The organism is Sulfuriferula nivalis (genome assembly GCF_009937995.1).
GTDB lineage: Bacteria > Pseudomonadota > Gammaproteobacteria > Burkholderiales > Sulfuriferulaceae > Sulfuriferula > Sulfuriferula nivalis.
In genome coordinates, this window is the sequence record NZ_AP021881.1 from 453619 (window position 1) to 567369 (window position 113751).

Annotated in this window: 113 protein-coding genes, 5 tRNA genes and 4 pseudogenes (2 of these 122 cut by a window edge); 90 read left to right on the forward strand and 32 right to left on the reverse strand. The window is 48.2% G+C overall.

All coding sequences use genetic code 11. The annotated features are described in order from the left end of the window. The 3 genes in view from pyrR to SFSGTM_RS02410 are tightly spaced (each overlapping or abutting the next) and all read left to right on the forward strand, a layout consistent with a single transcriptional unit that may run on beyond the window. Positions 1–343 carry the 3' portion of a bifunctional pyr operon transcriptional regulator/uracil phosphoribosyltransferase PyrR gene (pyrR, locus tag SFSGTM_RS02400; protein WP_162083764.1) on the forward strand. 158 nt of this gene lie to the left of the window's left edge, so 343 of the gene's 501 nt are visible here — the last part of the coding sequence; its start codon lies off the left edge, out of view; its stop codon occupies positions 341–343. Beyond that, on the forward strand, positions 340–1290 hold the full coding sequence (locus tag SFSGTM_RS02405) for an aspartate carbamoyltransferase catalytic subunit (RefSeq protein WP_162083765.1): 951 nt from the start codon (positions 340–342) through the stop codon (positions 1288–1290). Before pyrR ends, SFSGTM_RS02405 begins: the two co-directional genes overlap by 4 nt. Then, the gene (locus SFSGTM_RS02410; protein ID WP_162083766.1) at positions 1290–2570 is read left to right on the forward strand and encodes a dihydroorotase; all 1281 of its coding nucleotides are present in this window, start codon (positions 1290–1292) and stop codon (positions 2568–2570) included. The genes SFSGTM_RS02405 and SFSGTM_RS02410 overlap by 1 nt, the downstream gene beginning before the upstream one ends. Positions 2571–2647: 77 nt before the next feature. Here SFSGTM_RS02410 and SFSGTM_RS02415 read toward each other — a convergent pair whose 3' ends face one another. Further along, a complete protein-coding gene (locus tag SFSGTM_RS02415) occupies positions 2648–4609 on the reverse strand; it encodes a dynamin family protein (protein WP_162083767.1) in 1962 nt (653 codons plus the stop codon). Between the two features lie 70 nt (positions 4610–4679). Next, positions 4680–5498 (reverse strand): bifunctional DNA-formamidopyrimidine glycosylase/DNA-(apurinic or apyrimidinic site) lyase, encoded by an 819-nt coding sequence (gene mutM, locus SFSGTM_RS02420; RefSeq protein ID WP_162083768.1) that lies wholly within the window; start codon positions 5496–5498, stop codon positions 4680–4682. Between the two features lie 26 nt (positions 5499–5524). Between mutM and SFSGTM_RS02425 the strand changes: the two genes are divergently transcribed. From SFSGTM_RS02425 to SFSGTM_RS02520, 20 genes are all read left to right on the forward strand, one after another. Continuing rightward, on the forward strand, positions 5525–6901 hold the full coding sequence (locus tag SFSGTM_RS02425) for a TolC family protein (protein ID WP_162083769.1): 1377 nt from the start codon (positions 5525–5527) through the stop codon (positions 6899–6901). Continuing rightward, complete coding sequence (locus SFSGTM_RS02430) at positions 6894–7268, forward strand: hypothetical protein (RefSeq protein WP_162083770.1); 375 nt, start codon at positions 6894–6896, stop codon at positions 7266–7268. The genes SFSGTM_RS02425 and SFSGTM_RS02430 overlap by 8 nt, the downstream gene beginning before the upstream one ends. Then, positions 7265–8404, forward strand: a complete 1140-nt coding sequence (locus SFSGTM_RS02435) for an efflux RND transporter periplasmic adaptor subunit (RefSeq protein ID WP_162083771.1) — start codon at positions 7265–7267, stop codon at positions 8402–8404. The genes SFSGTM_RS02430 and SFSGTM_RS02435 overlap by 4 nt, the downstream gene beginning before the upstream one ends. Before the next feature lie 2 nt (positions 8405–8406). After that, positions 8407–9105: an ABC transporter ATP-binding protein gene (locus tag SFSGTM_RS02440; RefSeq protein ID WP_174237386.1), complete on the forward strand. Its 699-nt coding sequence runs from the start codon at positions 8407–8409 to the stop codon at positions 9103–9105. Between the two features lie 43 nt (positions 9106–9148). Next, positions 9149–10372 (forward strand): ABC transporter permease, encoded by a 1224-nt coding sequence (locus SFSGTM_RS02445; protein WP_162083772.1) that lies wholly within the window; start codon positions 9149–9151, stop codon positions 10370–10372. Positions 10373–10636: 264 nt separating this feature from the next. After that, positions 10637–11809 (forward strand): porin, encoded by a 1173-nt coding sequence (locus tag SFSGTM_RS02450; RefSeq protein ID WP_162083773.1) that lies wholly within the window; start codon positions 10637–10639, stop codon positions 11807–11809. 188 nt (positions 11810–11997) lie between these two features. Then, the gene (locus tag SFSGTM_RS02455; RefSeq protein WP_162083774.1) at positions 11998–13053 is read left to right on the forward strand and encodes a CobW family GTP-binding protein; all 1056 of its coding nucleotides are present in this window, start codon (positions 11998–12000) and stop codon (positions 13051–13053) included. Between the two features lie 87 nt (positions 13054–13140). Beyond that, positions 13141–13455 (forward strand): hypothetical protein, encoded by a 315-nt coding sequence (locus SFSGTM_RS02460; RefSeq protein ID WP_162083775.1) that lies wholly within the window; start codon positions 13141–13143, stop codon positions 13453–13455. Positions 13456–13519: 64 nt separating this feature from the next. Continuing rightward, on the forward strand, positions 13520–15883 hold the full coding sequence (locus SFSGTM_RS02465; protein WP_162083776.1) for a TonB-dependent receptor: 2364 nt from the start codon (positions 13520–13522) through the stop codon (positions 15881–15883). 40 nt (positions 15884–15923) lie between these two features. Continuing rightward, positions 15924–16571: a MotA/TolQ/ExbB proton channel family protein gene (locus SFSGTM_RS02470; RefSeq protein ID WP_162083777.1), complete on the forward strand. Its 648-nt coding sequence runs from the start codon at positions 15924–15926 to the stop codon at positions 16569–16571. 2 nt (positions 16572–16573) lie between these two features. Continuing rightward, the gene (locus tag SFSGTM_RS02475; protein WP_162083778.1) at positions 16574–16972 is read left to right on the forward strand and encodes an ExbD/TolR family protein; all 399 of its coding nucleotides are present in this window, start codon (positions 16574–16576) and stop codon (positions 16970–16972) included. Beyond that, positions 16965–17633, forward strand: coding sequence for an energy transducer TonB (locus SFSGTM_RS02480; RefSeq protein ID WP_162083779.1), 669 nt, complete (start codon positions 16965–16967; stop codon positions 17631–17633). The genes SFSGTM_RS02475 and SFSGTM_RS02480 overlap by 8 nt, the downstream gene beginning before the upstream one ends. Positions 17634–17691: 58 nt before the next feature. Next, positions 17692–18006 (forward strand): hypothetical protein, encoded by a 315-nt coding sequence (locus SFSGTM_RS02485; protein WP_162083780.1) that lies wholly within the window; start codon positions 17692–17694, stop codon positions 18004–18006. Positions 18007–18090: 84 nt separating this feature from the next. Continuing rightward, positions 18091–19503 (forward strand): hypothetical protein, encoded by a 1413-nt coding sequence (locus SFSGTM_RS02490; RefSeq protein WP_162083781.1) that lies wholly within the window; start codon positions 18091–18093, stop codon positions 19501–19503. A 12-nt stretch (positions 19504–19515) separates the two neighbouring features. Next, a complete protein-coding gene (locus tag SFSGTM_RS02495; protein WP_162083782.1) occupies positions 19516–20424 on the forward strand; it encodes a metal ABC transporter substrate-binding protein in 909 nt (302 codons plus the stop codon). Next, the gene (locus tag SFSGTM_RS02500) at positions 20424–21188 is read left to right on the forward strand and encodes a metal ABC transporter permease (RefSeq protein WP_162083783.1); all 765 of its coding nucleotides are present in this window, start codon (positions 20424–20426) and stop codon (positions 21186–21188) included. Before SFSGTM_RS02495 ends, SFSGTM_RS02500 begins: the two co-directional genes overlap by 1 nt. Before the next feature lie 133 nt (positions 21189–21321). Continuing rightward, positions 21322–22497: an STAS domain-containing protein gene (locus SFSGTM_RS02505; protein WP_162083784.1), complete on the forward strand. Its 1176-nt coding sequence runs from the start codon at positions 21322–21324 to the stop codon at positions 22495–22497. A gap of 116 nt (positions 22498–22613) precedes the next feature. Continuing rightward, positions 22614–23150 (forward strand): ATP-dependent protease subunit HslV, encoded by a 537-nt coding sequence (gene hslV / locus SFSGTM_RS02510; protein WP_162083785.1) that lies wholly within the window; start codon positions 22614–22616, stop codon positions 23148–23150. Positions 23151–23154: 4 nt separating this feature from the next. Further along, a complete protein-coding gene (hslU, locus tag SFSGTM_RS02515; protein WP_162083786.1) occupies positions 23155–24498 on the forward strand; it encodes an ATP-dependent protease ATPase subunit HslU in 1344 nt (447 codons plus the stop codon). A 54-nt stretch (positions 24499–24552) separates the two neighbouring features. Beyond that, positions 24553–25413 carry an EpsD family peptidyl-prolyl cis-trans isomerase gene (locus tag SFSGTM_RS02520; RefSeq protein WP_162083787.1) on the forward strand — a complete coding sequence of 287 codons (861 nt, stop codon included), beginning with the start codon at positions 24553–24555 and terminating at the stop codon, positions 25411–25413. Positions 25414–25423: 10 nt separating this feature from the next. Here SFSGTM_RS02520 and SFSGTM_RS02525 read toward each other — a convergent pair whose 3' ends face one another. From SFSGTM_RS02525 to SFSGTM_RS02540, 3 genes and pseudogenes are all read right to left on the reverse strand, one after another. Further along, positions 25424–26020 (reverse strand): phosphatase PAP2 family protein, encoded by a 597-nt coding sequence (locus SFSGTM_RS02525; RefSeq protein ID WP_198420605.1) that lies wholly within the window; start codon positions 26018–26020, stop codon positions 25424–25426. Positions 26021–26695: 675 nt separating this feature from the next. Continuing rightward, entirely contained in the window at positions 26696–27811 is a 1116-nt protein-coding gene (locus tag SFSGTM_RS02530) for an IS91 family transposase (RefSeq protein WP_162083488.1), read from the reverse strand. Continuing rightward, positions 27808–28721, reverse strand: a pseudogene (locus tag SFSGTM_RS02540) (tyrosine-type recombinase/integrase). Before SFSGTM_RS02540 ends, SFSGTM_RS02530 begins: the two are co-directional and overlap by 4 nt. Before the next feature lie 131 nt (positions 28722–28852). Here SFSGTM_RS02540 and pstS point away from each other — a divergent pair. Continuing rightward, positions 28853–29809, forward strand: a pseudogene (pstS, locus tag SFSGTM_RS02545) (phosphate ABC transporter substrate-binding protein PstS); the annotation flags it as partial. Positions 29810–30191: 382 nt separating this feature from the next. Here pstS and SFSGTM_RS02550 read toward each other — a convergent pair. From SFSGTM_RS02550 to secB, 4 genes are read right to left on the reverse strand one after another with little or no spacing between them, the layout of a single operon-like run. Beyond that, positions 30192–30767, reverse strand: a complete 576-nt coding sequence (locus tag SFSGTM_RS02550; protein ID WP_162083790.1) for a transglutaminase-like domain-containing protein — start codon at positions 30765–30767, stop codon at positions 30192–30194. 28 nt (positions 30768–30795) lie between these two features. Continuing rightward, positions 30796–31785 carry an NAD(P)H-dependent glycerol-3-phosphate dehydrogenase gene (locus tag SFSGTM_RS02555; protein ID WP_162083791.1) on the reverse strand — a complete coding sequence of 330 codons (990 nt, stop codon included), beginning with the start codon at positions 31783–31785 and terminating at the stop codon, positions 30796–30798. Continuing rightward, positions 31782–32210, reverse strand: coding sequence for an SH3 domain-containing protein (locus SFSGTM_RS02560; protein WP_162083792.1), 429 nt, complete (start codon positions 32208–32210; stop codon positions 31782–31784). The genes SFSGTM_RS02555 and SFSGTM_RS02560 overlap by 4 nt, the downstream gene beginning before the upstream one ends. A gap of 2 nt (positions 32211–32212) precedes the next feature. After that, the gene (gene secB, locus SFSGTM_RS02565; protein ID WP_162083793.1) at positions 32213–32665 is read right to left on the reverse strand and encodes a protein-export chaperone SecB; all 453 of its coding nucleotides are present in this window, start codon (positions 32663–32665) and stop codon (positions 32213–32215) included. Between the two features lie 151 nt (positions 32666–32816). Here secB and SFSGTM_RS02570 point away from each other — a divergent pair, with 151 nt between their 5' ends. The 6 genes from SFSGTM_RS02570 to SFSGTM_RS02595 are packed head-to-tail and all read left to right on the forward strand — an operon-like array spanning position 32817 to position 37665. Continuing rightward, a complete protein-coding gene (locus SFSGTM_RS02570; RefSeq protein ID WP_162083794.1) occupies positions 32817–33065 on the forward strand; it encodes a type II toxin-antitoxin system Phd/YefM family antitoxin in 249 nt (82 codons plus the stop codon). After that, positions 33065–33490 (forward strand): type II toxin-antitoxin system VapC family toxin, encoded by a 426-nt coding sequence (locus SFSGTM_RS02575; RefSeq protein WP_174237387.1) that lies wholly within the window; start codon positions 33065–33067, stop codon positions 33488–33490. Before SFSGTM_RS02570 ends, SFSGTM_RS02575 begins: the two co-directional genes overlap by 1 nt. After that, positions 33487–34986: an ArnT family glycosyltransferase gene (locus SFSGTM_RS02580; protein WP_162083795.1), complete on the forward strand. Its 1500-nt coding sequence runs from the start codon at positions 33487–33489 to the stop codon at positions 34984–34986. The genes SFSGTM_RS02575 and SFSGTM_RS02580 overlap by 4 nt, the downstream gene beginning before the upstream one ends. Positions 34987–34992: 6 nt before the next feature. Continuing rightward, entirely contained in the window at positions 34993–36336 is a 1344-nt protein-coding gene (locus SFSGTM_RS02585) for an FAD-binding oxidoreductase (protein ID WP_162083796.1), read from the forward strand. Further along, a complete protein-coding gene (locus SFSGTM_RS02590; RefSeq protein ID WP_162083797.1) occupies positions 36329–37066 on the forward strand; it encodes an SDR family oxidoreductase in 738 nt (245 codons plus the stop codon). Before SFSGTM_RS02585 ends, SFSGTM_RS02590 begins: the two co-directional genes overlap by 8 nt. Next, positions 37063–37665, forward strand: coding sequence for an HAD family hydrolase (locus SFSGTM_RS02595; protein ID WP_162083798.1), 603 nt, complete (start codon positions 37063–37065; stop codon positions 37663–37665). The genes SFSGTM_RS02590 and SFSGTM_RS02595 overlap by 4 nt, the downstream gene beginning before the upstream one ends. A 350-nt stretch (positions 37666–38015) precedes the next feature. Here SFSGTM_RS02595 and SFSGTM_RS02600 read toward each other — a convergent pair whose 3' ends face one another. Then, a complete protein-coding gene (locus tag SFSGTM_RS02600; protein ID WP_162083488.1) occupies positions 38016–39131 on the reverse strand; it encodes an IS91 family transposase in 1116 nt (371 codons plus the stop codon). Beyond that, a pseudogene (locus SFSGTM_RS02610) lies at positions 39128–40041 on the reverse strand (tyrosine-type recombinase/integrase). The gene SFSGTM_RS02600 and the pseudogene SFSGTM_RS02610 overlap by 4 nt, the downstream one beginning before the upstream one ends. A gap of 222 nt (positions 40042–40263) precedes the next feature. Between SFSGTM_RS02610 and SFSGTM_RS02615 the strand changes: the two are divergent. The 6 genes from SFSGTM_RS02615 to SFSGTM_RS02640 are packed head-to-tail and all read left to right on the forward strand — an operon-like array spanning position 40264 to position 45640. Further along, positions 40264–41109: an alpha/beta fold hydrolase gene (locus SFSGTM_RS02615; protein WP_162083799.1), complete on the forward strand. Its 846-nt coding sequence runs from the start codon at positions 40264–40266 to the stop codon at positions 41107–41109. Between the two features lies 1 nt (position 41110). Then, the gene (locus SFSGTM_RS02620; protein ID WP_162083800.1) at positions 41111–42580 is read left to right on the forward strand and encodes a sensor domain-containing diguanylate cyclase; all 1470 of its coding nucleotides are present in this window, start codon (positions 41111–41113) and stop codon (positions 42578–42580) included. A 52-nt stretch (positions 42581–42632) separates the two neighbouring features. Beyond that, positions 42633–42938, forward strand: coding sequence for a hypothetical protein (locus SFSGTM_RS02625; protein ID WP_162083801.1), 306 nt, complete (start codon positions 42633–42635; stop codon positions 42936–42938). Further along, positions 42935–43807 (forward strand): decaprenyl-phosphate phosphoribosyltransferase, encoded by an 873-nt coding sequence (locus tag SFSGTM_RS02630; RefSeq protein WP_232526026.1) that lies wholly within the window; start codon positions 42935–42937, stop codon positions 43805–43807. Before SFSGTM_RS02625 ends, SFSGTM_RS02630 begins: the two co-directional genes overlap by 4 nt. Further along, positions 43804–44745, forward strand: coding sequence for a lysylphosphatidylglycerol synthase transmembrane domain-containing protein (locus SFSGTM_RS02635; RefSeq protein WP_162083802.1), 942 nt, complete (start codon positions 43804–43806; stop codon positions 44743–44745). The genes SFSGTM_RS02630 and SFSGTM_RS02635 overlap by 4 nt, the downstream gene beginning before the upstream one ends. Further along, entirely contained in the window at positions 44738–45640 is a 903-nt protein-coding gene (locus tag SFSGTM_RS02640) for a DMT family transporter (RefSeq protein WP_174237388.1), read from the forward strand. Before SFSGTM_RS02635 ends, SFSGTM_RS02640 begins: the two co-directional genes overlap by 8 nt. Before the next feature lie 18 nt (positions 45641–45658). On the opposite strand, the gene SFSGTM_RS02645 is transcribed toward SFSGTM_RS02640, so the two are convergent. The 3 genes from SFSGTM_RS02645 to htpG all read right to left on the reverse strand — a co-directional run bounded on the left by SFSGTM_RS02645 (position 45659) and on the right by htpG (position 48280). Continuing rightward, positions 45659–45964: an addiction module antidote protein gene (locus SFSGTM_RS02645; RefSeq protein WP_162083803.1), complete on the reverse strand. Its 306-nt coding sequence runs from the start codon at positions 45962–45964 to the stop codon at positions 45659–45661. Positions 45965–45967: 3 nt separating this feature from the next. Continuing rightward, positions 45968–46264, reverse strand: coding sequence for a type II toxin-antitoxin system RelE/ParE family toxin (locus tag SFSGTM_RS02650; RefSeq protein WP_162083804.1), 297 nt, complete (start codon positions 46262–46264; stop codon positions 45968–45970). 150 nt (positions 46265–46414) lie between these two features. After that, the gene (htpG, locus tag SFSGTM_RS02655; RefSeq protein ID WP_162083805.1) at positions 46415–48280 is read right to left on the reverse strand and encodes a molecular chaperone HtpG; all 1866 of its coding nucleotides are present in this window, start codon (positions 48278–48280) and stop codon (positions 46415–46417) included. A gap of 142 nt (positions 48281–48422) precedes the next feature. Here htpG and SFSGTM_RS02660 point away from each other — a divergent pair, with 142 nt between their 5' ends. Genes SFSGTM_RS02660 through SFSGTM_RS02670 form a run of 3 tightly spaced genes read left to right on the forward strand, consistent with a single transcriptional unit; the run spans position 48423 to position 52087 of the window. Beyond that, positions 48423–49904: a DUF1800 domain-containing protein gene (locus tag SFSGTM_RS02660; RefSeq protein WP_198420606.1), complete on the forward strand. Its 1482-nt coding sequence runs from the start codon at positions 48423–48425 to the stop codon at positions 49902–49904. 10 nt (positions 49905–49914) lie between these two features. Continuing rightward, a complete protein-coding gene (locus SFSGTM_RS02665; RefSeq protein WP_162083807.1) occupies positions 49915–51135 on the forward strand; it encodes a DUF1501 domain-containing protein in 1221 nt (406 codons plus the stop codon). Positions 51136–51145: 10 nt separating this feature from the next. Further along, a complete protein-coding gene (locus SFSGTM_RS02670) occupies positions 51146–52087 on the forward strand; it encodes an alpha/beta hydrolase family protein (protein WP_162083808.1) in 942 nt (313 codons plus the stop codon). A 5-nt stretch (positions 52088–52092) separates the two neighbouring features. Here the strand turns inward: SFSGTM_RS02670 and SFSGTM_RS02675 are convergent, their stop codons facing one another. Continuing rightward, entirely contained in the window at positions 52093–53034 is a 942-nt protein-coding gene (locus SFSGTM_RS02675; protein WP_162083809.1) for a bestrophin family protein, read from the reverse strand. Between the two features lie 345 nt (positions 53035–53379). Here SFSGTM_RS02675 and SFSGTM_RS02680 point away from each other — a divergent pair, with 345 nt between their 5' ends. After that, positions 53380–54429 (forward strand): IS110 family RNA-guided transposase, encoded by a 1050-nt coding sequence (locus SFSGTM_RS02680; protein WP_162086179.1) that lies wholly within the window; start codon positions 53380–53382, stop codon positions 54427–54429. Between the two features lie 496 nt (positions 54430–54925). Here the strand turns inward: SFSGTM_RS02680 and SFSGTM_RS02685 are convergent, their stop codons facing one another. The 11 genes from SFSGTM_RS02685 to SFSGTM_RS02735 all read right to left on the reverse strand — a co-directional run bounded on the left by SFSGTM_RS02685 (position 54926) and on the right by SFSGTM_RS02735 (position 64900). Next, positions 54926–55573 (reverse strand): winged helix-turn-helix domain-containing protein, encoded by a 648-nt coding sequence (locus SFSGTM_RS02685; protein WP_162083810.1) that lies wholly within the window; start codon positions 55571–55573, stop codon positions 54926–54928. 72 nt (positions 55574–55645) lie between these two features. Next, positions 55646–56572: a lipoyl synthase gene (gene lipA / locus SFSGTM_RS02690; protein ID WP_162083811.1), complete on the reverse strand. Its 927-nt coding sequence runs from the start codon at positions 56570–56572 to the stop codon at positions 55646–55648. A gap of 2 nt (positions 56573–56574) precedes the next feature. Further along, complete coding sequence (gene lipB, locus SFSGTM_RS02695; protein ID WP_162083812.1) at positions 56575–57186, reverse strand: lipoyl(octanoyl) transferase LipB; 612 nt, start codon at positions 57184–57186, stop codon at positions 56575–56577. Continuing rightward, positions 57187–57462 (reverse strand): HP0495 family protein, encoded by a 276-nt coding sequence (locus SFSGTM_RS02700; RefSeq protein ID WP_162083813.1) that lies wholly within the window; start codon positions 57460–57462, stop codon positions 57187–57189. A gap of 9 nt (positions 57463–57471) precedes the next feature. Continuing rightward, entirely contained in the window at positions 57472–58602 is a 1131-nt protein-coding gene (locus SFSGTM_RS02705) for a D-alanyl-D-alanine carboxypeptidase family protein (protein WP_162083814.1), read from the reverse strand. 21 nt (positions 58603–58623) lie between these two features. Continuing rightward, on the reverse strand, positions 58624–59460 hold the full coding sequence (locus SFSGTM_RS02710; protein ID WP_162083815.1) for a septal ring lytic transglycosylase RlpA family protein: 837 nt from the start codon (positions 59458–59460) through the stop codon (positions 58624–58626). Then, complete coding sequence (gene rodA, locus SFSGTM_RS02715; RefSeq protein ID WP_162083816.1) at positions 59457–60554, reverse strand: rod shape-determining protein RodA; 1098 nt, start codon at positions 60552–60554, stop codon at positions 59457–59459. The genes SFSGTM_RS02710 and rodA overlap by 4 nt, the downstream gene beginning before the upstream one ends. Continuing rightward, on the reverse strand, positions 60544–62454 hold the full coding sequence (gene mrdA / locus SFSGTM_RS02720; protein ID WP_162083817.1) for a penicillin-binding protein 2: 1911 nt from the start codon (positions 62452–62454) through the stop codon (positions 60544–60546). The genes rodA and mrdA overlap by 11 nt, the downstream gene beginning before the upstream one ends. Next, positions 62451–62969 carry a rod shape-determining protein MreD gene (mreD, locus tag SFSGTM_RS02725; RefSeq protein WP_162083818.1) on the reverse strand — a complete coding sequence of 173 codons (519 nt, stop codon included), beginning with the start codon at positions 62967–62969 and terminating at the stop codon, positions 62451–62453. Before mreD ends, mrdA begins: the two co-directional genes overlap by 4 nt. Further along, entirely contained in the window at positions 62969–63847 is an 879-nt protein-coding gene (gene mreC / locus SFSGTM_RS02730; RefSeq protein WP_269780077.1) for a rod shape-determining protein MreC, read from the reverse strand. The genes mreD and mreC overlap by 1 nt, the downstream gene beginning before the upstream one ends. Positions 63848–63856: 9 nt before the next feature. Then, positions 63857–64900, reverse strand: a complete 1044-nt coding sequence (locus SFSGTM_RS02735; protein WP_162083820.1) for a rod shape-determining protein — start codon at positions 64898–64900, stop codon at positions 63857–63859. A 120-nt stretch (positions 64901–65020) separates the two neighbouring features. Here SFSGTM_RS02735 and gatC point away from each other — a divergent pair, with 120 nt between their 5' ends. Genes gatC through SFSGTM_RS02760 form a run of 5 tightly spaced genes read left to right on the forward strand, consistent with a single transcriptional unit; the run spans position 65021 to position 69069 of the window. Beyond that, positions 65021–65308 carry an Asp-tRNA(Asn)/Glu-tRNA(Gln) amidotransferase subunit GatC gene (gene gatC / locus SFSGTM_RS02740; protein WP_162083821.1) on the forward strand — a complete coding sequence of 96 codons (288 nt, stop codon included), beginning with the start codon at positions 65021–65023 and terminating at the stop codon, positions 65306–65308. 1 nt (position 65309) lies between these two features. Next, positions 65310–66764 (forward strand): Asp-tRNA(Asn)/Glu-tRNA(Gln) amidotransferase subunit GatA, encoded by a 1455-nt coding sequence (gene gatA / locus SFSGTM_RS02745; protein ID WP_162083822.1) that lies wholly within the window; start codon positions 65310–65312, stop codon positions 66762–66764. Positions 66765–66787: 23 nt separating this feature from the next. Continuing rightward, positions 66788–68218, forward strand: a complete 1431-nt coding sequence (gene gatB / locus SFSGTM_RS02750; RefSeq protein ID WP_162083823.1) for an Asp-tRNA(Asn)/Glu-tRNA(Gln) amidotransferase subunit GatB — start codon at positions 66788–66790, stop codon at positions 68216–68218. A gap of 50 nt (positions 68219–68268) precedes the next feature. Continuing rightward, on the forward strand, positions 68269–68763 hold the full coding sequence (locus tag SFSGTM_RS02755) for a hypothetical protein (protein ID WP_162083824.1): 495 nt from the start codon (positions 68269–68271) through the stop codon (positions 68761–68763). Between the two features lie 45 nt (positions 68764–68808). Beyond that, positions 68809–69069, forward strand: a complete 261-nt coding sequence (locus SFSGTM_RS02760) for a hypothetical protein (RefSeq protein WP_162083825.1) — start codon at positions 68809–68811, stop codon at positions 69067–69069. Positions 69070–69109: 40 nt separating this feature from the next. On the opposite strand, the gene SFSGTM_RS02765 is transcribed toward SFSGTM_RS02760, so the two are convergent. Genes SFSGTM_RS02765 through pyrE form a run of 3 tightly spaced genes read right to left on the reverse strand, consistent with a single transcriptional unit; the run spans position 69110 to position 70964 of the window. Further along, the gene (locus SFSGTM_RS02765) at positions 69110–69754 is read right to left on the reverse strand and encodes a retropepsin-like aspartic protease family protein (RefSeq protein WP_162083826.1); all 645 of its coding nucleotides are present in this window, start codon (positions 69752–69754) and stop codon (positions 69110–69112) included. Then, positions 69751–70320, reverse strand: coding sequence for a DUF4124 domain-containing protein (locus tag SFSGTM_RS02770; protein ID WP_162083827.1), 570 nt, complete (start codon positions 70318–70320; stop codon positions 69751–69753). Before SFSGTM_RS02770 ends, SFSGTM_RS02765 begins: the two co-directional genes overlap by 4 nt. Beyond that, positions 70317–70964: an orotate phosphoribosyltransferase gene (gene pyrE / locus SFSGTM_RS02775; protein WP_162083828.1), complete on the reverse strand. Its 648-nt coding sequence runs from the start codon at positions 70962–70964 to the stop codon at positions 70317–70319. The genes SFSGTM_RS02770 and pyrE overlap by 4 nt, the downstream gene beginning before the upstream one ends. A gap of 22 nt (positions 70965–70986) precedes the next feature. Here pyrE and SFSGTM_RS02780 point away from each other — a divergent pair, with 22 nt between their 5' ends. The 7 genes and pseudogenes from SFSGTM_RS02780 to SFSGTM_RS17265 all read left to right on the forward strand — a co-directional run. Next, the gene (locus tag SFSGTM_RS02780) at positions 70987–71757 is read left to right on the forward strand and encodes an exodeoxyribonuclease III (RefSeq protein ID WP_162083829.1); all 771 of its coding nucleotides are present in this window, start codon (positions 70987–70989) and stop codon (positions 71755–71757) included. Continuing rightward, a complete protein-coding gene (locus SFSGTM_RS02785; protein WP_162083830.1) occupies positions 71757–73124 on the forward strand; it encodes an AmpG family muropeptide MFS transporter in 1368 nt (455 codons plus the stop codon). The genes SFSGTM_RS02780 and SFSGTM_RS02785 overlap by 1 nt, the downstream gene beginning before the upstream one ends. Next, positions 73111–73779, forward strand: coding sequence for a sulfite exporter TauE/SafE family protein (locus SFSGTM_RS02790; protein WP_162083831.1), 669 nt, complete (start codon positions 73111–73113; stop codon positions 73777–73779). Before SFSGTM_RS02785 ends, SFSGTM_RS02790 begins: the two co-directional genes overlap by 14 nt. 6 nt (positions 73780–73785) lie before the next feature. After that, positions 73786–75063 (forward strand): 16S rRNA (cytosine(967)-C(5))-methyltransferase RsmB, encoded by a 1278-nt coding sequence (gene rsmB, locus SFSGTM_RS02795; protein ID WP_162083832.1) that lies wholly within the window; start codon positions 73786–73788, stop codon positions 75061–75063. Further along, positions 75026–75604 (forward strand): DUF4390 domain-containing protein, encoded by a 579-nt coding sequence (locus tag SFSGTM_RS02800; protein ID WP_162083833.1) that lies wholly within the window; start codon positions 75026–75028, stop codon positions 75602–75604. Before rsmB ends, SFSGTM_RS02800 begins: the two co-directional genes overlap by 38 nt. Next, positions 75601–77730, forward strand: a complete 2130-nt coding sequence (locus SFSGTM_RS02805; protein WP_162083834.1) for a sensor histidine kinase — start codon at positions 75601–75603, stop codon at positions 77728–77730. The genes SFSGTM_RS02800 and SFSGTM_RS02805 overlap by 4 nt, the downstream gene beginning before the upstream one ends. Further along, positions 77727–78086 (forward strand): annotated as a pseudogene (locus SFSGTM_RS17265) (response regulator); the annotation flags it as partial. The gene SFSGTM_RS02805 and the pseudogene SFSGTM_RS17265, both read left to right, overlap by 4 nt. Before the next feature lie 383 nt (positions 78087–78469). On the opposite strand, the gene SFSGTM_RS02815 reads toward SFSGTM_RS17265, so the two are convergent. Both SFSGTM_RS02815 and SFSGTM_RS02820 read right to left on the reverse strand, forming a co-directional pair. Beyond that, a complete protein-coding gene (locus tag SFSGTM_RS02815) occupies positions 78470–78925 on the reverse strand; it encodes an outer membrane lipoprotein (RefSeq protein WP_162083836.1) in 456 nt (151 codons plus the stop codon). 40 nt (positions 78926–78965) lie between these two features. After that, positions 78966–79907, reverse strand: coding sequence for a carbohydrate kinase family protein (locus SFSGTM_RS02820; RefSeq protein ID WP_162083837.1), 942 nt, complete (start codon positions 79905–79907; stop codon positions 78966–78968). A 115-nt stretch (positions 79908–80022) separates the two neighbouring features. Between SFSGTM_RS02820 and SFSGTM_RS02825 the strand changes: the two genes are divergently transcribed. After that, a complete protein-coding gene (locus SFSGTM_RS02825; RefSeq protein WP_162083838.1) occupies positions 80023–80865 on the forward strand; it encodes a zinc dependent phospholipase C family protein in 843 nt (280 codons plus the stop codon). Positions 80866–80958: 93 nt separating this feature from the next. Here SFSGTM_RS02825 and SFSGTM_RS02830 read toward each other — a convergent pair whose 3' ends face one another. After that, positions 80959–81279, reverse strand: a complete 321-nt coding sequence (locus tag SFSGTM_RS02830; RefSeq protein ID WP_162083839.1) for a hypothetical protein — start codon at positions 81277–81279, stop codon at positions 80959–80961. Positions 81280–81486: 207 nt separating this feature from the next. On the opposite strand from SFSGTM_RS02830, the gene SFSGTM_RS02835 reads away from it, so the two are divergent. From SFSGTM_RS02835 to rplV, 37 genes are all read left to right on the forward strand, one after another. After that, positions 81487–82524, forward strand: a complete 1038-nt coding sequence (locus SFSGTM_RS02835; RefSeq protein WP_162083840.1) for a complex I NDUFA9 subunit family protein — start codon at positions 81487–81489, stop codon at positions 82522–82524. A 1-nt stretch (position 82525) separates the two neighbouring features. Next, the gene (locus SFSGTM_RS02840; RefSeq protein ID WP_162086180.1) at positions 82526–83740 is read left to right on the forward strand and encodes a multifunctional CCA addition/repair protein; all 1215 of its coding nucleotides are present in this window, start codon (positions 82526–82528) and stop codon (positions 83738–83740) included. Continuing rightward, a complete protein-coding gene (gmhB, locus tag SFSGTM_RS02845; RefSeq protein WP_162083841.1) occupies positions 83737–84273 on the forward strand; it encodes a D-glycero-beta-D-manno-heptose 1,7-bisphosphate 7-phosphatase in 537 nt (178 codons plus the stop codon). The genes SFSGTM_RS02840 and gmhB overlap by 4 nt, the downstream gene beginning before the upstream one ends. Continuing rightward, on the forward strand, positions 84270–84992 hold the full coding sequence (locus tag SFSGTM_RS02850; protein WP_162083842.1) for a lysophospholipid acyltransferase family protein: 723 nt from the start codon (positions 84270–84272) through the stop codon (positions 84990–84992). The genes gmhB and SFSGTM_RS02850 overlap by 4 nt, the downstream gene beginning before the upstream one ends. Then, positions 84973–85692 (forward strand): M48 family metallopeptidase, encoded by a 720-nt coding sequence (locus tag SFSGTM_RS02855; RefSeq protein WP_162083843.1) that lies wholly within the window; start codon positions 84973–84975, stop codon positions 85690–85692. Before SFSGTM_RS02850 ends, SFSGTM_RS02855 begins: the two co-directional genes overlap by 20 nt. A 60-nt stretch (positions 85693–85752) precedes the next feature. Beyond that, positions 85753–87453: a tetratricopeptide repeat protein gene (locus SFSGTM_RS02860; protein ID WP_162083844.1), complete on the forward strand. Its 1701-nt coding sequence runs from the start codon at positions 85753–85755 to the stop codon at positions 87451–87453. Continuing rightward, positions 87453–88031 carry a lipoprotein insertase outer membrane protein LolB gene (gene lolB, locus SFSGTM_RS02865; RefSeq protein ID WP_162083845.1) on the forward strand — a complete coding sequence of 193 codons (579 nt, stop codon included), beginning with the start codon at positions 87453–87455 and terminating at the stop codon, positions 88029–88031. The genes SFSGTM_RS02860 and lolB overlap by 1 nt, the downstream gene beginning before the upstream one ends. Continuing rightward, the gene (ispE, locus tag SFSGTM_RS02870; RefSeq protein ID WP_162083846.1) at positions 88028–88879 is read left to right on the forward strand and encodes a 4-(cytidine 5'-diphospho)-2-C-methyl-D-erythritol kinase; all 852 of its coding nucleotides are present in this window, start codon (positions 88028–88030) and stop codon (positions 88877–88879) included. The genes lolB and ispE overlap by 4 nt, the downstream gene beginning before the upstream one ends. Positions 88880–88906: 27 nt before the next feature. Continuing rightward, positions 88907–88981 (forward strand) — tRNA-Gln (locus SFSGTM_RS02875). 103 nt (positions 88982–89084) lie between these two features. Next, complete coding sequence (locus SFSGTM_RS02880; RefSeq protein WP_162083847.1) at positions 89085–90035, forward strand: ribose-phosphate pyrophosphokinase; 951 nt, start codon at positions 89085–89087, stop codon at positions 90033–90035. Positions 90036–90138: 103 nt separating this feature from the next. Beyond that, a complete protein-coding gene (locus tag SFSGTM_RS02885; protein WP_162083848.1) occupies positions 90139–90726 on the forward strand; it encodes a 50S ribosomal protein L25/general stress protein Ctc in 588 nt (195 codons plus the stop codon). An 11-nt stretch (positions 90727–90737) separates the two neighbouring features. Next, positions 90738–91313, forward strand: a complete 576-nt coding sequence (pth, locus tag SFSGTM_RS02890) for an aminoacyl-tRNA hydrolase (protein WP_162083849.1) — start codon at positions 90738–90740, stop codon at positions 91311–91313. A 5-nt stretch (positions 91314–91318) separates the two neighbouring features. After that, complete coding sequence (ychF, locus tag SFSGTM_RS02895) at positions 91319–92410, forward strand: redox-regulated ATPase YchF (RefSeq protein ID WP_162083850.1); 1092 nt, start codon at positions 91319–91321, stop codon at positions 92408–92410. A 39-nt stretch (positions 92411–92449) separates the two neighbouring features. Next, positions 92450–92534 (forward strand) — tRNA-Tyr (locus tag SFSGTM_RS02900). Between the two features lie 56 nt (positions 92535–92590). After that, positions 92591–92664: transfer RNA gene (locus tag SFSGTM_RS02905), tRNA-Gly, on the forward strand. A gap of 48 nt (positions 92665–92712) precedes the next feature. Beyond that, positions 92713–92787, forward strand: a tRNA-Thr gene (locus SFSGTM_RS02910). A 42-nt stretch (positions 92788–92829) separates the two neighbouring features. Continuing rightward, positions 92830–94020 carry an elongation factor Tu gene (tuf, locus tag SFSGTM_RS02915; protein WP_162083851.1) on the forward strand — a complete coding sequence of 397 codons (1191 nt, stop codon included), beginning with the start codon at positions 92830–92832 and terminating at the stop codon, positions 94018–94020. Between the two features lie 63 nt (positions 94021–94083). Continuing rightward, positions 94084–94159: transfer RNA gene (locus SFSGTM_RS02920), tRNA-Trp, on the forward strand. A gap of 48 nt (positions 94160–94207) precedes the next feature. Continuing rightward, on the forward strand, positions 94208–94558 hold the full coding sequence (secE, locus tag SFSGTM_RS02925; protein WP_162083852.1) for a preprotein translocase subunit SecE: 351 nt from the start codon (positions 94208–94210) through the stop codon (positions 94556–94558). Beyond that, a complete protein-coding gene (nusG, locus tag SFSGTM_RS02930; protein WP_162083853.1) occupies positions 94555–95088 on the forward strand; it encodes a transcription termination/antitermination protein NusG in 534 nt (177 codons plus the stop codon). The genes secE and nusG overlap by 4 nt, the downstream gene beginning before the upstream one ends. A 94-nt stretch (positions 95089–95182) precedes the next feature. Continuing rightward, on the forward strand, positions 95183–95614 hold the full coding sequence (rplK, locus tag SFSGTM_RS02935) for a 50S ribosomal protein L11 (RefSeq protein ID WP_162083854.1): 432 nt from the start codon (positions 95183–95185) through the stop codon (positions 95612–95614). A gap of 1 nt (position 95615) precedes the next feature. Then, a complete protein-coding gene (gene rplA / locus SFSGTM_RS02940; RefSeq protein WP_162083855.1) occupies positions 95616–96308 on the forward strand; it encodes a 50S ribosomal protein L1 in 693 nt (230 codons plus the stop codon). A 272-nt stretch (positions 96309–96580) separates the two neighbouring features. After that, positions 96581–97102 carry a 50S ribosomal protein L10 gene (gene rplJ / locus SFSGTM_RS02945; protein WP_162083856.1) on the forward strand — a complete coding sequence of 174 codons (522 nt, stop codon included), beginning with the start codon at positions 96581–96583 and terminating at the stop codon, positions 97100–97102. Between the two features lie 47 nt (positions 97103–97149). Then, a complete protein-coding gene (gene rplL / locus SFSGTM_RS02950) occupies positions 97150–97527 on the forward strand; it encodes a 50S ribosomal protein L7/L12 (RefSeq protein WP_162083857.1) in 378 nt (125 codons plus the stop codon). 120 nt (positions 97528–97647) lie between these two features. Next, positions 97648–101721, forward strand: a complete 4074-nt coding sequence (gene rpoB / locus SFSGTM_RS02955) for a DNA-directed RNA polymerase subunit beta (protein ID WP_162083858.1) — start codon at positions 97648–97650, stop codon at positions 101719–101721. A gap of 57 nt (positions 101722–101778) precedes the next feature. Continuing rightward, positions 101779–105975 (forward strand): DNA-directed RNA polymerase subunit beta', encoded by a 4197-nt coding sequence (rpoC, locus tag SFSGTM_RS02960; RefSeq protein ID WP_162083859.1) that lies wholly within the window; start codon positions 101779–101781, stop codon positions 105973–105975. 156 nt (positions 105976–106131) lie between these two features. Next, entirely contained in the window at positions 106132–106509 is a 378-nt protein-coding gene (gene rpsL / locus SFSGTM_RS02965) for a 30S ribosomal protein S12 (RefSeq protein ID WP_162083860.1), read from the forward strand. An 84-nt stretch (positions 106510–106593) separates the two neighbouring features. Then, entirely contained in the window at positions 106594–107064 is a 471-nt protein-coding gene (gene rpsG, locus SFSGTM_RS02970) for a 30S ribosomal protein S7 (RefSeq protein ID WP_162083861.1), read from the forward strand. A 46-nt stretch (positions 107065–107110) separates the two neighbouring features. Then, positions 107111–109201: an elongation factor G gene (gene fusA / locus SFSGTM_RS02975; RefSeq protein ID WP_162083862.1), complete on the forward strand. Its 2091-nt coding sequence runs from the start codon at positions 107111–107113 to the stop codon at positions 109199–109201. A gap of 22 nt (positions 109202–109223) precedes the next feature. Then, entirely contained in the window at positions 109224–110414 is a 1191-nt protein-coding gene (gene tuf, locus SFSGTM_RS02980; protein WP_162083851.1) for an elongation factor Tu, read from the forward strand. Positions 110415–110492: 78 nt separating this feature from the next. After that, the gene (rpsJ, locus tag SFSGTM_RS02985; RefSeq protein WP_087447781.1) at positions 110493–110801 is read left to right on the forward strand and encodes a 30S ribosomal protein S10; all 309 of its coding nucleotides are present in this window, start codon (positions 110493–110495) and stop codon (positions 110799–110801) included. Between the two features lie 79 nt (positions 110802–110880). Continuing rightward, positions 110881–111525, forward strand: coding sequence for a 50S ribosomal protein L3 (rplC, locus tag SFSGTM_RS02990; protein WP_162083863.1), 645 nt, complete (start codon positions 110881–110883; stop codon positions 111523–111525). Beyond that, positions 111525–112148 carry a 50S ribosomal protein L4 gene (rplD, locus tag SFSGTM_RS02995; protein ID WP_162083864.1) on the forward strand — a complete coding sequence of 208 codons (624 nt, stop codon included), beginning with the start codon at positions 111525–111527 and terminating at the stop codon, positions 112146–112148. The genes rplC and rplD overlap by 1 nt, the downstream gene beginning before the upstream one ends. Next, the gene (gene rplW / locus SFSGTM_RS03000) at positions 112145–112456 is read left to right on the forward strand and encodes a 50S ribosomal protein L23 (protein ID WP_162083865.1); all 312 of its coding nucleotides are present in this window, start codon (positions 112145–112147) and stop codon (positions 112454–112456) included. The genes rplD and rplW overlap by 4 nt, the downstream gene beginning before the upstream one ends. A 10-nt stretch (positions 112457–112466) precedes the next feature. Continuing rightward, positions 112467–113294 (forward strand): 50S ribosomal protein L2, encoded by an 828-nt coding sequence (rplB, locus tag SFSGTM_RS03005; protein WP_162083866.1) that lies wholly within the window; start codon positions 112467–112469, stop codon positions 113292–113294. Positions 113295–113306: 12 nt separating this feature from the next. Continuing rightward, the gene (rpsS, locus tag SFSGTM_RS03010) at positions 113307–113582 is read left to right on the forward strand and encodes a 30S ribosomal protein S19 (protein WP_162083867.1); all 276 of its coding nucleotides are present in this window, start codon (positions 113307–113309) and stop codon (positions 113580–113582) included. A 9-nt stretch (positions 113583–113591) separates the two neighbouring features. Further along, positions 113592–113751: the beginning of a 50S ribosomal protein L22 gene (gene rplV, locus SFSGTM_RS03015; RefSeq protein WP_162086181.1), read on the forward strand. Its footprint extends 173 nt past the window's final position; only the first 160 of its 333 coding nucleotides appear in the window; the start codon lies at positions 113592–113594; the stop codon falls past the right edge of the window.

Sequence of the window (113751 nt, forward strand, 5' to 3'; positions counted from 1 at the left end):
TTTGGATATTTCATTTTACCGGGATGATTTTGAGCGTATAGGCTTGCATGCACAGGTAAAGCCTACCCGTTTGCCATTTGAGGTTGAAGGCCGAGATATTTTGTTAGTAGATGATGTGCTTTATACAGGCCGTTCAGTGCGTGCTGCGATGAATGCTTTGTTTGATTATGGTCGTCCTGCGAAAATTCGACTGGCTGTGCTAATAGACCGGGTTGGCGACCGGCAATTGCCGATTGCTGCCGATTTTGTCGGTGCGGCATTGCACGTACCTGGTCATCAGCATATACATCTGGTGCGTGATGGTGACTTACAACTTGATTTGAAATTAGTGGATATCTCATGACGATTAACCCTCAACTTAATGCTGACGGCAGCTTGCGGCATTTATTGACTATAGACGGGCTGCCACGTGCGATTTTGACGCATATTCTTGATACTGCTGAGGGTTTTATTTCAGTGAGTGAGCAGGAGGTTAAAAAAGTACCTTTGTTGCGCGGCAAGGCAATTTTTAATTTGTTTTTCGAACCTTCGACACGGACACGTACGACTTTTGAAATCGCAGCAAAGCGACTTTCGGCAGACGTCATTAACCTTAATATCAACGCATCCAGCCAAAGTAAGGGCGAGACCTTGCTGGATACGGTGGATAATTTAGCTGCCATGCAAGCTGATATGTTTGTTGTGCGGCATGCACAATCGGGTGCAGCACATATGATTGCGCGGCATGTGGCGCCACATATACACGTGGTAAATGCAGGCGATGGTCGTCATGCGCATCCCACCCAGGGATTGCTGGATGTGTTTACCATCCGTAAATACAAGGGTGAGTTTCATAACCTGCGTGTCGCTATTGTTGGTGATGTACTGCATTCGCGTGTTGCACGTTCACAAATCCATGCGCTGACTACACTGGGCGTGCCTGAAGTGCGTGTCATTGCCCCTAAAACGCTATTGCCTGTCGGTGTTGAGCAAATGGGTGTGCATGTGTATCACGACATGCTGCAAGGGTTGAAAGACGTGGACGTGGTAATCATGTTGCGTTTGCAAAATGAACGTATGCGTGGTGCGCGCCTGCCCAGCTCGCAAGAGTATTTCAAATACTACGGTCTGACTCAGGAAAAACTGGCGTTAGCGCGTCCAGATGCCATCGTTATGCATCCAGGTCCTATGAACCGTGGTGTGGAAATTGACTCATCTGTCGCAGATGGCAAACAGTCTGTGATATTGCCACAGGTGACCTATGGTATCGCTGTACGTATGGCGGTCATGAGCATATTGGCGGGGAACTAATGAAAATAAAAATTAGTAATGGGCGTGTTATAGACCCTAAAACACAATTCGACAGTATTGCTGATGTCTATATCGCGGCTGGAAAAATAGTGAGTATCGGTGCAATGCCAGCAGGTTTTCAGGCTAATCGTGTGATCGATGCGACGAATCAGATTGTTTGTCCCGGTCTGGTTGACCTGGCTGCGCGATTACGTGAGCCAGGTTTCGAATATCGCGCAACGCTTGAGTCGGAAATGAATGCTGCGTGTGCAGGTGGCGTGACCAGCCTGGCTTGCCCACCAGATACTGATCCGCCATTAGACGAGCCCGGCTTGGTTGAGATGCTGAAGTTTCGTGCTAAAAATCTGAATCAGGCGCGTGTTTATCCTATCGGAGCGTTGACACAAAAACTGGAAGGTTTGCGACTCACTGAGATGGCTGAATTGCGTGATGCAGGTTGCGTCGGCTTTTCCCAAGCTGATGCACCCATAAGTGATACGCAAGTATTGGTACGCGCACTGGAATATGCTTCGACGTTCGGATTTACTGTGTGGTTGCGTCCAGAAGATGCCTACCTTGCTAAAGGTGGGGTTGCGCATGACGGATTCGTCGCAACACGGCTGGGTTTGCCGGCTATTCCTGTGAGTGCAGAAACAGTTGCAGTTGCGACTATCTTGCTGCTGGTGCGAGAAACCAATGCGCGAGTGCATTTGTGTCGATTATCCTCAGCGCAGGGGGTTGATATGGTGCGTCGTGCGAAAGCGGAAGGGCTGAATATCAGTTGCGACGTCAGTATCAACCACTTGCATTTGTCGGAAATGGACATCGGTTATTTCGATCCTAACTATCATCTGAGCCCACCGTTACGTTCTACCCGTGACCGTGAAGCAATACGTGCAGGTCTGGCGGATGGAACGATAGATGCGCTGTGCTCGAATCACACACCTGTCGATGATGATGCCAAACAAATGCCATTTGCCGAAGCTGAAGCCGGTGCGACCGGGCTGGAGTTGTTGTTGCCGCTGGCATTGAAGTGGGCGCAGGATCAGGGTGTAAGTTTGGCCAATGCGCTAGCGCGTATCACGCATCATCCTGCACAAATACTGGGTCTGGATGCGGGGCACTTAACTGTTGGGCAGGTTGCAGATGTGTGTATTTTCAACCCTGAATCTCGTTGGCAAGTTATTCCGGCTAATCTCAGAAGTCAGGGTAAAAACACCCCGTTTCTGGGTTATGAAATGCAAGGTGCGGTAACGTTTACTTTGGTTGATGGGCAAGTGGTGTTTGAGGCGAAAAAATAAGCGTTACATTTGCTGATTTGTACGCAAAAATAAAAAGCCACTTACTTGCGTAAGTGGCTTTTTAACGGTTAAAACACTCAGGCTGCGATAGCTTGAACTTTGCTAAGTGATGCAATCAAAGCGTGTTTAATATCACTTTCCAAACGATTCAGTGCTTCAAGTTGCTTGTCGATGTTATGGCGCATTTCTTCCAGCTCCGCAATGCGGTCTTCCAGTGTGTCAGTGGCTTTGTGGATGCGTTTGATGCTTTCCAGGCGGCGACGTAACTGCATTTGGTGTTCACGTACTTGCGTTTCCATCGGTGCCATCACTGCTTTCAGCCAGCTGTCGGCTTCACGATTAGCGACTTCATAGATGTTCACTACACGACTCGCCAGCGTTTCAAAGAATTTGGCCGTGAGTGTGTACTGTTCGTTGGTCAGCATATTGAGCAAGGTGTTGAAATGCTCGTTGTAGGTTTTTTCCAGTCTGTCCATTTCCTTCTTGTATTTAAAGGTGGAATAGGTCGGTGGTGTCACCTCGGTCAAGCCGTGCTCACTGCTGAATTTTTTGTACATCGCAGCCATCATTTCCTTGATTTCTTCGATTTGAGTCGCTGAGTGAGTGATATTTTCATCGACTTTGGAGAAGAAACCATTCATGGCGCTGCGTAATCCGGCACTGAAGCGACTTTTTTCCATGGCTATGCGCGTGTCACGGACTTCGGCTTTGATCCGTTCCATACCTAAGTGGCTGAACAGGACATTTGATTGTTGTGAAAATACGCTGCGTAATGCCTGGAATTGTTGCAGACCACGTTCAAAGTGCGCTTTTTCTTCTTCTACCTTGGCCATCATGTGTTGCACGACTTCTTCATTTTTACCGCGCAAGCCTGTCAGTTCCAGCAGTTGTTCGTCTATATTGTTCATGCGTGCGCCAAGCAGGCCGCGCGTGCTGGTCATCAGATCATCCATTTCACCGGCAGTATTTTCGCGCACGATGTCTTGTTTGGACGGGATGAGCTCGTCGCTGAGTGCATGTTCCAGTTCTAGCAAACGGCTTTTTACCAATAGCTCGTGGTCATTGTTGATTTTCGCCAACAGACCTTTCTGTGCAGAAACTGGATAAATTTGCTTGTTTTCCAACCCTAACAGATTGGCACAGCTGACGACTTGACCCTGAATTTCAGCATCTATAGCATCCTGGGTTTTGAGTTCATCCCACTGGCTATCAATTTTGTTGAGTACGACTAAACGGCCACGATGTCCACCTTGCATAGGTGCAATATGGCTGCGCCATACTTCAATGTCAGATTTGGTGACGCCAGTATCGGCCGCCAGTATGAAAATAATCGCGTGAGCGTTAGGCAGCAGGTTTAATGTCAGTTCTGGTTCTGTACCAATCGCATTCAGCCCTGGTGTGTCAAGAATGACCAATCCCTTTTCCAGCAAAGGATGTGGAAAATTGATAATCGCATGGCGCCAGCGTGGAATTTCTACCATGCCTTCAGCATCTACAGTCAATAACGAGTCCGCATCCTGTGCACGGTACAGGCCGAATTTTTCGGCTTCATCTTTGCTGACACGCTGGGTTTCACTGACGCGCTGTAATGTTTCCAGCATGGAGTCTGCTGAATCTACATCTAATGGTATGGTTGTCCATTCGTCAGGGTAACGTTTGTATTCGGTGGTGGTTACATTGCCTGCGCGTGTGGCGATAGGCAGTAACTGTATGGATGGAGGGCGGCTGCCATCGTAGAGCAATTCGGTCGGGCACATGGTGGTGCGGCCAGCAGTCGAAGGCAATAGACGTTTTTTGTAATCAGCAAAAAAGATTGCATTAATTAATTCGGATTTGCCACGTGAAAACTCAGCAACAAACGCAACGTTAAGCTTGTCTTCAGCCAGACGATCTATCAGGTGTTGCAAACGCAGGTCAATTTGCCAGTCACTGATTTCTTCGTTGGTCAGCCATTGCCGATAATGCCCGATCTGGGTAGAAAGCTGTTCACGCCAAGCGCTATATTGTTCGAATTGTTCGGATAAACTTAAGTTGGACATCTGTCTTCGCCCCTAGTAATGTACGGTTTTAATTATTTGATAAGTATAGCCAAAATTGTAAACCTTGTGCCTATTTTTTCTGACACTGAGCACAATAAAAAGTACTGCGCTGGTTTTGACGTAAATGGCGTATCAATTGCCCACATTGATGACAGGTTAGGTCGGTGCGGCCATAGACGAAATATTGCTGCTGGAAATAACCTGATGCACCATCACTACCAACAAAATCACGTAAAGTGCTACCGCCTGCCGTGATGGCTTTTTCCAGCGTGTTTTTGATAGATTCAACTAAGCGTACATAACGGGGGCGGCTAATTTTTCCTGCTGCGAGTTCGGGGTGGATACCAGCGTGGAACAGTGATTCATTAGCGTAGATATTGCCGACACCAACTACGTGATGACTGTCCATGATAAAGCTTTTAATCGAGCTGCTGCGGCCACGTGATTTCATATATAAATAGTCGCCGTTAAAATCATCCGTGAGTGGCTCTACGCCTAAATTCACCAGTAAAGCGTGATTCAGTGGGTTGTTTTCTGCCCATAATACCGCACCGAATCGGCGCGGATCACGCAGGCGTATGCATTGCTGATTTTGCAGCACAATATCGATATGATCATGAACTCCTGCGGGCGTAGCGCTGTCTAGTATGCGCAAACTGCCTGACATGCCAAGATGTATCAATATGGTGCCGTGGTCTAATTGGACGAGTAAATATTTACCGCGCCGGCTTAACGCCTGTATAGTTTGCAACTGAGTAAGTTGTGGCAGATTTTCCGGTACTGGCCAGCGCAGTTTGGGGTTGCGCACGACGATCTGTTGTATGGTGTGCCCGACAACATGTGGCAATAAGCCACGGCGTGTGGTTTCTACTTCTGGTAATTCAGGCATGGTTATATATAACGAAAGCGTAATCGATGAAGTTTAACCGAAATTTAATTTATGTATTGAGTTGTCTCGCATTCGCGGCACAGGCTGCGGATGAGGGCTTGAAATTGCAGTCGAGTAGTATGTTAAGCATGGATCCATTTGCCACGCACGATAAAGTTGCGGCGAATGTGACGGGTTATATCCAGCATGATTGCGTGTTGCCGGCAGGCGCAATGAATTTGCTTGATGTGGTCAATACAGCACTTTGTAATAATCCACAAACACGCAGCGCATGGGCGAGCGCGCAAGTTGCCGCGGGGCAGTTGGGTAGTGCGCAGAGTAGCTATTTGCCTAGCGTAAATGGTACAGCTAATCTCAGTCGAGATCGTAGCCTGTTAACAGGATTGAATACTACTAATCGCAGCTTTGGTTTATCACTTAATTACCTGTTGTTTGATTTTGGTACACGTAGTGCACAACGCGATGCGGCATTGGCTAGCCTGGATGCAGCTAACCGAAATCAGGATCAGGCTGTAAATAGCGTTTATCTCGCGGTGGTGCAGGCGTATTACCAGTATTTTGCAAGTCAGGCACAAGTGACCTCGTTGGTTGAAGCAGAAAAATCTGCCAAGTTGAGTCTGGATGCAGCTACTGGACGTTATCAAGCAGGGGTGAACACTCGGGCTGATGTGTTGCAAGCCCAAACTGCTTACAGTCAAGCGCAACTCAATCGCCTCCGTGCTGAAGGTGACATGCGTGTGGCGCAGGGTGTGTTGACTAATGCGGTGGGTCTGGACGCAGATCAGTCACTGAATTTAACGCCACCTGCTGATGATTTGGCACTAAAAAATCTTACTGGTAATGTGCGCGATTTGATTGTTCAAGCACAGCAACAGCGTCCCGATTTGCAAGCTGCAGCCGCGCAACTGCGTGCTGCACAAGCCCAGGTGCGACTCAATGAAGCAGCTGGTATGCCTACGCTGTCACTGATAGGCAGCACTAATTACCAAGATAATGGCAGTATTAACGGTACAGGTAACAGTATCGGTTTAGCGGTGAACGTGCCGATTTTTACCGGATTCAATTCCGCCTACAAGATACGTACAGCTCAGGCGCAAGTGTTGGTTCAGCAAGCGCAGCAAGCGCAGTTAAGTAATCAGGTAGCGCTAGATGTATGGCGTGCATGGCAAAATTTAGCGACTGAATCGAATGCGCTTAAAGCCAGTGCTGATCTGGTTGTGAGTGCGACTGCTTCAAATGACATGGCGTTGGGTCGTTATCGAGCCGGGGTAGGCAATATTCTGGACGTGCTTAATGCGCAGGCTAGTTTGGCGAGTGCGCGTAGTCAGCAAATTCAAGCGCAATATAATTTGCGTATTGCCAAGGTTGCACTGGCGCAAGCGGTAGGGCGGCTGGATGAGTAATGACTGGCAGTTTCGTTTTGAGTTTGCGGCGGTCATCGCATTTTCTTTTTTCATCCCGGGGATGATTTATGTGGTGATGATGGTTAAGCGCTCTATTTCACGTACTACAGTTGCATTGCTGGGGTTTGCTCTGGTCGCGGTGGCGGGAATCGATGCCGTTTTGTTACATCATATTGCTTATGCCGCACAACATACCGCTTCGGTATGGGATGACAAACTGTTTGCATCAGAATTGTCTGTGGCTCTCTACTTGTTGCCATTGGTATCGGCAGGAGTCGGGGTTAATATTTTGTCGCATATACTCATTACCCATTTAGCAGAGGCAGAGCGGGCGTTTGATCGGCAAGCCAATAAGGAAGATGTATGAAATTAAGTAAGTCAGCGTGGATTATCGCGGTGTTAGTTCTGGCGGGTGGTGCTTATGTGTATGTGCAAGGTAAGAATGCCAAGCCAGCTATGGATCGTTATCGGTTGGCAGAAGTGGTGCGTGGTGATCTGGTGCGTAATGTTTCGGCGAATGGTACGTTAAACCCGGTTGTTCTGGTTAATGTGGGTACGCAGGTTTCAGGGGTGGTGAAGGCATTGCATGTGGATTACAACCAGAAAGTTAAGGCTGGGCAAATACTGCTGGAGCTGGATCCCGCATTATTACAGGCGCAAATTGCGCAAAGCAGTGCCAATGTGACTCGTGCGCAAGCTGCTTTGAAGCTGGCGCAAACGCTGGCTATGCGCCAGCATAATTTATTAAAACTGGATTACGTAGCGCGTCAGGATGTTGATCAGGCTGACGATGTAGTAGCGGGTGCCCGCGCACAGCTGGCAGTAGCGCAGGCGCAATTAGTGCGTGATCAGACTAATTTGGCTTATAGCGTCATCCGTTCGCCTGTTTCTGGGACGGTGATAGATCGTTCTGTCGACGTGGGGCAAACGGTTGCAGCAAGTTTCCAGACGCCGACTTTGTTTAAGATTGGTCAGGATTTGAGCAAAATGCAAATTGATACCACCGTTGCGGAAGCGGACGTGGGCGGGATTAAAGTCGGGCAGCCTGCACGTTTTACTGTTGATGCATTCCCGGATCGCAATTTTGAAGGCAAGGTGCGACAAATACGTCTTAATCCTACCAGTCAGCAAAATGTGGTGACTTATGATGTAGTGGTTGCCGTGGATAACCCGGATTTTGTGCTGCTTCCTGGTATGACGGCTTATGTCAATATTGAAATTGATCGGCGTAATAATGTGTTACTTGTGCCAAATGCGGCGTTACGCTTTAAGCCCACGGAAGAAACCGACAAGTCGGCCGATAAACCACATCGTCCAGCGGGTACGGGTGTGTATGTATTGCAGGCAGGTAAGCCGGTGGCCATCAAGCTCCAGTCTGGCATGACGGATAATAAGCAGACCGAAGTGGTGAGTGGCGCTCTGGCTGCGGGTAATGAGGTAATCGTGGGCGACAAACAGGCTGAACAGAACGATAAATCTAAGCAAACGCAGCGATTATTCTAATCATGAGCCATGTAATAGAGGTTAAGCAGTTAGGCAAGGATTATGCGACCGAGGCGGGTGTGTTTGTTGCGTTGAAATCGGTGGATTTGACTATATCCTCAGGAGAGTTTGTTGCCATCATGGGGCCGTCTGGTTCCGGCAAGTCTACTTTGATGAATCTGCTCGGCTGTCTGGATTATCCCAGTCGTGGCGAATACAAACTGGATGGCGAAGATGTGTCTAAATTGTCATCTGATGCGCTGGCGGCTTTGCGTAACCGTGTTATAGGTTTTGTATTCCAGGGTTTTAATTTGTTGCCGCGTTTGAATGTGCGCGATAACGTGGCATTGCCTATGCTCTACAAGGGCACCAGTGGCAGTGAGCGCAAACAGCGCGCTGATGAAATGTTGGCGCAAGTTGGGTTGGCTGGCTTGGGCGATCGTCACCCCAATCAACTTTCAGGTGGGCAACAACAGCGCGTGGCTATTGCGCGTGCTTTAACTAATACGCCACGACTGATACTGGCGGATGAGCCTACGGGCAATCTTGATAGTCATACCAGCGATGAAGTCATGCGTTTATTTACTGAACTGAACAGCACTGGCATTACTGTCATCATCGTTACGCATGAAGCTGATGTTGCCAAATATGCCCAGCGGTTGGTGCGGTTCAAGGATGGCGAGATGGTTTACGATGGCAAACCAGAAGGTGATTTATCTTGATTTGCAATAAAGTTAGAACTGACCCCGTCAGAGGGGGTGGGCGATGAATCCGGTTGCTATGCTGGCTGAGTCGTGGCGTGCGATTATTGCTAATCGTATGCGTTCATTTTTAACTATGCTAGGGATGATAATCGGCGTGGCTGCGGTGGTGCTGATGCTGGCCATCGGGCAAGGCGCGCAAAATGCGATCAACTCCACCATCAGTTCTATGGGAAGTAATCTGTTTATCGTACTGTCGGGTGCTACAACCTCCGGTGGACAGCGTATGGGGCTGGGTACTTCGCCGACGCTTACCATGAGCGATGCTGCTGCGCTGGCGGAATTGCCTAATGTCACAGCCGCGGCACCCGTTCAGCCAGGCACAGCTGCGGCAGTTTATGCGGGCAATAACTGGAGTACTTCGGTCAGTGGTGTGACCCCCGATTATTTACAGGTACGCAACTGGGTGGTCGCCTCGGGATTCGCGTTTACTGATGCTGATGTGCGTGGTGCTGCCCGTGTGGCTATCCTCGGACAAACCGTAGTGGATAATTTGTTCGGCGATGAAAATCCCATAGGCAAAACCATGCGTATCAATAGAAGCCCTTTTACAGTTGTTGGTGTGCTCGAACCTAAAGGCCAAAGTCTGGATGGGCGTGATCAGGATGATGTCATTATTGTTCCTGTGACTACGGCGCAGCGTAAGCTGTTCGGCAGCCAATTCCCGGGAACTGTTCGGTTTATTATGGCGCAAGCCAGCACGGCTGAAGCGATGCCAGCCGTTGAGAAAGAAATGAATGAGTTGCTGCGTGCCCGCCATCGTGTTGCAGCAGATGCCGATGCGGATTTCAGCGTGCGTAACCTTTCTGCCATGGCAGAGGCTAGCGCAGCCGCAACACGCATCATGTCATATGTGCTGGGTGCGATTGCTTCCATTTCGTTGATTGTTGGCGGTATTGGCATTATGAATATCATGCTGGTATCCGTAACCGAACGTACGCGGGAAATCGGCATACGCATCGCCATCGGCGCGCGTCACCGAGATATTTTGCTGCAGTTTTTGTTAGAGGCGATCACCATTTCCCTCATAGGTTGTTTAATCGGCGTAGGTTTGGGGATGGGTGGTGCGTGGGCGGTGCAAAAACTGGCGGGATTCCCCGTGGTAGTGACGTTTGACATTGCCTTGCTCGCATTTAGTGTGGCTGCGGGTGTGGGTATATTTTTCGGATTTTATCCTGCACGCAGGGCGGCTTTGATGAATCCGATTGATGCGTTGCGTTATCAGTAATGGGATTGGTGTAAGCATGCAGATATGCAACCCGTCATGTGTACAGAATTACAATGGTTACTTAGTTTTATGAAAATTCTTTAATAATCAGGCTGCTAATCCTGTTGTAATTGTGGTAATTATGAAGAATTTATTACAGTGTTTGCATAGTTGTAAAAAAACAACAATTCATAAAAACTACTTGCCCGTACGCCAACCAGCCCCGATAATCGCAGCAGCTTCCAGTAGGGAGTGAACTTTTAATTTTTCCATATGGAGATTTATATGAACAAAAAACTTATCGCAATCGCAATCGCTACTGCAGTTTCAGCGCCAGCAATGGCTGCTACAAGCAACGTTGAAGTATACGGCTTGATGTCTATGGGCGTTGACTCAGTTAATACAGATTTGTTAAATGGTACTAGCAACCGTGTTGGTCGTGTTTCTGACTACGCTTCACGTATCGGTTTCAAAGGTAATGAAGATTTAGGTAATGGCTTGAAAGCTGTATGGCAAATTGAATCAGGTGTTACTGCTGATGGTGGTACCGCTGCAGGTAACGCTACTAATGGTTCTACATCTACCGCAACAGCTGGTACAGGTTCTATAGGCGGTGCTACTACTGCTTTTGGTGGTGCTGCATTACGTAATACGTTTGTTGGTTTGTCAGACCAAGCTTTGGGTACTGTAATGATTGGTAAAATCGACACTCCATACAAATCATCTACAGGTCGTTTAGATCAGTTTTCTGACACCTTAGGTGATTATAATAACTTGGTAGGTGCAGCATCAGGCGTTGCTGCAACTAGCTATTTCGATTTGCGTCCAGCTAACGTAGCTGCATATGCAACTCCTAACTTCTCTGGCTTTTCTGCTGTAGCTGGTTATGTATTTGGTGGCGAATCTGCTACTTCAGGTACTGCAAGCAACGGTAATGCATATTCATTGGGCGCTATGTACGATGCTGGTCCTTTGTACTTGACAGCTGCTTATGAAAAACATAACTTGGGTTCTGGCGCTTCGGGTTCATTATCAACAGGGTTGGCTACGGCTGGTCTAGAGCGTAAAGCATGGAAATTAGGTGCTGCTTACAGCATCATGGATTTCACCTTGGCTACTATGTATGAAAAAACAGATGATAACTTAGGTGCTGCTGGTGTTAGTGCATACGGTCACAACACATGGTTCTTGTCTGGTAAATACCAGATGGGTGCTGTAGCGTTGAAAGCACAGTATGCAAAGGCTGGTGAAATTGACAATGTTGCAAATTCAGGCGCTAAAATGTACACAGTTGGTGCGGATTATGGCTTCAGCAAGCGTACAACTGCATACGTTCTGTACACCAAAATCAGCAACGATGCTGCTGCTAACTACAACTTCGCATACAATGCAGCGCCTGGCTCTGCAGCTGGTGCTGATGTAGCTGGCTTCTCATTGGGTATGAAGCACTCATTCTAATCCCTCGCTGGCTTTTGCCAGTTAAGGTTTAGTTGATTAAAAGCAGGCGACCAAAAGTTGCCTGCTTTTTTGTTTGTTTAATAGGGGGTCAGTTCTAACTTTGATGCAATATGTCAATGCTACAAACATGAGGTGATGAGTATGTTCATGGCTTGGGTTAGTATTGTATTTTTGAACAGGTTAATGGTATGTCGATAACACAGGAGGCGCATCGTATTCCCGTGGTCCTGCTCACGGGTTTTTTGGGTAGTGGTAAAACTACGCTGTTGAACCACCTCATTGCGCAATTGCCACATACGGCAATTATTATGAATGAATTTGGTGAGATAGGTCTGGATCACCAGTTGCTACAAAAGACAGATGGCCCGCTGGCATTATTGCAAGGTGGTTGTGTGTGCTGCACAGTGGCGGGTTCGTTGTCACCGACGTTGCGGAATTTATTTATGGCGGCAAAGAGTGGCGATATACCGCAGTTTGAGCGAGTGATTATTGAAACCACTGGCATTGCTGATCCCGCACCGATACTGGAAACTTTGCTGAATGACCGATGGGTTGCCGCGCGTTTTGCATTGAATAGCGTGGTGACAACTGTGGATGCTGTGTTGGGTGAGCAACAGCTGGATAGCTATTTCGAAGCAGTAAAACAAGTCGCGGTTGCAGACAGATTGCTGATTACTAAAGCAGATTTGGCTGGTGAAAAACAGGTGGCGCTGATACGTGAACGATTGGTCACGCTAAATCCTGCTGCACCCATTTTGATGGCGGATCATGGGCAGATAGAACCTGAATTGATATTGAATGCAGGCATATTTAACCCTGCAACCAAGCAGCCGGAAGTTGCGCAATGGCTAAATGAAGCGCGATATCGGCCTGTGGTAGCAGGTAAATTAGGCGGCAAAGCTGCGATGAAATCCGATGCCGTACATGATGACCGTATACGTTCATTTAGTTTAACTTATGATGAGCCGCTGGAATGGGATGCACTAAACGCTGCGTTACGTATGCTGCTGACGCACCGTGCTAAGTGGGTGTTACGGATGAAAGCGATCGTTAATTTGCAAGGCAAGGAACACCCAACGGTGCTGCATGCAGTGGGTCATGTATTTTCACCACCAGTGGATTTGCCAGAATGGCCAGATGCTGATCATCGTAGTCGTTTTGTGTTTATTGTGGCCGATTTGGATGCGGAAGCGGTCGCCCAGATGCTGGAAGATTTTAAGTCAGCCTATCAGGCAAATAAATAAACGATATCAACATTAGTTGGATTGTAGCTGACTATTAGGTGTGGATACCGTCAGGTTGATGTCAGTGCATGAGGATAGACTTAACTCATGTTTACCCATGGACACTATTCCAAAATCGCATTCATACTGGTTCTGCTACTGGCATGGACGCAGCAATTGGTTGCGGCGCACGGTGTGGTGCACCCATTTCAGGATGGGGGCGCGCAACATCATGCGCCTGGCACGGATAAGCCGCTATGTGATTTATGTGTTATCAGTGCGCTGGATAATATACCGACGGTGCTGCCGGATTTTGATTTGGCGACTGATGCACGCCATGTACTGGCTGCCGAAGTGCTGGCTAGCCAGACTCAGTTTACCTTTGTATCTTATTCTTCTCGCGCCCCGCCTGTTTTTATTTGACTGTATGAAATTGCATTGCGCTTAGTCGTAATGCGTTGATTATTATTGAATAAGGACTAAATCTATGAAACGTAGATTAATTGCGTCCAGCATACTGATGATGCTGGGCGCGTACGCTCATGCGGCGGATATATCACCCGCGGCATCCCATGAAATAACGTTATCGGGCCAGATTGATGGTCATGTCAATGACTCTTTGGGGCGCGCAATTGCTGCCGCTACGGTTGCATTGCAGACAGCTGAGGGTAAAACTCTGGCTAGTACGCAGACAGATGCGCAGGGACATTTTGTTTTTTCTCATCTGGCGACTGGTATGTATGCATTAGTTGCGACCAAGAAGGATTTTCAGACTGGCACCGATATTGTTAATTTGATGTCTGCGGCCAGTAAGGACAGTACGATTACGTTATCAAGTATTAAGGCGCTGGAAATTGATGTTGTTGCCAAAAAATTGGATAGAGCACGTAATGGTATTGCAGTGGATACGGGTAGCAGCAATTATCATATCAGCTCACAAGATATTGCCGCCTTGCCACAAGGTGCAGCTACGCCAGTCAATCAGGTGTTGTTGCAAGCTCCGGGTGTGGCCCAGGATTCTTATGGGCAGTTGCATATACGTGGTGATCACGGTAATGTGCAATATCGGATTAACGATATTATTATTCCTGAATCTATTTCCGGTTTTGGTCAGTCGCTGGATACGCGTTTTGCTAGTAGCATTAATTTGCTGACAGGCGCGTTGCCTGCGCAATATGGTTATCGAACCGCCGGGGTAGTGGATATTCATACCAAAAGTGGTGCATTTGAAGATGGTGGCCGGATAGGAACGACCATAGGCAGTAATGATACGCGCGAATTGTCGGGTGAGGTGAGTGGGCATAAGGGTGACTTCAGTTATTACCTGAATGCGTCCAGTCTCTCGAACAATTTAGGCATAGAAAATCCGACTGCTTCACGCGATGCTATACACGATGCCACAAGTCAGCATAAGGAATTTGGCTACTTTTCCTATTTGCTGAGTGACAGCTCGCGCCTGAGTTTGATTTTGGGAAATGCAGACAGCAAGTTCCAGATTCCAAATACTGCAGGCTTGACACAAAATTACACCTATACGGGTGTACCTAGTTATCCATCAGAAAATCTGAACGAAAATCAGCATGAAACGACACGATACGGCATTCTTGCTTTGCAAGGTACGTTGGGCGATGCATTTGATTACCAAGTGGCTGCATTCAGCCGTTATTCCAAAGTGCTGTTTGCTCCAGATGTGATCGGTGATCTGATTTATAACGGTGTGGCAAGTCAGGTATTACGTACCAGTCAGGCGTATGGTGTACAGGCGGATGGAAGTTATCGTATAAACGATCAACACACGCTACGCTCGGGTGTGTTTGTGAGTCAGGAACATCTGGATAATAACAATGACGTACAGGCATTTACGCTTGATGGTGGTGGTAACCCGACAACCACTTTGACCAGTTTTTCTGATATCAATAGTAAAGTTGCCAATCTGGACGGTGTTTATGTACAGGACGAGTGGAAAGCAACGGATAAGCTGACGGTTAATTATGGTGTGCGCTTCGATCAGGTTGATGCGTATGTAACAGGTAGTCAGCTGAGTCCGCGTCTGGGTGCTGTGTATCAGATTGCGCCAAGCACCACACTGCATGCAGGTTACGCACGTTACTTTACACCACCACCTAATGAGCTGATTAGCGGTCAGACCATTGCGTTATCTCAAGGTACAACAGCTGCGCCACCTGGCACCCAGAATGATGCTGTGCAGCCCGAGTCAACGGATTATTATGACATCGGCCTCAGTCATAAAGTGACACCTGAGTTTACAATTGGCGTGGACAGCTATTATAAGCATGTGACCAATTTGCTGGATGAAGGGCAGTTTGGTGCGGCATTGCTGTACACACCGTTCAATTACGCCGAGGGCAAAATATATGGTGCGGAGCTAACGGGTAATTACCATAAAGATAATTTCTCAGCTTATTTCAATATCGCCCACTCGGTGGCATTGGGTAAGAACATTGTTTCAGCACAATATAATTTTGCAGCGGATGAGCTTGCTTACATTGCCAATAATTGGGTGCATCTGGATCATGATCAAACCATTACGGCATCTGTAGGATCGGCGTATCGCTGGCGTGGAACGAAGTATAGTGCTGATGCAGTGTATGGCAGCGGCTTGCGCAGCGGTTTTGCCAATACCTCAAGTTTGCCAGCTTATGTGCAAGTTAATGTGGCAGCAGCACGTTCATTTGATACCACAGTGCTAGGCAAGATCGAAGGCCGTGTCAGCGTATTAAATCTGTTCGATAGCAGTTATGAAATCCGCGATGGTAGTGGTATTGGTGTCGGGGCGCCGCAATATGGGCCACGCCGTGCAGTGCTATTAAGTCTCGATAAATTCTTTTAATGATAAGGGGTGGGTATCCCACCTCTGAATGGAGTCAACCATGCAAGATTTACATGAAAGTTGGATAGCTTTTAAACTCGGTGGTGCAATGATTTTGCCACTGTCATTGTTAGCTGTGCTGGCACTGGCAATTATGCTGGAAAAAGCGGTGTTGTACTGGCGTTACACGCGCTTGCCTAACAAATTGCAGCAGCTTATAGAGACGTATGGGTTTGATTGGTCAGTGCTTGAACAGGAATTGTCAGCGCTGGATAGGCATCACTATTTTTTCAGATTTTTCCATGTGGTGATGGCAAATCGCAATCATCCATACTGGTGGACAGAATCACGTGCTGCTGATGAAGCGCAGGTTATAGAAAGCGGATTGTCACGGAGACTGTGGGTATTAGAAACCATAGTCACTGCTGCGCCGCTATTAGGTTTGATGGGAACTATAGGCGGCATGATGCATGCGTTTCAGCTAATAGGCGGAGCAGGGCTGGTAAATCCGACTGGAGTGACTGGCGGTGTTGCGCAAGCACTGATTGCAACCGCGGTGGGTTTGTTGATAGCACTGATATCATTGTTTGGATTTAATTATTTCTCCCGCCTGCAAGCGCAAACTATGGATGAAATGGAACGTCTGGGCACGCGCATGATAGACCATATCCGTCTTGATCAGCACGCTACAGATAACATGGGGGCGTAATCATGAAGTTGCGTAAAGCACGGGTGCAACGCAAGGGGCGGATAGAAATTATCCCGATGATAGACGTGATGTTTTTTCTGTTGGCGACATTCATGTTGTCTTCGCTGACCATGCAGAATTTGAATTCACTTAAGGTGAATTTGCCGCAGGGCAAGGCGGAGCAATTGCATGTAGATACGCCTGTTACTTTAGTGGTGACAGCAGATGGGCAGCTATTTATTAACCGTACGCCAGTTGTTTTGACTACGCTGGTTCAGGTATTGCATCCATTGCTGCCTACCAGTCATGAAGTTGTGGTGTCGGCTGACAGTAAGGCGCCGCAAGGGGTCGTGGTAAAGGCCATGTTGCAGGCACGAGTCGCAGGTGCGCAACATTTCCTGATTGCGGTTGCGCATGAGTAACTACACCATAGCTGTTCCGGGTGAGGAATTGAGCAGTGGTTTGCGCTGGTCACTGCCTGTGGCATTGTTGTTGTGGGTGATGATGTTATGGATTTTTGGTCGGTATTTTACGGCATCAGATCAGCCACAAATTCCGCCAGAGCCGCCAATTGACGCACGCATAGTCGAATTGCCACCACCGCCTGCGCCGCCTAAGCCTGTGGCACAGGTAGAAAAAGCACCGACGCCGGTCAAAGTGCAGACACCAGTTTTGCAAAAGACCATGCCTGTAGTCGTGCCCAAAGTAGTCGCGCTGGTGACGCCACCGCCACAGCCAGTAGCACCGACAGTGGCAGCTCCTCCTCCACCACCAGTTGCACCAACAGTGCCAAGCAGTAATGCCCAAGGTACGGAGCAACTAGGGGCGCGTGCGCTGTATCAACCTAAACCAAAATTGTCGGAAGATCTGCTGGATGCAACTATGCATGCAGTGGTGATGGCGCGATTTCATATTGCTGCAGATGGCAGTGTGACGGTTGAATTAACTCAGCCTGCACCTGACCCACGGGTGAATCAGCTGATATTAAAAACTCTGAGAACCTGGCGTTTTTTCCCTGCAATGCAAGCAGGGAAGCCTGTCGCTTCGGTACAGGAAATTAAAGTTGCGATAGATGTAGATTGATAGTGAGAGGCTAGGACGGCGCTAGTGAATTAGCGGGAAAATCAGTTATACTGACTAAATGCTGACACGTCGCCATTTAGCCAAACTTGCTTTCATCCTCATCATACTCTTGACGTGGACGCAACAGCTCGTCGCGGCGCATGGTGTCGTTCACCCTTGGCATGACGGCAGTACACAGAAACAGGCACCTGGCTCACATAGTCAATTGTGTGATTTATGTGTGGTGAGCGCGCTGGACAGTGCGCCACTGCCGAATTTTAATCTGCCTGCTGTCACCTCTGTTCCATCCACGTTTATAGTGGTTGCAATAGCGAACCTGCGCCTTGCACCTCCTCGTTGTTATTTATCCCGCGCGCCTCCTTTGCTTGCTTAAAAATTAAATCATTATTGATGTCGCTCTGTTTCTGCTAATAGTGGAAACATTGCGTCACGTTTTATTTTTAAGTAAGGATATATCATGAAACGTAAGTTAATTGCGTCTGGCATCTTGATGATGCTGGGTACGTCTGCCTATGCCGGCGACGATCTGGCGGAGATACGCCAAGAAATTCAACAAATGAAAGCGAGCTATGAAGCGCGCATCCAGCAGTTAGAAGCCCGTCTCGCGCAAACAGAAGCCGCTGCCAAGCAGGCAGACAAGAAGGCTGAGCAGGCGGATAGTAAAGCAGAGCAGGCCAGCCAGGTTGCTGCGGTTGCCGCACAACCTGCACCGAGTAAGGAAAGCGCATTTAATCCTGCAGTTTCCCTGATATTGGCCGGGACGATGAATCACAGTTCGTTATCGCCATCCACTTATGCCATAGGCGGTTTTATTCCGAGTGGTGGTGAAGTTGCACCTAACGCACGCGGGTTTTCGCTGGGTGAATCTGAATTGGCGATTAGTGCAAATATCGATCCTGACTATCGTGGCAATTTTGTACTGGCAATGGCACCAGATAACACCGTGGGGATAGAAAATGCATTTGTGCAGACGCTGGGACTGGGTCATGGCTTGAGTGCACAGGCGGGGCGTTTTTACTCCAGCATTGGTTATTTGAACAATGTGCACTCCCATGCCTGGGATTTCACCGATGCGCCACTGGTGTATAAATCGTTTCTGGGTAATCAGTATGCTGATGACGGTGTGCAAGTGAAATGGCTGGCACCAACCGAAAGTTTGCTGGTCGAATTGGGTGCAGAGCTGGGTAGCGGGCGTAGTTTTCCGGCCACCACCAAAGATAAAAACGGGAGTGTGGCTGGGGCAGTGTTTGCGCATGTGGGTGGCGATTATGATGACTCAAATAGCTGGCGTGCTGGTTTGTCATACCTGGGGACGGGCGCACAGGATAGAACCTATGCAGATGTCGATGCAGCGGGTGTTGCGACGACTAATGCATTTTCAGGCAAAAGTAAAACCTGGATAGGCGACTTTATCTGGAAGTGGGCACCGAATGGTAATGCGACTGTTAACAGCCTGAAAATACAGGGCGAGTATATGCATCGTAATGAGGATGGGAATTTGGCCTGTCTGGATAACTCTGCCAGCACCGGTGTATGTACAGGCGTAGCTGATACTTATACCTCAAGCCAGTCTGGCTGGTATCTGCAAAGTGTGTATCAGTTCATGCCCCATTGGCGAGTAGGTTTGCGTCACGATAGTATGAGCAGTGGCAGCGTAGTATTGGGCGCTGGTTTGACTGCGGCGGATTTCCCGATTCTGGCGGCGTATAGCCCTAGCCGTAATACAGCGATGGTAGATTACAGTCCGAGTGAATTTTCGCGTTTCCGCGTGCAATATGCCCGCGATGCGTCACGTCCGACTGAAACTGATAACCAGTTCTCCCTACAATACATCATGAGTCTAGGTGCGCATGGCGCCCATACTTTCTAGGAGTTATTAGAAATGAAAATCAAATTAATATTTGCAATGTTAGCGCTGACTGGCAGTTTTTCAGCGCATGCGGCGTTAAACATATTGGCGTGCGAACCAGAGTGGGGTGCATTGGCGCAGGAGTTGGGCGGTGATAAGGTTAAAGTGGCAAATGCGACGTCGGCTTTGCAAGACCCACATCGCATAGAAGCGCGGCCATCACTGATTGCGCGTGCCCGTAATGCGGATATGCTAGTGTGTACAGGGGCAGAACTGGAGATAGGCTGGTTGCCAATATTGTTGCGTGATTCAGGCAATGCGGCGATACAGCCAGGCCAGCCAGGTAATTTCGAAGCAACACGTTATGTAGCGCTGCTGGAGAAGCCACAGCGACTGGACAGGGCTGATGGCGATGTTCACGCGGCAGGTAATCCGCATATACAGACTGATCCGCACAACATCGCGCTCGTAGCAGATGCTATGAGCAAGGCGCTGGAAACAGTCGATGCAGCTAATACGGCTTATTATCAAGCGCGCCATGATGATTTTATGGCGCGCTGGCGTGCAGCAATTGCACGTTGGGAAACACAGGCTGCGCCATTAAAAGGTGTGGTGATCGTGGCGCAACATCAAGCTTACCCCTATTTGGAAAACTGGCTGGGGTTGAAACAGGTGGCGACACTGGAGCCTAAACCTGGTGTCGAGCCCAGCATTGCGTCGCTATCGGCAGTGTTGAACAAGTTGAGTATTACCCCAGCCAAGATGGTGGTGCGTTCCGCTTATAACGATGACAGGGCTTCTGCCTGGTTATCGCAGCGTGCCAATATTCCAGCAGTGGTATTGCCATTTACAGTAGGTGGTACGCCAGCAGCTAATACTTTGTTTGGCTTGTTTGACGATACTATTAATCGCCTGTTGGCGGCAGATAAGGTGGCGAAATAATGGACAATACCGCGCTCGATATATCGATACTATGGCCTGCGCTGCTGGCAGGATTGTTGGTGCTGGCAACGCATGTGCCACTGGGTCGCGAGGTGTTGGCGCGCGGTATCGTCTTTATTGACTTGGCTATCGCGCAAATCGCTGGATTGGGCGTCATCGTGGCAGATGCGTTGGGCATGGATCCGCATGCCTGGGGTGTGCAGGTTGCGGCACTCGCTGCGGCTGCAGTGGGGGCGATAGGTCTGACCTGGACTGAGAAACATTATCCAGATAGTCAGGAAGCGCTGATAGGTGTGTCGTTTGTGCTGGCTGCTTGCGCAAGTTTGATATTGATGGCCGGTAACCCGCATGGTGCGGAACATCTGAAAGATTTGTTAGTCGGACAGATACTGTGGGTGAGCCCTGCACAATTACAGATTACTGCAGTCGTGACGGCGTTATTGTTACTGGCGCGTCACTGGCTGGGTGCGCATCTGGGACGAGCAGGGTTTTACTTGATTTTTGCTTGTGCAATTACCTTATCAGTGCAGTTAGTCGGTATTTATCTGGTGTTTGCCAGTTTGATTGTTCCTGCGCTGGCCGTACGTCAGTATTCAGATCGTGTCGGATTATGGGTGGCATATGCGATTGGTGCGTGCGGGTATGCGCTGGGTCTGGTGATGTCGGCCTGGTATGACGTGCCATCTGGCGCGGTAATCGTATGGGCTATTGCAATTATGGCGTTAATGAGTCGATTGTTACCTGTGGCACGTCGGCATGTTTGATGCTTTGTAGGATAGTCACCTTGGTTAATGGTAAAATATTCCATGTATCCGTTGATGTTTGGGGCGGATACGGCAATAATGCAGTATTGATAAAAACATGACACGTTAGGGCGAAGCAGTGGAATTTTTTGGGATGTTCAAGCGTAAAGAGAAGCAAGAAGCCGACCGCTCATTAGAGATGGTGGCGGTTAAGCCTAAGAGCAAAGAACAGGCTATTGCTGAAATTCATGCAGAAACGCTAACTGAGCAACGTTTCAATGAGGATCTGACACACGAAAGCATTATCGTCACCGAGATGGAATCACAGTTTCCATACGGTGTTGAGGATGCCGCAATGACTTACGCCAATGGCCGGACTGACGATGCAATCAGTGGTGTCCATGCGTTGTTAGCTAAGACACCCAAGGAAGAATTGCTGTGGTTTATGTTGTTTGATTTGTATCAAGTCAGCAATAAACGTAAAGAATTTGATAAGTTGGCATTGGATTATGTTAACGAGTGCGAGAAATCTCCCCCTATGTGGCGCAGTGCTGGTGATGAGTCGTTAGCGTCGGTAACAGAAACGCCAACAGTTGCAGCGACAGAAGGGCAGCTATTTTCACTAAAGGGCAGTCTGGATTTACATATGGCTGACCGTATCGGCTTGCTGCAGGCAGCGGCGAGCAAAGGCTCGATACAGCTGGACTTGTCTGGTTTGACGCTGATTACGCCTGAAGGTGCGGGTTTGTTACAAGCCGCGATGGTTAAGCTGCAAAAACAACAGGCAACCTTGCAGATTGCCAGTGGTGCATTTGTGGATTTGTTACAACAATACATTGCACAACCCGAAAACAATAATTGTGAGCCTTGGTTATTGTTGTTACAGCTGTACCAGCTTCAAGGTAAGGAATCGGAATTTGAGGATTTGGCGGTTGATTTTGCCGTGCGTTTTGAAGTATCGCCTCCGTCGTGGGAGTCACCTAAGAAAATTGCGACGTCCGTTGCTGAAGCACCCAAAAAACCAGCGGCTATACCGAGTAGTGCTGTTGCTGAATCTCAGGCCTTTATCATGACGGGAACGATAACCAGTGCGAGCGCGGCGATCTTTGACGCATTTAAACAGTATGCGGCTAAACATAGTGATGTGGTGCTTGATATGCATGCAGTAGACAGGGTTGAGTTTGCCAGTGTAGGTTTGTTCATGGATGCACTGATGGCGCTGATTCCATCTGGTAAGAATGTGTCGATAATAGATGCAAATATGATGGTGAGAGTCTTGTTAATCACTATGGGTCTGGATCAAATGGCCACAATACTGCCACGTAAATAAAGCATGGTGTAAATCATAAAAAAGGGAGCTGATCAGCTCCCTTTTTTATGATTTACGCTTGATATTGTTCATCCAGTCCTCATCTAATTCCGTATTGTCTTTTATCGGTAAGCATTATGGAACAATATCGCGGCACAACCATACTCTCAGTACGACGTGGTAATCAGGTTGCACTGGGGGGCGATGGTCAAGTGACTTTAGGCAATATCGTCATCAAAAGCACTGCACGTAAAATACGACGCATACATCAGGGGCAGATATTGGCGGGCTTTGCTGGCGGTACGGCGGATGCCTTTACCTTGTTTGAACGATTTGAAGCCAAACTGGATAAACATCAGGGTAACTTGTTGCGTTCGGCAGTAGATTTGGCAAAAGACTGGCGTAGTGATAGGGCTTTGCGTCGTCTGGAAGCAATGCTGGCAGTAGCAGATCGGGAGCACTCGTTGATTATTACTGGTAATGGCGATGTGCTGGAGCCTGAGTATGGCATAGTCGCCATCGGCAGTGGCGGTGCATATGCGCAGTCGGCTGCGCGTGGTCTGCTGGAAAATACTGATTTGTCGCCACAAGATATTGTTGCCAAATCATTGGCGATAGCCGGTGATATCTGCATTTACACCAATCAAAATCATCTCATAGAAGTTCTGGAATAGCATAATGTCGAATATGACCCCCCAAGAAATCGTACATGAACTCGATAAACACATTATCGGACAGGATCCTGCCAAGCGTGCAGTAGCCGTGGCGCTGCGTAATCGCTGGCGGCGCGCGCAAGTGGCTGAACCACTGCGCCATGAAATCACTCCTAAGAATATCCTGATGATAGGGCCTACAGGGGTGGGTAAGACTGAAATTGCAAGGCGTCTGGCACGTGTTTCAAATGCGCCTTTTATTAAAATCGAAGCCACGAAATTTACCGAGGTGGGTTATGTCGGTCGTGATGTTGACTCGATTATTCGTGATCTGATGGAAATTGCGATCAAAGATTTGCGTGAGCTAGACATGACACAGGTCAAAATGCGTGCTGAAGATGCGGCCGAAGAGCGTGTGCTGGATGCATTGTTGCCGCCTGCGCGTGATGTTTCCCATAGTCTGGGTTTGGATAGCACGGAAAAGCCAGAGGATAGTGCGACACGGCAGAAATTTCGTAAGATGCTGCGTGAAGGACAATTGAACGATAAGGAAATCGACATTGATGTCGCGGGCGCGCAAGCAACTGCGCAAATTTTTGCGCCACCCGGTATGGAAGACCTCACCAGTCAGATACAGGATATGTTCCAGAATATGGGCAACCGGCCACGTAAAACGCGCAAGCTGAAAATTGCTGATGCGTTGAAATTGCTGGTTGAAGAAGAAGCCTCGGGTATGGTGAACGAAGAAGATATCAAGCAGCGCGCTTTGCTCAGTGTGGAACAAAATGGCATCGTTTTCCTTGATGAAATTGACAAAATCACCAGCCGCATTGAGGCCAGTGGTGGCGAAGTATCGCGTCAGGGTGTGCAGCGGGATTTGCTGCCGTTGGTGGAGGGCACCACGGTAACGACCAAATATGGCATGGTCAAAACTGACCATATTCTGTTTATTGCCAGCGGCGCATTTCATCTGGCGAAGCCGTCAGATCTGATTCCTGAATTGCAGGGGCGTTTTCCGATACGTGTCGAGTTGACGTCATTGTCTGTCGCTGATTTTGAAGCTATCCTGACTGCAACAGATGCCTGCCTGACTTTGCAGTACCAGGCGTTATTGGCGACTGAGGGGGTGACATTGAACTTTACGCCTGAGGGCATTACTCGCCTTGCGGAAATTGCATTTCACGTGAATGAAACTACTGAAAACATAGGTGCTCGTCGCTTGCATACGGTAATGGAGCGGTTGCTGGAAACGGTGTCGTTTGAAGCGCATCTGCATCAGACAGAAGCCGTGGAAATCGACGTGGATTTTGTAAATGCCAGACTTAATAATATTGCAGTGAGCGAGGATTTGGCGCGTTATGTGTTGTAATATGATCTCTACACGTCGCCACAGTTTTTATCACTAATATTGTTAAGGACCGCTATGAAGAACCAGCAGCAGACTCGATTTTCGTTATGTTCACGTAGTATGTTGCTGGGACTGATGTGTGTCCCATTTTTTTTGGCGGGTTGCAGTTCCTCCCATGGAGTTGATAAAGGCAAAACGCAAGTGGTGGCCAAAGTGAATGGCGAGGAAGTCACTGTTCATGAAGTTAATCAGTATATGTCGCACCTTACCCAGTTAGATGGCACACCAGAGCAAATGCGCAAGCAGGCTATTGATGCAGTGATCGATCAGCACTTGTTACAAACGGCAGCTAAACAGGCCAAACTGGATCGAGATGTGAATGTGGTGCAGGCTGAACTGGATAGCAAGAAGAATATATTGATTGATGCTTACAAAGCACGCCAATTTCATAGTGGCACAGCGCCTACCGATCAGCAAATTGCAGCTTATTATCAATCACATCCCGTATTGTTCAGTGACCGCAAGTTGTATCAGTTACAACAGTTACGTGTACAAAGCAGCGCTGAGAACCAGACTTCGTTACTGGCGCAATTGAAGCAAAGCGATAATATTGATGCATTTGTCCACTGGCTTGATGCGCAGCATATTCCGTACGATACCAGTAACACCACAAAAGCTCCGGAAGATATGAGCCCGTCTGAGCGCAGCCTGATTATGCAAATCAAGGTCGGTGAAGCGGCGATACTTAATCAGGATCAGGACAGCATTAGTATAGATTTATTGTTAGCCACGCAACCTCAACCCATTTCGCTCGCGCATGCGCAATTGCGGATACGTGACTTGCTGATAGCAGAGAGCGCGGCGCAACAAGTGGCATTGTGGTTGAAGCAGGCACGCCTTAATTCCAAAATAGTCTATACCGATATTGCGCAATAACTAGCAGGCTTTAAATTTCTACATCATTACTTGGTCGCCAGGATTTTGGGGCAGGCTGCCAAGTAACGCGAATATATGGGCGATCATGACCTGACAGATACAGTGCTGCTTGCGTAATCCAGCGCTGTGTGGGGGTTGGTTCTACAAAAGGGGTGGCGAATATCAGGCCAACTAAACCCAGCGCAATTAAACCGTAGTGAGCGCGAATTGGTGGGGCTTTGTGTAGCAAATAAATAAACACAAAACTGATAGTGCCGCCTAATAGCCAGCCCGCTATTGATTCCGACAAGGAATGAGCGTGTACCATAATTCGGGAAACCGCGATCAACGTGCCAAAACCAACTCCCAGTGCTATTGCGCCTAAACGCATCATTGCGGATGCTCTTTGCGTAAGCAGATAAAGCAATACTGGCGTGATCGACATTGCGCGTGTTACATGACCACTAAAGCCGGTAAAGTCATATTCACGACTACCTATTCCCCAGCCTATAAATGCAATTTTACTGGCGACAACAATGCTCATCGCACCTAAAAACAACAGCAGCCACCACATGGTTAACCGCCATGCCCGACCAGCTAGTAGCCAGCCAGTGATAGCTGTAGCCATCGGTGCAATAACACTGAAACTGGCTAAATTAGTAATAGTGGCCCAGAAAATCATGGAAGGAGTAGTGGCGGAATGACGGCTAACTTTAACCGAGAAAAGTCCTTAGAACAAGCGAGATATCAGCTATTTCGCATAAGGTGAGTTTTATGTGAGAGCTGGATTGTTATCTGGGTTGATAGCCTAGCTTTACTTACGATCTTGTCAGTAAATGGTCACTCAATATTCATTTATGGTCGAATATAAATGCTTAGAATTATTACAACTGCAATGTGATGTGCAGCTAATATTTTATTCATACGTTCGAGGTAAAAATGCAATCAACCAACCGTCTTATCAAAACATTGAGCGCAGCTGCTGTTGCGCTAACGAATAAGGTTAGATTGTGATCGCGAAGCGAGCCACAATCTGAACCGTTTGTTGGACAAGCCCGGCATGGCTGGGGCGGGTGTTGCTTGAGCGCTTATGGAAATATCTTTTTGACTATGCTGGCATAACTGGACGCGTTACGCATCCCACCCGCCATTTCACGACCTTCACGTTGCCATTGCAGCAACTTATTCTATTCAACTCACCGTTTTTAGTCGGCTTTTCGGGCATGTTAACCCAATTTCAGCCTTCTTCAGGGCGAGCACGGCCATACCTGCCTAGTCTGGCAGGTGGGCGGTGTGGGCTGGTTTAGCGCATGGTCTCCCACCCTGTGTCATCTGCTCTGTGTTCCCGTTTTATAGATGGGGCTGATGTGGCTAGCGGTATCGCTTTGATACGTGTGCGCACTATCTTCATCACCCCACCGCAACATTGGCAACGTATCGCTGGTCTGGGTTGCGCTGGCGGCGGATTGTTCCGTCGCCATAGGTGGGTCAGCTGTAGCTGGGTGAGTAGTTTGCTATTGGGATGCAGGTAGCCAAAGTTGCGGGCGCGGCGGTAGCCTTTGGGCAGAATGTGTTGCAGTATCAGTCGCAGGAAGGCTACACCACTCAAGGTACGGGTTTCCATTTGTTTGGTTTGGCTGTTCCGGTAACGGAAGGTGACCTGACCATGCCGGTCGGAGAGGATGTCTTTCTCCTGTATCACCCCCCGATACAGATAGCGCCCAAGGTAGATCAGAGCGTGCTGTCCAGTGCCGACGGCTTTGCAATCCACCACCCAATCGGTCGGGTAATCGTTTGGCAGGGTGAGTCCTGCTTGTCTGATGCCTGCCAGTAATTTGGCACGAAATACTTTGGCCAGGGCTTTGTGGTTAAACAGGTAGTTGCCGTGTTTATGACGCATGCGTCGCTGTTTGGGGTTAAAGGCGACAGCGGGCATGACGAGATGCACATGGGGGTGATAGTCCAGTCGGCGGTTATGGGTATGCAGTACAGTCACCGCCCCTGCGCTGCCGCGCAGCTTGTTGTCGTTTTGGCTGAAGGTGTTGACTGTTTCCCACGCGCAGCGTGTGATCAAGTCATACATGACGCGCTGATGTTGCCAGGCCAGTGTGCGCAACTGGGCGGGCACGGTGAAGGTGAGCATGAAGTAGTTGGCGGGGATGGATTTGTGTAATTGCTGGTCTATCCAGCGCTGTGATTCGTGCGCCTGGCAATGCGGGCAATGCCGATGACCGCAGGAATGTGGCAGGTAGCTGGGTGTTTGACAATCATCACAGGCAAGTTGCATCCTCGGGCTCATCTGGCTACGGCAGGTTTGAAAGGCGGTTAAGGCAGCTTGCTGGCTGGGCAATAGGTGATGACCGTGTTGTGCAAGCAGTTTAGCTGCGTAGGTTGCTACGATGTGCGCCAGTCTGATCATTTGACTTTGCCCCAATGAATGTGGAATTTCTCCATTAATTGATTAAGGCGAGTGTGTGCGCTCTGATGGCGTTGTTCGGTGAGGTGGGTGTAGCGGATGGTGGTGAGGATGGACTGGTGTCCGAGTATCTGCTGAATTTCGAGTAAATCGATGCCAGCTTCTATCAGGTGGGTGGCATAGCTGTGGCGCAGGCTGTGTGGTGTAATTCTTTTTTTAAGCCACAGTCACGGGTCACTTGACCCAAGGTGGTCTGGATACCACCACGATCCAGCGGGGTGCGTGCCAAGTGCGATTTGGCAAGACCGCCGTGTCGATTAGGAAAGAGCAAGCTTGGGTTGCGATGGGTGAGCCAGAAACGGCGCAATACCTGCAAGGTGTTCTCTGATAACGGCACCAATCGATCACGGTTGCCTTTGGCGTTGCGTACTTGCACCCGCATCCGATCCGCATCGATATCCCCTACCTGCAAGCGTAAGCCTTCGCCTAATCGTAAGCCCAGGCTGTAGAGGGTGAAGAAGAATACGCGGTAGCTCAATACGCGGGTGGCCATGAAGATTTGTTGTGCCTGGGCGACGGTAATGATGTCGGGCAGGCTATATGACTTGGGTGGTTTAACCAGATCCGCACCTGGCCAGGGTTGGCTGAGTACATGGGCATAATAGAACTTCAGTCCATACAGATCATGTTTGAGCGTACTCCATGAATGGGTATCCAGGATGCGAACAAAATAGTCGGTTAATTGTGGCTTGGTGAGCGCGTCTATCTGGTCATTAAAATACACCGCTGCGCGCCGTACGCCGTGTGAATACAAGGCGATGGTTTTAGGCTGCATGCCTCTGAGCTTGAGGCAATTCAGCAGTCGCTGGTGATTGTGCTCGAAGTGCGCGGGGATGGGTGTGGGGGCTGTCAATGTCGTCTCCTCGTGGTACAGTAATCAAAATTCCATTGCTGGGGGAGACGAAATTATGCTGCGTAATTTGATGGTTCGGGAATATTTCTCCGCGATAGCGGCTTCGTTCAACTTTAGGTCTTAGCGTTAGCCATGCCGGTGCTGCAGAAATCACTGGTGCAGGTAGTACATGGGTTTATCCTTTAATCAGCAAATGGAGTGCGCCTTACGCACAAGCTGAAAATGTTCAGGTAAATTACCAGGCTATTGGTTCTGGTGGTGGTATCAAACAAATCAAAGCGGGCACAGTTAATTTCGGCGCTAGTGATATGCCACTGAAACCAGAAGATCTGAAAGCATCGAATTTGATACAGTTCCCGACTGCGATTGCAGGTGAGGATATGATCATTAATCTGCCAGGTGTGAAACCAGGTGAATTAGTTCTCAGCGGTCCCGTGATTGCTAAAATTTACATGGGGGAAATCACCAAGTGGAATGACCCTGCTATCGTTGCGATGAACAAAGGTTTGAAATTACCTGACATGGTGATCACACCAGTACATCGTGCTGACGGTTCAGGTACAACTTTTACCTTTGCTAGTTACCTCTCTAAAGTGGATCCAAACTGGGAGTCTAAGGTAGGTGTTAATACTGCAGTTAATTGGGTGGGCGGTATTGGTGGTAAAGGTAATGATGGTGTTGCCGCCTTAGTTAATCAGGTTAAAGGTTCAATCGGATATGTTGAATATGCTTACATCCTTGAAAGCAAACTGAACTATGTACGTATGTATAACCAGGCTGGAAAATTGGTAAGCCCAAGTCTGAAAGGCTTCCAGGCAGCTGCTGCTAACGTTGACTTTACTAAAGCTGAAGATTTTTATGTCATCCTGACCAATCAGCCTGGTGCAGATAGCTGGCCTATATCAGGTTGCACATGGGAAATCCTGAAAAAAGATGCGCCTAAGGAAAGTAATGAAGCTGTAGTTAAATTCTTTACCTGGGGCTTCGAGCACGGTCAGGATTTGGCCAAATCAATTGCTTTCGGACCTCTACCTGAAAATACAGTGAGTACGATTAAAACATACTGGCATAGTCAGTTGGGTATTTGATTTAGCGTTGGTTTAATTAGTAATACTGAAACGCCACTTGATTTATCGGGTGGCGTTTTTTTTGGCTAACATGATGCATGATGGGGTCAATTCTAACATTCTTACATATTGCGCGCATTGGTAAGTCGGGATTGCCCGACGGCAAGTTACTTTCTCTTGCTTGCCCAAGAGAAAGTAACCAAAGAGAACGGCACCCCGCTGCACCAGTCCTGCGGACTGCCCACGTAACGTTAGTAAAATCGGGCGGCTGCGGAACTCGCGCTGCCCGCTCAGATAGTCCTCGCCGACTACCCCCGATTTTATTAACGTTACGTGGTGATGCAGGAGGGGGATGCTGCCGAGTTTAGAGTTTTGGATGTTAAATTAGTATTTTTTATTGTGATTATATAATCTCAATATCAGGCAGATGCTGAAACACTTCTTCTACGGTTTGATATTGGGTAAGTGTATTAATTATTAGCGGTAGAGGCTCGCTCCAGATTTCGGTGAAATCCCTCTCCGAGGTGTTTGTAATGTTGAAAGCTAAGGCTTCCATAGGTGGACTGAATTCAGCAGTGACACCTGACTTGTTACCTCGGGCGTCAATTCGATACCATCCGTACTGTTGGAGATAAACGGCGTTTAAGCCGTGAAGGCAGTAAGGTGGGCTGTTGCCATCGATAGATAATCGTTGGTAACACAGCCCTGCTGGAATACTATTGGCTCTAAGTAGCGCGGCTAATAGATGGCTTTTAGCGTAACAATAGCCTGTTCCATGTATTAAGACCTCAGATGCTTTGCATGTGACAGGGTTTTGACGGTAGTCCCAGCTGTGTTTGATGTGATCACGAACAAACTTGAAGCAACTTTCAGCTATCGCTTCATCTGAAGAATTAGCTGTTGCCAGTTCTTTGGCTTGTGTGAGTATGAGTGGATGTTGCCAGTCTATGTAGTCACTATGTTCAAGATATTGTTTCATGACTTGGGCCCGTGGGTGAGATACCCAATTACTCTACCACTTCAGCCTTAGGCTCCCGATTTAACAGCGCTTCAACTGCCGTCTTGGGCGCAACACCTTGATACAGTATTTGATATACGGCGTGAACGATGGGCATGTCTACGCCTAGTTGTTGTGCAAGTTGCTCGACTTCTTTGGTGGTGGTGACGCCCTCGGCGATGTGACCGAGGTCGCGGAGTATGGCTTCCAGGCTCATGCCTGCAGCCAGGCGCAAGCCGACCTGGCGATTACGGGAGAGGTCTGCGGTGGCGGTGAGGATTAGGTCGCCCATGCCAGTTAATCCCATGAAAGTTTCGGTGTGTCCACCTAATTTATGACCCAGACGCGTCATTTCTGCCAAGCTGCGTGAAATCAGTGCGGCGCGGGCGTTGTAGCCGAAGTGCAGGCCATCGGAGATGCCTGCGGCAATGGCGATGACATTTTTCAGCGCGCCGCCGACTTCTACACCAATCACATCGGTGCTGGTATATACACGTAAATGGTGGTTGTGTAACTGACTGGCGAGTGCGAGGGTTGCAGTTTGTTCGCTGGCTAAGGTGAGCGCAGTGGGTAGACCCGCAGCAACTTCTTTGGCGAAGCTGGGCCCTGAAAGCGCTCCGCGTGGGGTTGCGGCATTGAGTGTTTCATTGGCGATTTGATGCGGCAGTTTCATGGTGCCTGTTTCAAAGCCTTTGCATACCCAGATGACTGGGGTAGTGCCAACTTTATCTGCGATTTTGCTCAGCGTGCTGCGGAAGGCGCCGCTGGGAGTAGCGACTATAATTGCGTCGGCGTTGGCTATGCTGTCATTAAGGTCGCTGCTTAATTGGAGTTGAGGCGGCAGGTTCACATCGGGCAGATAGCGTGTGTTGCATTTATCTGCCTGCATTATTGCAATTTGTTCAGGGTTGCGTGCCCACAGGGTGACTTGGTGTCGTGGTGCAAAATTAACCGCAAGTGCGGTTCCCCATGCGCCAGCACCGAGTATGGCTAGTTTCATGTGCCCCATACCTGATTGAGTTTGATATAGCCTGTACTTTGATTAGGCAGGCGTACTTTTGCCCACTCACCACTATTTTCCAGCCAGACGAGTATTACGTTGGCGGCGACTTGCGCGGTGACAGGCGCGTTGTCGTTGGGAGTGTTGCGAATTGTGCTAGCACTGCGCACGACCAGCGTGCGTGTCGTGCTCAGTTGGTCCAGCGCTATCCATGCCATAGCTCCGCTGCTATCGCGCACTTTTGCCCAGCCGGTGATGATAACCACAACTTCTAACGGATAGCCTTTGCTTAATACAAATAAGCGTGTTGCTTCGGTCGAGGGTGCATCATACAAGACGGCCGCTGTATTTGCAGTAGAGCGGAAATCCAGTGCCTGTACCGGTAAGGCACAGAGCATGGCGATGGCGAATAGCAGACGGTACATGATTAATGCGTGGTTGCGCCGTTAGCGAGCTCTTGTTTTTGTTGCATGTACAAGGCTTCAAAGTTAACTGGATTCAAAATTACAGGTGGGAAACCGGCGCGGTTGACTAAGTCTGAAACGGTTTCACGCAAGTAAGGGAAAACAATATTCGGGCAGCCTATGCCAAGAACTGGATCCAGTTGCTCTGCAGGGATTTGTGCAATACGGAAAATGCCAGCCTGAGTAACTTCTACCAGGAACATGATTTTGTCGCCAACTTTAGCAGTAACAGTTGCGGTCAATGATGTTTCATAGACGTCTTCGGCGATTGGAGCGCTTTGGGTTGCTAATTGCACATCGATTTCTGGCGCTTCGCGTTCGAGGAATATATTGGGTGCGTTAGGGACTTCTAAAGAAGCGTCTTTGACGTATAGTTTTTCGATGGCAAATACTGCTTGTGGTTCCTGATCGCTCATGACGACTCCATAGTGTAAACAAAAATCTTATTTTAACCCGAATGCGTGACGAGGATAAGACGAAATTCAGGGGGATGATGACTAATTCAAGATTGTACGTCAGTGATAAATGTAGTAATGTGGCTACATTGTGTGATGCTAGGGGTTAGCTATGTCAGTTACAACATTATCTAGTCGTGAATTTAATCAGGATGCGAGTGGTGCCAAGAAGGCAGCAATGCAAGGCCCCGTGTTTATTACCGACCGAGGCAGGCCTGCGCATGTGTTATTGAGCATAGCAGATTATCAAAAAATGGTCGGAGGGGCTTCTAATATCGTCGATATGTTAGCGATGACTGCTGATGTCGAATTTGAGCCTGTACGCGCAGGTGGTCTATATCGTGCGGCGGATTTGAGCTGATGTTTTTGCTGGATACTAATGTCGTCTCAGAACTGCGACGCGCCAAAACAGGTAAGGCCGATCAGCATGTTGTTGCCTGGGCTGCTACTGTGCCACAAGCGGCATTGTATTTGTCTGCAATTAGCTTGTTAGAGCTGGAAATGGGAGTGTTGTCAGTGGCGCGGCGCGATGCGGCGCAGGGGGCGATGCTACGAGATTGGCTGGATGGTCATGTTTTGCCTGCGTTTGCAGGACGAATACTGGATGTGGATACAGCAGTGGCACTCTGTTGTGCGCGTTTGCCTGTGCCAGATCCATGCGCAGAACGCGATGCATTGATTGCAGCGACGGCTATCGTGCATGGAATGACGGTGGTGACGCGCAATGTTGCAGATTTTACGGCGACGGGAGCGGCGCTGTTTAACCCTTGGAATGTAGCAAAATGAATGCACAAAAAACATTCCAGCGTGTGCTGTGGAGTACATTGCTGCTTAAACTCGCACTGGCGTATTTCCTGCCTATGTCGGGTGATGAGGCTTATTTCATCGTATGGGCGCGGCATCTGGATTATGGCTATTACGATCATCCGCCTATGGTTGGGTGGATACTGTATGTCATGCGCTGGTTTGGCGATAGTGAAGTACTGATGCGTTTGCCTGCTGTTGTATTTTCAACCTTAATGGGTGCAGGTATTTATCGTCTGCTCAAATCATGGGATGCCGAGCGAGCGGCGTGGGTGGCAGTGGTTTTTCTGATCTCGCCTGTCAATATTCTCAATGTGCTCATTACTACCGATACGCCGTTAATATTCTTTGTATTTGTGTCTGTGTATATGATGGTGCGGGCGGTGCAGCAGGATAGGTTGAGTTACTACTTGTTGTCGGGCGTGGCGCTTGGGTTCGCATTTCTGTCCAAATATTTTGCCGTGCTATTAGGCTTAGCATATCTGGCCTTCGTCCTGTTTACGCCTGGATTGAAACGTCGCTGGCTGGGGTTGAGCGCGCTGGTATTGGCTTCCATGCCTGCGGTAGCAGTAAATGTGTATTGGAATTACACCCACTGCTGGGACAACATTTTGTTTAACTTATACAACCGCAACGAAGGGGCACAGTTCTCATTGGATAATGTGTGGCTGTACGTTGTGACCACGCTGTATCTGATGACACCACCACTTGTGTATTACGTCTGGAAACAGCGCGGTCAGATGATAGACAGTAGCATTACTAGGCGTATGTATGGGTTTGCATTCTGGTTGCCAATAACATTTTTTGCGCTGTTGTCGCTGAAAAAAACCATAGGATTACATTGGGTGCTGGCATTTTATCCATTCTTTTATCTGTGGCTGGCAGCAAAGTTAACTGCGGTGCAATGGCGCAAAACTGCTAAGTTCATGGCGTGGTTTACAGCCGTGCATGTGTTAATTGTGGCAGCGATTTTAGCTGCGCCCGCGAGTTGGTGGCAGCATAGCAAACTCTATAGTGGTTATGTTTTTATCATGCACAATGATGATGTTATCGCGCAATTGCGACCGTATGAGCGTGATTACTTGTTCGCGGTAGATGATTATTCTAATGCAGCAGTGATTGCCTATCATGCCAATAAAGAATTCTTCGTGTTCGGCGCAGGCTCACAGCATGCCCGGCAGGATGATATGAATACGGATTTCCGTACCATGGCCGGACGCAATATTCTGACGGTAGACAAATCGCAACCTGATTTATCTAAATACACCCCGTACTTTCAGCATGTCGAATTGCGTACCGTGAATGTTCGTGGGGCAGTGATTTATCTGGTGCTCGGGCGTGGCTTTGATTATCCTGCCTATCGTGCTGGTGTGTTGGCACAGGTGCGTGACCGCTATTATCGGATACCCGATTTCTTACCGCACACATCGTGTTATTTCTGCGATAAATATTTTGCGGACTATGCCTGTCCGCGCTGAGGCTATATGAATAAATTAAATCGGCCATTATCAGGCTGGGGGCGTTATCCCGTAGAAACTTGCGCCTCTGAGCGACCTGAGCGCTATCAGGATTTACGTGCATCATCACCGACACAAATTGCGCGTGGGCAAGGGCGCAGTTATGGCGATGCGGCTTTGGGCGAGACGGTGATTTTGACCGAGCGGGTAAACCGTATGCTGGCGTTTGATGTGGTAGCCGGCACCTTACGCGCCGAAGCAGGCGTGACTTTGGCAGAAATATTGGATGTTATTGTGCCGCAAGGCTGGTTTCTGCCAGTCACACCAGGGACGCGTTTTGTGTCGCTGGGTGGTTGCGTGGCAGCAGATGTGCATGGCAAAAATCATCATCATGACGGTGCATTTGGCCAGCATGTTATCGACATAGAATTAATATTGGCGAATAACAGCCGCGTCACTTGTTCAGCGACCGAAAATGCCGATTTGTTCTGGGCGACAGTGGGCGGCATGGGGCTGACGGGTATTATCGGTGAGGTTAGCTTGCGCCTGATACCGATTTCCAGCCCTTATATGCAAGTGCGCCATCATGCGGCAGCTAATTTAACGGCAACCTTTGCGTTGTTTGAGAATGCCGCACTAGATGATGCCTACAGCGTGGCGTGGATAGATTGTCTTGCTACAGGAGAATCATTGGGGCGTAGTGTGCTAATGACGGGGCATCACGCTGCGGTAGTAGATTTGCCCAATACTTTGCAATCTGCAGTGAAAATTAAACCAGCTAAATCCATGCCATTTGATTTGCCTGCGGCAGCGTTGAATCCGCTGACTGTTAAGTTATTCAATCAGTTTTATTACACCCGTGAGGGGCGTAAAACTCAGCCGTTTTTTGCCCATTACACCGATTATTTTTATCCGTTGGATGGTATTTCCCACTGGAATCGCTTATATGGAAAATCGGGTTTTGTGCAGTATCAGTGCGTGATACCTACGGCGGGTGCGTTTGGGGCTGTAACGGCGTTGCTGGAAAAGCTGGCAGTGAGTCGTCGGCCATCGTTTCTGGCGGTGTTGAAAAAACTGGGTGCGCAAGATCAGGGTATGCTGTCGTTTCCGCTGGCAGGTTATACTCTGGCACTGGATATTCCCATGCGTGATGCAGGTGTGCTGGCGTTGACGCGTGAGCTGGATGCTATCGTTCTGGCGCATGGCGGGCGAGTTTATCTGGCCAAGGATGCCGTGCTCAACGCACAAACTTTTCGTATCATGTATCCACGTCATGCCGAGTGGTTGCGGGTAAAGCAGCTGGTAGATCCGCATGGACGTTTTGCTTCCAGTTTGTCTAAACGGCTGAATTTGGGGGCGCAACATGGCTAATGCGGTAATGATAGTCGGTGCGACCTCAGCTATTGCGCGTGCTACTGCGGCAGCGTTTGCAGCAAAGGGGCATGATATTTATCTGGCAGGACGTAATGCGGACGAGCTGGGACGAATAGCAGCAGACTTGGCAATCCGTTATCGTATCAATGCGCGGTGGGGGATATTTATCGCCGAGGATATGGCGAGCCATGCAGGATTTTTTAATCAGGCCATGGCAGAGATGGGTGAAATGCGCGGCGTGGTGCTGGCAATGGGGATGCTGGGTGACCAGCAGGCGGCACGTGATTTCCCGTTGGGTGCTGAGGTGATTATGGTGAATTTTACTGCCGCCGCGTCTATATTAAGCCACTGTGCGAACTATCTGGAAGCGCGTAAGCAGGGTTTTATTATCGGTATCAGTTCCGTTGCGGGTGATCGTGGACGACAAAGTAATTATCCTTATGGCGCGGCGAAAGCCGGTTTGAGTGCGTATTTGCAGGGTTTGCGCAATCGCTTGTTCCATAGTGGCGTGCGTGTGATTACTGTCAAGCCGGGCTTTGTAGATACAGCGATGACTTATGGCATGGCGGGTCTGTTTCTGGTTGCCAGCCCGCAATACATGGGTGAGCGTATTGTTGCTGCACTCAATAAGTCGGCTGACGTGGTGTATCTGCCCTGGTTCTGGCGCTATATCATGCTGATCATTAAAAATATCCCTGAAGCAATTTTCAAGAAGTTGAAGTTATGACCAAGCCTGTGGTTGCTGCGTTTGATTTTGATGGCACGCTGACTCATGGTGATAGCTTTTTGCCATTTTTGCGCTATCTGGCAGGTGACAAACAGTATGCGTTATCAATGTTGCAGCTGTCGCCGGTATTGCTGGGTTATGCGCTTAAACTGGTGAAGAATCATCATGCAAAAGCGAGGGTGCTGGCGCAATTTTTTACTGGGCAGGATGTGCAACGCATACAGCAACGCGCGCGTGAGTTTGCGCAGCATCAGCTGCCACAACGAATCAATCCCAAGGCCTTGGCACGACTGCGCTGGCATCAGCAGCAGGGGCATCGCTGCGTGATTGTGAGTGCGTCACTGGAATGCTATTTGCGCCCGTGGGCGGCAAGTGTGGGTGTAGAGGAAGTTATCGGCTCGCGTTTAGGCATAGCGGGTGAGGCCTATACAGGTGAGTTGGCATTGCCCAACTGTTATGGCGTGGAAAAGTCGCGCCGACTGACAGCGTTGCTGGGTGAGCGCGAGGCGTATATCTTATATGCCTATGGTGATAGCAAAGGTGACAAGGAATTACTGGCGATGGCGGACTATGGCTACTACCGAAAAATGCCTGACTAATTTAGTGTGCTATACAAAACGATATGGCAGTGCTAACCTAACGAATAAGGTTAGATTGTGATCGCGAAGCGAGCCACAATCTGAACCGTTTGTTGGACAAGCCCGGCATGGCTGGGGCGGGTGTTGCTTGAGCGCTTATGGAAATATCTTTTTGACTATGCTGGCATAACTGGACGCGTTACGCATCCCACCCGCCATTTCACGACCTTCACGTTGCCATTGCAGCAACTTATTCTATTCAACTCACCGTTTTTAGTCGGCTTTTCGGGCATGTTAACCCAATTTCAGCCTTCTTCAGGGCGAGCACGGCCATACCTGCCTAGTCTGGCAGGTGGGCGGTGTGGGCTGGTTTAGCGCATGGTCTCCCACCCTGTGTCATCTGCTCTGTGTTCCCGTTTTATAGATGGGGCTGATGTGGCTAGCGGTATCGCTTTGATACGTGTGCGCACTATCTTCATCACCCCACCGCAACATTGGCAACGTATCGCTGGTCTGGGTTGCGCTGGCGGCGGATTGTTCCGTCGCCATAGGTGGGTCAGCTGTAGCTGGGTGAGTAGTTTGCTATTGGGATGCAGGTAGCCAAAGTTGCGGGCGCGGCGGTAGCCTTTGGGCAGAATGTGTTGCAGTATCAGTCGCAGGAAGGCTACACCACTCAAGGTACGGGTTTCCATTTGTTTGGTTTGGCTGTTCCGGTAACGGAAGGTGACCTGACCATGCCGGTCGGAGAGGATGTCTTTCTCCTGTATCACCCCCCGATACAGATAGCGCCCAAGGTAGATCAGAGCGTGCTGTCCAGTGCCGACGGCTTTGCAATCCACCACCCAATCGGTCGGGTAATCGTTTGGCAGGGTGAGTCCTGCTTGTCTGATGCCTGCCAGTAATTTGGCACGAAATACTTTGGCCAGGGCTTTGTGGTTAAACAGGTAGTTGCCGTGTTTATGACGCATGCGTCGCTGTTTGGGGTTAAAGGCGACAGCGGGCATGACGAGATGCACATGGGGGTGATAGTCCAGTCGGCGGTTATGGGTATGCAGTACAGTCACCGCCCCTGCGCTGCCGCGCAGCTTGTTGTCGTTTTGGCTGAAGGTGTTGACTGTTTCCCACGCGCAGCGTGTGATCAAGTCATACATGACGCGCTGATGTTGCCAGGCCAGTGTGCGCAACTGGGCGGGCACGGTGAAGGTGAGCATGAAGTAGTTGGCGGGGATGGATTTGTGTAATTGCTGGTCTATCCAGCGCTGTGATTCGTGCGCCTGGCAATGCGGGCAATGCCGATGACCGCAGGAATGTGGCAGGTAGCTGGGTGTTTGACAATCATCACAGGCAAGTTGCATCCTCGGGCTCATCTGGCTACGGCAGGTTTGAAAGGCGGTTAAGGCAGCTTGCTGGCTGGGCAATAGGTGATGACCGTGTTGTGCAAGCAGTTTAGCTGCGTAGGTTGCTACGATGTGCGCCAGTCTGATCATTTGACTTTGCCCCAATGAATGTGGAATTTCTCCATTAATTGATTAAGGCGAGTGTGTGCGCTCTGATGGCGTTGTTCGGTGAGGTGGGTGTAGCGGATGGTGGTGAGGATGGACTGGTGTCCGAGTATCTGCTGAATTTCGAGTAAATCGATGCCAGCTTCTATCAGGTGGGTGGCATAGCTGTGGCGCAGGCTGTGTGGTGTAATTCTTTTTTTAAGCCACAGTCACGGGTCACTTGACCCAAGGTGGTCTGGATACCACCACGATCCAGCGGGGTGCGTGCCAAGTGCGATTTGGCAAGACCGCCGTGTCGATTAGGAAAGAGCAAGCTTGGGTTGCGATGGGTGAGCCAGAAACGGCGCAATACCTGCAAGGTGTTCTCTGATAACGGCACCAATCGATCACGGTTGCCTTTGGCGTTGCGTACTTGCACCCGCATCCGATCCGCATCGATATCCCCTACCTGCAAGCGTAAGCCTTCGCCTAATCGTAAGCCCAGGCTGTAGAGGGTGAAGAAGAATACGCGGTAGCTCAATACGCGGGTGGCCATGAAGATTTGTTGTGCCTGGGCGACGGTAATGATGTCGGGCAGGCTATATGACTTGGGTGGTTTAACCAGATCCGCACCTGGCCAGGGTTGGCTGAGTACATGGGCATAATAGAACTTCAGTCCATACAGATCATGTTTGAGCGTACTCCATGAATGGGTATCCAGGATGCGAACAAAATAGTCGGTTAATTGTGGCTTGGTGAGCGCGTCTATCTGGTCATTAAAATACACCGCTGCGCGCCGTACGCCGTGTGAATACAAGGCGATGGTTTTAGGCTGCATGCCTCTGAGCTTGAGGCAATTCAGCAGTCGCTGGTGATTGTGCTCGAAGTGCGCGGGGATGGGTGTGGGGGCTGTCAATGTCGTCTCCTCGTGGTACAGTAATCAAAATTCCATTGCTGGGGGAGACGAAATTATGCTGCGTAATTTGATGGTTCGGGAATATTTCTCCGCGATAGCGGCTTCGTTCAACATACCGTAGTATAAAAACTAATCAATTTGCTACGAATCAATGTAATTGCAACTCTAAATAAAGTATCGGCACATGATGTCGGGCAGATAAAAAGTGCAGGAGTGATGCAGATGCAAAATACTAAATTGATGAAGATGCTGGTGCTTGGCTTGCTGTGTGTCGTGAGCGGCATTGTTCATGCTGAGGTGATACAGGTGCGTTTGCCTTCTAAGCTGATGGTAAGTGCTGACTATCGTCTTGGTAGCCCTGATAAGCCAGCGGTTATTTTAGTTCATGGATTTTTACAGACTCGGCTGGCTTTGCCTATGAGTGGATTGGCGCAGGCGCTGAATGATGCTGGTTATACTGTCGTCGTGCCTACGTTGTCAGAAGGTTATAATCTGCGCAATAAGACCGTGGCATGCGAAGCACCCCATCGCCATAATATGGTGACTGATAGTAATGAAGTTCAGTTCTGGGTGGAGTGGCTGGCGCAACGTACGCAGCAACCTATAGTGCTGATAGCGCACAGTTCCAGTGCAAATGTGGTGTTGAGCTATGTTTCCGAGCATCCGGATCGTCTTGTACGTCAGGCAATTTTGGTAAGTGTTGTGCCCATCAGAGCTAATCCAGATGAATTGGCTCGAGTCTTGCGTGCCCCAGAGTCTAGCGGTTTATCTTCCTACACTATGGCCTATTGTCAGCATAATTATTTATCCACTCGGGCAGATTATTTGAGTTATGCGGTTTGGGATGAAGATAAAATCATTCATACCTTGTCTCAGGCGAAAGTGCCGGTGAAAGTGTTGATCGGCAGTATGGATAAAGTATTCCCTGTCGGGTGGGGTACGCGTTTACAGCATGATTTCCCCGGGACGGATGTGGTGAGTGGGGCTGGGCATTTTTTTGATGGTACGGCCGAGTTTGATCTGGATGATAGAGTCCTGGCAATATTGAAGTCGCTACGAAAGAACTGACATGGTACGCGCCTGGTTTCAGTCACATTCGATTAAAACGCATGTCATTCTGTTTATTCTGCTGTTGTCTGTGTTATTAAGCGTTGTCAATTTATTGGCATATGAAAAAATGGCCGATGTGCGGGAGAAAATTCAGCAGCAACATGCCTTGGCAGCCAAAGCGGAGTTGGCGAAAGCGTTATTGTCTATACAGCCATTTATGACTGCCGCTATACAGAAATTTGTAGACAGCGATGAAACGCATCAACAGTTGTTTGATACCAGCTTTTATGAATATTGGCGGGATGGTCGCGCATTGAGTAGTGGCCTGCTACCAACTATGGTAGATGAAATCGCCTTGTATGACCGGCATGGCAAGGTGCTGGCATCAGCGGCATCAAATGATATTCCGGATGAATTGCCAGCCACACCTTCGTTGTGGATCAGGCTGCATGATGGTCGGACATACGGCTATTTAGTGCGTCCACTTTATGACGGTTACAGCAAAACTCAGCTTTCTGGCTATGCTTTGGTGCGTTTTGATTTCATGGCTGCATTGCGTGAGGTATTGCCATTCTATGACGTAAGTACACGTGATTTTGGTTTTGATTTAATACCAGATCATGTTGTCACGATGGGAGATATGGTAGCGCATATCCATTTCCGCCCTTCTGATAATCCCGATGTGGATATGCTGTTCAAAGTGATGCAGCAAACGCAATTTGGCGTGTTGTGGATATTGCTGTTTTTATCTTTGGGCGTGTACTTGATGGTGATGCGTTATATGGCGACACCGCTAGTGCATTTGGCGCGTCATATTCGTGTTTTGGGTGATCATCATAGTCGTGAGGATGCGCCGAAATTTGAAGATCCTTTGTATGTGCTTGAGTTGGATGAATTAAGGTGCTCGCTCAACACCTATCAGCAGCAACTCGATGGCATGCACAGGCGCATTGATGATAAGAATAAGGCGCTCTGGGATATGGCGCATAGAGATGGCCTAACCGGGGCTTATAATCGTCTGGCTTATGACGAGGAGTTTATAGCACTGCATGAGTTGGCAAAATCTCAGCTTATTTCTACCACGCTGTTGTTAATTGATTGCGATAAATTCAAACATATTAATGACACTTACGGGCATCATGTGGGCGATGAAGTGCTGATTACATTGGTGAAGCTGATACAGAAATGTTTGCGCAACGATGATAGGTTATACCGCATCGGTGGTGATGAGTTTGTGGTGTTGTTGACCGAGCATAATTCGATTTATGGCGTGACCGTTGCTCAACGTATCGTGCAGGCAGCGGCCGAATATGAAACCCATAAATTGGGTATGCATGAGCCTATGGTAGTGAGTATCGGTATCGCCCATGCAGCAACGATTAACTCAGATGTGCTGATGAGTTTGCATAAGCAGGCGGATAAAGCAATGTATCGCGCCAAACAGCAAGCATCGCAAAAATTAGTGGTGTATGAACCCAACATGGCATGAATTGTCTGGCTGGGTTAAGATGTTCGGGTTCGTCTACCGACCTTAATTATTCATGAAATTTCAACACTTGCCATTAGGCACTCGCTTTGTTTATCAAGGTGAGATTTTCACTAAAATATCCCCTCTGGTAGCGTCTGTTGACGGTGGTGGTCAGCGTATGATCCCGCGTTATGCGAGTCTGTCTCCTGTAGATGGGGTGGAGATAACTGCACCTGCTAAAACGAAATCTGGGCTTATTGAACTGGATCGTGTTTGGCTGGCGCTGGACACACTGGAACATACGCTGGCGCAGTCTGTGCTGGATGCCGAAGTGGTTAAACTGGCTGTGGCGCAATGCAGGGAAACGATACGCGCATGAAAATGTTGTCTGCATTGTGGCGTTTGATGCGCCCTCATCAATGGCTAAAAAATAGTTTTGTTTTTACTGGATTGCTGTTTGGGCATGCCTGGAACGATAGCGTTATCGTGTGGCATGTGGTGCTTGTTGCGGTAGCGTTTTCGTTAATGGCGAGTGCGATATATATTCTCAATGACATGGTGGATAGAGAGCAGGACAAGCTGCATCCTGTTAAATGCCTACGACCATTGGCAGCTGAGGAATTGACATTGCCGACCGCAGGATTGTTTGCGATGTTGCTGACAGGTATCGCTTTGAGTATTGCGTATGCGGTCAGTAGCGTGGCGTTGATAATCGTAGTGGCTTATGCGCTGATGAATCTGGCCTACTCGCTACGTCTCAAGCATGTGGTGATGCTGGATGTGTTTATTATTGCCATGGGATTTATGCTGCGCATACTGGTGGGTACGCTGGGTGTGGGTATCCCGCCGTCACAATGGTTGTTGCTGTGTGGTTTGATGGTCACACTTTTTTTGGGATTCGCCAAACGCCGTGCTGAAATGACCGCACTGCATAATGGCGGCACTGCGCATCGCAAGGTGCTGGCGCATTACAGCTCAGTTTTGCTCGATAAGATGATAGGCATTACCGCATCCGGCGTGATTATGAGTTACAGCCTCTATACCATGAGCCCGGACACAATACGCGCACACGGTACGGCATATCTGATCTATACCGTACCGTTTGTGATGTATGGTGTATTCCGCTACATTTATTTGCTGCATGAGCAACAGGGTGGCGCAGATCCATCGCGTGAGCTGGTGCGAGATGTGCATCTGGTAGTTGCGGTATTGGCCTGGGCATTGACGACCTTCTGGCTGATACGATGATGTTGCAGGGCTGGCGACGGCACGCCTTATTGCTGGTGATGCTGGTCAGTGTCGCGGCATATCTGGGCTTTGTGCTGTGGACAGGCTGGGATGCGGTAGTGCACGCGGTCAGCCAGATAGGCTGGGGGGTGACGTTACTGGCGTTGGCGCTGTCTATGGTGAATTACATACTGCGCTTCGTTCGCTGGCAATTGTATCTGGCGCAGCTGGGACACAAGCTGCCGCTGGCTGAGCATTTCAAAATCTACATGGCAGGTTTTAGCATGACCATCGTGCCGGGCAAGGTCGGTGAGACTATCCGCAGCCTGTTTCTCAAAGCGCATGGCGTGGATTATGCTAAAAGCGTTGCGGTGTTTTTCAGTGAACAAGGTTCCAATTTAATCAGTATGGTATTGCTCGCAGCGGCAGGCGCGTGGGTGTATCCCGTGGCGCAGCCTTTTGTGCTGGGTTTGAGTGCGGTGCTGGTGGTGATCCTGGTGTTGTTACAGCAAGCGCGGTTGTTATTGTTGATAGAGGGTTGGAGTACGCGTGTGTTGCCAGTTAAATTGGCGCGGATTATTCATGCCGGAGTCACCACCGTGCAGCATGCCGGACGCTGTTTGCGTTTCCCGATCTTGCCCATAGGCATACTCATCGGCATGGTAGCGTGGGGCGCTGAGGGGCTGGCGCTGTATTTCATGCTGCACAGTCTGGGCAGTGATATCAATTTGCAAACTGCGATGTTCATTTATGCTTTTTCTATGCTGGTTGGCGCGATCAGTTTTTTGCCTGGTGGTCTCGGCGGTGTCGAGGCGAGTATGGTGGCATTGCTGATGCTGCAACAGTTGGATCAGGCGCATGCAGTGGCGGTGACCCTGTTAGTACGCTTGACTACACTGTGGTTCGCTATCGCTTTAGGCGGCTTAGCGGTGACTCAAATTAAAAAAATCCATGATTAAAAACAATACCATCTATTTGCTAGTCATTATCGCGACCCTGTTTTGGGGAGCGAATTTCGCCTTGGCTGGGCCGATCTTGCAGGAGATGTCGCCGCTGTGGCTGGCTGCCTCACGCTTCGGGTTGAGCGCAATGCTGATGATGGTTTTTGCCAGTTGGCGCCGTGAACCGCTGCTTGCGCCTGCTATGCAACACATCAAAGCTTATTTGATCATCGCTGCAGTAGGGATAGGCGGATTTAATTTATTATTCTTTTACGCCTTGCAGACCACTTCAGCGGGCAATGCGTCGCTGATTATGGCAACCAATCCGCTTGTTACCATCGTGTTGGCTGCGTTAGTGCTGGGTGAGCGGCCCAGTAAACGATTGCTGTTATCCCTGCCGCTAGCCTTGGTGGGAGTGTTGGTGGTTATTTCCAGTGGGGATATGTCCAAATTAACGCATTTGCAAAATATACAAGGGGACGTGCTGATGCTGGGCGGCAATTTGGCATGGGCTGGCTATAACGTGTTGAGTCGTAAGCTAATGCCTAAGCAATCGGCGTTAACCAATACGACACTGGTAATGTCAGCTGGGGCGTTGATATTGCTGGCCGCTGCAGCGTTAAGCGGTGACCACCTGACGACGCTTGGTTTCTATCCAAGCGTAGATTTAGCCATTATGGTGGTCGGTGGTACGGTGCTGGCTTATCTGTTCTGGAACACGGGCATTGCGCGATTTGGTGCCGGGCGTACGGCTTTGTTCATGAATCTGATACCTGTTTTTGCGATGCTGACAGCGGCAGTGATGGGGCAGCTGCCCAATCTTGCGCAAATTATGGGTGGTGGATTAGTGATAAGTGGGGTTGCTTTAGCGATGATGCCGCTGAGAAGACGTCCGGAAGTTGATGAGGGTTGATATGATATCCCTGTATTTTCAAGAATGAACAGGCAGCGCAACCAAACGCACCCCTAATGCGCCGCAAACACGATTGATGGTATCAAAGCGTGGCTGTGCACCTGATCGTAATGCTTTGTACAATGCCTCGCGGGTCAGGCCAGATTGTGCGGCAATTTCACTCATTCCGCGCGCGCGTGCTGCGACCCCAAGTGCATGTGCAAGTTCTGCTGCATCGCCTTCTTCAAGCACAATAGTCAGATAAGCGGCAATGTCGGCTTCACTTTTAAGATGTTCAGTAAAATCAAATTCTGGCAAGTCGGCAATCCTAGTTTTTTTGTTCATGATTTACTCCTCGATAGTTGCTGCAAGTTTGATGGCTTTGGCAATATCTGTTGCCTGAGTGGACTTGTCGCCACCACCCAGCATCACGATAATAATATCGTTGCGTTGAATATAATACATGCGCCAACCTCCACCAAAAAATTCACGCATTTCAAAGACCCCGTCACCTACAGATTTAACGTCGCCTAAATTACCTTGTGCTACCCGATCCAGTCTGCGACCAAGGCGAATACGTGTTACACGGTCTTTTAAGTTGCCGAACCATGTACTAAATTCGGGATGCTGTTTGACGATATACATAACGATAGTGTAATCGAATGGTTACATTATTGCCAGATATTTTGGAATAGTCGTAGTCCAGTTTCCGGCTGTTAAGATGAGTGCTCACAGAAATAAAAAACCGCCTGTCCGAAGATCAGGCGGTTGGATGAATAACTAAAAATGGTGTGCTTAGCTCAACGCTAAAATCAAACCATTCAAACGTTGTACAAACCCTGCTGGATTTTCCAGTTGTCCGCCTTCGGCCAGCATGGCCTGATCAAACAGCAGGTTGCTCCAGTCGGCAAATTTGTCTTTGCCCATTTCGGCTTTGACCTTGAGCACAATAGGGTGCGTCGGGTTGAGTTCGAGGATGGGCTTGCTGGTAGGCACGGCTTGTCCTGCGGATTTGAGGATGCGTTCCATATTGCCACCAATTTCGTTAGTGTCACTGACCAGACATGCAGGTGAGTCAGTCAGGCGGTGGGTGATGCGGACTTCTTTCACGCGCTCGCCCAGCGTGGCTTTTACTTGATCGGTCAATTCGCGGAATGCATCGGCTTCTTCTGCCTGGCTCTGTTTTTCGGTTTCATCTTCCAAAGTACCCAAGTCCAGACCACCTTTGGCAACTGACTGCAAAGACTTACCTGCAAATTCCTGTAAGTTAGAAATTACCCATTCGTCGATGCGGTCGGTGAGTAGCAGCACTTCGATGTCTTTTTTGCGGAAAATTTCCAGATGTGGGCTGGATTTTGCAGCGGCCAGGTTGTCTGCAGTGATGAAGTAAATCTTGTCTTGACCTTCTTTCATGCGTGCAATGTAGTCATTAAATGACACAGCCTGGGTGTCGCTGGTGGTGCTGGCGAAGCGTAGCAATGCGGCGATGCGATCACGATTATTGGTGTCTTCGATCACGCCTTCTTTCATGACATTGCCGAATTCACCCCAGAACTTGGTGTATTTTTCAGCCTGATTGGCAGCCAGATCATCAAGTACGCCAAGAATTTTTTTCACGTTGGCTGCGCGGATATTGTCAATGTCCTTGCTGTGTTGCAGGATTTCACGCGATACGTTTAGTGGTAAATCAGCGGTGTCGATAATGCCGCGGATGAAGCGCATGTAGTTGGGCATGAGCTGTTCTGCGTCATCCATGATGAATACACGGCGCACATACAGCTTGATGCCGTGACGCGCTTCTCTGTCCCACATGTCAAATGGTGCGCGTTGCGGGATGTAGAGTAGCTGGGTGTATTCCTGTTTGCCTTCTACGCGTGCGTGTACGTGCGCGAGGGGTGGTTCGAAATCATGAGCGACGTGTTTGTAAAACTCGTCATACTGTTCCTGCGTAATCTCGGATTTTGGACGGGTCCACAATGCAGAAGCCTGATTGATAGTTTCTTCTGTGCCATCTTCCTTGGTCAGCACGATAGGCAAAGTGATGTGGTCGGAATACTTTTTGACCACGGTGCGTAACTGCCAGTCATTGAGGAAGCTGGTTTCGTCGTCGCGTAAGTGCAGGGTGATTTCTGTACCGCGCTGTTCGCATTCCACATTGGCGATGGTGTAGTCACCTTCACCTGCTGATTCCCAGCGTACACCGTGTTCTTTGCCCAATCCTGCGCGGCGCGTGGTGAGGGTCACTTTGTCGGCAACGATAAATGCTGAGTAAAAACCCACACCGAACTGACCGATGAGGTTGGCATCTTTAGCCTGATCGCCGGTCAGCGACTGCATGAATTCCTTGGTGCCGGATTTTGCGATGGTGCCGATGTTGCGGATGACTTCTTCACGGTTCATACCGATGCCGTTATCACGCAAGGTCAGGGTTTTAGCATCCTTGTCATAGCTGATGTGGATTTTTAGTTCGCTGTCGTTTTCGTAGAGGGCGCTATCGCTCAAGGATTCAAAGCGTAATTTATCCGCCGCATCCGATGCGTTGGAAATCAGTTCACGCAGAAAAATTTCCTTGTTGCTGTACAAGGAGTGAATCATTAGCTTGAGAATTTGTTGGGTTTCGGTTTGAAAGCCCAGTGTTTCTGTCTGTGATGCAGTTGTCATGCTTGTATAGCTCCATTTTAGTTAACAAGTGAGCAATAAATGGCGTCTAGGTGTCGATGTTTCAAGGGGGATACATACTGTTACAGTATCTATTCCGGGTAACTCTATAATCTTAATAACAATAAATAGTGAGGGGATGATCATGAAATGGTGGTTGTTGTGTATGGGTTTGCTCATGACAAATGCGCATGCCGAAATGACTGAGCAGCAACGTGCGGTTCATGTCCTGAATCGATTGGCGTTTGGCCCACGTCCAGGCGATATTGCCAGTGTCATGAGTATGGGTGTGTCACGCTATATCGATGCGCAACTTGACCCAGATAGCATCCTTTTGCCAACCGAGTACAGGCAACGCCTGGATGCGCTGACTGCGCAAACTGTGCCTACAGAAGACCTGATCCAGGCGCTACGCCCTGACAAGCAGGCCGATGCCGAAGCGCGTAAGCAGCAGCGCACTGAACTGATTAAACAGGTTGCCGAGCATGATGCGCAATTGCGACTGGTGCAGGCACTGTATAGTCCACGTCAGTTACAAGAGGTGATGGTGGATTTCTGGTTCAATCATTTCAACGTGTTTGCCAATAAAGGGCTGGATCGTGTGCTGGTTGAGGATTATGAGCGCAATGCCATACGTCCGTATGCGCTGGGTCATTTTCGGGATTTACTGGGAGCAACGGCCAAGCATCCGGCCATGCTGTTTTATCTGGACAACTGGCAATCAGTCGGTGCGGGCACGGAGCTATTCAGACCCCTGGCCAAGGCCGGAAAATCCAGCGGGCTGAACGAAAACTATGCACGTGAGGTGATGGAGCTGCACACGTTAGGGGTGGATGGTGGTTACACCCAGCAGGATGTAACTGAGCTGGCGCGGATGCTGACGGGCTGGACGTTCTACCCGCGCAATCTGGGGCAGCGTGACGATGGCTTTCAGTTCAATGCGCGGGTGCATGATAACGGTGATAAGCAATGGCTGGGCTATCATGTCGCCTCACAAGGTGAGCGTGAAGGCGAATTCGCACTCGATGTGCTAGCAGCCAGTCCGGTCACTGCCAGACATATCAGCTACGAACTCGCACAATACTTTGTTAGCGACACGCCACCACCTGCACTGGTCGATAAGCTCACGCGGCGCTTTCTCGACACCCATGGTGATATTACCCAGGTGTTGCGCAGCCTGTTTGACAGCCATGAATTCTGGGATGTGAGCAATGTCGGCAGTAAGTTCAAAACTCCGTACCAGTATGTGCTGTCTGCAGTACGGGCAACAGGCGATGACGTCAGTAATATACGGCCAATAATGGGCACGCTGTCGCAACTGGGCATGCCCTTGTATGGCTACCTAACCCCAAATGGCTACAAAAATACGGCAGATGCCTGGGAGAATCCGGAAGCGATTACTCAGCGCATTAATTTCGCCACCGCATTGGCAACCGGGCATCTACCGCTGAATCGGGAGCCGGATATGGGTAAACCAGCCCCCATGCCTGAGATAGATGCGGGGGATTTGTTATCAACCTTAGGTGTGTCCATATCTGCACAAACTCGTGCCACAGTGATGTCGACAGCAACCGACAGATTACGTGCTGCCATGGTATTGGGTAGCCCAGATTTCATGCAACATTGAGGAGATAAGCATGCAGCGCAGAGAATTTCTGGCAGGGTTGTTAGGCATGGGTATGGTGGCTGTCGGTTCTTCGGCGTGGGCGTTGCGTACGCCTGTGCCGACACAGCGTAAATTGATCGTTATCATGTTGCGTGGTGCGGTAGATGGTTTAAGTGTGGTCGTTCCTTATGCCGACAACAACTATTATCAGCTGCGCGACAGTATCGCCATTCCGCGTCCGAATATAGCCGAAGGCGTGTGGGATCTGGATGGCTATTTCGGGCTGCATCCTGCATTGAGCGCACTGCAACCTTTATGGCAGCAAAAAAAACTGGCGTTCGTACACGCGTCAGGCTCGCCCGATCCGACCCGTTCACATTTTGATGCACAGGACTATATGGAGTCAGGCACGCCGGGACGTAAATCGACTGCTGATGGCTGGATGAATCGGCTGCTGGGAGTCTTGCCGGGTGCGACTACACCAACCCGTGGGATGAGCCTGGGTACGGTAATGCCACGGATTTTTATGGGCAGTGCTCCCGTAGGCAATATGGCTGCCGGGGCTGGCGCTTTGCGTCAGACCGCGCTGGACAGACCGCAGGTGAATAGCGCATTTGCGCAGTTGTACCAAGGTAACAGCAAGCTGGCGCAGCTCTATCAGGAATCGCAGGACACACGGCAGGAAGTGATGGGTGCGATGGATAAGGAAATGACCGCAGCCAATGGTGGCGCAGCAATGCCGAACGGGTTCCCGCAGGATGCGGCGCGCCTCGCTAAACTGATGCGTAATGATAGTAATGTGCAACTGGTATTCATGGACTTGGGTGGCTGGGATACCCATATCAATCAAGGCGCTGCACAAGGGCAGCTGGCAAATCACCTGCAACCGCTGGGGCAGGGGTTGGCAAATTTGGCGCAGGGTTTGGGCGATCTGTTTGATGATACAACGATAGTGGTAATGTCCGAGTTTGGACGCACTGCCAAGCAAAATGGCAATAACGGGACTGACCACGGCCACGGCAATGTCATGTGGCTGCTGGGAGGGCGTGTTAATGGCGGACATGTAGCGGGCGATTGGCAAGGGCTGGACGATGCGCATTTGCATGAGCAACGTGATTTGCCCGTCACCACGGATTTTCGTGCGGTATTAAGTCAAGTTGCAGAACGTCATCTGCAATTGAGTGATGCGCAGTTGAATAAGGTTTTTCCCGATATGGGGCAGATAAATAGCCACTTACAGTTAATCGTATAAAGGTAGCAAGATGAGACTGCTAAACATATTGTGGCTGTTGCTGGTAGTGGCTAATGTCAGCGTACAGGCGGCAGAACCAGTGTCGGTGCAGGATAGAGTGGTGCACGACGATAAACGTAATCGGGATATTCCTGTGCGTATTTATTTGCGGGCTATGCGACAACCTGAACCAGTGGTGCTGTTCAGCCATGGCTTGGGCGGTTCACGTGAGGGTTCAACCTATCTGGCACAACACTGGGCCGAGCACGGTTACGTAGTGGTGATGCTGCAACATGCGGGAAGTGATGCTGCGGTGTGGCAGTCAGTGCCAGCCATGCAACGTATGCGGGCGTTACGGGAAGCTGCGAATGGGGAAAACTTGCTACTGCGCATAGGTGATGTCAAAGCTGTGCTGGATCAACTCACACGCTGGCAACAGACGCCGGGGGATATGCTGGCTGGTCGGCTGGATATGCAGCATATCGGCATGTCTGGACATTCATTCGGCGCGGTCACCACGCAAATGGTCAGTGGCGAAATGTTGGGCAAACAGGATATGAGCGATTCACGTATCAAGGCAGCAGTAATACTCAGTCCCAGTGCACCGCGGGCTGGGGATGGTGATACGGCATTCGCCAATGTACATCTGCCGTGGTTATTGATGACAGGAAGCAAGGATGTGTCACCCATCGGTAGCATAGATGTGGCTTCGCGCTTGAGTGTTTACCCAGCTTTAGCAGCGGGCGATAAGTATGAACTGGTACTGGCCGATGCACAGCATGCGAGTTTTGGTGACCGAGTTGCAAATACCGGTGACGCAGGTCGTGCCCATAGTTTTCATCAGGTGATACTGGCTTTTAGTACCGCTTTTTGGGATGCCTATTTGCGCGGGGACAAGACCGCCCGTTCTTGGCTAAGCAGCAAAGCTGCGAGCGCATTGCTGGAACGGGACGACCATCTGCAAAACAAGTGATGTGGTCACATCAGGCAGTAATTTACGGGCTGCAACGGTTTTAAATCGTGCTGTTCACCGAGTGCGTCGCGCATATTGATTTCTATGTTGCGACAGATTGCGCTTAATGCCAGATCATTCGGTGAATCCCCAAATGGTTCTTCGATCTCGTCACCTAAGGCATCCAGTCCAAAGAAAGTGTAAGCGACTATCCCGACCACAAATGGTGTCATGAAGCCAAGGCTGTCAACCAGACCAAAAGGCAGCAGAAAGCAATATAAATAGGCGGTTCTGTGCAACATCAAGGTGTACGAAAATGGTATCGGCGTGCTTTTGATACGTTCACAGGCAGCGGCTGCGCTCAAGAAACTGGTTAAAGTAGTATCAATATTTGCCGCCAGGCAGGGTTCTATGCGGTTCTCATCCAGGCTGGTACGCAGGTCTTGTGCCATTTGATTGAGCAAGTAATTGGGGAAGTTTGCCACCGTACCCACCTTTGCCCATTCATTTGCCGTGAGTAGCAGTCGTACCTCATCACGCGCATCGGTGTTGCGTAACAGGTGGCGCAGTGCATGTACATAAGCGATAGTGCGATAAATCATGCGTATGCGCATATCGTCCAGCCCACGTGTCAATTGTAGTGGTTCGCTGTGCTTGATCAGGTTCATGCATTGTCTGGCCAGATTCTGGCTGTCCACCACGATATCCCCCCAGCGTTTACGACCTTCCCAGTAGCGGTCATAAGCCGCGTTATTGCGAAAGCCAAGGAAAATAGCCAGCGGCAAACCTATCAGGGTAAACGGGATAGCAGTCAATGTGATCTTGAGGGCAAATAGATCACCGTGGTTGATCGTCACCAGGATAGCAATGATGATATTGACCAGCAGCACCTTCCAAATCTGCCGCAAAATTGAGCCGCGCAAGACAAAAAACAATTGCAAGCCTGAAGGGCGGCCTCGTACTATCATCGTTAAACCTCGTGTGCTGTGTGTATGTAATTACTGCTGCTAGTTTATAGCAAAACGGGGGTGATGCTTGAGGAAGTGGTGTCTTAAGACATTGTTGCTCATTGCACTAGATGTTGTGATTGAACTGCTGAGAGAGTAAATGACCGCCAAATTTAAGGCCTGATATTCGCTTTCCTGCAAAGCATTAAGCTTGGGACACCCCCCTTCTGCACCACCACGTAACGTCGATAAAGTCGGGAACCGTCGGCGAGGACTAATGTAATGGACGCTCCCTTCCTAAAATGGCATCTCGGTGCCAAAGTAGTGATTGCACAATCACCACGCAACCAGAAAGGAGTGTCCACTATGAAGATTACGACGATTGGAATTGATTTGGCAAAGACTGTATTTCAGATTCACGGTGTAGATGAACATGGCAAGGCGATCTTGCGTAAACGGCTTAATCGATCAGAGATGACAGTATTCTTTGCCAAGCTAGCACCCTGTCTGATCGGCATGGAAGCCTGCGGCAGCGCACATCACTGGGCCAGAAAACTAAGCCAGTTCGGTCATGTTGTAAAGTTGATGGCACCACAATTTGTGAAGCCATATGTCAAAACCAACAAGAACGATATGGCTGATGCTGAAGCCATTTGTGAAGCAGTAGCACGACCCAACATGCGCTATGTTGCTGTGAAAAATATCGAGCAACAGGGGGTGCTATCGATCCATCGTGCGCGTGCCGGATTTGTAAAAAGCCGAACCGCACTAGCCAATCAGATACGCGGATTGCTCGCTGAATTTGGCATTGTAATCCCGCAAGGCATTCGCTCTATCATGAAGAAAATGCCATCAATACTGGAAGATGAGGAAAACGGTTTGCCAGGTGTGATGCGCAATCTCATGCGCGGATTGACTGAGCATCTGAAGGGGCTGGACACACTGGTTGCAGAATTGGAAATACAGATTCAGCGGTGGCACCGTGAGAGCGATGCCAGTCGGAAGCTGGAATCTATTCCTGGCATTGGCCCGATCACAGCGAGCGCGATCGTGGCAACTATTGGCAATGCAAGAGAGTTTAACAATGGTCGCCAGTTGGCTGCATGGTTGGGTTTGGTACCCAGGCAACACTCAAGCGGGGGCAAGCCAACACTGTTGGGGATTAGCAAACGGGGTGATGCGTATCTGCGAACTTTGCTGATTCATGGTGCGCGGTCGGTGATCCGGGTTGCAGAAACGCGGATGGATGGTGATAACTGGCTGCGTAAGTTGTTGGCAAGGCGAAACAGGAATGTAGCGTCGGTGGCGTTGGCCAACAAGAATGCACGGATCATCTGGGCACTGCTGGTGCGTGAACAGTCATTCCAACCTGGTTATGTTACGACAGGCAATTGGGCTGTGACATCTTCAGACTAAGAGGGTATCAGGGCACTATAGTTGAAATAGCAGGTTCAAAGTGTAAGTTCCACAGATTGCTCAGGCAATCATGATGTGATGGTTAGACAGGTCAGACCGTGAGTGGCGTAACCTGCCTCAGACAAGGCACTTCGAGTGCGCAGGACTATAAGGTTCTACTCAGCGGATTCCATCAGGGACAGAAGCAAAAGCTTCACCTAAAGTCCGGATGTATGGCTGCAATCTTTACCTTTCTATCATCATCGATTGAAAGCTTGGCATAACTGGGAGCGTCCATGTATGTCTGAGACCGCAGGCCGAGTTCCGCAGCCGCCCACTTTGTTAGCCGCTACGTGGGAAGTCCGCAGGACTGGCACAGCGGGGTGCCCTTCTCTTAGCTTATTTTCTCTTGGGCAAGCAAGAGAAAGTAACTTGCCGTCGGGCAGTCCCGGCTTACCAAAACATGCAACTTGCGTGAATGTTAGAATTGACCCCATTGTTCCTCGCTGACTTTCTCTCACCGCATTAATTTTTTTAGTTCTTCAATAGTAAATGGGGGTGTTCTCCTGTGAAGCATGGAATGACAATTGGGGCATATTGGCCGTAAATCTTTTACTGGGTCTAACTCATATAGTTTGCCAATTTTAGATATTGGCGTGATGTGGTGAACATGAATAAAATCTAGCCCAATTTCACCATATATATTTTCGAAGTCCATATCACATACGCTGCATTTGTGACCATAATGATCTATGCATTTATCTCTCGCAGTTTTGCTTCTTTCATACTTATTAACATTTATCTGTCTTACCGCACCTTCGAAGAAAGTATCTGAAACATCATCTGGATAATTGATATCTATTTTTGCAGCTAGAGCTTCTGCTTTTTTTATTCCGAGTTCAGTTAATTCCCATACACCATTACCTGATTTTTTGGCATTGTGAAGATATTTGTAATCTACGAGTACTTTTCTGGCCCATTGCACCATATTGTTCCATTGTGGACGGTTCGTTCCGTCCGATAGTAATCGCATCGTTTCTTCATTCGTTAGATTGAAAATTTTTGCTAGTGGCTCGTAACATGATGAAGAGCTAACCTTTCCGCCTTTTTTATATATATTTAAAAGAAGTGGAATTTCTATTTCTTTGTAGCTGGGAAATGACATTTGCTTTCCTAAGTAGGTCGGTACTGTATCCTTAGAAGAAAGGATGCGTTTCTTTTAAGTTTACTATTTGTATCAAACCCCCATCGCCTGCTGATCCGCATGGTAGCTACTACGCACCATAGGGCCACACGCTGCATGTTTGAACCCCATTGCCATTGCGGCAGTTTCAAATACTAAAAACTGTTCTGGCGTGACATAGCGGGTGAGCGGGATGTGATGTGCGGACGGTTGCAGGTATTGGCCTATTGTTAACATATCCACGTCATGCGCGCGCAGGTCTTGCATTAGCGCCAGCACTTCTTCGTCAGTTTCACCCAGTCCGACCATGATGCCGGATTTGGTGGGGATGTCTGGGTGGCGGGCTTTGAAATCTTTTAGTAATTGCAGGGAGTGGTCGTAATCGGCACCGGGACGGGCGGCTTTGTACAGGCGCGGTACGGTTTCCATGTTGTGGTTCATGACGTCGGGTGGGGCGCTACCGAGGATGTCCAGCGCGATGTCCAGGCGTCCACGGAAGTCGGGTACGAGGACTTCGATGCGAGTATTGGGTGACGCGCTGCGGACTGCGCTGATGCAGTCGGCGAAATGCTGAGCGCCGCCGTCACGTAAGTCGTCTCTGTCCACGCTGGTGATGACGACGTATTTGAGTTTCATCGCTGCGATGGTTTGTCCGAGGTGAGCAGGTTCGTCAGCATCTGGCGGCAAAGGTTTACCGTGACCGACGTCGCAGAATGGGCAGCGGCGTGTACACAGGTCGCCCAGTATCATGAAGGTGGCCGTGCCATGTTTGAAGCACTCGCCGAGGTTGGGGCAGGAGGCTTCTTCGCAGACAGTGTGCAATTTTTGCTCGCGCAATATGGCTTTGAGCGCAATGACTTCAGGCGAATTCGGCGACTTGGCACGTATCCACGACGGCATTTTTAGGCGTTCCTGTGGAACGATTTTAATCGGGATGCGGGCGGTTTTCGCTTCGCCTTTGTGGAGTTTGATGTCGGCCATGTTTATATGCTGATGTGGTGTATGAGTAGCTCGCGCAATTGCGCATTGAGCAGATTGAGGTCGATATTAGCACTTAAATCGCGTAATTGGGTAACCGCCATGCCTTGATAGCCACAGGGATTGATGTTGGCAAAGGGGCGCATGTCCATATCGACATTGAGCGCCAGACCGTGATAACTGCAACCATGTTTGATGCGTAAGCCCAGTGCGGCGATTTTGGCATCGTTTACGTATACGCCGGGTGCATTTTCGCGGCGTTGCGCGATCAGGTTGTAACTGGCTAACAGGTCGATAATGACTTGTTCCATACGCTGCACTAGATCACGTACGCCATAGCCCCGGCGTTTGATGTCTATCAGCAGATAAGCGACGAGTTGTCCGGGGCCGTGGTAAGTGATTTGTCCACCACGGTCTATGTTGATGAGCGGTATGTTGGTGGCGTTGAGCAGATGCTCAGGTTTGCCTGCCTGTCCCAATGTGTAGACAGGTGGGTGTTCCAGCAGCCATATTTCATCCACTGTATCAGCGCCACGCTGGGCGGTGAAATCCTGCATGGCTTGCCATGTTGGCAGGTAATCTACACGACCAAGTTTGCGTATGGTTATATCTTGCAATTACAGCACCATTTTGACCATGTGATGCGAGGTCAAAGCGCGGTACAGATTATCCAGCTGTTCACGATTTTGGGCGCGTATGGTGCAAGTCAGGCTGAGGTAATTGCCTGCTGTGCTCGGACGGCACTCTATGGTTGCGGGCTCAAAATCGGGTGCGTGTTCGAGTACGACGTTGGCTATGGTTGCCTGAAATTCAGGATGGGTTGCCCCCATGATTTTCAATGGGAAATCAGTGGGGTACTCGATGAGGCTGTCTTCAGGTTTGATTTCGCTCATGATATTTCCTTATTTAAATTTCAGCATCATGCTGTCCCAGGCGCGGCCGATAAAGCTGGCGACGCTGACATTTTCTAGTGCCACTACGGGGAATTGGGTAAGCACTTTATTGTCGAGGCTGATTTTAAGTGTGCCTATGTTTTGACCACGGCTCAATGGTGCCAATAGTGGCTGACGCGTGGTGAGTGTGGTTTTTAAATCTTTGCTGCGGCCACGTGGGATGCTGACATATAAATCGCTGGTGAAACCTGCCTTAATCAGGCTTTGGCTGCCTTTCCAGACTTTTAGGGAAGCGACGGTCTGGTCATGGTTATAGAGCTTTGCGCTGTCATAAAATTGGAAGCCGTAGTTCAGCAGGCGTTGGCTTTCTGCCGCACGCAGCGCGTCTGAATTTGCACCCAGTACGACTGAAAGTAAGCGTCGAGTGCCGCGATGTGCTGAGGCGATCAGGCAATATCCGGCGCTTTCGGTATGACCTGTTTTCATTCCGTCTACGGATGGGTCGCTCCACAACAAGCGATTGCGGTTGGGTTGGGTAATGTTGTTATAACGATATTCCTTAATTGAATACAGCGGATGGAATTCCGGATAATCACGGATGATGGCAGTCGCTATCAGGCTTAAATCACGTGCGGTGGTATAGTGTTGCGGGTCGGGTAAGCCCGTGGCTGTCACAAAGTGGGTGTGAGTCATGCCCAGACGCTGAGCTTCCTTGTTCATCATGGTGACAAAGCCGGCCTCATTGCCACCTATGCTTTCAGCTAGTGCTATGGTGGCATCATTGCCTGACTGGACTATCATGCCATGCAGCAATTCATCCACGGTGACGGGTTTGTTCGGCTCTATGAACATGCGTGAGCCTTCTGTTTTCCAGGCTTTGTCTGAAACCGGGACGGTGTCTGAGAGCTTCAGTCGCCCTTGTTTAATGGCGGCAAAGCTTAAATAGGCGCTCATCAGTTTGGTCAGTGAGGCGGGTTCGATGCGACGGTCAGCATCCTTTTCAACTAAAACCTGACCACTGTTTGCATCCATCAGTAACCATGCTTTGGCAGCCAGTTCCGGCGGTGGAGCCATGGGTAATTCGGCAGCAAAACTGAGTGTCGATAAAAAGAGTAGTACAAATGCAATAATTTTTTTCATGGGGTGATATTGGTAAACGGTTTATTCAATGACAGTGCGTATGGGTTTTAAGTTCATGCGGGATTCAATTTCTTGCGCTGCGATTTTGGCGCTGTCGTCATCTTCGTATGGTCCGAGAGCGACACGGTAGTGATCTTGTTTGGTTAATATCACCAGCGCAGCATTGCTCTTGCTAAGCTGGGTACTGGCTCGGGCGAGGAGTTTTTCGGCATTGTCACGATTACTGAAGCTGCCTAGTTGTAAAAATATGCCTGTGGTAGTGGCAGGAATGTCGCGCCCCTGGCTTATTTCAGCAGGTGTGATCGCAGTGACTTCTACCATGCCGCTGCCACCCTGGACTATGCCGAGTTTGTATGCGGCGGTGTAGGACAGGTCGATGATGCGTTTGCTGTGAAAAGGACCTCTGTCATTAATACGAACGATGACGGATTTGCCGGTGGTGAGTGATTTGACACGCGCGTAGCTGGGAATGGGCAGCGTCAGGTGGGCGGCACTCATGCCGTACATGTCATACGGTTCGCCTGATGATGTGGGTTTGCCATTGAATTTTTTGCCATACCAGGAGGCAATACCTTGCGCCTGATAAGTGCTGATTTCAGTAAGAGGGGTGTAGGATTCACCCAGGGTTACATAGGGTCGATTTGCATATTTGTGCAAGGGTTCTATTTTGGGGATGGCATCGGGAATGGCATCAAGGTTGGCTGGCGGGTTATCGCCTGGGCCATCGTCCATATAATAACCGCCAGATTTCTTGGTGTGCGCGATAGTGCTGCTGGGTTCTGACGGCAGTGGACGTTTGGGTGCGCTGGCACAGCCGGCCAAACTGATAATGATGAATAAAATGAGTATTTTGTTCATGATTTGAGTAGTTTCCTGTGGGTACTGACGCTCATTAAAATACCAAAGCCCAGCATCACGATAACCATCGCGGTGCCACCATAACTCATCATTGGTAAGGGTACGCCGACTACGGGAAGTATGCCAGAGACCATGCCCATATTTACAAAAGCATAAGTGAAAAAAGCCAATGTTATGCTGCCTGCCATCAGGCGGGAAAATAGCGTAGGCGCGTTAGCCGCAATTTGCAGCCCGCGCATAATAATAGCCAGGTAGAGTATCAACAGCAGGATGTTACCTAACAGTCCAAACTCTTCACCGTAAACGGCAAACACAAAATCAGTGGTATGTTCGGGGAGGAAATCCAGGTGTGATTGTGTGCCATGCAACCAGCCTTTTCCAAAGGTACCCCCAGAGCCGATGGCGATGGTGGACTGGATGATGTGATATCCAGCGCCTAACGGATCCTGAGTTGGATCGAGTAAAGTGAGGATGCGGTTTTTTTGGTAATCGTGTAAAAAATGCCAGAGTACCGGCATGCTGGCACCAGCGGCGATAGCCATGGCTACCATTACACGCCAGGGGAGACCTGCAAAAAACAGTACGTAAAATCCGGATGCACTGATTAACAATGCGGTGCCAAGATCGGGCTGTTTCGCAACAAGGGCAACAGGAATGGCAAGCAGTAAAGCTGCTATACCGTAATCTTTGAGTTTCAGTGTGGCTTCATGATAGTGGAAATACCAGGCGAGCATGAGTGGCATGGCGATTTTCATAATTTCGGATGGCTGGATGCGAGTCACGCCGAGGTGCAGCCAGCGGCGAGAGCCGTTGACCACATCACCAAACAAGGCAACGCCAATCAGTAATACCACACCTGTGGTATAGAGTGGGACAGCGAGGGCAAGTAAGTATTGTGGCGGTACATTGGCGACGATGATCATAATGATCAGCGCGACGAGCATGTTGATGCCGTGGGCAAGCAGTTTGCTGCTGTCTTCACCTGCGGCACTGTATTGTAAAAACAGGCTGAGCAACATCAGGGTAAATAACAACAGCAACATGGTGTAATCCAGGTGGCTGGCATATTTGAAAAGTTGGGCTTTAATCCGCATTGACACTCCCTCCAGCATCGCTAGCAGTGGCGTTGCTCATGCTTTTAGGCAGTTTTCCGAGCAAATAATAGTCCATCACTGCACGTGCAATGGGCGCAGCGGTCACACCACCGTGACCACCATTTTCGACCAGTACTGCAATCGCAATTTTAGGTGCGTCGGCAGGCGCAAATGCAATAAATAAAGCGTGATCCCTGTGTTCGGCCTGCATATTGCCTGCGTGGTATTTCTCATTTTGGCGTATGCCAACGACTTGAGCTGTTCCTGTCTTGGCGGCAATCAGATAGGGCGCACCTGCGCTGGCAACCGCGGCTGTGCCGCCGGGACGGGTCACGTCTATCATGGCATCAACGACGGTTTTGAGTTGTTCTGGTGGAATGTGGGCGTCAGCGATAACTTCGGGCGCAATGTTGCGGCGTTGTCCGGTACGGCTGTCGATGATGGCTGAAACCAATTGGGGTTTATAGGTGATGCCGCCATTGGCAATAGCCGCGGTAGCGACAGCCAGTTGCAAGGGCGTGGCTAAATTGTAACCTTGACCTATGCCTGCAATCACCGTTTCACCCGGATACCAGGGTTGTCTTGAGTGTTTGGCTTTCCATTCGCGGGATGGCAGCACGCCAGCTAGTTCGCCGTCCATGTCTATGCCGGTTTTTTGTCCGAAGCCAAATTGTGAGAGATAGGCGTGCATGCGGTCTATGCCCAGATCATTGGCTAGTCGGTAGTAGTAGGTGTCACACGATTGTACGATGGACAGGTGCATGTTGACGGAGCCATGCCCGTTCGGTTTCCAGTCACGGTAGAGGTGAGTGCTGTTGGGAAGCATGAAATAACCTGGATCCGATATGGTGTCGTTAGGTGTGCGTACGCCGTAATGCAGCCCTGCCAGTGCCATAAATGGTTTGATGGTGGAGCCTTCCGGGTATGCGCCACGTAAGGCACGGTTAAGTAAAGGGCGGTCGGGTGAAGTATTCAGCTCGTTCCAGTTGGTGCTGTCTATGCCGTCAACAAATAAGTTAGGGTCAAATCCAGGGTTGCTGACAAAGGCGAGTACGCCGCCAGTTTTTGGATCCAGTGCAACCAGTGCGCCACGGTACTGGCCGAATGCCTGCTCTGCAATGGCTTGTAATTTGCTATCTATATTTAATACCAGATTGTCACCCGATATCGGATTAGTGTGTGACAAGGTACGCACGGCGTGGCCGCCTGCATCGGTTTCTATCTGTTCTGCGCCCGTGGTGCCATGGAGGACAGATTCAAAACTTTGTTCTATGCCGGTTTTGCCTATATGGTCGGTACCACGGTAGTTATTGTAATTATTGTCTGCTTTTAATTTCTCCAGATCCTCATCGTTAATACGGCCAATATACCCAATCAGGTGAGAAGCCGAGTTGTTCAGCGGATATTGACGGAATAGTCGTGCTTTAACTTCGACGCCCGGGAAACGGTAACGATTGGCTGCAACGCGCGCGACTTCTTCGTCAGTGAGTCGTGTGCGTAACGGAAAAGTCTCGAAGTTATGGCTTTCAGCGAGCAGTTTGGCAAAATGTTTGCGATTGACAGGGGTGATATCAACCAGTTTGGCAAGTTCGTCTATGGTGGCAGACAGGTCCTTGATCTTGCTGGGTGTGAGTTCCAGTGTATAGGCCGAATAGTTGTGCGCCATGATAACGCCGTGGCGATCAAAGATAATTCCGCGGTTAGGTGTGGTCGGGGCGATGGAAATGCGATTGCTTTCGGCTAAGGCGAAATAGCGGTCGTGTTCCAGTACCTGTACATAGAAAAAACGCGCTAATAATATTAAAAACAGTACCACCACGAATCCCGCGGCTATCATGACGCGATGCCTGAAATCAGTCAGTTCGACCTGATAGTATTTGATTTCTGTGGGTTCGTTCATTGTGGATTTTTAGCATCTGGCGTGCGTTGGCTGTGCAAGACCGTCCATAATGGGATCCAGCATAAAGCACCTGTCAAAATGGCAGAAAAATATTGCAATGCGTGGAAACTGTCACCCACGAAGGTCGCAACAACGACGCTCATCGATTGTTCTATTAATAACAATCCTGCGATATGTATGGTTTGTTGCCACGGGGGGAAGTTAAACATGCGGCGTTGTAATAACATGAGGGCAAAGGTTGTGACTGCATAAGCCAGTGCATGTTGCCCAAGTATGCTGCCGTCGGTCAAATCAACTAACAGTCCCAATGCCCACGCTGCACCCAGTCCGACACGTGCAGGTTGATATATCAGCCAGAATAACAAGACGAGTAACAAAAAATCAGGTCGCAACCATAAATAATCTACAGACCACGGTAGCAAATTGAACGCCAGTGCGAGTATCAGGCTGATCGTGATGACGTGTCCACTATGTGATATCTGTATGCTGGTGCCTTTAGGTTGAGTAAATGACATCAGGGTTTGTCCGAAGCTTTATTGCTGGTTTTGTCGTTGGTGGTTTTTGGGGCAATAATCAATACCTGACGGTTACGATCTATGGCCGCGACAGGTTTGCAAATGATATGTGCAAAAGCGCGGCTGGTACTGAGGTCGATTTGAGTGACTTTAGCCACCGCCAGGCCTGAAGGGTATACACCGTCTATCCCCGAGGTAATGATTAAATCGCCTGCACGCACATCGGTACTGTGTGGCAAGTAGCGGATTTCTACTGTGTCGTCTATGCCTGTGCCAAACAGAACCGCACGTTGCCCCGTTCGCTGGACAGCAACTGGAACAGATTGTTCGCTGTTGATGAGTAAGGTGACATCGCTGGTATGGCTATAAACTTGTGTGATTTGTCCCAGTAGGCCGCGCTCATCGATAACGGCAGTGCCTGGCTGTACGCCTTGCTCACTTCCTTGATTGATGGTGAACTGGCGTAAATAGGGGTCGCGTGGAATGGCAATGATTTCCGCGAGCTGGGTGTGTAATGGAGTGCGGCTTTGAGCGCCTAGCAGTGCGCGTAAGTGTTGATTTTCTTGTTCCAGTTCCTGATAACGTTGCAGTGCCGCACTGTAATTGATAAAACGTTGCTGCAGGGCGGCATTTTCTTGCTGTAATTGAGCATGTTTGATAAAAAAGCCGCTCACTTTTTCATAAGTCAGGTAAGGGGTTTGCACCACTTCTGATATGGGATAAATCAGGCTGTTCATACTTGAGCGGAACAGATTCAGCGCGTGATAACGTACATCAGCAATGATAATAGCTATACTGAGTAAAATATAAATCATTAACCGTGCCCCCGCACTGATGCCGTGCGGGAACAGAGTTATGTGGGGGTGACGCTCGGACATGGTTTAAGATCAGGAATCCTGTGCAAATACACTGTGCAATTTGTCCATTTCTTCCAGTGCGCGACCAGATCCACGTACCACGCACGTTAACGGATCTTCTGCAACAATGACTGGCAGGCCAGTTTCTTCCATGAGCAAGCGATCCAGATCACGTAGTAGTGCACCACCGCCTGTGAGCACCATGCCTTTTTCGGCAATGTCTGCGCCGAGTTCTGGTGGGGTTTGTTCTAGCGCGGATTTGACTGCGCTGACGATGTTATTCAGTGGATCGGTGAGCGCTTCCAGTATTTCATTACTGGAAATGGTGAAGCTGCGCGGGATGCCTTCAGCGAGGTTGCGACCTTTGACTTCCATTTCTTGTACTGCTGAGCCTGGGAAAGCGGAGCCGATGCCTTTTTTGATAGCTTCGGCAGTGGCTTCACCGATGAGCATGCCGTAGTTGCGGCGGATGTAGTTGATGATGGCTTCGTCAAATTTGTCGCCGCCTACACGCACTGAACTGGCGTAAACAATACCGCCTAATGAGATAACACCAACTTCAGTTGTGCCGCCACCAATGTCAACCACCATGGAGCCCGTTGCCTCTGCCACAGGCAGGTCAGCACCAATCGCGGCGGCCATTGGTTCTTCAATCAGGTACACCTGACGCGCACCCGCGCCGATAGCTGATTCGCGAATAGCACGACGTTCTACCTGGGTAGAGCCACACGGTACGCAAATGATAATGCGCGGACTCGGGTGGAACATACGCGTGTCATGGATTTTTTTGATGAAGTACTTGAGCATTTGCTCGGTGATGGTGAAATCAGCAATCACGCCGTCTTTCATCGGGCGTATTGCAGTGATGTTGCCAGGTGTGCGACCGAGCATGTTTTTCGCTTCCAGACCGACAGCCTGGATAGTCTTCTTTGCGCTATTCGCGTCCTGGCGGATAGCGACAACTGAGGGTTCGTCAAGGACAATGCCTTTGCCGCGCACATAAATTAGTGTGTTGGCAGTGCCTAAATCGATAGCTAAATCGGTAGAAAAATAACCGCGTAATGATCCGAACATAATGATGGTTTTCGCTTAGGTTGAGTGTGAACTTGCTACGATACCGACATGGTATATGTAGCCTTGCATAAACGTAATATGATACTCTAATAGGCTTGTTTCCTGTGAAGATTTTGTACTATGTCGCTAACACTGCAAGATGTAAAACGTGTCGCTACACTCGCCCGCATTGCGGTCAACGATGAAGAAGCGGCGACCTATCAACAACACCTCAATGGTATATTTGGTTTGATTGCTGAAATGCAAGCAGTCGATACCACAGGTATCGAGCCTATGTCTCATGCGCAAGACCTGAGTCAGCGTCTGCGAGATGACGTAGTGACAGAGTCTAATCAGCGTGACAAGTTCCAGGCGATTGCACCACAAGTTGCGGGTGGCCTGTATTTGGTTCCTCAGGTAATAGAATAAAATGATAAATGCCAGTTTAAGTCAGCTCGCAGGTCTGCTTGCTGACAAGAAAATTTCCAGCGTTGAATTGACGCAAATATATTTGGATCGTATCGCTAAACTCAATCCTGCATTGAATGCGTTTGTGACGCTTAATGCAGACATGAGTCTGGCTGATGCACGCGCCGCTGATGCGCGCATTGCTGCGGGTCAAGCTGGTGCATTGACGGGCATTCCGGTTGCGCATAAGGATATTTTTTGCGCAGACGGCTGGCGTACCACCTGCGGCTCAAAGATGCTGGAAAATTTCATCGCGCCTTATGATGCCCACGTTATTAGCCAATTCAAAACAGCGGGTACGGTAAGTCTGGGTAAAACCAATATGGACGAATTTGCCATGGGCTCATCCAACGAAACTTCGTATTTTGGTGCGGTGAACAACCCGTGGGATGCATCGGCTGTGCCTGGCGGTTCTTCTGGTGGCTCAGCCGCGGCGGTTGCTGCGCGGCTAGCACCTGCTGCAACGGGTACGGATACTGGCGGTTCTATACGTCAACCTGCTGCGTTGACCGGAATTACTGGTCTGAAGCCAACTTACGGCGTGGTGTCACGATACGGCATGATTGCGTTTGCATCCAGCCTGGATCAGGCTGGGCCGATGGCAAAATCAGCTGAAGACTGCGCATTGCTGATGAATGTGATGGCCGGTTTCGATGCGCGTGACTCGACCAGTCTGGAACGTCCAGTTGAAGATTACACACGTGATTTACAGCAGCCGCTAGCAGGCTTGCGTATTGGTTTGCCACGTGAATATTTTGCTGAAGGTTTGAGCGCGGATGTGGCGGCAAGTGTAGAAGCGGCTTTGCACGAATACCGTAAGCTGGGTGCGGTGACGGTGGATATTTCGTTGCCGAATACCAAATTGTCTATTCCTGTTTATTACGTTTTGGCGCCTGCTGAAGCATCAACTAACTTATCGCGCTTTGACGGCGTGCGTTATGGTTATCGTGCGCCTGAATATGGTGATCTGACCGACATGTATGAGAAATCTCGTGCGCAAGGTTTTGGTACTGAGGTTAAACGTCGCATTATGATAGGCACGTACGTGTTATCACATGGTTATTACGATGCTTATTACATGCAGGCGCAGAAAATTCGCCGCTTAATCGCGCAAGATTTTGAAGCGGCTTTTCAGCAGTGCGACATCATCATGGGACCAACAGCGCCGAGCACCGCGTTTAATTTTGGTGAAAAAGCGGATGATCCGGTAGCGATGTACTTGTCTGATATATATACCATCGCAGTGAATCTGGCAGGTCTGCCTGGTATGTCCGTTCCGTGTGGTCTGGGCAGTAATGGCCGCCCTGTAGGTTTGCAGATTATTGGCAATTATTTTAGCGAAGCCAAGATGCTGGGTGTTGCGCATCAATATCAATTGGCAACGGATTGGCATACACGTATGCCCGATAACATTTAATCCGCTAGCGGAAGGTCACGAATATGCAATGGGAAATTGTCGTTGGGTTGGAAGTTCATACTCAGCTGTCTACACAGTCTAAAATTTTTTCGGGTTCCAGCACCGCGTTCGGTGCTGAACCTAATACGCAAGCCAGTGCGGTGGATATTGCGCTGCCCGGTGTGTTGCCAGTGCTGAATAAAGGCGCGGTAGAACGTGCGATACAGCTGGGGTTGGCGATCAATGCCAATATCAGCCGTCGTTCAGTATTCGCACGTAAAAATTATTTTTATCCTGACTTGCCCAAGGGCTATCAAATCAGCCAGATGGAGCTGCCTGTGGTTGAGGGCGGACATTTGACCATACAGGTCGGTGATGTCGAGAAAGTCATACGTATCACGCGCGCACACCTGGAAGAAGATGCGGGTAAATCTATCCACGGTGATTTTCATGGTATGACTGGTATCGATTTGAATCGTGCTGGTACACCGTTGCTGGAAATTGTATCTGAACCTGATATGCGTGGCTCGGCTGAAGCTGTGGCCTATGCCAAGGCTTTGCATAGTCTGGTGGTATGGCTGGGGATATGTGATGGCAATATGCAGGAAGGCAGCTTCCGTTGCGATGCTAACGTTTCAGTTCGACCTAAAGGTTCGATTGAATTGGGTACGCGCTGCGAGATTAAGAATCTGAACTCGTTCCGCTTTATGGAACGTGCGATTGAGTACGAAGCACGCCGCCAGATTGAAATTAACGAAGACGGTGGCACCATACGTCAGGAAACGCGTTTGTATGATCCTGATCGCGATGAAACCCGTACCATGCGTTCTAAAGAAGACGCACATGATTATCGTTATTTCCCTGATCCTGATTTATTGCCACTGGTGATTTCCGAGGAATGGATAGCGCGCACTCGCGCTGCCATGCCTGAATTGCCGGCTGCTATGCGTGAGCGCTTTGTCGGTGAATACGCGATTTCTGCCTATGATGCAGCGGTGTTAACCAGCACCAAAGCCATGGCAAGTTATTTTGAGGCTGCGGTGGGTGCGGCTGGTGGTGAAGCGAAAATTTGTGCGAACTGGATGATGGGCGAGTTGTCTGCTGCATTGAATCGGGCTGAATTAACTATAGAGCAAAGTCCTGTCAGCGCGGCCCAGCTTGCGATGCTGGTGCGTCGTATTAGCGACGGTACGTTGTCGGGCAAACTGGCAAAAGAAGTATTTGAAGCGTTGTGGCAGGCTGAAGGTGGTGTCGACGAAATTATCGAGGCGCGTGGCTTAAAACAGGTTTCTGACAGCGGCGCAATCGAAGCCGTTGTGGCGCAGGTACTGGCTGACAACCCAAATCAGGTCGCTGAATATCGTGCGGGTAAGGAAAAAATGCTGGGATATTTGATAGGCCAGGCAATGAAAGCGATGAAAGGTAAGGCTAATCCGCAGCAATTGAATGAAATATTGTTACGCATGCTGGCTTAAATTCAGTTCGGATTTTTGGCGAATACAATGAATAATTAAGTGGGGGAGTTATGAATAGACGCTTGTTTTTGCAATCATTGTCCATCGCCAGCTTTGCTGTTAGTTATCCAGCTTACGCTCTGTTGTCATCAACATCTAATTTAACTATCGCTGTTTTTCCTGGCACAGGGGCGGAAGAAGTTCCTGTGTATGTATTTCAGTCAAGCACGCATGCGATGACTGAAGTGCTGACGAAAAAAATCAGCAAAAAGGTTTATACCGAACCCTTTCGTAGTTTCGCATTGTTGCGTAAAACAATTGATGATAATGCTGTCGATGCTTTGTTAGTGCCGCCTGTGATTGCGGCGTACGCAATGCAGCATGGTTATCAGCCTTTAGTGCGTATTCAGGATATGTCATCGGGTGCTCTCATTAGACGTAAAGGTCAATTAGTTACGCGCATAGGAATGACTGAAGCAGAATCATGGCTTGGGGCCATGGGGGCGGACTTGGTTGCGCAGCATAAGTTAGTGCCTGCAAATATGCTGGAAATAGTTAAAACGTAAGATGCCGTTGTTTATTTGTTGCAGCAAAAAGTTGTGCAGGCAGCTGTGTTACGTAGCGAAAAGGCGAATATGTTAATTGCGACAGGTGAATATGAGTTGTGGTACCCATTGGCGGCCACACCTGATTTGACTTTGTTAATTCACGATAAACTTGCTTCAAGCTATGCTGAACCGCTCAGACAGGCTATGTTGAACTTGCCTGTGGAGGCGATTAATAGTTTGCAAGAAGTGATTCATGTTCCCATTAAGCGATTTGTTGTCAGCAACAAGCAAGATTATGCGCCATTGTTGGGGCTGCTCAAATAGCGCAAGGTTAAGCTTTGTTGTTAATGTTGTTATGAAGAACTCAATATCGCTGCGTTAACGTCATGGTATTGCCATCACGTTGCATGTTGGTTTGATTGAGGAAACTCATGCCTAGCAAGGCAAATGGCAATCCGCCACCTTCTACTACTGTACCAGGTACCATATTTAAGCTGATCCCACCTACGCGTATGTTATTGAACATGACGCGGTAGGCTGCAGCGATGCCATTTGCTGTGCTGGTCGCGCCACGTTCTCCATTACGATAATTCACACCCAGGCGTTCAGCTTCCTGGGTGCTGATGGTGACTGAAGTTGCACCCGTATCCACGACAAAATTAACACTGCTGCCATTGATGGTGCCTATGGTGAAAAACTGGCCGCGGCTGTCTGCGGTCAGGCTTGCACTGGCTTTTGCACTATTGCTGCCGCCTGAGTAGGATTGTCCCATGGTCAATTCACGACGTTTGCCATCTACTTCAAAGATGGCCGATTGCGCATTGGCGCTGAGTAAGCGAGCGCCCTGCACAGTTTCACCGACCGCCATAACGTGAGGTTTCGCGCCATCAATCACTACCATGGCGTGATCTTTGAACAGGCCGGTAACATTAATATTAGCTGCATGTGCAATGGTGGTAGCGCACAAACTTAGCGACAGCATCAGTGTACTACGGCCTGATAATTTCATTGTTTGCCTGTTAATTCAATATAGCGTGCGCGATCCGCAGCAAACTTTGCTTTGGCAGCTGCCATTTCAGTATTTTTCTGAGCGAGCAAGGCTTCGAGGTCGCTGATGCGTTTCATGGTTTCTGCGTATTCAGCGCTTTTTGGCGGGAGTTTCGCCAGTTTGGCACGTAGTGGTTCAAGTCGTGCATTGGTGCCATCTATGACTAATTTGTATTGTTCCAAACTGCGATCACGTGCCAAGTCAATTTCTGATGGGGAGGTATAGGTATTAAGTAGCGCAGAATCGCGGCGTTTTTGCTCGGTAATTACTTGCGTTTCTTTATCCAGTTTAGCTTGATCAGCCTGTTGTTGAACTCGTTGTTCAGGGGTGAGTGCGGCAGCGGTTTCTTTGATAATGCTCCCTTTTTTATTCATTTCTATCGTGGCGCGTCCAGCTGCTTGTGGTGGCATAGTGTCACCATAGTGGGTGACCCCTTGCGCATCTTTCCATTTGTAAATGTCTGCATGGGCAATAGGTGTCAGGCCAAGAATAATGAATGTGCTGATGATTTTATATTTGGTGTTCATAGCGTGTTGGCTCCGTAAGTGAGTCGATATTGTGCGACTGCTGGTGCATATTGTTCCATGTTTGGGTGGCTTTGCAAATAGGTGAGCAAGTCATCCAGATTGGCGATCGCGAAAACAGGAATTTGATATTGCTGCTGCACTTCTTGTACTGCTGATAGTGAACCGGTGCCACGCTCCATGCGGTCGATGGCAATGATGACTGCAGCAGGCGTTGCGCCATGCGCGTGGATGATTTCCACTGACTCGCGTACTGATGTGCCGGCAGAAATGACATCGTCAATAATGAGTACGCGTCCAGCGAGTGGAGCGCCGACAATATTGCCACCCTCGCCGTGATCTTTGGTCTCTTTGCGATTAAAGCTATAGGGGGTATTTTTACCTGAATTAGCCAGTGCAATTGCGGTGCTGGCAGCGAGCGGTATGCCTTTATATGCTGGGCCAAACAGCACATCGAATTCTATTCCTGCAGCGAGTATGGCTTTAGCGTAAAATTCACCTAGTTGTTTTAATGCCAATCCATCGGCAAATAAACCTGCATTGAAAAAATAGGGACTCATGCGTCCCGCTTTGGTTTTGAATTCACCAAAACGCAATACGCTCTGGTTGATGGAAAACTGTAAAAATTCTTGTCTGAAATCGTTCATAAGTATGAAGAAAGCCTAAAAAATGCGTGTAATTACCGCGAATCTAAATGGTATCCGTTCAGCGACGAGTAAAGGTTTTTTTGACTGGATGCTAAGTCAAAATGCTGATTATATTTGTGTGCAAGAGCTCAAAGCGCAGCAAGCCGACATGCGTGATGAAATGTTATCACCGAATGGCTATATCGGCTATTTTCATTATGCTGAGAAAAAAGGCTATAGCGGTGTAGGAATATACAGCAAGCAGCCTGCAGATGAGATAATTGTTGGGCTGGGTATTGCTGACATTGATGCCGAGGGTCGTTATCTGGAAGCACGTTTTGGTAATTTGAGCATCGTGTCATTGTATTTGCCATCGGGTTCCAGTGGTGATGACAGGCAACAGGTTAAGTTTGATTTTCTGGCGCGGTTTTATCCGCATTTGCAGGCGTTAGTTGCCAGTGGGCGCGATGTACTGGTGTGTGGTGACTGGAATATTGCCCATCAGCAAATTGATCTGAAAAACTGGAAATCTAATCAGAAAAATTCAGGATTTTTACCTGAAGAGCGTGCGTGGATGACGCAAGTTCTGAGTGATCTGAATTGGGTCGATGTGTATCGGGTGTTATACCCTGATGCAACGGCAGAGGCTTATACCTGGTGGAGTAATCGCGGTCAGGCGTGGGCGAATAATGTGGGTTGGCGTATTGATTATCAGCTGGCAACACCTGATTTCGCAGCTAAGGCACAGTCTGCCAGCGTTTACAAAGAGCAACGTTTTTCTGATCATTCGCCCTTAATAGTGGATTATTTGTAATGGCCCTACATCCCTGGATATACGCACTCAAGGTTTATACCCATCCACGCGTAGCTGGGATGTTGTTTCTCGGCTTTTCGTCGGGATTGCCGCTGTTGCTGGTACTGGGGACGCTGTCGTTCTGGCTGCGTGAAGCAGGTATAGACCGTTCAACGATAGGGCACTTGTCCTGGGTTGGGTTGGCTTATGGTTTCAAGTGGCTGTGGGCACCGCTGGTTGATAGAGTGCCGTTGCCATTGCTCACGCGTTGGCTGGGGCGACGTCGGGCGTGGTTGTTGTTGGCGCAAGTCGTGGTCGTGGCAGCGTTGCTGGGTATGGCGAATACCGATCCGTCGGTGAGTTTGCAGCCGATGATTTATTTTGCGCTGGCAGTTGCATTTGCTTCAGCAACACAAGATATTGCGCTGGATGCTTACCGTATCGAGGCTGTTACTCAGGAGAAGCAGGGGGCGATGGCGGCAACCTATCAGGCAGGTTATCGGATTGCGATGATTACTGCGGGCGCAGGTGTGTTGTGGATAGCATCGGCTGTGGATGTTACGCCGACAGCGTATGATTTCATGCCGTGGCATGTGGCTTATACAGTGATGGCAGCATGTATGGCAGTAGGGATATTGGCAACTTTAACTATCAATGAACCCGAGCTGGCGCCAAATCTGATCGCGACACAGGAAGCTGGCGAGGTGCATGATGCGCTGGTGCGGCGTGGTTTACAGGGTAGAACTTTGCGTGTGGCGAGTTGGATGTATACCGCGGTACTGAGTCCGTTCATGGATTTTATTAAACGCTTTGGCTGGCAAGCAGCGCTGATACTGGCATTGATTGCGATTTATCGTATATCTGATGTGGTCATGGGGATAATGAGCAATCCATTTTATGTAGACATGGGTTATACCAAGGATGAAGTGGCGATGGTATCCAAGGTGTATGGCGTGGTGATGACTATCGTGGGTGCCGCTTTGGGCGGGGTGTTGACGGCAAAAATGGGAGTGATGCGCACGCTGTTTCTGGGCGCGGTATTGTCGGCGAGTACGAATCTGCTGTTCGTTTGGCTGGCAGGATTAGGGCATGACGTGTCAGCGCTGGTGTTTACTGTATCGGCGGATAATTTGTCTGCAGGTATCGCATCAAGTGCCTTTGTGGCCTATCTGTCGGGTCTGACGAACAGTGCTTATTCAGCAACGCAATATGCGCTGTTTAGTTCGGTGATGTTGATGCTGCCTAAATTCATTGCAGGGTTTTCCGGGGATTTTGTTGATGCCTATGGGTATGCCGATTTCTTTACTGCAACGGCATTGTTGGGTGTGCCCGTGCTGTTGTTAGTATGGTTGGTTAACCGACAAGAGAAGCGTAATGCTCGAGTTTAGTTTAATTTCTGTATTTTTAGTCGGGCTGTTGGGTGGCGTGCATTGTGTGGGGATGTGTGGTGGCATAGTGACGGCGTTGTCATTTGCCACACCAAATAATAAGCCTAGTCTGGCGATGCTGTTGGGTTATAACTTTGGGCGTATTTTGAGTTACGCAATTGCGGGGGGTATTGCGGGTGCGATAGGGGCGAGTAGCTTGTTGCTGAATGACTTTATGCCAATTTCGCGTGGACTGTATGCTTTTGCCAGTGTGATGATGATTTTGCTGGGCTTGTATTTGGCAGGATTGTCGCGTGCGGTGTTGGTGCTGGAACGGGTGGGTGGACATATCTGGCAGCGTTTGCAGCCTTTGATGAAGCGCCTGCTGCCTGTACGAAATGCGCCGCAAGCGGTGTTGGTGGGGATGATATGGGGCTGGTTGCCGTGCGGGTTGGTGTATTCAATACTGATTTCGGCTTTAGCGACAGGCAGTGCTGCTCAGGGTGCATTGGTGATGGCGATATTTGGAATGGGCACTTTGCCTAATCTGTTGGCTATGGGTATGTTGGCTAAACATTTGCAGGCATTTACACGTCGTCCAGCGGTGCGCTTATTGGCTGGATTACTGGTGGTGACTTTTGGCGTGCTGGGTTTGGCGCGTCTGTTATTGAATTAGGAAAATATGAATACAAATGAATTGCAGCCGCCACTCAGACAGCTGTTGAAACGAGCTGCGGTGGCGATTGATGCGGTGGTGCATAAGGGTCAAAATCTGAACAAGATTATGGCAGCACAGCCTCTGGCTGGTCGCGCGACGGTGCAGGATATGTGTTATGCCAGTCTGCGTGAGTATGGCGAGCTGGCAGCAATGCGCGATGCATTGTTGACCAAGCCATTGACCGACAGTGTGGTTGCGTGTTTGTTGGTGGTCGCATTGCGTCAGGTGCGTGCACGTCCAGATGCGACACATACAGTTGTGAACGAGGCAGTTGAAGCCGCAGCCGCAGTACAGCCTTGGGCGCGCGGGCTGGCAAATGCGGTATTGCGTAACTATTTGCGGCAAGTTGATAGCCTGGCGGAAAAGCTGGCAAGTAACCCGGTAGCAAATTGGAATTATCCGCAATGGTGGATAGATAAAGTGACGCTGGCATATCCGCAACATTGGCAAGCATTATTGACAGCCGGTAATCAGCATCCACCAATGACATTACGGGTGAATACGCAGCACGGCAGTACGTTGAATTATCTGGAATGTTTGCAAGATGAGGGCATAACTGCGCAGCAAGTGGGCGATTCGGCATTGCAGTTAAACCAGCCGTGTGCAGTTACAGCTTTGCCAGGATTCGCTACTGGACGAGTTTCGGTGCAGGACGCAGGTGCGCAGCTGGCTGCGATTTTGCTGGATGCGCAAGACGGCCAGCGTGTGCTGGATGCTTGTGCGGCGCCAGGCGGTAAGACCGGGCATATTTTAGAGCTGGCAGATGTGCAGCTGACGGCTTTGGATAACGATGAATCGCGTTTAGTCCGTGTGCGCGAGAATCTGGCGCGGTTGCAGTTAAATGCAACGTTGCTGGTGGGTGATGCGGCCCAACCTGGCAGATGGTGGGATGGCGTAGCCTATGATCGTATTTTGGCCGATGTGCCATGTAGTGCATCGGGTGTGGTACGCCGCCATCCTGATATTAAATGGCTGCGTCGCCCAGATGATATTGCGTTTTTTGCAGTACAGCAGGCGAAGATTTTAACGGCACTCTGGTCATGTCTGGCTGTGGGTGGTAAATTGCTCTACGCGACTTGTTCTATTTTCCCTGAAGAAAATCAGCAGCAAGTTGATGCTTTCCTGGCGTGCCATACTGATGCACGACAATTGTCGCTGGCAGGGGATTGGGTAACACCAGGGCAGTTATTAGTGAATGACCAACATGATGGATTCTTTTATGCATTGCTGGAAAAAATTTAAGCTGTGGCTGGCGCTGTCATTGCTGGTGTTAAGTAGCAGTGGGTGGGCAGCGACCGAAGGGATACAAATTAAATCGGCTGAGTTACGTCTCGCCGATGATGTCTATTATTTGCATGCGCAAATGCTGGTGACGCCAAATCCTACGATGGAGGAAGCGTTACGGAAAGGTGTGTCGCTCTATTTTGTGACCGAGTTTGAGCTTAAGCGCCCACGCTGGTATTGGTTGAATGAGGATATAGCCACATACAGTCGCGTCAGTCGCTTATCGTATAACGCCTTGCTGCGGCAATATGTGGTGTCGGGTGTCAATATACATGCGCATAGTGTGGATAAGCTGGAGGATGCGTTAATGGTGTTGGGTGAGGTGAGTGCCGTGCCTATCATCACCCGGAATGAATTGACGCAGCAAGCGATCTATTCTGCAAAACTGACCATGCGTCTGGATACGACGCAACTGCCTAAGCCTTTGCAAATTAATGCATTGGCGACGGGCAAGTGGGATCTGGAAGCAACTCCTATGGTGTGGACGTTTAAACCTTGAAATTTTTAGTTCTAATCAGTTTTGTTGTCGGCGCTGGATTAGTTTATTTACTCTCTAGTGCTAGCGCGAATACAGACCTGTTTGCCCAGCATTTTACCTGGTTGTTGGTGGCAACAGGTGTGCTTGTTGCCGCCATGGTGGCGCTGGTTATTTACCAAATCATGCAATTGCGCTACAAAGTGCGTGCAGGTGTGTTTGGCACCAAGCTGACCATACGTTTGATTTTGGTATTCGGTCTGATGACCTTGTTGCCGGGTGCCGTTGTTTATGCGGTGTCTGTGCAGTTTTTGTCCAAGAGTATTGAGTCCTGGTTTGACGTGCGGGTGGATACAGCACTTAGCAGTGGTTTGAATCTTGGTCAGGCTGTGCTGGATAATTTGCAGCATGATACGGCCAGAAAAGCTGAGTCTATGGCGCAAACTTTGGCGGAAGCGCCAGTTGCCAAGCATGCTACGTTACTTAACAGTTTGCGCGAACAGTATGGCGTGCAGGAAACTACCTTATTTACGGATAGAGGCAAGCTCATCTCATTCTCAGGGAATGAGCGATCAGGGCTGAATCCTACTGCGCCTGACAACAGTATTTTGCAACAGGTGCGCCAACAGCAGACATATTCGCGGATAGAAAATTGGGGTGACAAGGGCTTGTATGTCCATATTGTTGTGCCGGTTAATGTGCTGTCGTTTACTGAAAGCATACGCGTTTTGCAAGTGCTGCAGCCTGTGCCGCAAAAGCTGGCTGAGGATGCGGAGGCAGTGCGACTGGCGTATCAGGATTATCAGGAGTTGTCGATTTCCCGTTTAGGGTTGAAACGGTTGTATGGGCTGACGCTAACCTTGGCGATGGTGTTGGCATTGTTAGCGACTATTGCTTTGGCATTTTTAATCAGCGAGCAAATGGCCGCGCCGCTGCGTGCGCTGGCAAAAGGTACGCGCGCGGTGGCAAAAGGTGATTTCAGTCAGGTGCATCCTGTTAATAGTCGGGATGAATTGGGGATGCTGACGCAGTCATTTAATCGAATGACGCGGCAATTAGCCGAGGCGCGGCAAGCGACGGTGGATGGCCATGCCCAAATCGAGAAATCCCATGCTTATCTGGAGACGATATTAGCGAATCTGACCTCGGGGGTCATTGCGTTTGATGAGCAACTGCGTGTACGTAGTATTAATCCTGCTGCTGTGCAAATATTGGGTGTGGATGAAATGCTGATGCGAGGGCTGCAACCTTATCAATGGGCCAGCCATGTGCCACAGCTGGCTGATTTTGCGAATTTGGTGGCTGAGCAGTTCCAGACCCATACTGCGCAGGATTGGCAGCAGCAAATTACTTATCGCCCACCCCACGATAAACGTGTTTTGTTAATGCGTGGGACAAAATTGCCGAGCGGGATAGATAGCGGTTTTATCCTGGTATTTGACGATATTACACATTTGGTACGCGCCCAGCGTGATGCGGCATGGGGTGAGGTGGCGCGACGTTTGGCACATGAAATCAAAAATCCGCTTACGCCTATACAATTATCGGCAGAACGGATTGAACATAAATTTGCGAGTAAATTAAATTCTCCCGATGCTGAGGTGTTGCGTCGTTCTACGCAAACTATTGTGACTCAAGTGTCATTGATGAAAGAAATGGTGAATGCGTTTGCGGAATATGCGAAAACACCGTCAGCATTGTTGCAACCCGTTAATTTGAACGCGCTGATTCATGAGGTACTGGCACTCTATGGTCATGATGAACGTATCGATTTGAATTTGACTGAACCTTTGCCGCTGGTGATGGGCGATGCCAAGCTGTTGCGTCAGGTGATTCATAATTTGCTGCAAAATGCACAGGATGCGCTGGTTGATATCGTAGATCCGAAGATAGATATTATTACCCGTGTTGCTGAGCAAACTGTGCAGTTAATGGTGATGGATAATGGTATTGGATTGTCTGAACAGGTTAAAGACAGACTGTTTGAGCCTTATGCTACGACTAAGTCGAAGGGGACGGGTTTGGGTTTGGCAATAGTGAAAAAAATTATAGAAGAACATCATGGTGCGATTCGTATGGAAAATCGGGATGAAGGTGGTGTGGTCGTATGTATACGGCTACCTATAGTGGAAGATGGAGTGCAAGTATGAGCGGGCAGATTTTAATTGTCGATGATGAAATGGGTATACGCGAGTTACTGTCGGAAATTTTGACAGACGAGGGTTATGATGTGACTGTGGCTGAGAATGCAGCAGCGGCACAAAGCTACCGTGAAACCACACAGCCAGATTTAGTATTGTTGGATATATGGATGCCAGATATTGATGGTGTGAGTTTGCTGAAGCATTGGTCGGCTTCTGGACTGCTAACCATGCCTGTGGTGATGATGTCAGGGCACGGGACGATAGATACGGCTGTAGAAGCCACGCGTATCGGTGCGGTTGGATTTCTGGAAAAACCGATTGCACTGAAAAAATTGCTAGCTACTGTCATGGATGTTTTGAAGCAGCACCCTGTAAACAGTGTTGCGACTGCTCCGGCTGTTACGACAGTTTTGGATAAGGTGATATCTCCGCTAGAGCCGATGTTAACTGGTTCAGATAGTGATGATTGTATAGTGGATATGAGTTTGCCACTACGTGAAGCGCGAGATCAGTTTGAGCGTTTGTATTTTGAGCGGCTGATACAGCAGACAGAAGGTAATGTGACTTATATTGCAGAACTGGCCGAAGTTGAGCGCACTCACCTGTACCGCAAATTAAAACAATTAGGTGTGAAGATACCTAAGAAATGAAACAGTCCCTGTTCTTAATTACAGAAAATTTTCTGTAATTTTGTACTGATAAAATATGAAACGGGGATGGCTGCTGCTATCCCCGTTTCATAAGATTAGAATGCCACGCGCGTCGTACCGCCACCACTGAGTACACGGACTCTGTCGCCAACGCGGAATTGTTCGTTGACATCAACAGCCTGAGTGATAGCGATGGTGCGGCCTGAATCAAGTCTTACTGTGATTTCCACGCCATTTTGGGCTGTCACTTTCTCTTCTATTGCTGAGCCGCCCAAGCCACCTAAGACTGCGCCCAAGACTGCACCAGCAATCTGACCATTTCCACCACCAATCTGGCTGCCAGCAATACCGCCGACGGCAGCACCGCCTATGGTGCCTACAGGAGATTTAGTGCCCTCAATTTTAACGTTGCGCAGCGCCTGGATGACACCCATTTGTACTTCTTGTACTGTCCGTGCCTGATTGCGCGAATAGTCACTACTACCTAAACCACCGGCACAACCAGTGAGTGCCAGCGTGCTAACCATGAGTGCTGCAAGTAATTTGTTCATTTTCAAGCTCCCGTGAAAGATATGATATAGATAATACTGCTTATACAAGGTTCAGTTTGTAACCAAATGTTTCTTCAAATTTGGTCATAATTTCTGCACGCGCAGGGGTATGGTTTTGACCGCCGCGAGAGGCGATTTTTATCGCGCCCATGAGTGAAGCCAGGCGACCGGTCGTAGCCCAATCGAAATTATGTGTGATGCCATAGAGTAGCCCCGCGCGGTATGCGTCGCCACAGCCGGTAGGGTCGACGACTGCGGTAGCCGCAGCACATGGGATGTCAATAATAGCGTTGTCATAATGAATTTGCGAACCGGCTTCACCTCGGGTGACGATGAGGGCGCGTACTTGGCTGGCTAGTTCTGTCAGTGTTTTCCCTGTGCGCGCTTGCAGCATTTCAGCTTCATAATCATTTACCGTCACATAGTCAGCCAATTCGATAAATGCAAGCAGGTCAGCACCATCAAACATCGGCATGCCCTGACCCGGATCGAAAATAAATGGCACGCCTGCGGCTTTGAATTCACGGGCATGTTGCAACATGCCGTCGCGCCCATCTGGCGAAACAATACCGATTTTCGCATCAGGTGCATCACTGACATGGTTGAGATGAGAAAAATTCATCGCACCAGGGTGAAATGCGGTAATTTGGTTATCCGCCAAATCGGTGGTGATAAATGCTTGTCCAGTATAACTATCATCAACAGCGCGAATGTGTGTGCGGCTGATATTGAGTTTATCTAAGTGCGCAGCATAAGGCGCAAAATCGATACCGCAAGTTGCCATGATGGTTGGCTCGCCGCCTAATAATTGCAAGTTGTAGGCAATGTTGCCGGCACATCCGCCGAATTCACGACGTAACTCAGGCACAAGGAAAGAAACATTCAGCATGTGTATCTTTTCCGGCAGGATATGGTTTTTGAAATGGTCCTGAAAAACCATGATGGAATCGAAAGCAAGTGAACCACAAATCAGAGCGGACATAATGAATGTAGGGGAAAAATAAAATTAGATTATAGCCCACACCACGCTGCAAGCTTCATCAAAAGTTAATCATAGCATCATGAATTTGTCGTATATCCGGCTTAATCTGAGCTTCATGAATAAAACCCTGAAATACCTTATCTGGAGCGTGCCATTACTGCTACAAGCTAATGACGTTTATGCTTGGGGGCTTTATACACACGTATTTTTTGCACAATGGCTGGTTTGGGGTGTGCCGCTGCTGGATGGCGAATTGCGCCGTGCAGTGATGCGTTATCCAAAATTGGTGATGGCGGGGGCATGTTTGCCAGACTTGGCTTTGGTTGGCAGCGCGGTCCGGACGAGCGCATTTACCAACACGCATGACTGGGAGCCAGCGCAAGTGATGCTCAATGCCGCGCGTAATGATCAGGAGCGTGCATTGGCGGTAGGATTTTATAGCCACTTGTTTGCTGATGTCGTTGCTCACCATCATTTTGTTCCCGCGCATGAGCGCCTGTGGATGGATTGCCCTGTGCTGACTCATACGATATCCGAGTGGATGATGGATGCGCATCTAAGTGAGCACGTGTTGGCAACGCCCAAGCAATTGTTGATGGATGGCAGTGCCGAAATCGTAGCTTTTGTTGCATTTCATTTTTCTGTTCCTGAACAACAGGCTAAATCAGCAGTACGCTTATTGGCACGCGCCGACCACGGCTTGCGCTGGTGTCGTGTGCCACAGTTTCTATATAAGAACATCATGCGCTGGGATAAACGAGTTGCGTCACGATTTGATTATTTTATCAATGTGACCAATACCCGTTTTGCTGAATTAAATCAGGTGCTGGCTGGCGCATCTCCGATGCTTGCAGCCAACGGCGGTTGTGCCAAGGTGACCAGGCAGCGGATCAATAGTTATACGCCCCACGAAATTCAGTCTGGACACCCTTTGCCTGAGGATTGTTTTTGGTCGTGAAAGTAGTAGTGAGTTGAGATTGATGGGAACCATGAAAGCTTTATATTTTATTCACTAAAGCTCAATTTAAAGACCTCATATCCTAAGCTGTATTTATGATTTGATTTCGCTCACTAACCAGTTACATAGTAAAAATAGCCCTACCCCTCCAATTAAGCCAAATGCTCCATAATAACTAGTTCGCATCAGCTCATTGCCACCTACAATAGCTGCATACCCAAGAACACCTAAAAAATTAACAAGCACGATTAAGATTAATAATAAACCAATTGCATAAAGCCACACGCGATCGCTAGGATTGTTTTTCAATTTTTCCTGTCGTAGTCTGCTCAATAGATTTAAAAATCTAATTTGATAGGAAAAAGTAAAGGCAATCCAAACGCTAAATCCTGCAAACAATATGTTTTCGCCCATGAATCAATTCCCCCCGATTAACAATTTATACGATGTTTTTTTGGGGTCAGTTCTAACTTTACTGCATGTCCCCGTTTCCATGAAAATTATACGCTTGTTCCACAATACGATAATCCGTCCTTTTGCTGTTTCTAGGTTAAAATCCAACATTGAATTGAGTGGGCTCTGGCTGGTTTGGGGTCGTTGGTTAATTGATTGGGGTTGTGTATGAAATTTCAGCGTATTTGTGTGTTGGGTGGTAGTGGTTTTGTGGGTTCTGCGATTATACAAATGTTGGCGGCACAGGGACGTGAAGTGCGGGTGTTGACACGTAATCGTGACCGCGCCAAGGCGTTGACTGTATTACCTACCGTAGAAGTATTTGATGCCAATATCCATGATCAAGTCGAGCTGAATCGTCATTTTGAAGGTATGGATGCGGTGATTAATTTGGTTGGGGTGCTGCATGAGGGGCATGCTAGCAGGGTGGATAAGCCTTCTGCACGTCGTGGAGATTTTCACGAGAATCATGTTGAGTTACCACGCAAGATGTTGCATGCGGCAGCGGCGAATGGTGTGCAGCGTGTGTTGCACATGAGTGCGCTGGGTGCGGATCCAACTTCACGCAGCGCTTATCAACGCTCTAAAGGGGTGGGTGAGGCGTTGGTGCGTGAATCAAGTATGCCTAGTTCAGACAATGAGCGCTGGTATTTGGATGGGCCTAAATTTGTACATGGCTATGGTATGAATACGACTATTTTCCGTCCATCGGTAATTTTTGGTCGTGGCGATAGTTTTTTGTCGATGTTCGCAGGCTTGGTGAAGATGCTGCCAGTAATCCCTTTGGCGAATGCAGGGGCTAAATTTCAGCCGGTATGGGTTGAGGACGTAGCACAGGCGTTTGTGGATGCGCTGGATAATACAGCCACTTTTGGCGAGACTTATGATTTATGTGGGCCACAAGTTTATACCTTGCAAGAGCTGGTTGAGCTGACTGCACAAGCTATCAATAAGCATCCGCGTATTATTCCACTGTGCAAGAATTTGTCATATGCACAAGCATGGGCGATGGAATTGATGCCTGGTAAGAAGTTGATGACGCGTGATAATTTCTATGCGATGTTGGTTGATAACGTGTGTAGTGGTGAGCATCCAGCACCGCATAACTGGAAGCCGAGTGCGTTGGCCGCAATAGCACCTGATTATTTGAGTGGTGAGAATCCTCGTGGGCGTTATGATGCGTTTAGGCACTCTGCAGGCAGATAACATGCAAGTCTATGCGGTAGGTGGCGCAGTACGCGATAAGCTACTGGGTTTGCCTGTCAAAGACCGTGATTTTGTGGTGGTGGGGGCGACGCCTGAAATGATGGTGGCGCAGGGTTACTTGCCGGTGGGCAAAGATTTCCCAGTATTTTTGCATCCGCGTACGCGTGAAGAATATGCGCTGGCACGGACTGAGCGTAAAACTGCACCGGGTTATAAAGGCTTTGTGATTCATGCAGATCCAGATGTGAGTCTGGAGCAGGATCTGGCGCGGCGTGATTTTACCGTCAATGCGATTGCACAGGCTGATGATGGGTCGTTAATTGATCCTTATCAGGGGCAGTTAGATTTAGCGTCACGTGTATTTCGTCATGTGAGCGCAGCGTTTAGTGAGGATCCTGTGCGCATTTTGCGTGCAGCCAGGTTTATGGCGCGATTCGAAGATTTTTCCATTGCCCCTGAAACCATGCAATTGATGCGGGATATGGTGGCGGCGGGTGAAGTTGATGCGTTAGTGCCAGAACGTGTTTGGCAAGAGTTGGCGCGTGGATTGATGGAAGTGCATCCATCGCGGATGTTTATGACCTTGCGTGAATGTGGTGCGCTGGTGCGGATACTGCCAGAGGTCGAAGCATTATTTGGCGTGACCCAGCCTGAACAGCATCATCCTGAAATTGATACGGGTGTGCATGTGATGATGGTGGTGGATTATGCTGCGAGCATGAATTTTGAATTGCCTGTGCGCTTCGCAGCATTAATGCACGATCTGGGTAAGGGAATAACGCCTCGTGAACTCTGGCCGAAACATCACGGACATGAGGGTAGTGGTGTGGCGTTAGTCAAGGCGATCTGTGTGCGTTTGCGTGTGCCCAAGGAGTGCGCAGATTTAGCTGTGCTGGCAACCCGTTATCATGGCGATATCCATCGCGCACAACAATTGCGGGCAGATACAATAGTGAAGCTCTTCGGAGCAGTTGATGCATATCGACGTCCTGAACGATTTGTGCAATTGTTGCAGGCGTGTCTTGCTGATGCGCGCGGGCGTTTGGGGTTTGAAAAGGTGGATTATCCGCAGATGGATTATCTGCTCGCAGCATTGCAAGTGGCGACGAATATAGATACGGCGGGGATAGTCGAAAATACGACTAATCCTGCGAAAATTGGTGAGTGCATAATAGCAGCAAGAGCAGCAGCATTGACTGAATGGATAAATAAATGAAGCTTATTATTTTGGATCGCGACGGCGTGATTAATCAGGACTCGGATCAGTTTATTAAACGTCCCGATGAATGGAAACCTATACCTGGGAGTTTGGAAGCGATTGCGCGTTTAAATCAGGCGGGTTATCGCGTGGTGGTGGCGACAAATCAGTCAGGCGTGGGTCGTGGTTTGTTTGATATGGCGATGTTGAACGATATTCATGCCAAAATGCATAAATCGGTAGTGAATGCGGGCGGTCGTATTGATGCAGTATTTTATTGTCCGCACTCGGCGGAAGAAAAGTGTGCCTGTCGTAAACCGTTGCCAGGTATGTATCTGGAAATTGCTGAACGGTATGACACTGCGTTGCAAGAAGTGTATGTGGTAGGTGATAGTCTGCGTGATTTGCAGGCCGCTGCTGCAGTTGCGGCTTTGCCTATATTGGTGTTGACAGGTAAAGGTGAGAAAACTGAGAAGGCGGGTGGGTTACCCGCAGGTACTCAGGTATTCGCCGATTTGGCAACTGTGGTTGATAGGTTATTAATATTGTGATGGTATTGCGGTCAACGGTGTTTTTGTTGTTGCAGGCGGCATTGACGGTGATATTTGCAGTGTTTGCAGTAATGACGTTCCCTTTTTCTATTTTTATGCGCTATCGTGTTATTACACTCTGGAATCGCAGCATAATCTGGCTGGCGCGCTGGATATGTGGCATACGTTATCAGGTGATTGGGCGGGAGAACTTGCCATCAGCGCCAAGTATTATCATGGCGAAACACCAGTCGGCATGGGAGACTATTGCGTTGCCAATATTGTTACCGCCGATGGCTATCGTATTGAAGCGTGAGTTATTGCGCATCCCATTTTTTGGCTGGGGTATGGCAATGCTGTCGCCGATTGCGATAGACAGAGCTGATGGGCGGGCGGCGTTGCGGCAGATTACTGAACAGGGTAAGCAGCGACTGGCCGATGGTCTGGGTGTGTTGATCTTCCCTGAGGGTACGAGGGTGGCGCATGGTCAAATTGGTAAATATGGTATTGGTGGTGCATGGCTAGCAACGCATGCTCAGGCGCTGGTTGTGCCAGTTGCGCATAATGCGGGTCAGTGCTGGTCCAAAAATGCTTTCCTGAAACGGCCGGGCTTGATAACGGTGAGTATAGGACCAACTATAGACCCGCAAGGAATGAAACCAGATGCGCTTAACCAGGTTGTGCAAACATGGATAGAGCAAGAAATGGCGCGGTTGCCTGATGCCCAAGCGACTCGTTAGTGTTGAGTCGCGTTCGCTGCAATTACATGATCAGCTTTGCGCTTATCAATTAAAACGCAGTAGCATACGACGTACATTGGCACTGTTGGTAGGCAGGCAAGGTTTGGTGGTGCATGCGCCCTGGCGGTTGTCACTGCATGAGATTGAGCATTTCATTCATGCCAAGTCAGCATGGATATGGGCAAAATTGCAGCACTATGCAACGCAAAATAACTCATCGTGGGTATGGCACAATGATATGCGATTGTTATATCTGGGGCGTGAAATTAATTTGAATGTGAGTAATCACTCTCGCCAAATTTCGCTGGTAGGCGATGTGTTGCATGTGCCTAGTTTAGCACCAGAGAAAATTATTGCCTGGTATAAAACTGAGGCTGTACGAATTTTCCAAATGCGTCTGGCAGAATTTTCGCCGCGGCTGGATAAGTTACCGAGCGCATTGAGTTTAACAAATGCGCGTACGCGTTGGGGTAGTTGCACGAGTGCGGGTGTGATCCGTTTGCATTGGCGCTTGATACAAGCGACCATGGCTGAAATTGACTATGTGTTGGTGCATGAGTTAGCACATATGAAACATATGAATCATGGTGTCAGGTTCTGGCAACGGGTAGAAACATTGTTGCCTGATTACCAGCAGCCACATCGGCAGTTGCGCCAAGTGGGACATCGATATCATGATATGTGTACTGAACTATCATAGAGTTGAGCATCTAATAGATAGAGTTAACGCGCAATATTGCGCGATATCAAAGGGAAGAAAATGCGTTTGTCAATTTGGTCTTATGCAGTATTGGGTTTGGTTTCGGTGTTGTCGATGCCGGTTATGGCGGCGACAAGCGAGAGTAAAGTAGTAACCACAGAAGCTACACTGCCAAAGTTAGTGCTTACCAACCAAATACTTTATCAGTATCTGGTGGCGGAAATTGCGGCTCAGCGTGGTGATCTGAAGCTGGCAAGTGAGGCTTATCTGGACTTGGCAAAACAGACGCGTGATCCGCGTATTGCCAAGCGGGCTACTGAAGTGGCAATTTATGCGCAGCAAGCGCAAGCGGCGGAGTCAGCTTCGAAATTATGGCTGGATTTGGATCCTGAGTCAGCGCGTGCTCGTCAGGCTGCTGCGGGAATATTGTTGAATGGCGGTAAATTAGTTGATGCACAGCCCTATCTGCAGCAGCTGTTAAAAGCTAATGCGGCACAAGCAGGTACGGAGTTTATTCGTATTAGTGCATTGTTAGACAAGCAGGCAGATAAAGCAGCAGTTTATAATCTGATGCAGAGTTTGACGCAGGATTATGCGACGGTGCCAGAAGCTCAGCTGGTGCTGGCGCAAGCTGCTGCCAGGGCAAATCAATTTGATGCAGCACTGCTGGCACTGGACAAGGCTGATAAATTAAAAGCGAACTGGGAACCTGCGGCCATGCTGCGTATGGAGATAGTGGGGCGAGATGGCCGACCAGAAGGGGTGACGTTTGCTCAGTCTTACCTCAAACAGAATCCAGGTGCACGTGAAATGCGTCTGGCTTATGCGCGGATGTTGTTAAAGCAAGGTCAGTTTACCGCTTCGCGTGAACAATTTCAGTTGCTAGCTAAAGCGGTTCCTACCAGTGCTGAAATGCAGGTTGCAATAGGGTTGATTTCATTGCAGTTAGGTGAGATGGATACGGCTCAGACAGCATTTAAATCGGCATTGGATTTGAATTATGCTGACGCAGCTATGATACGTTTGTATTTAGGCCAAATCGCAGAAGCGCAAAATAAACCGGATGAAGCCAAGACCTGGTATCTGAGTGTGCCGGCAGGTGATAATTACCTGACTGCACAGGCAAGATATGCGGGTATCCTTGCAAAACAAAAAGGTATGGAGCAAGCGCGCACTTACTTACATCAAGTTAAAGTGAGTGGTGAGGATGAGCGGATACAGCTTATTCAGGCTGAAGCCGAACTGCTCAGAAATGCAAAAGATGATGTGGGCGTATACGCTTTATTAACCAAGGCGTTGGCTGCGCATCCGGATTCTACAGAATTGCTCTATGACAGGGCGATGGCGGCAGAAAAGTTAAACCACCTTGATGTGGTAGAAAAAGATTTACGTCAATTGCTCAAGTTACAACCTAATCATGTGCATGCATTAAACGCACTTGGCTATACTTGGGCAGATCATAATATGCGCTTGCCAGAAGCGCTGACATTATTGCAACAAGCATTAAAATTATCACCGAATGATCCGTTCGTGTTGGATAGTATGGGTTGGTTGCAGTATCGTTTAGGTAATTTCAAAGATGCGGTCGACTATTTGCAGCGAGCTTATAACGAGCGGCGTGATCCTGAAATTGCGGCGCATTTGGGTGAGGTAATGTGGGTGCAGGGTCAACATGATGCAGCACGTACAGTTTGGCAGGATTCTTTGAAAGAAGCGCCTGAAAATGCAAGTTTAATGGCAGTGATGGCGAAGTATAAATAATGTTGCGTGTACTGCTGCTCGGGTTGCTGCTCAGTGTTGCGGGGTGTGCCAGTACACCGCCTGTCGTTCAAGTTCAGCAATTAAATCCGACGGCCGCCAGAGCATTTGTATTGGATGGGCGTATAGCGATGCATTACCAGACCAATGCCGCATCTGCTAATGTGCATTGGGTGCATAGTCAGGCTCAGGACGAAGTTACATTGTCATCCCCTTTAGGATCCACACTTGCCGTGCTGACGCGTGATGAATATGGTGTGCGCGTGGTTGATAGTGAGAAGAAAGTGTATGCCGGTCAGGATGTCACTGAATTAACTGAGCGCCTGCTGGGTGTGCGAATTCCATTGGATTATTTGGCATACTGGGTATTGGGGCAGGCTGTGCCTTATGCGCATTTTGAAACTAAAATGGACGCGGCGTCCATGCTGGCAAGCTTGCAACAAGCGGGCTGGACTGTTAGTTACCAGCGTTGGCAACAAGCGGGTGGCTATAATCTGCCGAATAAGTTGAGTGTGACAGGCGAAGGTGGTGAATTGCGTATGGTAATAACGCGGTGGTATCTCAATGGTGAGGGAGTATGAATTCGTTAGTTTGTGCCGCGCCTGCTAAATTGAATCTGTTTTTGCATGTTATCGGCCGACGTTCTGATGGTTATCATTTATTGGAGAGCGTTTTTCGATTTATCGATTATGGCGATACTGTAACGTTAACTCGTCGTGCTGACGGCCTGGTAATAAGAGAATATGAAAATGTGGAAATCGCTGAAACAGTTGATTTGTGTTTGCGCGCAGCGCGATTGCTGCAACTGGAAAGTGGAACAGCATATGGCGTATCGATAGGATTAGATAAACGCTTGCCGCTGGGAGGTGGTTTGGGTGGTGGCAGCTCTGATGCGGCAAGTGTCTTGCTAGGATTGAATCAGTTATGGGAGCTGAACTGGAGCAGGCAGCGTTTACAGGATTTGGCGCTGCAGTTAGGTGCTGATGTTCCCGTTTTCATTTTTGGCGAAAGTGCATTTGCACAAGGAATCGGCGAGATATTGCAATCGGTTACATTGCAGCCGGCTTGGTATGTGGTGCTGGTTCCTGATGTGCATGTGTCTACACCTAAGATTTTTGCATCAGAACAATTGACAAGAGACAGTAAAAGCATCAGAATAGCGGACTTTTCTAGGTCTGAGATATTTTCAGACTTAACAAGAAATGATTTGCAAAGTGCAGTGTGTGGTATTTATCCTGAAGTCGTTGAAGCATTAGCTTGGTTAGGTCAGTTTGGCTTGGCACGGATGACAGGTTCGGGCGCATGTGTGTTTGCAGAGTTTAAAGATGAGCAAGCAGCAAGGCTCGTTTATGATAAGTTACCGGCTGATGTGCGCGGATTTGTCGCGCAGGGATTGGATACTCATCCATTAAAGAATTTCGCGACGTAGTGCGAGCTACGGAGCAAACGTAACAACAGGGGTGTCGCCAAGTGGTAAGGCACTGGATTTTGATTCCAGCATTCGTAGGTTCGATCCCTACCACCCCTGCCAGTATTGTTTTAGCTAATAAATAAAAAGCGTGTAATCTGTTTTACACGCTTTTATTTTTTGTGGCTAATTTTGATGTTAGTGATGCGGTTTTGCGGGGTGTGTTGTGGCCTACGATAGCTTGATGGTGTTTACCGGGAATGCAAATCCTCGGTTGGCGGAAGATGTGGTGCGTCATCTCAATATTCATTTGGGGCGAGCAACTGTTGCACGTTTTTCAGATGGTGAGGTGATGGTTGAGCTGCTCGAGCATGTTCGTGGTAAGGATGTGTTTGTGTTGCAGTCAACATGTGTTCCAACCAATGACAGTTTGATGGAAGTCATGGTGATGGTTGATGCCTTGCGTCGTGCATCTGCAGGACGTATCACGGCAGCTATCCCTTACTTTGGTTATGCGCGTCAAGATCGTCGCCCACGTTCAGCGCGTGTAGCAATTACTGCAAAAGTAGTGGCTAACATGTTAGCCGGTGTGGGTGTTGATCGTGTGCTGACTATGGATTTACATGCCGATCAAATTCAAGGTTTCTTCGATATTCCTGTTGATAATATTTATGCATCACCGATATTGCTGGGGGATGTGTGGAAACAATCATATTCTGATTTAATCGTGGTTTCACCTGACGTTGGTGGTGTTGTACGTGCGCGTGCACTGGCAAAACGCCTGGAGTCAGATTTGGCGATTATTGATAAGCGTCGTCCTAAGCCTAACGTTGCCAAGGTGATGAACATTATCGGTGACGTTGAAGGGCGTACTTGTATCATCATGGATGATATGGTGGATACCGCAAATACCTTGTGTGAAGCAGCAAAGGCATTGAAAGAGCGTGGAGCTAAGCGTGTGGTTTCATATTGTACACATCCTGTGCTGTCTGGTACGGCCGTGCAGCGTATAGAACAATCGGCTTTGGATGAATTGGTGGTGACTGACACCATACCGCTACGAGAAGATGCAAAAGCAAGTTCACGTATACGCCAATTATCGGTGGCTGAATTGCTGGCGGAAACAATGCGTCGTATTAGTGACGAAGATTCAGTTAGTTCGCTGTTTATGGAATGATTTGTTGGTGGGGTAACCTGCTATGTGTTCATCGCCTGGTCGCGGGGATGAATTAACCTTGGATGTATGCATGTTGTGTGCGTCCTTAATTTTGGAGTAGAAAATGGAAGTTATTGCAAATAAACGTGACGTACAGGGTAAGGGTGCGAGCCGCCGCCTGCGTCGTAGTGGTAAAACACCAGGTGTTGTTTATGGTGGTAATCAGCCTGCCATGAATATTGAACTTGATCACAATGCAGTGTTTTACGCATTAAAGCGCGAAGCATTTCATTCATCAGTTTTGACCTTGGATATCGATGGGGCTAAAGAGTCTGTGTTGCTGCGTGATTACGTTATGCATCCATTCCGTATGGAAGTTCAGCACCTTGATTTTCAGCGCGTAGATAAAACCCATAAATTGCATGTTAGTGTGCCATTGCATTTTATCAATGCTGATGTTGCGCCAGGTGTGAAATTAAGTGGTGGTAATGTAAGTCATATTATGACTGAGTTGAATATTGCTTGTTTAGCAGATAGTTTGCCTGAGTTTATCGAGGTTGACTTGGCTAAATTGGAAGCGGGCCATTCGATTCACGTTGCTGATATTAAAATGCCAGCGGGTGTTGAGGTAGTATTGCATAAAGGTGAAAATCCACCTGTAGCAACTATCGTTGTGCCGCGTGGTGCCGCAACTGAAGAAAGCGCAGCTTAATAAATAAACCCATGGAGGCGATTAAGCTTATCGTGGGTCTGGGTAATCCAGGGCGTGAGTATGTTAATACGCGCCATAATGCGGGGTTCTGGTGGGTAACGCAATGTGCAGAAATAACGCGCATTGGGTTGAAGCCAGAGCCCCGCTTTTTTGCGGTTGCGGGGCGTCAATTAGGTGATGAAGCTTTGCATTTATTGTTGCCGCAGACTTTTATGAATCTGAGCGGTAAATCTGTGGCGGCATTAATGCATTTTTATAAAATTCCGGTAGAGGCGTTGCTGGTGGTGCATGATGAATTGGATTTGCAACCTGGTGAAGCGCGGTTAAAAAAGGGCGGCGGTCACGGCGGACATAATGGTTTGAAGGATATAGCGGCACAGTTGGGAACGTTAGATTTTTGGCGTTTACGTCTAGGGGTGGGACATCCTGGGCATAAAAGCGAGGTATCTAATTATGTATTAAATCCACCTAAGGTGGATGAAATGGGCGAAATTGAATCGGCAATCATGCGTAGTTTGCATGTGTTGCCAGAAATTCTACGCGGAGATTTATCTGCCGCAATGTTAAAACTTCATACTAAAGTGTAAATATCATGAGTCTTAAATGTGGCATAGTTGGCTTGCCCAACGTTGGAAAATCAACCCTATTCAATGCGTTAACGAGGGCAGGTATAGCCGCAGAAAACTACCCTTTCTGTACGATAGAACCAAATACCGGCATCGTAGAGGTGCCAGATTTGCGTATGGCGGCACTAGCTGAAATTGTGAAACCAGAGCGTATGCAACCTGCAATCGTTGAATTTGTAGATATTGCCGGTATTGTTGCTGGTGCATCGAAAGGCGAAGGTTTGGGTAACCAGTTCCTGGCAAATATCCGTGAAACGGATGCAATTACACATGTGGTGCGTTGTTTTCAAGATGACAATGTCATACACGTCGCGGGTAAAGTTGATCCCATTTCTGATATAGAAACCATACAAACTGAATTAGCATTGGCAGATTTGGCAACGCTGGAAAAAGCGGTAGCTCGTTATCAAAAGACGGCGCGTTCTGGAGATAAAGATGCGATAACTATTATGGCATTGCTGGATTTGGTACGTGCGCATCTGGATCAAGGTAAGCCAGTATATGCGATGGGCTTAGATGGCGATCAGCAGGCGCTAATTAAACCGCTATGCTTATTGACAGCAAAACCTGTGTTATACGCTGCCAATGTTGATGATAGCGGGTTTGAGAATAACCCTTTGCTGGACAAAGTGCGTGCCCACGCGGCTAAAGAAGGCGCGCCAGTAGTAGTAATTTGTGCCGCGTTAGAAGCAGAGCTAGTTGATATGGAAGACGAGGATAAAGTAGCGTTTCTGGCGGATTTGGGGCAGACAGAGCCAGGTTTAAATCGATTGATACATGCTGGATATAGTTTGCTGGGTTTAGAGACTTATTTTACCGCGGGTGTGAAAGAAGTGCGTGCATGGACAATACACAAAGGCAGTACTGCACCGCAGGCAGCTGGTGTCATACATACAGATTTTGAACGCGGATTTATTCGTGCTGAAGTTATAGCGTATCAGGACTTTATTGCGTGTAAGGGTGAGCAAGGCGCAAAAGAATCCGGGAAGATGCGATTGGAAGGTAAAGAGTATATTGTCAAGGATGGTGATGTCATGCATTTTAGATTTAATGTTTGACAAGTGCGAATAACTATTAGATAATAGCTGGCTTAATTTGGAGGGGTGGCCGAGTGGTTAAAGGCGACGGACTGTAAATCCGTTCTCTCAGAGTACGAAGGTTCGAATCCTTCCCCCTCCACCAGATTCGTAGTGAAAATTGCAAGCCATGCGTCAAGTCGCGCGGGATCTCAGGTGTGCGCGGGTGTAGCTCAATGGCAGAGCAGAAGTTTTCCAAACTTATGACGAGGGTTCGATTCCCTTCACCCGCTCCAATCGTTGTGCATGATATGGGTAAGTAGTGTAGTTTGGTATGGATTAAAGCCCATGTAGCTCAGTGGTAGAGCACTCCCTTGGTAAGGGAGAGGCCACGTGTTCAATCCACGTCATGGGCACCACATTAATATTGTAGTCATTGTTAGATTAAGAGGAATTAAATCATGGCAAAAGGCAAGTTTGAACGTACCAAGCCGCACGTAAACGTAGGCACAATTGGTCACGTTGACCACGGTAAAACCACATTAACAGCAGCGATTGCGACTATCCTCTCGAAGAAATTCGGCGGTGAAGCCAAGAACTATGCTGATATTGACTCAGCGCCAGAAGAAAAAGCGCGTGGTATTACTATCAATACTTCACACGTAGAATACGAAACAGAAAAGCGTCACTACGCACACGTAGACTGTCCAGGTCACGCTGATTACATCAAAAACATGATTACCGGCGCTGCACAAATGGACGGCGCAATCTTGGTTGTATCCGCTGCTGATGGTCCTATGCCACAGACTCGCGAACACATCCTGTTGGCACGTCAAGTTGGCGTACCATACATCATCGTCTACATGAACAAAGCAGACATGGTTGATGATGCAGAATTGCTGGAACTCGTAGAAATGGAAATTCGTGAATTGCTCAGCAAATACGACTTCCCCGGTGACGACACACCAGTTATCACCGGTTCAGCATTGAAAGCCCTTGAAGGCGACCAATCAGAAATCGGCGAAGCATCCATCTTCCGTTTGGCAGATGCGTTAGACAGCTACATCCCAGAACCGGAACGCGCAGTAGATGGCGCATTCCTGATGCCAGTTGAAGACGTATTCTCAATTTCTGGTCGTGGTACCGTAGTAACAGGTCGTATTGAACGCGGCATCGTAAAAGTTGGTGAAGAAGTTGAAATCATCGGCTTGAAGCCAACCGTTAAAACCACCTGTACCGGTGTTGAAATGTTCCGCAAGCTGCTAGACCAAGGTCAAGCAGGTGACAACGTAGGTCTGTTGTTGCGTGGTACCAAGCGCGAAGACGTAGAACGTGGTCAAGTTTTGGCTAAACCAGGTTCAATCAAGCCGCATACAAAATTCAGTGCAGAAATCTACGTACTGTCTAAAGATGAAGGTGGTCGTCATACACCATTCTTCAATGGTTACCGTCCACAGTTCTACTTCCGTACAACTGACGTAACTGGCGCAGTAGATTTACCAGCAGGTACCGAAATGGTGATGCCAGGTGATAACGTATCAGTATCAGTAGCACTGATCGCACCTATCGCTATGGAAGAAGGTCTGCGTTTCGCGATTCGCGAAGGTGGTCGTACTGTAGGTGCTGGTGTGGTCGCTAAAGTAATCGAGTAATAAGGATCTTGGGTTTGGCGGTCTTGGATTTATACAAGACAGTCAGACCCTTTTTGTTTTAATAGGCCAGTAGCTCAATTGGCAGAGTATCGGTCTCCAAAACCGAGGGTTGGGGGTTCGAGGCCCTCCTGGCCTGCCAAATTAACGGGAGTGTGAACGCCTTGAAATAAAGGCTCACAAGTTTCAGATGACCGAAAAAATCAAAATGCTGGCTGCTGCGTTATTAGTAATTGCAGGTATAGCCGGCTACTACTATTTTTCAGAAGCGGCTGCTTTTGTTCGCGTATTGTCAGTTTTAGTGGGTGTGTTTGCTGCAGTTGGTGTTATGTGGCAAACCCCAGTGGGCCAGCAGTTCTTCGTGTTTTCACAAGAGTCTGTGCGTGAAGCGAAAAAAGTAGTTTGGCCAAGTAGAAAAGAAACGATACAAACAACAGGTATCGTTTTTGTTTTCGTAATTGTGATGGCTGTGTTTCTATGGTTCGTCGATGCGGGTTTGATGTGGGCTGTAAAAATGCTGATGGGGCGGAGTGATACATGAGTAAACGTTGGTATGTAGTGCACGCCTATTCTGGCTTTGAGAAATCAGTACAACGTTCTTTTCTAGAGCGGATTGAGCGCGCTGGTATGCAAGATATGTTTGGCCAGATTCTTGTCCCAGTTGAAGAAGTAATCGAAATGAAGGCGGGTCAGAAATCAATTACTGAGCGTAAGTTCTTTCCAGGCTACGTGCTTGTAGAAATGGAAATGAATGATGATACGTGGCATTTGATTAAAGATACACCGAAAGTAACAGGGTTTGTTGGTGGGACAGCGATGAAGCCTACGCCTATCACAGCTAAGGAAGTTGATGCAATATTGCATCAGGTTCAAGAGGGTGTTGAAAAACCAAGGCCTAAAATCCTGTTCGAAATTGGTGAGTCAGTTCGTGTTATCGATGGGCCATTTAATGACTTTAATGGCGCAGTTGAAGAAGTGAATTATGAAAAAAACAAGTTGCGCGTATCGGTGTTGATATTTGGTCGTGCTACCCCTGTTGAACTGGATTTTGATCAGGTAGAAAAAGCCTGATAAGTAAAGAGCGATGTGAGTCGCTCAATTTTTGAAGTCGGGGAGATTGATCTAGTTTGATTAATCGTGATTACCCATTTTAGGAGTCGTCAAAGTGGCAAAAAAAATCGTTGGCTACGTTAAGCTACAAGTACCTGCGGGTAAAGCAAATCCAAGTCCTCCTATCGGACCAGCGCTGGGTCAGCGTGGTTTGAATATTATGGAATTCTGTAAGGCATTTAATGCTCAGACTCAAGGTCTGGAGCCAGGTTTGCCTATTCCTGTTGTGATTACTGCATATGCGGATAAGAGCTTCACTTTTGTGATGAAGACACCGCCTGCTACTATTTTGATCAAAAAAGCAGCTGGAATTACTAAAGGTAGTCCAAAGCCACACACAGACAAAGTGGGTAAATTAACACGTGCACAAGCTGAAGAAATTGCTAAAGCTAAAATGCCTGATTTAACCGCGGCTGATATGGATGCTGCAGTTAAGACAATTGCAGGTAGTGCTCGTAGTATGGGTATTGAAGTGGAGGGTGCATAAAATGGCTAAAATGTCTAAGCGCCAACAAGCGATTGCTGCAAAAATTGATCGCAATAAAAGTTATGCCGTGGCTGAAGCCTTGGCTCTGATTAAAGAAACTGCAACTGCAAAATTTGATGAGTCTGTTGATATTGCCGTTAATCTAGGTATTGATGCGCGTAAATCAGACCAGCTAGTACGTGGTTCGGTAGTGTTGCCACGTGGGACAGGTAAAACTGTTCGCGTTGCTGTATTCGCACAAGGCGAAGCAGCTAAAGCGGCTACAGAAGCTGGTGCTGATATCGTTGGTTTTGAAGATCTTGCTGCAGAAATTAAAGCAGGTCGTATGGATTTCGACGTGGTTATTGCGAGTCCTGATGCCATGCGCGTAGTTGGTCAGTTGGGTCAAGTGCTAGGTCCACGTGGTCTTATGCCTAACCCAAAAGTAGGTACTGTGACACCTGACGTTGCTGGTGCGGTCCGTAATGCACGTGCTGGTCAAGTACAATATCGTACTGATAAGGGTGGTATTGTACAGTGCACCATCGGCCGTGCCTCGTTTGAAGTAGATGCGTTGAGTGAAAACTTAGCTGCATTGGTAGATGCCTTAGTTAAGGCTCGCCCAGCTTCAGCTAAAGGTGTGTACATGAAGAAAGTTTCTGTATCAAGCACGATGGGTGTTGGTGTGCGTGTAGACGCAAACAGCATCGCGTAATAAAAATTATCTGCGATAAGCAGGTTGTAGAACTTTGGGCTGTCAGCGATTACCGCTGACAGGTTGTCAAAGACCGTAGGGTTTGATTGGCTAACTAGCCATCAATTTAATTGTAAGTCTAAAAGCTTGCTCCCAACGTAGATGGCGCTCCCTGAACCAGGATAAGCTTTTGCAGTGCAATGGTAACTCCTGATGATAGGTCGCCGACTCTCGGATGTTAGCAGGGTTTCTCCCCTGTTGGTGTTCGGTGTTTTTAAGAAGGAGGTAAGACCTTGAGTCTGAATCTAGAGGAAAAGAAAGTAGTTGTTGCCGAGTTAGGTAATGAACTAGTTGGTGCGCAAACCATCGTTGTTGCAGAATATCGCGGCATGGGTGTGGTTGGTATGACTACTTTACGTGCTAAAGCACGTGAAAATGGTGTTTACCTGCGTGTGTTGAAAAACACTTTAGTACGTCGCGCGGTTGCAGGAACTGCCTTTGAAGGTCTAACCAATGCTATGGTTGGCCCTTTGGTTTATGGTATTTCTAAAGACCCAGTGGCTGCAGCTAAAGTGCTGGCTGATTTCGCGAAAACCAATGACAAATTAATCATTAAAGCGGGTGCTATGCCTAATTTTGTAATGTCTGCTGCAGATGTTGCAAACTTGGCTAATATGCCTAGCCGTGATGAATTGTTGGCGAAATTGTTGGGCACTATGCAAGCACCTATTGCCAAGTTTGTTCGTACACTTAATGAAGTTCCAACCAAATTTGTTCGTGGTTTGGCTGCTGTACGCGATAAGCAGGCAGCTTAAGCTAACAAAATTATTTAATATTTACCCTTTTAATCAGGAGATTTACCATGGCTTTATCCAAGGCTGATATTTTAGATGCAATTGCAAACATGACCGTTCTTGATCTTTCTGATCTGATCAAAGAAATGGAAGAAAAATTTGGCGTATCTGCTGCAGCTGCTGTTGCTGTTGCTGCTGCTCCAGCTGCTGGCGGCGCTGCTGCTGCTGAAGAAAAAACTGAATTCGATGTGATCTTAACTGGCGCAGGCGAAAACAAAGTTAACACCATTAAGGTAGTTCGTACCATTACCGGTCTTGGCTTGAAAGAAGCTAAAGATTTAGTTGATGGCGCACCTAAAGCTGTTAAAGAAGGTGTTTCAAAAACTGAAGCTGAAGCAGTTCAAAAGCAATTGGTTGAAGCTGGCGCTACTTGCGAAGTTAAGTAATATTGTTGTTTTTGCATTATCTAAGCTGGTCTTAGGTAATGCAGAAAACATAAGACAGCAGGACAGCATAGTGCTGTCTGTTGTCTTTTGTCTTCTGCGCAGGCCCCTCTAGGAGATTCCATGAGCTACTCATTCACCGAGAAAAAACGTATCCGTAAAAGCTTTGCAAAACGAGCAAATATATTACAGGTGCCTTTCTTGTTGGCAACACAACTTGAATCATTCCGCGCTTTTTTGCAAGAAGATGTTGATCCTGCAACGCGTATTAATGATGGTTTACAGGCAGCATTTACCTCAATCTTTCCTATCGTTAGCCACTCTGGTAACGCCAAATTAGACTTTGTGAGCTACGTACTAGGTGAGCCTGCTTTTGACATGGTTGAATGTCAACAGCGCGGCTTAACCTATGCATCTCCATTGCGAGCAAAAGTCCGCTTGACGATAATGGATCGTGAAGCTTCTAAGCCTACTATTAAAGAAGTAAAAGAGCAGGAAGTCTACATGGGTGAAATGCCTTTGATGACACCTACTGGCTCTTTCATCATTAATGGTACTGAACGCGTAATCGTTTCTCAGTTGCATCGTTCGCCAGGTGTGTTCTTTGAGCATGATCGCGGTAAAACGCATAGCTCAGGCAAGTTGTTGTTCTCTGCTCGGATTATTCCATATCGTGGCTCATGGCTGGATTTTGAATTCGACGTAAAAGATTACCTATACTTCCGTATCGATCGTCGTCGTAAGATGCCAGTTACTACATTGCTGAAGTCACTGGGTTACAGCAATGAACAAATACTTGCAGAATTTTTCACTACTGACGTATTCCATTTAAGCAATCAGCTGATTCGCTTTGAATTAGTGCCTGATCGTTTGCGTGGCGAGATTGCTCGGTTCGACATTATTGATAAAGATGGTGCGGTTATTGTTGCTAAAGATAAGCGCATCACAGTCAAGCATATACGCATGATGCAAGAAGCTGGGTTACAGCAGATTGCTGTGCCAACTGACTTTATTCTGGGCCGTGTACTAGGCACTAATGTTGTCGATACAGCAACAGGCGAAGTGGTTGCGCATGCAAATGATGAAATCACTGATGTATTGTTAGCTAAGTTGCAAGAAGCGAATATTGCTTCAGTTAAAACTCTGTATGTGAATGAGCTAGATCAGGGTGCATTTATCTCGGCGACTTTACGTACAGATGAAACACAAGATCAGTATGCTGCTCGTGTTGCGATTTATCGCATGATGCGTCCTGGTGAGCCTCCTACTGAGGACTCTGTAGAAGCGCTATTTAATTCACTATTCTTTAGTGAAGATCGCTATGACTTGTCAGCCGTCGGTCGTATGAAGTTTAACCGCCGTATCGGTCGTGAAGAATTGGTTGGTAGTGGTGTGTTATCTACTGAAGATATCGTTTCAGTGATTAAAATATTAGTTGAGCTGCGCAATGGCCGCGGTGAGATTGATGATATTGATCACTTAGGTAATCGACGTATTCGTAGTGTTGGCGAGTTGGCAGAGAATCAATTCCGTGCTGGTTTAGTTCGTGTTGAGCGTGCTGTTAAAGAGCGTTTGTCACAAGCTGAGTCTGATAACCTGATGCCGCATGATTTGATCAATGCGAAGCCTGTTTCTGCAGCTATCAAGGAATTCTTTGGTTCCAGCCAGTTGTCGCAATTTATGGATCAAACCAATCCGCTGTCTGAGATTACGCATAAGCGTCGTGTTTCAGCTTTAGGACCCGGTGGTTTGACACGTGAACGCGCAGGTTTCGAAGTCCGTGACGTACATCCTACTCACTATGGTCGCGTCTGTCCGATTGAAACGCCTGAAGGGCCAAATATCGGTTTGATCAATTCATTGGCTTTGTATGCTAAAACTAACGAATACGGTTTCCTGGAAACCCCTTATCGTAAAGTAATAGATTCAAAAGTAACCGATCAGATTGATTATCTGTCAGCGATTGAAGAGGGCAAGTATGTTATCGCTCAGGCCAATGCTGAAATGGATGCCGAAGGTCGTTTCACCAGCGAAATCGTTTCATGTCGTTCTAAGAATGAATTTGAGTTGGCAGCACCTGACACCATTGATTATATGGACGTCGCACCTTCACAAATTGTATCTGTTGCGGCTTCATTGATTCCTTTCCTGGAACACGATGACGCGAACCGCGCATTGATGGGTTCTAACATGCAACGTCAGGCTGTACCTTGTTTGCGTGCTGAAAAATCATTGGTAGGTACGGGTATTGAACGTACTGCTGCAGTCGACTCAGGAACGACAGTTCAAGCTAAGCGTGGTGGTGTGGTTGATTACGTTGATGCTGGTCGTATTGTTGTTCGTGTAAACGACGATGAAACCAAGGCAGGTGAAGTTGGTGTGGATATTTACACACTGATCAAGTACACACGCTCTAACCAAAACACAAATATCAACCAGCGTCCGTTGGTGAATGTTGGTGATAAGCTGATGCGTGGCGATGTGATAGCTGATGGCGCGTCTACCGATATGGGTGAATTAGCCTTAGGTCAGAACTTGCTCGTGGCATTTATGCCATGGAACGGTTTCAACTATGAAGATTCGATTTTGATATCTGAAAAAGTTGTTGCTGATGATCGTTATACTTCAATACATATTGAAGAATTAACAGTTGTCGCGCGTGATACCAAGCTCGGACCTGAAGAAATTACCCGTGATATATCAAATCTATCCGAGCGCATGTTAAACCGTTTGGATGATTCTGGTATTTGCTTTATTGGTGCTGAAGTCGAGGCTGGTGATGTTCTGGTTGGTAAGGTGACACCTAAAGGTGAAACTCAACTGACACCAGAAGAAAAATTGCTGCGTGCTATTTTCGGTGAAAAAGCATCAGACGTGAAAGATACGTCCTTGCGTGTGCCTTCAGGCATGGCTGGTATAGTAATTGATGTGCAAGTGTTCACGCGCGAAGGTATCGAGCGTGATGCACGTGCGAAACAGATTATTGAAGACCAATTAGCCGGATATAAAAAGGACATGGCTGACCGTATGCGTATCGTTGAAAACGATACCTTTGCGCGTTTGCAACGTTTAATTACCGGTAAGCTTGCTAAAGGCGGTCCGAAAAAACTTGCAAAAGATACCGCTGTTGATCTTGCATACCTGGAAAGCATAAGTCGCTATGACTGGTTCGATATTCGCTTGGCTGATGACGAAGCAAGTCGCCAAATGGAATCACTTAAAGACAGTCTCGACCAGAAACGTATCGAGTTTGATGCGATGTTTGAAGAGAAGAAAAAGAAATTGACCGCTGGTGATGAATTGCAAGCGGGTGTGCAGAAGATGGTTAAAGTCTATGTTGCAGTTAAACGTCGTCTGCAACCTGGTGACAAAATGGCGGGTCGTCACGGTAACAAAGGTGTTGTTTCCAAAATTGTTCCGATTGAAGATATGCCGTTCACCGCAGATGGTACACCGATGGATATCGTCTTGAATCCATTGGGTGTGCCTTCACGTATGAACGTTGGTCAGATTCTGGAAACGCATTTGGGCTGGGCTGCCAAAGGGCTTGGTAAGAAAATTGATGCCATGTTGCAAGCGCAGAAGGAAGTTTCTGAAGTGCGTGAATTCATCGGTAAGATTTACAATTCTACTGGTCACAAGGAAGATATTGATAGTTTCACGGATCATGAAGTTATCGAATTAGCCAAAAACTTGCGCCAAGGTGTGCCTTTCGCAACCCCAGTGTTTGATGGTGCTTCTGAAGAAGAAATCAAAGACATGCTGGAGTTGGCTGATTTACCGCGCAGTGGACAAATCACCCTGTTTGATGGTCGTACTGGTGAAGCGTTCGATCGTAAGGTAACCGTTGGTTACATGCACGTATTGAAACTGCATCACTTGGTCGATGATAAGATGCATGCTCGTTCAACTGGACCGTACAGCTTGGTTACGCAACAGCCGTTAGGTGGTAAAGCGCAATTCGGTGGTCAACGTTTCGGTGAGATGGAGGTATGGGCACTGGAAGCTTATGGCGCATCGTACATCTTGCAGGAAATGTTGACGGTTAAATCTGATGACGTGAATGGTCGTACCAAAGTGTATGAAAACATCGTTAAAGGTGAACACAAGATTGAAGCAGGTATGCCTGAATCTTTCAACGTGCTAGTGAAAGAAATCCGTTCCTTGGCAATTGATATTGATCTCGAGCGTTATTAATGCAATGAGGGGTGATTGGCGCGCCCCTCTGTTGTACGCGCCTCATTGGAGAGAACTATGAAAGCATTGCTCGACTTATTTAAACAAGTCACTCAAGAAGAAGAATTTGACGCGATCAAGATTGGTCTTGCGTCACCTGAAAAAATCCGTTCATGGTCTTATGGCGAAGTAAAAAAGCCTGAGACTATCAACTATCGCACGTTCAAGCCCGAGCGTGACGGTCTGTTTTGTGCCAAAATTTTCGGCCCAGTAAAAGATTACGAATGTTTGTGTGGTAAATATAAGCGCTTAAAGCACCGTGGTGTTATTTGTGAAAAATGTGGTGTCGAGGTTACTTTATCCAAAGTGCGTCGTGACCGTATGGGTCATATCGAGTTAGCAAGTCCTGTCGCGCATATCTGGTTTTTGAAATCATTACCATCCCGCTTAGGTATGGTGCTGGACATGACTTTGCGTGATATAGAACGCGTACTGTACTTTGAAGCATATGTCGTTACCGATCCTGGCATGACGCCGTTAAATCGCTATCAGTTATTAACTGAAGATGATTATCTCGCAAAATATGATGAGTATGGTGATGAGTTCCGTGCCAGCATGGGTGCTGAAGGCGTGCGTGAGCTTTTGAAGAGCATAGATATACCGGCTGAAATCGCTTCAATTCGTGCCGACATGGAAAAAACCGGCTCCGATACCAAAATCAAAAAATTGGCAAAGCGTCTTAAAGTCATCGAAGCGTTCCAAAAATCAGGTATTAAACCTGAGTGGATGGTGCTCGAAGTCTTGCCGGTCTTGCCACCAGAATTACGTCCATTAGTACCGTTGGACGGTGGTCGTTTTGCGACTTCAGATTTGAATGATTTATATCGCCGTGTGATTAACCGTAACAATCGTTTAAAGCGTTTGTTAGAGCTTAAAGCACCTGAAATTATTCAGCGTAACGAAAAGCGTATGTTGCAAGAAGCAGTTGACTCATTGCTCGATAACGGTCGTCGCGGTAAAGCAATGACCGGCGCCAATAAGCGTCCATTAAAATCTCTTGCTGACATGATTAAGGGTAAGGGTGGTCGTTTCCGTCAAAACTTGCTTGGTAAGCGTGTTGACTATTCAGGCCGTTCCGTTATTGTGGTTGGTCCACAATTGCGCTTGCATCAGTGTGGTCTGCCGAAAAAAATGGCGCTGGAGTTATTCAAGCCATTCATATTCCACAAGCTGGAAGTGTTAGGTTTGGCTACAACAATCAAAGCTGCTAAACGCATGGTTGAAACCGAAGAGCCAGTCGTTTGGGACATACTTGAAGATGTTATCCGCGAGCATCCGGTCATGCTTAACCGTGCACCAACCTTGCACCGTTTGGGTATACAGGCATTTGAACCACAGTTGATTGAAGGTAAGGCAATTCAATTGCATCCTTTGGTATGTGCTGCGTTCAACGCCGACTTCGACGGCGATCAAATGGCGGTGCACGTACCTTTATCATTAGAAGCGCAAATGGAAGCGCGCACATTGATGCTTGCATCAAATAATGTGCTGTCTCCTGCTAACGGTGAACCTATTATTGTGCCATCGCAAGATATCGTTCTGGGTCTCTATTATATGACCCGTGAGCGCGTAAATGCGAATGGTGAAGGGATGAAATTCGCAGATGTGGACGAAGTGTCCCGTGCTTATGAATCACGTCAGGTCGAACTTAATGCAAAAGTTACTGTTCGTATCAAGGAAGCTTTTTATGACGAGCAAGGCGAACGTGCCGAGAAGGTGACTCGTTATGAAACAACTGTAGGTCGCGCATTGCTTTCAGAAATCTTGCCGATAGGTTTGGATTTCATGCATATCAACAAGATATTGAAGAAAAAAGAAATATCAAAATTGATCAACGTCAGTTTCCGTCGTTGTGGCTTGCGTGAGACTGTAATCTTCGCCGATAAATTAATGTACACCGGTTTCACCTATGCAACTCGCGGTGGTATGTCTATTTGTGTTGATGATATGTTGGTACCAACACAGAAACAAGAAATTATCAGCGCATCCGAAAAAGAGGTGCAAGAGATTCAGAATCAATATACATCTGGTCTGGTAACTCAGGGTGAGCGTTATAACAAGGTGGTTGATATCTGGGGTCGTGCTGGTGATCAAATTGCAAAAGCGATGATGACTCAGCTAGGTAGCGAGCCAGTTATTACACGTGATGGTGTAGCGACTACGCAAGAGTCATTCAATGCTATTTACATGATGGCAGATTCTGGTGCGCGCGGTTCGGCAGCTCAGATTCGTCAGTTGGCTGGTATGCGTGGTTTGATGGCCAAGCCAGATGGTTCGATTATTGAGACACCGATCACGGCGAACTTCCGTGAAGGCTTGAATGTTCTGCAGTACTTTATTTCAACCCACGGTGCGCGTAAAGGTTTGGCTGATACGGCGCTGAAAACAGCTAACTCAGGTTACTTGACCCGTCGATTGGTTGATGTGACGCAAGATCTGGTCATCATTGAAGATGATTGCGGCACACGTGATGGTGCTGTGATTAAAGCGCTGGTTGAAGGTGGTGATGTAATTGAGCCGTTGAGTGAACGCGTATTAGGTCGTGTAACAGCTCAAGACATTATTCATCCTGAGACTGGCGAAACAGTGATAGAAGCTGGCGTCATGCTCGATGAAAATATGGTTGAGCATATCGAATCACTTGATATTGATGAAGTGAAAGTTAGAACTGCGTTAACCTGCGAAACACGTTATGGTTTATGCGCCAAGTGTTATGGCCGAGATTTAGGTCGTGGTTATCTGGTGAACGTCGGTGAGGCTGTGGGTGTGATCGCTGCTCAGTCGATTGGTGAGCCAGGTACTCAGTTGACCATGCGTACGTTCCACATCGGTGGTGCTGCATCGCGTTCAGCCGCAATTAGTCAACTTGAATCTAAGTCAGCTGGTGAGGTGGTGTTTAGCCCTGCGATGCGTTATGTCACAAGTGTTAAAGGTGAAGATATCGCTATTGTACGTAGTGGTGAAATTATCATTATGGGTGAAAACGGTAGAGAACGTGAGCGCCATAAAGTGCCTTACGGAGCGACCTTAACCACCAAGAATGGTGACAAGATTAAAGCTGGCCATGTAATGGCGATGTGGGATCCACATACACGTCCGATTATTACCGAATATGCAGGACGCATACGTTTTGAAAACGTTGAAGAAGGTTCTACTGTTGCAAAACAAATTGATGATGTAACTGGCTTGTCAACTTTGGTTGTTATCGATCCTAAGCGTCGTGCTGGTGTGGCGAGTAAAGGGTTACGTCCACAAGTTAAACTTCTGGATGATGCCGGAGTAGAAGTTAAAATGGCAGGCGGTGAAACCCCTGTTAATATAACTTTCCAAATTGGCGCTATTATCACGGTTAAGGATGGACAAGATGTTGGTGTTGGCGAGGTATTAGCACGTATTCCACAAGAGTCATCTAAAACTCGAGATATTACTGGTGGTTTGCCACGAGTAGCAGAATTGTTTGAAGCGCGTTCACCTAAGGATGCTGGTGTGTTAGCTCCAGTTACAGGTACCGTTTCATTTGGTAAAGATACTAAGGGTAAACAACGCTTAGTAATTACCGATATGGATGGTCAGGCGCATGAATATCTGATACCAAAAGAAAAACACGTTACTGCGCATGATGGTCAGGTGGTAAACAAGGGCGAAACCATAGTTGATGGTCCAGCAGATCCACACGATATTCTTGCGTTAAAGGGTGTTGCGGAATTGGCTCGATATATCACTGATGAAGTGCAGGATGTATATCGTTTGCAAGGCGTTAAGATTAACGATAAGCACATCGAAGTTATCGTGCGTCAGATGTTGCGTCGTGTAAGTGTTGTCGATGTTGGCAATACTAAATTCATTCAAGGCGAACAAGTTGAGCGTGCTGAACTGCTAATCGAAAATGAGCGCGTAGTTGCGGAAGGTAAAGAACCAGCAACGTTTGATTATGTATTGCTAGGTATTACCAAAGCTTCACTTTCTACAGATTCATTCATCTCTGCGGCTTCGTTCCAAGAAACAACGAGAGTGTTAACCGAAGCTGCAATTATGGGTAAACGTGATGAGCTGCGCGGACTGAAAGAAAACGTTATTGTGGGTCGCTTAATCCCAGCGGGTACGGGTTTGGCTTATCACAATGCACGACGTATGCAGAAATTAGGTTTAGATATAGCTACTGAATCTGATATTTTTGTAACACCTGAAACTGTTGATACCGAGCAGTCGGCTTGACACTAGTTAAGTAAGCCTATAAAATTCATCGTCTTTTTTACCGAATATGAATTTTATAGGTAAATATTTAGTAATTTAACGTACTTGTGCGAGCAAGTACGCTACACAGCATCCTTTTTTAGGGTGTGCGCGTAATTTATTTGGAATCGAGATAGTATGCCTACAGTCAATCAGTTGGTGCGTAAACCACGTGCTGCAAAGCGCGTGAAAAGTAAAGTCCCTGCCCTTGAAGCTTGCCCACAAAAACGTGGTGTTTGCACACGGGTTTATACAACGACACCTAAAAAACCAAACTCAGCGTTGCGTAAAGTTGCACGTGTACGTTTGACCAACGGTTTCGAAGTAAGTAGTTATATTGGTGGTGAAGGCCATAACCTGCAAGAACACTCGGTCGTATTGATCCGTGGTGGTCGTGTTAAGGATTTGCCTGGTGTTCGTTACCATACAGTTCGTGGTAGTTTGGATACCGCTGGCGTTAAAGATCGTAAACAGAGTCGTTCTAAATACGGTACTAAGCGTCCTAAGAAAGCTTAAGTTAGTTTTTAATTGGTGTAGGGTTGCGGTAAAAGCGCGACGCGCGCCGCATTCCAGCATTAATGTAGTATTTGAGAGGTAGTTATGCCAAGACGTAGAGAAGTGCCCAAGCGCGATGTGTTGCCAGATCCAAAATTTGGCAATCAAGATGTTGCTAAATTCGTAAATGTGTTGATGTCCAGCGGTAAGAAATCTGTTGCTGAACGCATTATTTATGGCGCGTTTGAGCAGATGGGTAGTAAATCAGGTAAAGATCCTGTTGAGATGTTTTTGTTGGCGTTGAATAACGTGCGTCCGGTAGTTGAAGTTAAGAGCCGTCGTGTAGGTGGTGCTAACTATCAGGTTCCTGTAGAGGTTCGTCCGGCTCGTCGTTCAGCATTGGCTATGCGCTGGTTAAAAGAAGCTGCACGTAAACGTGGTGAGAAATCCATGGGTATGCGTCTTGCTGGTGAATTGATGGACGCTTCTGAAGGTCGTGGTGGTGCGATGAAAAAGCGTGATGAAGTTCATCGTATGGCTGAAGCAAATAAAGCATTCTCGCATTTCCGTTTTTAATTTAACTGCCAGTTTATGCTGGCAGTCTTAACTGGGTAGTAAAAAAGTGGCACGTAAAACTCCTATAGAACGTTATCGTAACATTGGTATCAGCGCACATATTGACGCTGGTAAAACAACGACTACCGAACGTATCCTGTATTACACAGGTGTTTCGCATAAAATCGGTGAAGTTCATGATGGTGCTGCAACCATGGACTGGATGGAGCAAGAGCAAGAGCGCGGAATTACCATTACTTCTGCTGCTACAACTTGCTTCTGGAAAGGTATGGACAATAACTACCCAGAGCATCATATCAATATTATCGACACGCCGGGACACGTAGACTTCACTATTGAAGTTGAGCGCTCGATGCGCGTGTTGGATGGCGCTTGTATGGTTTACTGTGCTGTTGGTGGTGTTCAACCGCAATCTGAAACCGTTTGGCGTCAAGCTAATAAATATGGTGTGCCGCGTTTGGCTTTCGTAAACAAAATGGATCGTACTGGTGCGAATTTCATGAAAGTTTACGAACAAATGCGCACTAGACTTAAGGCGAATGTAATTCCTATACAGATACCTATTGGTGCTGAGGAAAACTTTGCTGGTGTGGTTGATTTGGTAAAGATGAAAGCTATCTACTGGGATGACTCTACCCAGGGTATGAAATTTGACGAGCGTGAAATTCCAGCTGAGTTGTTGGATGAATGTACGTCATGGCGTGAAAAAATGGTAGAAGCAGCTGCTGAGGCTAGCGAAGAGTTAATGGATAAGTATTTGGAAGAAGGTGATCTTTCAGTTGCTGAAATTAAGAGTGCGTTGCGTATTCGTACCATTGCAAGCGAAATCATGCCCATGATGTGTGGATCCGCGTTCAAGAACAAGGGTGTTCAGGCTATGTTGGACGCCGTAATTGATTACCTGCCTTCACCTAAAGACATTCCACCGGTTAAGGGTGAATTGGAAGATGGTAGTGAAGGTGAGCGTAAGGCAGAAGACACTGAGCCTTTTGCTGCTTTGGCATTTAAGATTATGACTGATCCGTTTGTTGGTCAGTTGATATTCTTCCGCGTATATTCTGGTTCGCTCAATTCAGGTGATTCAGTTTATAACCCTATTAAGGGTAAAAAGGAGCGTATCGGCCGTATTCTGCAGATGCATGCTAACCAACGCGCTGAAATTAAAGAAGTGTTGGCAGGTGATATTGCTGCTGCAGTTGGTTTGAAAGAGGCTACAACTGGTGATACTTTGTGTGACCTGAATAAAACTATTATCTTGGAACGTATGATATTCCCTGAGCCGGTTATTCACGTTGCAGTAGAGCCTAAAACTAAGGCCGACCAAGAAAAAATGGGTATGGCGCTGAACCGTTTAGCTCAGGAAGATCCATCTTTCCGTGTTCGTACCGATGAAGAAACAGGTCAGACTATTATTTCTGGTATGGGCGAATTGCACCTGGAAATTTTGGTTGATCGTATGCGTCGCGAATTTAACGTGGAAGCTAATGTGGGTGCACCGCAAGTGGCTTATCGTGAAGCAATTCGCAAGGCTGTCGAAGTCGAAGGCAAGTTTGTTAAGCAGTCTGGTGGTAAGGGTCAGTACGGTCACGTATGGTTGAAAATGGAACCTAATGAGCAAGGTAAAGGCTTCGAATTTATTGATGCGATTAAGGGCGGTACGGTTCCACGTGAATTTATTCCTGCTGTAGAAAAAGGCTTGCGTGAAACATTACCAAATGGTGTCTTGGCTGGCTTCCCTGTGGTTGATGTCAAGGTTACGCTGTTTGATGGTTCATACCACGACGTTGACTCTAACGAGAATGCATTCAAGATGGCCGCGTCTATGGGTTTCAAAGACGGCATGCGTAAAGCTAGCCCAGTGCTTCTAGAGCCTATGATGGCTGTAGAAGTTGAAACACCTGAGGATTATATGGGTGATGTGATGGGTGATTTGTCTTCACGTCGCGGTATTATTCAGGGTATGGATGACACGCCAAGCGGTAAAGTAATTAAAGCTGAAGTGCCATTGGCTGAAATGTTTGGTTACTCGACAACTGTTCGCTCTATGAGCCAGGGTCGTGCAACCTACAGCATGGAATTTAAACACTATGCTGAAGCGCCTAAGAATGTTACTGAAGCAATTATCAACAAAAAATAATCTGACTATAAGGAATTAAATCATGGCAAAAGGCAAGTTTGAACGTACCAAGCCGCACGTAAACGTAGGCACAATTGGTCACGTTGACCACGGTAAAACCACATTAACAGCAGCGATTGCGACTATCCTCTCGAAGAAATTCGGCGGTGAAGCCAAGAACTATGCTGATATTGACTCAGCGCCAGAAGAAAAAGCGCGTGGTATTACTATCAATACTTCACACGTAGAATACGAAACAGAAAAGCGTCACTACGCACACGTAGACTGTCCAGGTCACGCTGATTACATCAAAAACATGATTACCGGCGCTGCACAAATGGACGGCGCAATCTTGGTTGTATCCGCTGCTGATGGTCCTATGCCACAGACTCGCGAACACATCCTGTTGGCACGTCAAGTTGGCGTACCATACATCATCGTCTACATGAACAAAGCAGACATGGTTGATGATGCAGAATTGCTGGAACTCGTAGAAATGGAAATTCGTGAATTGCTCAGCAAATACGACTTCCCCGGTGACGACACACCAGTTATCACCGGTTCAGCATTGAAAGCCCTTGAAGGCGACCAATCAGAAATCGGCGAAGCATCCATCTTCCGTTTGGCAGATGCGTTAGACAGCTACATCCCAGAACCGGAACGCGCAGTAGATGGCGCATTCCTGATGCCAGTTGAAGACGTATTCTCAATTTCTGGTCGTGGTACCGTAGTAACAGGTCGTATTGAACGCGGCATCGTAAAAGTTGGTGAAGAAGTTGAAATCATCGGCTTGAAGCCAACCGTTAAAACCACCTGTACCGGTGTTGAAATGTTCCGCAAGCTGCTAGACCAAGGTCAAGCAGGTGACAACGTAGGTCTGTTGTTGCGTGGTACCAAGCGCGAAGACGTAGAACGTGGTCAAGTTTTGGCTAAACCAGGTTCAATCAAGCCGCATACAAAATTCAGTGCAGAAATCTACGTACTGTCTAAAGATGAAGGTGGTCGTCATACACCATTCTTCAATGGTTACCGTCCACAGTTCTACTTCCGTACAACTGACGTAACTGGCGCAGTAGATTTACCAGCAGGTACCGAAATGGTGATGCCAGGTGATAACGTATCAGTATCAGTAGCACTGATCGCACCTATCGCTATGGAAGAAGGTCTGCGTTTCGCGATTCGCGAAGGTGGTCGTACTGTAGGTGCTGGTGTGGTCGCTAAAGTAATCGAGTAAATATACTTGCTGTAAAACATAAAGGGCGGTATAATTCCGCCCTTTCGTATTTGAAGTTCTGCTCTTTAAGGTGTGGTTATGAAAAATCAAAAAATTCGTATTCGTCTCAAGGCGTTTGACTATCGTCTAATTGATCAGTCAGCATTAGAGATTGTCGAAACAGCAAAGCGTACTGGCGCAGTAGTTAAGGGTCCAGTTCCATTGCCAACTTCTATAGAGCGCTTCGATGTGCTCCGCTCTCCTCACGTTAACAAAACTTCTCGTGATCAATTTGAAATCCGTACGCATTTGCGTCTTATGGATATCATCGACCCAACAGATAAAACTGTTGATGCGTTGATGAAATTAGATCTGCCAGCTGGTGTTGAAGTAGAAATCAAGGTTTAGTATTCCCGTACCAAGACGGTTTTCTTGGGGTATAAAGCTGGTCAATTGTAATCAGCGCCTTTTTGTTAAGGATAGAAAAATGAGTTTAGGACTCGTCGGTCGTAAAGTAGGCATGACCCGACTCTTTGCTGAGGATGGTAGTACCATTCCAGTAACGGTGTTGGATGTGTCGAATAACCGCGTAACTCAGATTAAAACAACTGAAACTGATGGCTATAATGCGGTTCAGGTTGCTTTTGGTGTGCGTCGCGCTAGTCGTGTAAACAAATCAGCTGCTGGTCATCTTGCTAAGGCGGGTGTTGAGGCTGGTCGTTTGCTAAAAGAATTTCGTTTGCCAGCAACTGAAGCTCCGGCATTGGTTGCGGGTAGCGTAGTTAGTGTTGAAATATTTCAGCCTGGTCAACTGGTTGATGTTACTGGAACTACTCTGGGTAAGGGTTTTTCTGGTGTAATTAAGCGTCATCACTTCTCATCTAACCGTGCAAGTCACGGTAACTCACGTTCGCACAATACGCCAGGTTCAATTGGTCAAGCGCAAGATCCAGGTCGTGTTTTCCCTGGTAAGCGTATGGCTGGTCAATTGGGTGCTGTGCAGCGTACTGTGCAAAAACTGGAAGTGGTCCGTATAGATACTGAACGTCAATTGATATTGGTCAAAGGTGCTGTTCCAGGGTCTAAAGGCGGTCATGTTGTTGTTCGCCCTAGTGTGAAGGTAGGTGCCTAATGGAACTAAAGATGATTAACGACAAAGGTCAGGACGCTACTGCTTTAGTTGCGTCTGATGCTTTGTTCGGTCGTGAATATAATGAAGCCTTGGTGCATCAGATTGTTACTGCTTATATGGCTAATGCCCGTAGCGGTAATCGTGCACAAAAGGATCGTCGCACAGTACATCACAGTACCAAAAAGCCATGGCGTCAAAAAGGAACGGGTCGTGCTCGTTCTGGTATGACTTCAAGCCCTATTTGGCGTGGGGGTGGTCGTGCGTTTCCAAATAGCCCTGATGAGAATTTTACACAGAAGATTAACCGTAAAATGTATCGCGCAGGTATTGCGGCTATATTGTCCAAATTGGTTAGCGAAGGAAGTCTAAGTGTTGTTGATTCGTTAACAGTTGAAGCACCTAAGACCAAATTGCTTGCTAACAAATTGAAGGCGATGGGATTTAGTGATCGCGTTCTAATAGTTACTGATAACTTAGATGACGATTTGTGGATGGCTTCACGCAATTTGCCTAATGTAATGATTGTTGAGCCTCGTCATATTGATCCAGTGAGTATGGTTCGCTTTGGTCGTGTATTGATGACAAGCGCTGCTGTTAAAGCTGTTGAGGAGATGTTGGCATGAGTACATTAAAATTTAGTGATGCACGCTTGTTGCAAGTTATCCTGGCGCCGCAAATTTCTGAAAAGAGCACTTACGTTGCAGATAAACACGAGCAGGTGATCTTCCGTGTTTGTCCTGATGCAACCAAGCCTGAAGTTAAAGCAGCTGTTGAAATGCTGTTTAAGGTTGAGGTCAGTAGTGTAAATATGCTTGTTGTTAAAGGTAAGCAAAAGCGTTTTGGTCGTTTTATGGGTCGCCGTAGCGATTGGAAAAAAGCTTTTGTGTGCCTGAAACCTGGGCAAGAGATTAACTTTGCGGCGGGTCAGTGAGGAGTAAAACATGGCACTTATTAAAGTAAAACCAACATCCCCTGGTCGCCGTTCATTAGTTAAAGTTGTGACGCCAGATTTGCATAAAGGCAAACCTGTCGCTTCATTGCTGGCTCGTAAAACTAAAACGGCTGGCCGTAATAATAACGGTCATATTACTACCCGTCATATGGGTGGTGGTCATAAACAGCACTATCGCTTAGTAGACTTCCGTCGTAATAAAGATGGTGTTCCAGCTAAGGTTGAGCGTTTGGAATATGATCCTAACCGTTCCGCAAATTTGGCGTTGTTATGCTATGCGGATGGTGAACGTGCATACATTATCGCCCCTAAGGGTGTTTCTGCTGGAATGCAGTTGATGAATGGTTCTGATGCGCCTATCAAGGCTGGCAATGCATTGCCACTTCGTAATATTCCAGTTGGTAGTACGGTTCATTGTATAGAAATGATGCCAGGCAAAGGTGCGCAAATCGCACGTTCTGCTGGTACTTCTGCCCAGTTGCTAGCTCGTGAAGGCGCTTATGCTCAACTGCGCTTACGCTCAGGTGAGATTCGTAAAGTGCATGTGGATTGCCGCGCTACTATCGGTGAAGTCGGTAATGAAGAACATTCATTACGTTCTATCGGTAAAGCGGGCGCTAATCGCTGGCGTGGTATTAGACCTACCGTTCGTGGTGTTGTAATGAACCCGGTTGATCACCCACACGGTGGTGGTGAGGGTAAGACAGCAGCTGGACGTCATCCAGTTAGTCCTTGGGGTGTTCCTGCCAAGGGTTACCGTACTCGTAACAACAAACGCACTAGCGGTATGATTGTGCGTAGTCGTCATAAACGTTAAAAGGTCATAACTATGCCACGTTCGATTAAAAAAGGTCCGTTTGTTGACGCGCACCTACAGAAAAAGGTTGAGGCAGCACGCGCAACCAACGACAAGCGTCCAATTAAAACTTGGTCACGTCGTTCAACAGTTTTGCCTGATTTTATTGGTCTTACTATAGCTGTACATAATGGTAAGCAACACATACCTGTTTTTGTATCTGAAAACATGGTAGGTCATAAACTAGGTGAGTTTTCTTTGACCCGTACTTTTAAAGGCCATGCGGCTGATAAGAAAGCGAAGAAATAGGAGCCTATGATGAAAGTTTCAGCTATTTTACGTGGCACCCATTTGTCAGCACAAAAAGCTCGCTTAGTCGCTGATCAAATACGTGGTCTGCCAGTGGATCAGGCGCTTAATATTTTGGCTTTTAGCCCTAAAAAAGGTGCTGTTGTTATCAAGAAGGTTCTGAATTCTG

What these genes read in the sequence shown, in the direction of transcription:
- SFSGTM_RS02600 (WP_162083488.1), bottom strand. Translation starts at nt 39,131, where the DNA reads ATGATCAGACTGGCGCACATCGTAGCAACCTACGCAGCTAAACTGCTT.
- SFSGTM_RS02855 (WP_162083843.1), top strand. Translation starts at nt 84,973, where the DNA reads ATGCCCAAGCGACTCGTTAGTGTTGAGTCGCGTTCGCTGCAATTACAT.
- SFSGTM_RS02435 (WP_162083771.1), top strand. Translation starts at nt 7,265, where the DNA reads ATGAAATTAAGTAAGTCAGCGTGGATTATCGCGGTGTTAGTTCTGGCG.
- SFSGTM_RS02665 (WP_162083807.1), top strand. Translation starts at nt 49,915, where the DNA reads ATGCAGCGCAGAGAATTTCTGGCAGGGTTGTTAGGCATGGGTATGGTG.
- SFSGTM_RS02585 (WP_162083796.1), top strand. Translation starts at nt 34,993, where the DNA reads ATGAATAAATTAAATCGGCCATTATCAGGCTGGGGGCGTTATCCCGTA.
- rodA (WP_162083816.1), bottom strand. Translation starts at nt 60,554, where the DNA reads ATGCGGATTAAAGCCCAACTTTTCAAATATGCCAGCCACCTGGATTAC.
- SFSGTM_RS02525 (WP_198420605.1), bottom strand. Translation starts at nt 26,020, where the DNA reads ATGGCTACAGCTATCACTGGCTGGCTACTAGCTGGTCGGGCATGGCGG.
- secB (WP_162083793.1), bottom strand. Translation starts at nt 32,665, where the DNA reads ATGAGCGATCAGGAACCACAAGCAGTATTTGCCATCGAAAAACTATAC.
- SFSGTM_RS02465 (WP_162083776.1), top strand. Translation starts at nt 13,520, where the DNA reads ATGAAACGTAGATTAATTGCGTCCAGCATACTGATGATGCTGGGCGCG.
- rsmB (WP_162083832.1), top strand. Translation starts at nt 73,786, where the DNA reads ATGAATACAAATGAATTGCAGCCGCCACTCAGACAGCTGTTGAAACGA.
- SFSGTM_RS02780 (WP_162083829.1), top strand. Translation starts at nt 70,987, where the DNA reads ATGCGTGTAATTACCGCGAATCTAAATGGTATCCGTTCAGCGACGAGT.
- SFSGTM_RS02520 (WP_162083787.1), top strand. Translation starts at nt 24,553, where the DNA reads ATGAAGAACCAGCAGCAGACTCGATTTTCGTTATGTTCACGTAGTATG.
- rpsL (WP_162083860.1), top strand. Translation starts at nt 106,132, where the DNA reads ATGCCTACAGTCAATCAGTTGGTGCGTAAACCACGTGCTGCAAAGCGC.
- SFSGTM_RS02460 (WP_162083775.1), top strand. Translation starts at nt 13,141, where the DNA reads ATGTTTACCCATGGACACTATTCCAAAATCGCATTCATACTGGTTCTG.
- SFSGTM_RS02650 (WP_162083804.1), bottom strand. Translation starts at nt 46,264, where the DNA reads ATGTATATCGTCAAACAGCATCCCGAATTTAGTACATGGTTCGGCAAC.
- SFSGTM_RS02430 (WP_162083770.1), top strand. Translation starts at nt 6,894, where the DNA reads ATGAGTAATGACTGGCAGTTTCGTTTTGAGTTTGCGGCGGTCATCGCA.
- SFSGTM_RS02405 (WP_162083765.1), top strand. Translation starts at nt 340, where the DNA reads ATGACGATTAACCCTCAACTTAATGCTGACGGCAGCTTGCGGCATTTA.
- tuf (WP_162083851.1), top strand. Translation starts at nt 92,830, where the DNA reads ATGGCAAAAGGCAAGTTTGAACGTACCAAGCCGCACGTAAACGTAGGC.
- SFSGTM_RS02815 (WP_162083836.1), bottom strand. Translation starts at nt 78,925, where the DNA reads ATGAACAAATTACTTGCAGCACTCATGGTTAGCACGCTGGCACTCACT.
- hslV (WP_162083785.1), top strand. Translation starts at nt 22,614, where the DNA reads ATGGAACAATATCGCGGCACAACCATACTCTCAGTACGACGTGGTAAT.
- gatC (WP_162083821.1), top strand. Translation starts at nt 65,021, where the DNA reads ATGTCGCTAACACTGCAAGATGTAAAACGTGTCGCTACACTCGCCCGC.
- SFSGTM_RS02675 (WP_162083809.1), bottom strand. Translation starts at nt 53,034, where the DNA reads ATGATAGTACGAGGCCGCCCTTCAGGCTTGCAATTGTTTTTTGTCTTG.
- SFSGTM_RS02495 (WP_162083782.1), top strand. Translation starts at nt 19,516, where the DNA reads ATGAAAATCAAATTAATATTTGCAATGTTAGCGCTGACTGGCAGTTTT.
- SFSGTM_RS02560 (WP_162083792.1), bottom strand. Translation starts at nt 32,210, where the DNA reads ATGTACCGTCTGCTATTCGCCATCGCCATGCTCTGTGCCTTACCGGTA.
- rpsJ (WP_087447781.1), top strand. Translation starts at nt 110,493, where the DNA reads ATGAAAAATCAAAAAATTCGTATTCGTCTCAAGGCGTTTGACTATCGT.
- rplB (WP_162083866.1), top strand. Translation starts at nt 112,467, where the DNA reads ATGGCACTTATTAAAGTAAAACCAACATCCCCTGGTCGCCGTTCATTA.
- hslU (WP_162083786.1), top strand. Translation starts at nt 23,155, where the DNA reads ATGTCGAATATGACCCCCCAAGAAATCGTACATGAACTCGATAAACAC.
- gmhB (WP_162083841.1), top strand. Translation starts at nt 83,737, where the DNA reads ATGAAGCTTATTATTTTGGATCGCGACGGCGTGATTAATCAGGACTCG.
- SFSGTM_RS02710 (WP_162083815.1), bottom strand. Translation starts at nt 59,460, where the DNA reads ATGAACAAAATACTCATTTTATTCATCATTATCAGTTTGGCCGGCTGT.
- SFSGTM_RS02425 (WP_162083769.1), top strand. Translation starts at nt 5,525, where the DNA reads ATGAAGTTTAACCGAAATTTAATTTATGTATTGAGTTGTCTCGCATTC.
- mrdA (WP_162083817.1), bottom strand. Translation starts at nt 62,454, where the DNA reads ATGAACGAACCCACAGAAATCAAATACTATCAGGTCGAACTGACTGAT.
- SFSGTM_RS02500 (WP_162083783.1), top strand. Translation starts at nt 20,424, where the DNA reads ATGGACAATACCGCGCTCGATATATCGATACTATGGCCTGCGCTGCTG.
- SFSGTM_RS02660 (WP_198420606.1), top strand. Translation starts at nt 48,423, where the DNA reads ATGAAATGGTGGTTGTTGTGTATGGGTTTGCTCATGACAAATGCGCAT.
- mreC (WP_269780077.1), bottom strand. Translation starts at nt 63,847, where the DNA reads ATGTCCGAGCGTCACCCCCACATAACTCTGTTCCCGCACGGCATCAGT.
- SFSGTM_RS02505 (WP_162083784.1), top strand. Translation starts at nt 21,322, where the DNA reads ATGTTCAAGCGTAAAGAGAAGCAAGAAGCCGACCGCTCATTAGAGATG.
- SFSGTM_RS02885 (WP_162083848.1), top strand. Translation starts at nt 90,139, where the DNA reads ATGGAAGTTATTGCAAATAAACGTGACGTACAGGGTAAGGGTGCGAGC.
- SFSGTM_RS02735 (WP_162083820.1), bottom strand. Translation starts at nt 64,900, where the DNA reads ATGTTCGGATCATTACGCGGTTATTTTTCTACCGATTTAGCTATCGAT.
- mreD (WP_162083818.1), bottom strand. Translation starts at nt 62,969, where the DNA reads ATGTCATTTACTCAACCTAAAGGCACCAGCATACAGATATCACATAGT.
- SFSGTM_RS02700 (WP_162083813.1), bottom strand. Translation starts at nt 57,462, where the DNA reads ATGAGCGAAATCAAACCTGAAGACAGCCTCATCGAGTACCCCACTGAT.
- rplW (WP_162083865.1), top strand. Translation starts at nt 112,145, where the DNA reads ATGAGTACATTAAAATTTAGTGATGCACGCTTGTTGCAAGTTATCCTG.
- SFSGTM_RS02685 (WP_162083810.1), bottom strand. Translation starts at nt 55,573, where the DNA reads ATGTCATTTCCCAGCTACAAAGAAATAGAAATTCCACTTCTTTTAAAT.
- ispE (WP_162083846.1), top strand. Translation starts at nt 88,028, where the DNA reads ATGAATTCGTTAGTTTGTGCCGCGCCTGCTAAATTGAATCTGTTTTTG.
- SFSGTM_RS02570 (WP_162083794.1), top strand. Translation starts at nt 32,817, where the DNA reads ATGTCAGTTACAACATTATCTAGTCGTGAATTTAATCAGGATGCGAGT.
- rplA (WP_162083855.1), top strand. Translation starts at nt 95,616, where the DNA reads ATGGCTAAAATGTCTAAGCGCCAACAAGCGATTGCTGCAAAAATTGAT.
- SFSGTM_RS02640 (WP_174237388.1), top strand. Translation starts at nt 44,738, where the DNA reads ATGATTAAAAACAATACCATCTATTTGCTAGTCATTATCGCGACCCTG.
- SFSGTM_RS02455 (WP_162083774.1), top strand. Translation starts at nt 11,998, where the DNA reads ATGTCGATAACACAGGAGGCGCATCGTATTCCCGTGGTCCTGCTCACG.
- SFSGTM_RS02785 (WP_162083830.1), top strand. Translation starts at nt 71,757, where the DNA reads ATGGCCCTACATCCCTGGATATACGCACTCAAGGTTTATACCCATCCA.
- rpsS (WP_162083867.1), top strand. Translation starts at nt 113,307, where the DNA reads ATGCCACGTTCGATTAAAAAAGGTCCGTTTGTTGACGCGCACCTACAG.
- SFSGTM_RS02835 (WP_162083840.1), top strand. Translation starts at nt 81,487, where the DNA reads ATGAAATTTCAGCGTATTTGTGTGTTGGGTGGTAGTGGTTTTGTGGGT.
- SFSGTM_RS02530 (WP_162083488.1), bottom strand. Translation starts at nt 27,811, where the DNA reads ATGATCAGACTGGCGCACATCGTAGCAACCTACGCAGCTAAACTGCTT.
- SFSGTM_RS02615 (WP_162083799.1), top strand. Translation starts at nt 40,264, where the DNA reads ATGCAAAATACTAAATTGATGAAGATGCTGGTGCTTGGCTTGCTGTGT.
- SFSGTM_RS02485 (WP_162083780.1), top strand. Translation starts at nt 17,692, where the DNA reads ATGCTGACACGTCGCCATTTAGCCAAACTTGCTTTCATCCTCATCATA.
- SFSGTM_RS02445 (WP_162083772.1), top strand. Translation starts at nt 9,149, where the DNA reads ATGAATCCGGTTGCTATGCTGGCTGAGTCGTGGCGTGCGATTATTGCT.
- rplC (WP_162083863.1), top strand. Translation starts at nt 110,881, where the DNA reads ATGAGTTTAGGACTCGTCGGTCGTAAAGTAGGCATGACCCGACTCTTT.
- lipA (WP_162083811.1), bottom strand. Translation starts at nt 56,572, where the DNA reads ATGGCCGACATCAAACTCCACAAAGGCGAAGCGAAAACCGCCCGCATC.
- SFSGTM_RS02800 (WP_162083833.1), top strand. Translation starts at nt 75,026, where the DNA reads ATGATGGATTCTTTTATGCATTGCTGGAAAAAATTTAAGCTGTGGCTG.
- SFSGTM_RS02820 (WP_162083837.1), bottom strand. Translation starts at nt 79,907, where the DNA reads ATGTCCGCTCTGATTTGTGGTTCACTTGCTTTCGATTCCATCATGGTT.
- SFSGTM_RS02825 (WP_162083838.1), top strand. Translation starts at nt 80,023, where the DNA reads ATGAATAAAACCCTGAAATACCTTATCTGGAGCGTGCCATTACTGCTA.
- gatA (WP_162083822.1), top strand. Translation starts at nt 65,310, where the DNA reads ATGATAAATGCCAGTTTAAGTCAGCTCGCAGGTCTGCTTGCTGACAAG.
- SFSGTM_RS02470 (WP_162083777.1), top strand. Translation starts at nt 15,924, where the DNA reads ATGCAAGATTTACATGAAAGTTGGATAGCTTTTAAACTCGGTGGTGCA.
- htpG (WP_162083805.1), bottom strand. Translation starts at nt 48,280, where the DNA reads ATGACAACTGCATCACAGACAGAAACACTGGGCTTTCAAACCGAAACC.
- SFSGTM_RS02830 (WP_162083839.1), bottom strand. Translation starts at nt 81,279, where the DNA reads ATGGGCGAAAACATATTGTTTGCAGGATTTAGCGTTTGGATTGCCTTT.
- SFSGTM_RS02670 (WP_162083808.1), top strand. Translation starts at nt 51,146, where the DNA reads ATGAGACTGCTAAACATATTGTGGCTGTTGCTGGTAGTGGCTAATGTC.
- SFSGTM_RS02415 (WP_162083767.1), bottom strand. Translation starts at nt 4,609, where the DNA reads ATGTCCAACTTAAGTTTATCCGAACAATTCGAACAATATAGCGCTTGG.
- SFSGTM_RS02770 (WP_162083827.1), bottom strand. Translation starts at nt 70,320, where the DNA reads ATGAACACCAAATATAAAATCATCAGCACATTCATTATTCTTGGCCTG.
- rpoB (WP_162083858.1), top strand. Translation starts at nt 97,648, where the DNA reads ATGAGCTACTCATTCACCGAGAAAAAACGTATCCGTAAAAGCTTTGCA.
- rpsG (WP_162083861.1), top strand. Translation starts at nt 106,594, where the DNA reads ATGCCAAGACGTAGAGAAGTGCCCAAGCGCGATGTGTTGCCAGATCCA.
- SFSGTM_RS02630 (WP_232526026.1), top strand. Translation starts at nt 42,935, where the DNA reads ATGAAAATGTTGTCTGCATTGTGGCGTTTGATGCGCCCTCATCAATGG.
- SFSGTM_RS02840 (WP_162086180.1), top strand. Translation starts at nt 82,526, where the DNA reads ATGCAAGTCTATGCGGTAGGTGGCGCAGTACGCGATAAGCTACTGGGT.
- SFSGTM_RS02595 (WP_162083798.1), top strand. Translation starts at nt 37,063, where the DNA reads ATGACCAAGCCTGTGGTTGCTGCGTTTGATTTTGATGGCACGCTGACT.
- SFSGTM_RS02480 (WP_162083779.1), top strand. Translation starts at nt 16,965, where the DNA reads ATGAGTAACTACACCATAGCTGTTCCGGGTGAGGAATTGAGCAGTGGT.
- SFSGTM_RS02550 (WP_162083790.1), bottom strand. Translation starts at nt 30,767, where the DNA reads ATGAAACAATATCTTGAACATAGTGACTACATAGACTGGCAACATCCA.
- SFSGTM_RS02475 (WP_162083778.1), top strand. Translation starts at nt 16,574, where the DNA reads ATGAAGTTGCGTAAAGCACGGGTGCAACGCAAGGGGCGGATAGAAATT.
- pyrE (WP_162083828.1), bottom strand. Translation starts at nt 70,964, where the DNA reads ATGAACGATTTCAGACAAGAATTTTTACAGTTTTCCATCAACCAGAGC.
- SFSGTM_RS02755 (WP_162083824.1), top strand. Translation starts at nt 68,269, where the DNA reads ATGAATAGACGCTTGTTTTTGCAATCATTGTCCATCGCCAGCTTTGCT.
- ychF (WP_162083850.1), top strand. Translation starts at nt 91,319, where the DNA reads ATGAGTCTTAAATGTGGCATAGTTGGCTTGCCCAACGTTGGAAAATCA.
- SFSGTM_RS02705 (WP_162083814.1), bottom strand. Translation starts at nt 58,602, where the DNA reads ATGAAAAAAATTATTGCATTTGTACTACTCTTTTTATCGACACTCAGT.
- lolB (WP_162083845.1), top strand. Translation starts at nt 87,453, where the DNA reads ATGTTGCGTGTACTGCTGCTCGGGTTGCTGCTCAGTGTTGCGGGGTGT.
- SFSGTM_RS02410 (WP_162083766.1), top strand. Translation starts at nt 1,290, where the DNA reads ATGAAAATAAAAATTAGTAATGGGCGTGTTATAGACCCTAAAACACAA.
- SFSGTM_RS02645 (WP_162083803.1), bottom strand. Translation starts at nt 45,964, where the DNA reads ATGAACAAAAAAACTAGGATTGCCGACTTGCCAGAATTTGATTTTACT.
- rplD (WP_162083864.1), top strand. Translation starts at nt 111,525, where the DNA reads ATGGAACTAAAGATGATTAACGACAAAGGTCAGGACGCTACTGCTTTA.
- rpoC (WP_162083859.1), top strand. Translation starts at nt 101,779, where the DNA reads ATGAAAGCATTGCTCGACTTATTTAAACAAGTCACTCAAGAAGAAGAA.
- SFSGTM_RS02860 (WP_162083844.1), top strand. Translation starts at nt 85,753, where the DNA reads ATGCGTTTGTCAATTTGGTCTTATGCAGTATTGGGTTTGGTTTCGGTG.
- SFSGTM_RS02590 (WP_162083797.1), top strand. Translation starts at nt 36,329, where the DNA reads ATGGCTAATGCGGTAATGATAGTCGGTGCGACCTCAGCTATTGCGCGT.
- SFSGTM_RS02620 (WP_162083800.1), top strand. Translation starts at nt 41,111, where the DNA reads ATGGTACGCGCCTGGTTTCAGTCACATTCGATTAAAACGCATGTCATT.
- mutM (WP_162083768.1), bottom strand. Translation starts at nt 5,498, where the DNA reads ATGCCTGAATTACCAGAAGTAGAAACCACACGCCGTGGCTTATTGCCA.
- SFSGTM_RS02625 (WP_162083801.1), top strand. Translation starts at nt 42,633, where the DNA reads ATGAAATTTCAACACTTGCCATTAGGCACTCGCTTTGTTTATCAAGGT.
- SFSGTM_RS02450 (WP_162083773.1), top strand. Translation starts at nt 10,637, where the DNA reads ATGAACAAAAAACTTATCGCAATCGCAATCGCTACTGCAGTTTCAGCG.
- secE (WP_162083852.1), top strand. Translation starts at nt 94,208, where the DNA reads ATGACCGAAAAAATCAAAATGCTGGCTGCTGCGTTATTAGTAATTGCA.
- SFSGTM_RS02790 (WP_162083831.1), top strand. Translation starts at nt 73,111, where the DNA reads ATGCTCGAGTTTAGTTTAATTTCTGTATTTTTAGTCGGGCTGTTGGGT.
- SFSGTM_RS02580 (WP_162083795.1), top strand. Translation starts at nt 33,487, where the DNA reads ATGAATGCACAAAAAACATTCCAGCGTGTGCTGTGGAGTACATTGCTG.
- SFSGTM_RS02680 (WP_162086179.1), top strand. Translation starts at nt 53,380, where the DNA reads ATGAAGATTACGACGATTGGAATTGATTTGGCAAAGACTGTATTTCAG.
- tuf (WP_162083851.1), top strand. Translation starts at nt 109,224, where the DNA reads ATGGCAAAAGGCAAGTTTGAACGTACCAAGCCGCACGTAAACGTAGGC.
- SFSGTM_RS02765 (WP_162083826.1), bottom strand. Translation starts at nt 69,754, where the DNA reads ATGAAATTATCAGGCCGTAGTACACTGATGCTGTCGCTAAGTTTGTGC.
- SFSGTM_RS02555 (WP_162083791.1), bottom strand. Translation starts at nt 31,785, where the DNA reads ATGAAACTAGCCATACTCGGTGCTGGCGCATGGGGAACCGCACTTGCG.
- SFSGTM_RS02575 (WP_174237387.1), top strand. Translation starts at nt 33,065, where the DNA reads ATGTTTTTGCTGGATACTAATGTCGTCTCAGAACTGCGACGCGCCAAA.
- SFSGTM_RS02440 (WP_174237386.1), top strand. Translation starts at nt 8,407, where the DNA reads ATGAGCCATGTAATAGAGGTTAAGCAGTTAGGCAAGGATTATGCGACC.
- SFSGTM_RS02490 (WP_162083781.1), top strand. Translation starts at nt 18,091, where the DNA reads ATGAAACGTAAGTTAATTGCGTCTGGCATCTTGATGATGCTGGGTACG.
- gatB (WP_162083823.1), top strand. Translation starts at nt 66,788, where the DNA reads ATGCAATGGGAAATTGTCGTTGGGTTGGAAGTTCATACTCAGCTGTCT.
- rplL (WP_162083857.1), top strand. Translation starts at nt 97,150, where the DNA reads ATGGCTTTATCCAAGGCTGATATTTTAGATGCAATTGCAAACATGACC.
- nusG (WP_162083853.1), top strand. Translation starts at nt 94,555, where the DNA reads ATGAGTAAACGTTGGTATGTAGTGCACGCCTATTCTGGCTTTGAGAAA.
- pth (WP_162083849.1), top strand. Translation starts at nt 90,738, where the DNA reads ATGGAGGCGATTAAGCTTATCGTGGGTCTGGGTAATCCAGGGCGTGAG.
- SFSGTM_RS02635 (WP_162083802.1), top strand. Translation starts at nt 43,804, where the DNA reads ATGATGTTGCAGGGCTGGCGACGGCACGCCTTATTGCTGGTGATGCTG.